The organism is Georgenia sp. Z2081 (genome assembly GCF_055326445.1).
On the sequence record NZ_JBUZNK010000007.1, the window covers coordinates 115,343 to 218,167 of the forward strand.

Annotated in this window: 100 protein-coding genes, 3 tRNA genes, 1 other RNA gene and 1 pseudogene (1 of these 105 running past the window's edge); 52 read left to right on the forward strand and 53 right to left on the reverse strand. The window is 71.8% G+C overall.

The features are described 5' to 3' along the window. Nucleotides 1-1,697, reverse strand: partial view of an MMPL family transporter gene (locus tag ACZLKG_RS10870; RefSeq protein ID WP_463648728.1) — the 5' portion only. Its footprint begins 685 nt before the window's first position; only the first 1,697 of its 2,382 coding nucleotides appear in the window; the start codon lies at nucleotides 1,695-1,697; its stop codon lies off the left edge, out of view. Between the two features lie 110 nt (nucleotides 1,698-1,807). Here ACZLKG_RS10870 and ACZLKG_RS10875 point away from each other — a divergent pair, with 110 nt between their 5' ends. The 4 genes from ACZLKG_RS10875 (at nucleotide 1,808) to ACZLKG_RS10890 (ending at nucleotide 4,633) form a co-directional block, all read left to right on the forward strand. After that, nucleotides 1,808-2,299 (forward strand): MarR family winged helix-turn-helix transcriptional regulator, encoded by a 492-nt coding sequence (locus ACZLKG_RS10875; protein ID WP_425708909.1) that lies wholly within the window; start codon nucleotides 1,808-1,810, stop codon nucleotides 2,297-2,299. 33 nt (nucleotides 2,300-2,332) lie between these two features. Next, nucleotides 2,333-3,061 (forward strand): DUF4191 domain-containing protein, encoded by a 729-nt coding sequence (locus tag ACZLKG_RS10880; RefSeq protein WP_425708910.1) that lies wholly within the window; start codon nucleotides 2,333-2,335, stop codon nucleotides 3,059-3,061. Between the two features lie 151 nt (nucleotides 3,062-3,212). Further along, nucleotides 3,213-3,767, forward strand: a complete 555-nt coding sequence (locus ACZLKG_RS10885; protein ID WP_425708911.1) for an ArsR/SmtB family transcription factor — start codon at nucleotides 3,213-3,215, stop codon at nucleotides 3,765-3,767. Next, on the forward strand, nucleotides 3,764-4,633 hold the full coding sequence (locus ACZLKG_RS10890) for a M23 family metallopeptidase (protein WP_425708912.1): 870 nt from the start codon (nucleotides 3,764-3,766) through the stop codon (nucleotides 4,631-4,633). The genes ACZLKG_RS10885 and ACZLKG_RS10890 overlap by 4 nt, the downstream gene beginning before the upstream one ends. Nucleotides 4,634-4,652: 19 nt before the next feature. Here ACZLKG_RS10890 and ACZLKG_RS10895 read toward each other — a convergent pair whose 3' ends face one another. Then, complete coding sequence (locus ACZLKG_RS10895; RefSeq protein WP_425708913.1) at nucleotides 4,653-5,120, reverse strand: RDD family protein; 468 nt, start codon at nucleotides 5,118-5,120, stop codon at nucleotides 4,653-4,655. A gap of 147 nt (nucleotides 5,121-5,267) precedes the next feature. Between ACZLKG_RS10895 and glnA (ACZLKG_RS10900) the strand changes: the two genes are divergently transcribed. From glnA (ACZLKG_RS10900) to ACZLKG_RS10910, 3 genes are all read left to right on the forward strand, one after another. After that, nucleotides 5,268-6,692 (forward strand): type I glutamate--ammonia ligase, encoded by a 1,425-nt coding sequence (gene glnA, locus ACZLKG_RS10900; RefSeq protein ID WP_425708914.1) that lies wholly within the window; start codon nucleotides 5,268-5,270, stop codon nucleotides 6,690-6,692. A 280-nt stretch (nucleotides 6,693-6,972) separates the two neighbouring features. Next, the gene (locus tag ACZLKG_RS10905; RefSeq protein WP_463648732.1) at nucleotides 6,973-7,806 is read left to right on the forward strand and encodes a restriction endonuclease; all 834 of its coding nucleotides are present in this window, start codon (nucleotides 6,973-6,975) and stop codon (nucleotides 7,804-7,806) included. Between the two features lie 311 nt (nucleotides 7,807-8,117). Continuing rightward, a complete protein-coding gene (locus tag ACZLKG_RS10910; protein ID WP_425708916.1) occupies nucleotides 8,118-9,149 on the forward strand; it encodes an NAD(P)-dependent alcohol dehydrogenase in 1,032 nt (343 codons plus the stop codon). Between the two features lie 73 nt (nucleotides 9,150-9,222). Here the strand turns inward: ACZLKG_RS10910 and ACZLKG_RS10915 are convergent, their stop codons facing one another. From ACZLKG_RS10915 to ACZLKG_RS10925, 3 genes are all read right to left on the reverse strand, one after another. Then, nucleotides 9,223-9,912 carry a DUF981 family protein gene (locus ACZLKG_RS10915; RefSeq protein WP_425708917.1) on the reverse strand — a complete coding sequence of 230 codons (690 nt, stop codon included), beginning with the start codon at nucleotides 9,910-9,912 and terminating at the stop codon, nucleotides 9,223-9,225. A gap of 148 nt (nucleotides 9,913-10,060) precedes the next feature. Then, nucleotides 10,061-10,396: a hypothetical protein gene (locus tag ACZLKG_RS10920; RefSeq protein WP_425708918.1), complete on the reverse strand. Its 336-nt coding sequence runs from the start codon at nucleotides 10,394-10,396 to the stop codon at nucleotides 10,061-10,063. A gap of 53 nt (nucleotides 10,397-10,449) precedes the next feature. After that, nucleotides 10,450-11,145 (reverse strand): histidine phosphatase family protein, encoded by a 696-nt coding sequence (locus tag ACZLKG_RS10925; RefSeq protein WP_425708919.1) that lies wholly within the window; start codon nucleotides 11,143-11,145, stop codon nucleotides 10,450-10,452. 60 nt (nucleotides 11,146-11,205) lie between these two features. Between ACZLKG_RS10925 and ACZLKG_RS10930 the strand changes: the two genes are divergently transcribed. Next, on the forward strand, nucleotides 11,206-11,358 hold the full coding sequence (locus ACZLKG_RS10930; RefSeq protein ID WP_425708920.1) for a hypothetical protein: 153 nt from the start codon (nucleotides 11,206-11,208) through the stop codon (nucleotides 11,356-11,358). A 27-nt stretch (nucleotides 11,359-11,385) separates the two neighbouring features. Here the strand turns inward: ACZLKG_RS10930 and ACZLKG_RS10935 are convergent, their stop codons facing one another. Beyond that, nucleotides 11,386-14,451 (reverse strand): bifunctional [glutamine synthetase] adenylyltransferase/[glutamine synthetase]-adenylyl-L-tyrosine phosphorylase, encoded by a 3,066-nt coding sequence (locus tag ACZLKG_RS10935; RefSeq protein ID WP_425708921.1) that lies wholly within the window; start codon nucleotides 14,449-14,451, stop codon nucleotides 11,386-11,388. Continuing rightward, complete coding sequence (glnA, locus tag ACZLKG_RS10940) at nucleotides 14,451-15,788, reverse strand: type I glutamate--ammonia ligase (RefSeq protein ID WP_425708922.1); 1,338 nt, start codon at nucleotides 15,786-15,788, stop codon at nucleotides 14,451-14,453. The genes ACZLKG_RS10935 and glnA (ACZLKG_RS10940) overlap by 1 nt, the downstream gene beginning before the upstream one ends. A gap of 67 nt (nucleotides 15,789-15,855) precedes the next feature. Between glnA (ACZLKG_RS10940) and ACZLKG_RS10945 the strand changes: the two genes are divergently transcribed. Together ACZLKG_RS10945 and panB are read left to right on the forward strand one after the other, a co-directional pair. Beyond that, on the forward strand, nucleotides 15,856-17,523 hold the full coding sequence (locus tag ACZLKG_RS10945; RefSeq protein WP_425708923.1) for an NAD+ synthase: 1,668 nt from the start codon (nucleotides 15,856-15,858) through the stop codon (nucleotides 17,521-17,523). A 50-nt stretch (nucleotides 17,524-17,573) separates the two neighbouring features. Further along, nucleotides 17,574-18,341 carry a 3-methyl-2-oxobutanoate hydroxymethyltransferase gene (gene panB, locus ACZLKG_RS10950; RefSeq protein ID WP_425708972.1) on the forward strand — a complete coding sequence of 256 codons (768 nt, stop codon included), beginning with the start codon at nucleotides 17,574-17,576 and terminating at the stop codon, nucleotides 18,339-18,341. 97 nt (nucleotides 18,342-18,438) lie between these two features. Here the strand turns inward: panB and ACZLKG_RS10955 are convergent, their stop codons facing one another. Next, nucleotides 18,439-18,642 (reverse strand): hypothetical protein, encoded by a 204-nt coding sequence (locus tag ACZLKG_RS10955; protein WP_425708924.1) that lies wholly within the window; start codon nucleotides 18,640-18,642, stop codon nucleotides 18,439-18,441. Nucleotides 18,643-18,694: 52 nt separating this feature from the next. On the opposite strand from ACZLKG_RS10955, the gene map reads away from it, so the two are divergent. The 3 genes from map to ACZLKG_RS10970 all read left to right on the forward strand — a co-directional run bounded on the left by map (nucleotide 18,695) and on the right by ACZLKG_RS10970 (nucleotide 21,904). After that, nucleotides 18,695-19,567, forward strand: a complete 873-nt coding sequence (gene map / locus ACZLKG_RS10960; RefSeq protein WP_463648734.1) for a type I methionyl aminopeptidase — start codon at nucleotides 18,695-18,697, stop codon at nucleotides 19,565-19,567. Nucleotides 19,568-19,609: 42 nt separating this feature from the next. Further along, nucleotides 19,610-20,371 carry a polyphosphate--glucose phosphotransferase gene (gene ppgK / locus ACZLKG_RS10965; protein ID WP_463648735.1) on the forward strand — a complete coding sequence of 254 codons (762 nt, stop codon included), beginning with the start codon at nucleotides 19,610-19,612 and terminating at the stop codon, nucleotides 20,369-20,371. A gap of 315 nt (nucleotides 20,372-20,686) precedes the next feature. Continuing rightward, entirely contained in the window at nucleotides 20,687-21,904 is a 1,218-nt protein-coding gene (locus tag ACZLKG_RS10970) for a hypothetical protein (protein ID WP_463648736.1), read from the forward strand. Nucleotides 21,905-21,935: 31 nt separating this feature from the next. Here the strand turns inward: ACZLKG_RS10970 and rnpB are convergent. Next, nucleotides 21,936-22,295: RNase P RNA component class A (gene rnpB / locus ACZLKG_RS10975), an RNA gene on the reverse strand. 69 nt (nucleotides 22,296-22,364) lie between these two features. Here rnpB and ACZLKG_RS10980 point away from each other — a divergent pair. After that, entirely contained in the window at nucleotides 22,365-23,207 is an 843-nt protein-coding gene (locus ACZLKG_RS10980; protein WP_463648737.1) for a YaaA family protein, read from the forward strand. 4 nt (nucleotides 23,208-23,211) lie between these two features. On the opposite strand, the gene ACZLKG_RS10985 is transcribed toward ACZLKG_RS10980, so the two are convergent. From ACZLKG_RS10985 to ACZLKG_RS11010, 6 genes are read right to left on the reverse strand one after another with little or no spacing between them, the layout of a single operon-like run. Beyond that, the gene (locus tag ACZLKG_RS10985) at nucleotides 23,212-24,459 is read right to left on the reverse strand and encodes a histidine phosphatase family protein (protein ID WP_463648738.1); all 1,248 of its coding nucleotides are present in this window, start codon (nucleotides 24,457-24,459) and stop codon (nucleotides 23,212-23,214) included. Next, entirely contained in the window at nucleotides 24,456-25,196 is a 741-nt protein-coding gene (locus tag ACZLKG_RS10990; protein WP_463648739.1) for a zinc ribbon domain-containing protein, read from the reverse strand. Before ACZLKG_RS10990 ends, ACZLKG_RS10985 begins: the two co-directional genes overlap by 4 nt. A 1-nt stretch (nucleotide 25,197) precedes the next feature. Further along, nucleotides 25,198-26,370 carry a Nif3-like dinuclear metal center hexameric protein gene (locus tag ACZLKG_RS10995; RefSeq protein ID WP_463648740.1) on the reverse strand — a complete coding sequence of 391 codons (1,173 nt, stop codon included), beginning with the start codon at nucleotides 26,368-26,370 and terminating at the stop codon, nucleotides 25,198-25,200. A gap of 41 nt (nucleotides 26,371-26,411) precedes the next feature. Next, a complete protein-coding gene (locus tag ACZLKG_RS11000) occupies nucleotides 26,412-26,984 on the reverse strand; it encodes a thymidine kinase (RefSeq protein WP_425708933.1) in 573 nt (190 codons plus the stop codon). A gap of 10 nt (nucleotides 26,985-26,994) precedes the next feature. Next, a complete protein-coding gene (locus ACZLKG_RS11005) occupies nucleotides 26,995-27,906 on the reverse strand; it encodes a GNAT family N-acetyltransferase (protein ID WP_463648741.1) in 912 nt (303 codons plus the stop codon). A 46-nt stretch (nucleotides 27,907-27,952) separates the two neighbouring features. After that, complete coding sequence (locus tag ACZLKG_RS11010; RefSeq protein ID WP_425708935.1) at nucleotides 27,953-28,723, reverse strand: IclR family transcriptional regulator; 771 nt, start codon at nucleotides 28,721-28,723, stop codon at nucleotides 27,953-27,955. A gap of 116 nt (nucleotides 28,724-28,839) precedes the next feature. On the opposite strand from ACZLKG_RS11010, the gene ACZLKG_RS11015 reads away from it, so the two are divergent. From ACZLKG_RS11015 to ACZLKG_RS11035, 5 genes are all read left to right on the forward strand, one after another. Further along, nucleotides 28,840-29,544: a class II aldolase/adducin family protein gene (locus ACZLKG_RS11015; protein WP_463648742.1), complete on the forward strand. Its 705-nt coding sequence runs from the start codon at nucleotides 28,840-28,842 to the stop codon at nucleotides 29,542-29,544. A 31-nt stretch (nucleotides 29,545-29,575) separates the two neighbouring features. After that, nucleotides 29,576-30,541: an ABC transporter substrate-binding protein gene (locus tag ACZLKG_RS11020; protein ID WP_425708937.1), complete on the forward strand. Its 966-nt coding sequence runs from the start codon at nucleotides 29,576-29,578 to the stop codon at nucleotides 30,539-30,541. After that, complete coding sequence (locus ACZLKG_RS11025; RefSeq protein ID WP_425708938.1) at nucleotides 30,538-31,524, forward strand: substrate-binding domain-containing protein; 987 nt, start codon at nucleotides 30,538-30,540, stop codon at nucleotides 31,522-31,524. Before ACZLKG_RS11020 ends, ACZLKG_RS11025 begins: the two co-directional genes overlap by 4 nt. 57 nt (nucleotides 31,525-31,581) lie before the next feature. Beyond that, the gene (locus ACZLKG_RS11030; RefSeq protein ID WP_425708939.1) at nucleotides 31,582-31,947 is read left to right on the forward strand and encodes a DoxX family protein; all 366 of its coding nucleotides are present in this window, start codon (nucleotides 31,582-31,584) and stop codon (nucleotides 31,945-31,947) included. Nucleotides 31,948-32,062: 115 nt separating this feature from the next. Next, a complete protein-coding gene (locus ACZLKG_RS11035) occupies nucleotides 32,063-33,349 on the forward strand; it encodes a YibE/F family protein (RefSeq protein WP_463648743.1) in 1,287 nt (428 codons plus the stop codon). Between the two features lie 35 nt (nucleotides 33,350-33,384). On the opposite strand, the gene ACZLKG_RS11040 is transcribed toward ACZLKG_RS11035, so the two are convergent. Then, nucleotides 33,385-34,230 (reverse strand): HAD-IIB family hydrolase, encoded by an 846-nt coding sequence (locus ACZLKG_RS11040; protein WP_463648745.1) that lies wholly within the window; start codon nucleotides 34,228-34,230, stop codon nucleotides 33,385-33,387. Nucleotides 34,231-34,364: 134 nt separating this feature from the next. Between ACZLKG_RS11040 and ACZLKG_RS11045 the strand changes: the two genes are divergently transcribed. The 3 genes and pseudogenes from ACZLKG_RS11045 to ACZLKG_RS11055 form a co-directional block, all read left to right on the forward strand. Further along, nucleotides 34,365-34,949 carry an ArsR/SmtB family transcription factor gene (locus tag ACZLKG_RS11045; RefSeq protein ID WP_463648746.1) on the forward strand — a complete coding sequence of 195 codons (585 nt, stop codon included), beginning with the start codon at nucleotides 34,365-34,367 and terminating at the stop codon, nucleotides 34,947-34,949. Between the two features lie 10 nt (nucleotides 34,950-34,959). After that, nucleotides 34,960-35,676 carry an SRPBCC family protein gene (locus ACZLKG_RS11050; protein WP_425708943.1) on the forward strand — a complete coding sequence of 239 codons (717 nt, stop codon included), beginning with the start codon at nucleotides 34,960-34,962 and terminating at the stop codon, nucleotides 35,674-35,676. Nucleotides 35,677-35,687: 11 nt separating this feature from the next. After that, a pseudogene (locus ACZLKG_RS11055) lies at nucleotides 35,688-35,792 on the forward strand (AAA family ATPase); the annotation flags it as partial. A gap of 162 nt (nucleotides 35,793-35,954) precedes the next feature. Here the strand turns inward: ACZLKG_RS11055 and ACZLKG_RS11060 are convergent. The 4 genes from ACZLKG_RS11060 to ACZLKG_RS11075 all read right to left on the reverse strand — a co-directional run bounded on the left by ACZLKG_RS11060 (nucleotide 35,955) and on the right by ACZLKG_RS11075 (nucleotide 40,795). Then, a complete protein-coding gene (locus ACZLKG_RS11060) occupies nucleotides 35,955-36,389 on the reverse strand; it encodes a VOC family protein (RefSeq protein WP_463648747.1) in 435 nt (144 codons plus the stop codon). 239 nt (nucleotides 36,390-36,628) lie between these two features. Next, nucleotides 36,629-37,639 (reverse strand): ABC transporter substrate-binding protein, encoded by a 1,011-nt coding sequence (locus tag ACZLKG_RS11065; protein ID WP_463648748.1) that lies wholly within the window; start codon nucleotides 37,637-37,639, stop codon nucleotides 36,629-36,631. Between the two features lie 70 nt (nucleotides 37,640-37,709). Next, complete coding sequence (locus tag ACZLKG_RS11070; RefSeq protein WP_463648749.1) at nucleotides 37,710-39,317, reverse strand: phytoene desaturase family protein; 1,608 nt, start codon at nucleotides 39,315-39,317, stop codon at nucleotides 37,710-37,712. A gap of 5 nt (nucleotides 39,318-39,322) precedes the next feature. After that, nucleotides 39,323-40,795: an aldehyde dehydrogenase family protein gene (locus ACZLKG_RS11075; RefSeq protein WP_425708947.1), complete on the reverse strand. Its 1,473-nt coding sequence runs from the start codon at nucleotides 40,793-40,795 to the stop codon at nucleotides 39,323-39,325. Between the two features lie 153 nt (nucleotides 40,796-40,948). Between ACZLKG_RS11075 and ACZLKG_RS11080 the strand changes: the two genes are divergently transcribed. Further along, nucleotides 40,949-41,767, forward strand: coding sequence for an SDR family NAD(P)-dependent oxidoreductase (locus ACZLKG_RS11080; RefSeq protein ID WP_425708948.1), 819 nt, complete (start codon nucleotides 40,949-40,951; stop codon nucleotides 41,765-41,767). Continuing rightward, the gene (locus tag ACZLKG_RS11085; RefSeq protein WP_463648750.1) at nucleotides 41,764-42,765 is read left to right on the forward strand and encodes a substrate-binding domain-containing protein; all 1,002 of its coding nucleotides are present in this window, start codon (nucleotides 41,764-41,766) and stop codon (nucleotides 42,763-42,765) included. The genes ACZLKG_RS11080 and ACZLKG_RS11085 overlap by 4 nt, the downstream gene beginning before the upstream one ends. Nucleotide 42,766: 1 nt before the next feature. On the opposite strand, the gene ACZLKG_RS11090 is transcribed toward ACZLKG_RS11085, so the two are convergent. Then, on the reverse strand, nucleotides 42,767-43,561 hold the full coding sequence (locus tag ACZLKG_RS11090; protein WP_425708950.1) for an IclR family transcriptional regulator: 795 nt from the start codon (nucleotides 43,559-43,561) through the stop codon (nucleotides 42,767-42,769). A gap of 389 nt (nucleotides 43,562-43,950) precedes the next feature. Between ACZLKG_RS11090 and ACZLKG_RS11095 the strand changes: the two genes are divergently transcribed. After that, on the forward strand, nucleotides 43,951-44,325 hold the full coding sequence (locus ACZLKG_RS11095; protein ID WP_463648751.1) for a nuclear transport factor 2 family protein: 375 nt from the start codon (nucleotides 43,951-43,953) through the stop codon (nucleotides 44,323-44,325). 73 nt (nucleotides 44,326-44,398) lie between these two features. Here ACZLKG_RS11095 and ACZLKG_RS11100 read toward each other — a convergent pair whose 3' ends face one another. Beyond that, complete coding sequence (locus ACZLKG_RS11100; protein ID WP_463648752.1) at nucleotides 44,399-45,631, reverse strand: RuBisCO large subunit C-terminal-like domain-containing protein; 1,233 nt, start codon at nucleotides 45,629-45,631, stop codon at nucleotides 44,399-44,401. Further along, nucleotides 45,628-46,464, reverse strand: a complete 837-nt coding sequence (locus ACZLKG_RS11105) for an HAD hydrolase family protein (protein WP_463648753.1) — start codon at nucleotides 46,462-46,464, stop codon at nucleotides 45,628-45,630. The genes ACZLKG_RS11100 and ACZLKG_RS11105 overlap by 4 nt, the downstream gene beginning before the upstream one ends. A gap of 152 nt (nucleotides 46,465-46,616) precedes the next feature. Between ACZLKG_RS11105 and glpK the strand changes: the two genes are divergently transcribed. Together glpK and ACZLKG_RS11115 are read left to right on the forward strand one after the other, a co-directional pair. After that, a complete protein-coding gene (gene glpK / locus ACZLKG_RS11110) occupies nucleotides 46,617-48,113 on the forward strand; it encodes a glycerol kinase GlpK (RefSeq protein WP_463648754.1) in 1,497 nt (498 codons plus the stop codon). Nucleotides 48,114-48,144: 31 nt separating this feature from the next. Further along, entirely contained in the window at nucleotides 48,145-49,173 is a 1,029-nt protein-coding gene (locus ACZLKG_RS11115; RefSeq protein ID WP_463648755.1) for an alcohol dehydrogenase catalytic domain-containing protein, read from the forward strand. Nucleotides 49,174-49,246: 73 nt separating this feature from the next. Here the strand turns inward: ACZLKG_RS11115 and ACZLKG_RS11120 are convergent, their stop codons facing one another. Together ACZLKG_RS11120 and ACZLKG_RS11125 are read right to left on the reverse strand one after the other, a co-directional pair. Continuing rightward, the gene (locus tag ACZLKG_RS11120) at nucleotides 49,247-50,680 is read right to left on the reverse strand and encodes a 2-oxo acid dehydrogenase subunit E2 (RefSeq protein ID WP_463648756.1); all 1,434 of its coding nucleotides are present in this window, start codon (nucleotides 50,678-50,680) and stop codon (nucleotides 49,247-49,249) included. A 30-nt stretch (nucleotides 50,681-50,710) separates the two neighbouring features. Beyond that, nucleotides 50,711-52,882 (reverse strand): alpha-ketoacid dehydrogenase subunit alpha/beta, encoded by a 2,172-nt coding sequence (locus ACZLKG_RS11125; RefSeq protein WP_463648757.1) that lies wholly within the window; start codon nucleotides 52,880-52,882, stop codon nucleotides 50,711-50,713. Nucleotides 52,883-53,128: 246 nt separating this feature from the next. Between ACZLKG_RS11125 and ACZLKG_RS11130 the strand changes: the two genes are divergently transcribed. Continuing rightward, nucleotides 53,129-53,863, forward strand: coding sequence for a GntR family transcriptional regulator (locus ACZLKG_RS11130; protein ID WP_425708958.1), 735 nt, complete (start codon nucleotides 53,129-53,131; stop codon nucleotides 53,861-53,863). A 21-nt stretch (nucleotides 53,864-53,884) separates the two neighbouring features. Here the strand turns inward: ACZLKG_RS11130 and ACZLKG_RS11135 are convergent, their stop codons facing one another. From ACZLKG_RS11135 to ACZLKG_RS11175, 9 genes are all read right to left on the reverse strand, one after another. Further along, a complete protein-coding gene (locus ACZLKG_RS11135) occupies nucleotides 53,885-54,649 on the reverse strand; it encodes an HAD-IA family hydrolase (protein WP_425708959.1) in 765 nt (254 codons plus the stop codon). Beyond that, nucleotides 54,649-55,509, reverse strand: a complete 861-nt coding sequence (locus ACZLKG_RS11140) for a class II fructose-bisphosphate aldolase (RefSeq protein ID WP_463648758.1) — start codon at nucleotides 55,507-55,509, stop codon at nucleotides 54,649-54,651. The genes ACZLKG_RS11135 and ACZLKG_RS11140 overlap by 1 nt, the downstream gene beginning before the upstream one ends. 118 nt (nucleotides 55,510-55,627) lie before the next feature. Then, entirely contained in the window at nucleotides 55,628-56,395 is a 768-nt protein-coding gene (locus tag ACZLKG_RS11145; RefSeq protein ID WP_463648760.1) for a triose-phosphate isomerase family protein, read from the reverse strand. A gap of 49 nt (nucleotides 56,396-56,444) precedes the next feature. Next, nucleotides 56,445-58,160 carry a dihydroxyacetone kinase family protein gene (locus tag ACZLKG_RS11150; RefSeq protein WP_425708962.1) on the reverse strand — a complete coding sequence of 572 codons (1,716 nt, stop codon included), beginning with the start codon at nucleotides 58,158-58,160 and terminating at the stop codon, nucleotides 56,445-56,447. Nucleotides 58,161-58,279: 119 nt separating this feature from the next. Beyond that, the gene (locus ACZLKG_RS11155; protein ID WP_425708963.1) at nucleotides 58,280-59,626 is read right to left on the reverse strand and encodes an iron-containing alcohol dehydrogenase; all 1,347 of its coding nucleotides are present in this window, start codon (nucleotides 59,624-59,626) and stop codon (nucleotides 58,280-58,282) included. After that, a complete protein-coding gene (locus ACZLKG_RS11160) occupies nucleotides 59,623-61,167 on the reverse strand; it encodes an FGGY family carbohydrate kinase (protein WP_425708964.1) in 1,545 nt (514 codons plus the stop codon). The genes ACZLKG_RS11155 and ACZLKG_RS11160 overlap by 4 nt, the downstream gene beginning before the upstream one ends. Before the next feature lie 104 nt (nucleotides 61,168-61,271). After that, complete coding sequence (locus ACZLKG_RS11165) at nucleotides 61,272-61,712, reverse strand: VOC family protein (RefSeq protein WP_425708965.1); 441 nt, start codon at nucleotides 61,710-61,712, stop codon at nucleotides 61,272-61,274. 120 nt (nucleotides 61,713-61,832) lie between these two features. Continuing rightward, nucleotides 61,833-62,522, reverse strand: a complete 690-nt coding sequence (locus ACZLKG_RS11170; RefSeq protein WP_463648761.1) for a MerR family transcriptional regulator — start codon at nucleotides 62,520-62,522, stop codon at nucleotides 61,833-61,835. After that, on the reverse strand, nucleotides 62,522-63,751 hold the full coding sequence (locus tag ACZLKG_RS11175) for an MFS transporter (protein ID WP_463648762.1): 1,230 nt from the start codon (nucleotides 63,749-63,751) through the stop codon (nucleotides 62,522-62,524). The genes ACZLKG_RS11170 and ACZLKG_RS11175 overlap by 1 nt, the downstream gene beginning before the upstream one ends. A gap of 302 nt (nucleotides 63,752-64,053) precedes the next feature. Here ACZLKG_RS11175 and ACZLKG_RS11180 point away from each other — a divergent pair, with 302 nt between their 5' ends. The 5 genes from ACZLKG_RS11180 (at nucleotide 64,054) to ACZLKG_RS11200 (ending at nucleotide 66,514) form a co-directional block, all read left to right on the forward strand. Next, on the forward strand, nucleotides 64,054-64,281 hold the full coding sequence (locus tag ACZLKG_RS11180) for an SDR family oxidoreductase (RefSeq protein ID WP_463648763.1): 228 nt from the start codon (nucleotides 64,054-64,056) through the stop codon (nucleotides 64,279-64,281). After that, the gene (locus ACZLKG_RS11185; RefSeq protein ID WP_463648764.1) at nucleotides 64,278-64,883 is read left to right on the forward strand and encodes a hypothetical protein; all 606 of its coding nucleotides are present in this window, start codon (nucleotides 64,278-64,280) and stop codon (nucleotides 64,881-64,883) included. The genes ACZLKG_RS11180 and ACZLKG_RS11185 overlap by 4 nt, the downstream gene beginning before the upstream one ends. A gap of 133 nt (nucleotides 64,884-65,016) precedes the next feature. Further along, nucleotides 65,017-65,436: a hypothetical protein gene (locus tag ACZLKG_RS11190; RefSeq protein ID WP_463648765.1), complete on the forward strand. Its 420-nt coding sequence runs from the start codon at nucleotides 65,017-65,019 to the stop codon at nucleotides 65,434-65,436. Nucleotides 65,437-65,542: 106 nt separating this feature from the next. After that, nucleotides 65,543-66,109, forward strand: coding sequence for a hypothetical protein (locus tag ACZLKG_RS11195; RefSeq protein ID WP_425710235.1), 567 nt, complete (start codon nucleotides 65,543-65,545; stop codon nucleotides 66,107-66,109). Between the two features lie 240 nt (nucleotides 66,110-66,349). Next, nucleotides 66,350-66,514, forward strand: coding sequence for an SDR family oxidoreductase (locus ACZLKG_RS11200; RefSeq protein ID WP_463648766.1), 165 nt, complete (start codon nucleotides 66,350-66,352; stop codon nucleotides 66,512-66,514). A 39-nt stretch (nucleotides 66,515-66,553) separates the two neighbouring features. On the opposite strand, the gene ACZLKG_RS11205 is transcribed toward ACZLKG_RS11200, so the two are convergent. After that, nucleotides 66,554-66,627 (reverse strand) — tRNA-Val (locus ACZLKG_RS11205). 50 nt (nucleotides 66,628-66,677) lie between these two features. Here ACZLKG_RS11205 and ACZLKG_RS11210 point away from each other — a divergent pair. From ACZLKG_RS11210 to ACZLKG_RS11225, 4 genes are all read left to right on the forward strand, one after another. Continuing rightward, nucleotides 66,678-67,394: an IclR family transcriptional regulator gene (locus tag ACZLKG_RS11210; protein ID WP_425710233.1), complete on the forward strand. Its 717-nt coding sequence runs from the start codon at nucleotides 66,678-66,680 to the stop codon at nucleotides 67,392-67,394. A 228-nt stretch (nucleotides 67,395-67,622) separates the two neighbouring features. Then, nucleotides 67,623-68,573, forward strand: coding sequence for a thiamine pyrophosphate-dependent dehydrogenase E1 component subunit alpha (locus ACZLKG_RS11215; RefSeq protein ID WP_463648784.1), 951 nt, complete (start codon nucleotides 67,623-67,625; stop codon nucleotides 68,571-68,573). Beyond that, on the forward strand, nucleotides 68,570-69,604 hold the full coding sequence (locus ACZLKG_RS11220; RefSeq protein WP_425710231.1) for an alpha-ketoacid dehydrogenase subunit beta: 1,035 nt from the start codon (nucleotides 68,570-68,572) through the stop codon (nucleotides 69,602-69,604). Before ACZLKG_RS11215 ends, ACZLKG_RS11220 begins: the two co-directional genes overlap by 4 nt. Then, a complete protein-coding gene (locus ACZLKG_RS11225) occupies nucleotides 69,601-69,837 on the forward strand; it encodes a biotin/lipoyl-containing protein (RefSeq protein WP_425710230.1) in 237 nt (78 codons plus the stop codon). Before ACZLKG_RS11220 ends, ACZLKG_RS11225 begins: the two co-directional genes overlap by 4 nt. 96 nt (nucleotides 69,838-69,933) lie before the next feature. Here ACZLKG_RS11225 and ACZLKG_RS11230 read toward each other — a convergent pair whose 3' ends face one another. Then, nucleotides 69,934-70,350 carry a DUF3052 domain-containing protein gene (locus tag ACZLKG_RS11230; protein WP_425710229.1) on the reverse strand — a complete coding sequence of 139 codons (417 nt, stop codon included), beginning with the start codon at nucleotides 70,348-70,350 and terminating at the stop codon, nucleotides 69,934-69,936. A gap of 230 nt (nucleotides 70,351-70,580) precedes the next feature. Between ACZLKG_RS11230 and aceE the strand changes: the two genes are divergently transcribed. The 3 genes from aceE (at nucleotide 70,581) to ACZLKG_RS11245 (ending at nucleotide 74,831) form a co-directional block, all read left to right on the forward strand. After that, on the forward strand, nucleotides 70,581-73,322 hold the full coding sequence (gene aceE / locus ACZLKG_RS11235; protein WP_425710228.1) for a pyruvate dehydrogenase (acetyl-transferring), homodimeric type: 2,742 nt from the start codon (nucleotides 70,581-70,583) through the stop codon (nucleotides 73,320-73,322). Between the two features lie 438 nt (nucleotides 73,323-73,760). Continuing rightward, nucleotides 73,761-74,108, forward strand: coding sequence for a TlpA family protein disulfide reductase (locus tag ACZLKG_RS11240; RefSeq protein ID WP_425710227.1), 348 nt, complete (start codon nucleotides 73,761-73,763; stop codon nucleotides 74,106-74,108). Nucleotides 74,109-74,213: 105 nt separating this feature from the next. Further along, nucleotides 74,214-74,831 (forward strand): DUF4203 domain-containing protein, encoded by a 618-nt coding sequence (locus ACZLKG_RS11245; protein ID WP_463648767.1) that lies wholly within the window; start codon nucleotides 74,214-74,216, stop codon nucleotides 74,829-74,831. 208 nt (nucleotides 74,832-75,039) lie between these two features. On the opposite strand, the gene ACZLKG_RS11250 is transcribed toward ACZLKG_RS11245, so the two are convergent. The 3 genes from ACZLKG_RS11250 to ACZLKG_RS11260 all read right to left on the reverse strand — a co-directional run bounded on the left by ACZLKG_RS11250 (nucleotide 75,040) and on the right by ACZLKG_RS11260 (nucleotide 77,500). Then, complete coding sequence (locus ACZLKG_RS11250) at nucleotides 75,040-75,600, reverse strand: hypothetical protein (RefSeq protein WP_463648768.1); 561 nt, start codon at nucleotides 75,598-75,600, stop codon at nucleotides 75,040-75,042. A gap of 314 nt (nucleotides 75,601-75,914) precedes the next feature. Further along, nucleotides 75,915-76,652, reverse strand: coding sequence for a DUF6318 family protein (locus ACZLKG_RS11255; protein WP_463648770.1), 738 nt, complete (start codon nucleotides 76,650-76,652; stop codon nucleotides 75,915-75,917). 188 nt (nucleotides 76,653-76,840) lie between these two features. Further along, a complete protein-coding gene (locus ACZLKG_RS11260; protein WP_463648771.1) occupies nucleotides 76,841-77,500 on the reverse strand; it encodes a hypothetical protein in 660 nt (219 codons plus the stop codon). A gap of 176 nt (nucleotides 77,501-77,676) precedes the next feature. Between ACZLKG_RS11260 and ACZLKG_RS11265 the strand changes: the two genes are divergently transcribed. The 4 genes from ACZLKG_RS11265 (at nucleotide 77,677) to ACZLKG_RS11280 (ending at nucleotide 81,278) form a co-directional block, all read left to right on the forward strand. Continuing rightward, nucleotides 77,677-78,609 (forward strand): ACP S-malonyltransferase, encoded by a 933-nt coding sequence (locus ACZLKG_RS11265; protein WP_463648772.1) that lies wholly within the window; start codon nucleotides 77,677-77,679, stop codon nucleotides 78,607-78,609. Continuing rightward, complete coding sequence (locus ACZLKG_RS11270) at nucleotides 78,606-79,622, forward strand: beta-ketoacyl-ACP synthase III (protein ID WP_425708976.1); 1,017 nt, start codon at nucleotides 78,606-78,608, stop codon at nucleotides 79,620-79,622. The genes ACZLKG_RS11265 and ACZLKG_RS11270 overlap by 4 nt, the downstream gene beginning before the upstream one ends. A 61-nt stretch (nucleotides 79,623-79,683) precedes the next feature. Next, nucleotides 79,684-79,932: an acyl carrier protein gene (locus ACZLKG_RS11275; protein WP_425708977.1), complete on the forward strand. Its 249-nt coding sequence runs from the start codon at nucleotides 79,684-79,686 to the stop codon at nucleotides 79,930-79,932. A 95-nt stretch (nucleotides 79,933-80,027) separates the two neighbouring features. Next, on the forward strand, nucleotides 80,028-81,278 hold the full coding sequence (locus tag ACZLKG_RS11280; protein WP_463648773.1) for a beta-ketoacyl-[acyl-carrier-protein] synthase family protein: 1,251 nt from the start codon (nucleotides 80,028-80,030) through the stop codon (nucleotides 81,276-81,278). Between the two features lie 10 nt (nucleotides 81,279-81,288). Here ACZLKG_RS11280 and ACZLKG_RS11285 read toward each other — a convergent pair whose 3' ends face one another. After that, nucleotides 81,289-81,549, reverse strand: coding sequence for a hypothetical protein (locus tag ACZLKG_RS11285; RefSeq protein ID WP_463648774.1), 261 nt, complete (start codon nucleotides 81,547-81,549; stop codon nucleotides 81,289-81,291). A gap of 45 nt (nucleotides 81,550-81,594) precedes the next feature. On the opposite strand from ACZLKG_RS11285, the gene ACZLKG_RS11290 reads away from it, so the two are divergent. Beyond that, on the forward strand, nucleotides 81,595-81,969 hold the full coding sequence (locus ACZLKG_RS11290; protein ID WP_425708980.1) for a VOC family protein: 375 nt from the start codon (nucleotides 81,595-81,597) through the stop codon (nucleotides 81,967-81,969). A 61-nt stretch (nucleotides 81,970-82,030) separates the two neighbouring features. Here the strand turns inward: ACZLKG_RS11290 and ACZLKG_RS11295 are convergent, their stop codons facing one another. The 7 genes from ACZLKG_RS11295 to def form a co-directional block, all read right to left on the reverse strand. Then, nucleotides 82,031-82,864, reverse strand: coding sequence for a mycofactocin-coupled SDR family oxidoreductase (locus tag ACZLKG_RS11295; RefSeq protein WP_463648775.1), 834 nt, complete (start codon nucleotides 82,862-82,864; stop codon nucleotides 82,031-82,033). A 155-nt stretch (nucleotides 82,865-83,019) separates the two neighbouring features. Continuing rightward, complete coding sequence (locus ACZLKG_RS11300; RefSeq protein ID WP_425708982.1) at nucleotides 83,020-83,520, reverse strand: DUF3145 domain-containing protein; 501 nt, start codon at nucleotides 83,518-83,520, stop codon at nucleotides 83,020-83,022. 173 nt (nucleotides 83,521-83,693) lie between these two features. Continuing rightward, a complete protein-coding gene (locus ACZLKG_RS11305) occupies nucleotides 83,694-85,133 on the reverse strand; it encodes an MFS transporter (protein ID WP_463648776.1) in 1,440 nt (479 codons plus the stop codon). Next, the gene (locus ACZLKG_RS11310) at nucleotides 85,130-85,705 is read right to left on the reverse strand and encodes a helix-turn-helix domain-containing protein (protein WP_463648777.1); all 576 of its coding nucleotides are present in this window, start codon (nucleotides 85,703-85,705) and stop codon (nucleotides 85,130-85,132) included. The genes ACZLKG_RS11305 and ACZLKG_RS11310 overlap by 4 nt, the downstream gene beginning before the upstream one ends. Before the next feature lie 133 nt (nucleotides 85,706-85,838). Next, the gene (locus tag ACZLKG_RS11315) at nucleotides 85,839-86,417 is read right to left on the reverse strand and encodes a TetR/AcrR family transcriptional regulator (protein WP_463648778.1); all 579 of its coding nucleotides are present in this window, start codon (nucleotides 86,415-86,417) and stop codon (nucleotides 85,839-85,841) included. Continuing rightward, a complete protein-coding gene (locus tag ACZLKG_RS11320; RefSeq protein WP_463648779.1) occupies nucleotides 86,417-87,931 on the reverse strand; it encodes an MFS transporter in 1,515 nt (504 codons plus the stop codon). Before ACZLKG_RS11320 ends, ACZLKG_RS11315 begins: the two co-directional genes overlap by 1 nt. Before the next feature lie 95 nt (nucleotides 87,932-88,026). Further along, the gene (gene def / locus ACZLKG_RS11325) at nucleotides 88,027-88,518 is read right to left on the reverse strand and encodes a peptide deformylase (protein WP_425708984.1); all 492 of its coding nucleotides are present in this window, start codon (nucleotides 88,516-88,518) and stop codon (nucleotides 88,027-88,029) included. Between the two features lie 152 nt (nucleotides 88,519-88,670). On the opposite strand from def, the gene ACZLKG_RS11330 reads away from it, so the two are divergent. Together ACZLKG_RS11330 and ACZLKG_RS11335 are read left to right on the forward strand one after the other, a co-directional pair. Continuing rightward, a tRNA-Asn gene (locus ACZLKG_RS11330) sits at nucleotides 88,671-88,742 on the forward strand. Nucleotides 88,743-88,985: 243 nt separating this feature from the next. After that, on the forward strand, nucleotides 88,986-90,641 hold the full coding sequence (locus ACZLKG_RS11335; protein WP_425708985.1) for an MDR family MFS transporter: 1,656 nt from the start codon (nucleotides 88,986-88,988) through the stop codon (nucleotides 90,639-90,641). Nucleotides 90,642-90,741: 100 nt separating this feature from the next. On the opposite strand, the gene add is transcribed toward ACZLKG_RS11335, so the two are convergent. From add to ACZLKG_RS11350, 3 genes are all read right to left on the reverse strand, one after another. Further along, entirely contained in the window at nucleotides 90,742-91,746 is a 1,005-nt protein-coding gene (gene add / locus ACZLKG_RS11340) for an adenosine deaminase (RefSeq protein ID WP_425708986.1), read from the reverse strand. Nucleotides 91,747-91,804: 58 nt separating this feature from the next. Next, on the reverse strand, nucleotides 91,805-92,305 hold the full coding sequence (locus tag ACZLKG_RS11345) for a hypothetical protein (protein WP_463648780.1): 501 nt from the start codon (nucleotides 92,303-92,305) through the stop codon (nucleotides 91,805-91,807). 66 nt (nucleotides 92,306-92,371) lie between these two features. Further along, nucleotides 92,372-92,842: an SRPBCC family protein gene (locus ACZLKG_RS11350; RefSeq protein ID WP_425708988.1), complete on the reverse strand. Its 471-nt coding sequence runs from the start codon at nucleotides 92,840-92,842 to the stop codon at nucleotides 92,372-92,374. 288 nt (nucleotides 92,843-93,130) lie between these two features. On the opposite strand from ACZLKG_RS11350, the gene ACZLKG_RS11355 reads away from it, so the two are divergent. After that, nucleotides 93,131-93,204 (forward strand) — tRNA-Ile (locus ACZLKG_RS11355). A gap of 77 nt (nucleotides 93,205-93,281) precedes the next feature. Here ACZLKG_RS11355 and rbsK read toward each other — a convergent pair. Then, nucleotides 93,282-94,337: a ribokinase gene (gene rbsK, locus ACZLKG_RS11360; RefSeq protein WP_463648781.1), complete on the reverse strand. Its 1,056-nt coding sequence runs from the start codon at nucleotides 94,335-94,337 to the stop codon at nucleotides 93,282-93,284. Nucleotides 94,338-94,422: 85 nt separating this feature from the next. Between rbsK and ACZLKG_RS11365 the strand changes: the two genes are divergently transcribed. The 4 genes from ACZLKG_RS11365 to ACZLKG_RS11380 all read left to right on the forward strand — a co-directional run bounded on the left by ACZLKG_RS11365 (nucleotide 94,423) and on the right by ACZLKG_RS11380 (nucleotide 99,030). Continuing rightward, complete coding sequence (locus ACZLKG_RS11365) at nucleotides 94,423-95,451, forward strand: septum formation family protein (RefSeq protein WP_425708990.1); 1,029 nt, start codon at nucleotides 94,423-94,425, stop codon at nucleotides 95,449-95,451. A gap of 206 nt (nucleotides 95,452-95,657) precedes the next feature. Continuing rightward, a complete protein-coding gene (locus tag ACZLKG_RS11370; protein WP_425708991.1) occupies nucleotides 95,658-96,632 on the forward strand; it encodes a hypothetical protein in 975 nt (324 codons plus the stop codon). A 166-nt stretch (nucleotides 96,633-96,798) separates the two neighbouring features. Next, nucleotides 96,799-97,782, forward strand: coding sequence for a hypothetical protein (locus ACZLKG_RS11375; RefSeq protein ID WP_425708992.1), 984 nt, complete (start codon nucleotides 96,799-96,801; stop codon nucleotides 97,780-97,782). Between the two features lie 120 nt (nucleotides 97,783-97,902). Then, a complete protein-coding gene (locus ACZLKG_RS11380) occupies nucleotides 97,903-99,030 on the forward strand; it encodes a hypothetical protein (RefSeq protein WP_463648782.1) in 1,128 nt (375 codons plus the stop codon). 50 nt (nucleotides 99,031-99,080) lie between these two features. Here ACZLKG_RS11380 and dnaG read toward each other — a convergent pair whose 3' ends face one another. Next, entirely contained in the window at nucleotides 99,081-101,186 is a 2,106-nt protein-coding gene (gene dnaG / locus ACZLKG_RS11385; RefSeq protein ID WP_425708994.1) for a DNA primase, read from the reverse strand. Next, on the reverse strand, nucleotides 101,187-102,491 hold the full coding sequence (locus tag ACZLKG_RS11390; RefSeq protein ID WP_425708995.1) for a deoxyguanosinetriphosphate triphosphohydrolase: 1,305 nt from the start codon (nucleotides 102,489-102,491) through the stop codon (nucleotides 101,187-101,189). Nucleotides 102,492-102,825: the final 334 nt, after the last annotated feature.

A 102,825-nucleotide genomic window follows, 5' to 3' on the forward strand; every position in this document is an offset into this window, starting at 1 on the left:
ACCGCTGTCCTCAGGTCGGCGGCCGCGCGGACGGCCTCCTCGGTGTCCGCCGACGCCTCGGTGGTCGCCTCGACGTGGACACGGCCGTCGACCACGAGCGGCGGTGCGTCCTCGGCGGGCGGTCCCCCCGCACCGTTTCCGTCCTCGCTCCGGCCGCCGTCGCCCGGCCCGCCCTGCTGCGACCCGTCCTCGGCAGGCGGGCCACCCGGCTCCTGGCCCCCCTGCGCAGCCTCCGTGACCACGGTGGCGGACGCGATGCCGTCGGTCGCCTCCGCGGCGGCCACGACGTCCTCGGCCAGGTCGGCATCGGCCACGACGTCCAGCGGCTGGACCGCGCCCGCGGGGAAGTGCTGCGTGAGCACCTCCTCGCCGTCCACGGCGTCGGACTGCGCGAGGAAGACCTCGGAGTCGGAGGTGCCATCGGCGTCGAGGGTGGTGACGAGCCCGGCCGCGGCGAGCAGGGCGACAGACGTGATCACCCAGGTGCGCCGGTCCCGCCGTCCCACGAGCCGCGCGATCCGGCCCCAGATCCCGGACGCGTCCTCGGGCGCCCGCCGCACGTCCTCGGCCCCGCCGGCCTCCACCTCCTCGTCGGGCACGCGGGGGATGCGCGGCCAGAACACCGCCCGGGAGCGGCGGCCGCCGAGGAGCAGGAGCGCGGGCAGCAGGGTGAGCGCGGCGACGAATGCGGCGGCGATCCCGACCGCGGCGACCGGTCCGAGCGCGGCGTTGGACCCCAGGTCCGAGAGCAGGAGGCACAGCAGGCCGAGGGCCACGGTTCCGGCGGAGGCCGAGATGGGCGCGAGCGAGGCCCGCCACGCGATCCGCATCGCGTCGAACGGGTCGCGGTGGCGGCCGAGCTCCTCACGGTGCCGGGCGACCAGCAGCAGGCAGTAGTCGGTCGCTGCACCGATGACGAGGATCGACATGATGCCCTGCGTCTGGCCGCTCAGCTGGACGACGCCGGCGTCCGCGAGGAGGTAGACGACCAGGCCCGCCAGCGCCAGCGCGAGCACGGCGGTGAGCAGGACGGTCAGCGGCAGCAGCGGCGAGCGGTAGACGAGCAGCAGGATGACGAGGACCACGACGAGCGCGGTCGCCAGGAGGACCAGGTCGACGGACCCGAACGCCGAGCTGAGGTCGGCCGCGAACCCGCCGGGACCGGTCACCCAGCCCTGCAGCCCGGCCGCCTGGAGCCCGTCGCCGACGGCGGCCCGTACCTCGGTGACCACGGATCCGACGAGGTTCTCGCCGTCGGGCAGCAGTTCGTCGGTGAGCGAGGTGTCGATCCCCAGCACCACCATGGCGGCCTCGCCGTCCTCCGAGGGCACGACGGCGGTCGGGGCCGTGAGCACCTCCTCGACCGCGCGGCCGTCGCTCAGTGTGGCGGAGCCCGCGGACCGGGCGAGCTCGTCGGCCGCCTCGAGGTCCTCGGGGCTCATCGGTCCGCCGTCGGCGGGTCGCAGCACGAGCAGCACGGGAAGGGTCGAGGTGTCGGTGAACCCGGCGACGGCGTCGGACGCCCGGACGGACTCGGCCGAGGTCGGCAGGAACATCGACGCGTCGTTCTCCTGGACCTCGGAGAGTCGACCCAGGAACGGTCCGCCGATCCCACCGATGGCCACCCAGAGGAGAACGACCACGGCGGTCACGAGGCCGCGTCCCCGGTACGCCGTGCGACTGCCGTGCCCTGCCATGCGATACCCCGTCCTCGAGAAAGTACTCAGCATGCTGAGTAACTCGGTCAGTATGGGGGCTCGTCCTGCGAGCCGCAAGAAGGATCGTGGTGCTCTGCCACCATGAGGGGGTGTCCGAGGCCGAGGAGAACCACAGGGCCCTGAGCGGCGCGTCCGGGCAGGGCCCCGGAGTCGCCGAGGATCCCTCCAGGTGGCCGACGGGTCGGCTCCTCTCCTCGGTCGCCCGCCAGGCGGAGCGCGAGCTCGACGAACGGCTCGCCGTGTTCGACCTCAGCCACGCGACGATGCCGGTTCTCGCCGTCCTCGCACCGGGTCCGCGCAGCCAGCGGCAGACGGCGCAGCTCGTCGGGGTCACCGAGCAGACGCTCGCCCGGCACCTCGTCACGCTCGAGCGTCAGGGCCTGCTCGTCCGACGCGCGGACCCGCACGACGGCCGGCGCCGCGTCGTCGCGCTGACGCCGGAGGGCCTGGGCGCCATCGCGTCCGTCGTCGAGTCCCTGAGCGAGCCGACGCCGATCGAGGCCACTCTCGACGCCGAGGAGGAGGCCGCGCTGCGTCGACTGCTGCTGACGATGATCCGTCGCACGCGCGGCGGGACCTAGGCGGGCCACACCGGCCGGTACCCTGACCCCATCATGGCCCGCACCAAGAAGACCGCCGACGACGGCGCACCCACGACCCCGAAGCCCAAGAAGAAGCGCTGGTACCACAGCTTCGCCGAGGCGTACCGGATCACCGCCGAGCACCGTCCGGCGACGCCGGTCATCCTCCTCGGTGTGTTCGTCGCCGTGCTCGGCGTCATGGTCGGCATCGGCTTCGTCATCGGCCACCCGATCTACCTCGGGATCCTCGGGGTGCTCATCGGCATCATCGCCGTGCTCATCGTGCTCGGCAGGCTCACCCGAGTCGCCGCCTACGCGCGGGTCGAGGGCCAGCTGGGGGCCGCGTCCGCCGCACTCGGCCAGCTGGGACGCGGCTGGTACGTCGAGGAGGAGCCCGTCGCCTTCACGCCGAAGCACCAGGACCTCGTGTTCCGGTCGATCGGCAAGCCGGGCATCGTGCTCGTCTCCGAGGGACCACCGCACCGCGTGACGCGCCTGCTGGAGGAGGAGCGCAAGAAGGTCACCCGCGTGGCTCCCGGCGTCCAGGTCCACCTCGTCCAGGCCGGCCGTGCCGAGGGGCAGGTGCCCCTGCCCGACCTCGTCCCCACGATCAAGAAGCTGGGTGGCGCCAAGCTCACGTCGGCCGAGATCGCCGCCGTCACCAAGCGCCTCAACGCCCTGGGCGGCATCCGGCAGTCCGTACCGAAGGGCATCGACCCCAACAAGGCGCGCCCCGACCGCAAGGGCATGCGCGGCCGCTGACCACGCCACCGCCAGCCACCGCGCTCCGCACCTCGCTCCGAGGGCCCCGTCGTCGACGGGGCCCTCGTGCATGACGCCAGGGCCACGGCCCCGCCCACGGAACGACGACTATTCTGTTGGACGCATTTACGTTCTTCCGTATGATCGACGTATGAACGTCATCGACGAGCTCCGCGCCACGGTGGAGGCGCTCGAGGCCCGGGTGGTCGCCCTCGAGGCATCCGCTTCGACCGAGCCACCTGCCACCCCTGACGCCTCCGCCTCCACGAACCCCCAGGGACCGGACCCCGAGACCTTCTGGGCCCTCACCGGCCTGCGCGAGCGGCGCGCCGCGCATCCCGTGACCGAGTCCGGCGCCGTCATGCTCGTCGGGTCGCTCACGCTGCCGGACGGAGCCCCTGTCGAGTGGCAGCAGGCCGGGGCCACCGACGCCCTGCTGGAGTCGGACTGGTCCGAGGTTGCCGAGACGCTCGGTGCGCTCGGCCACCCGGTCCGCCTCGAGCTGCTCCGACTCATCCTCGGCGGCACCGCCACCACGGCCGAGCTCGCCGAGGCCGACGGGCTCGGCACCACCGGACAGCTCCACCACCACCTGCGCCAGCTCGTCTCGGCCGGGTGGGTGCGTCAGGCGGGCCGGGGCCGCTACACGGTCCCGGCCGCACGCGTGGTGCCGCTGCTCGCCACCGTGGTGGGGGCCGAGCGATGACCGCACTCCTGCGCGCCCTGTACCGCGTGCGCGTCCCGTTGTTCTACGCCGCCGTCCTCACGACCACCGGCACCGTCCTGCTGCGACGCCTGCTCCCCGAGGGGCCGGCCGATCCCGCGCTCGCCTGGATCATCCGTGCCGGCCTGGCGGTGATGGCGGTCTGGCTCCTCGTCGTCGTGCTCGGCGGACGCGTCCGCACCGAGCGCGGCCTGCGCGTCGTGCACTCCCCCGTGACCGGGCGCTGGCTGGCGATCAACAGCCCGGCGTCGAAGGTGCCGAGCCACGGGGTGCGCGGCTACGGGCAGGCGTACGCGATCGATCTCGTGGCCGAGCCGGAGGGGGCGCTCCGCCCGCAGTTCGGCGACGGACCCGGGATGCGCCCCAACGCCGACTACCCCGCCTTCGACGAGCCGGTCCGGGCGATGGTCGACGGCGTCGTCGTGGCCGCCACGGACCGGCGCCGAGACCACCTCTCGCGCTCGAGGGCGTGGGCGCTGTACTACATGCTGCTCGAGGGGATGGTCCGCGAGCTCGGCGGGCCGGGCAACGTCGTCGGCAACCACGTGACGATCAGGGCCGACGACGGGACGTATGCCCTCGTCGCCCACCTGAGGCAAGGCTCGGCCACCGTGCGGCGGGGCGACACCGTCCGCGCGGGCGACGTCGTCGGCCGGTGCGGGAACTCCGGCAACAGCTCCGAGCCGCACGTCCACGCCCAGCTCATGGACCGCCGCTCGCTGTGGACCGCCGCCGGAGTGCCCATGGCCTTCGCGCGCATCTCGATCGGCGACGCCGACTCCCCCGTCGACGCACTGCCGGGCAACGAGGAGCACATGACGGCGACCGAGCCGGTGACCTCCGCCTAGCAGCGGCAGGACGCGCGTCCTAGGCACGCACGAGCCTCGTGCGCGCCAGGTCGTCGTGCAGCGGCACGCCCTCGACCGTGCGCCAGAGCGCCGGCAGGACCAGGCACAGCAGGATCGTGCGCACGACGACTGCCACGAACGGGGCGCGGCCGCGGCTCACGTGGACGAGGCGCAGGCCGGTCAGGCGGTGGCCGATCGACGCGCCGGCCAGGCCTCCCACCAGGGCGCGCTCCGCGGCGAAGATCCCGAGGATCGCCATCGCGTCCCCGCCGGCGAACCCGTAGGCGATGGCCATCGCGATCGCCCAGTCGATGAGGAGCGCGCCGAGGCGCCGCCCGAACGGGGCGAGCTCCGAGGCCCGGACGGGACCGCCCGCCGAGCCCGGTCGCGCGGCACCAGGTCGCGTGGCACCGGGCCGTCCCCCCGATCGGGGTCCGCCCGCCCGCGCGGCCGCGGAGCTCGCGGGGGCGGGATCGACGTCGGGCACCGGTCCAGTCTAGGTGGCGTCGCATCCGGCGTAGCACTCGCCCCGTAACATGACCGACACGCCCGGGAGACGGCAGGGAAACTCCGCGGGTCTAGCGTCACACCCGTCCAGCCGGCACCGCCGGTGCACGCGAACGAGGAGCCACGGATGTTCTCAACCCCCGAAGAGGCGATCGCCTACACCCGCAACGAGGACGTCAAGTTCGTCGACGTCAGGTTCTGCGACCTGCCAGGGGTGATGCAGCACTTCAACATCCCGGTCGAGACGTTCGACGAGGACGCCTTCACCGACGGCCTCATGTTCGACGGCTCCTCTATCCGCGGGTTCACCGCCATCCACGAGTCCGACATGAAGCTCGTGCCGGACATCGGGTCGGCCTTCATCGACCCGTTCCGCGCGCAGAAGACGCTCGTGCTCAACTTCGCGATCGTCGACCCCTTCACCTCACAGGCCTACGACCGCGACCCGCGCACCGTCGCCTCGAAGGCCGAGGCCTATCTCCGCTCGACCGGCATCGCCGACACCGCCTTCTTCGGCGCCGAGGCGGAGTTCTACCTCTTCGACGACGTGCGGTTCCAGACCTCGGCCCAGTCGAGCTTCTACCACATCGACTCCGAGGAGGCCGCGTGGAACACCGGCCGCCGGGAGGAGGGCGGCAACCTGGGGTACAAGACCCGGTTCAAGGGCGGCTACTTCCCCGTCCCGCCGAACGACCACTTCGCCGACCTGCGCGACGAGATGGTGCGGGTGATGACCGACGTCGGCCTCAAGGTCGAGCGCGCCCACCACGAGGTCGGCACCGCCGGCCAGCAGGAGATCAACTACCGCTTCGACTCCCTGCGCGCCGCCGCCGACGACGTCATGAAGTTCAAGTACATCGTCAAGAACGTCGCGTGGGAGCACGGCCGGTCGGCGACCTTCATGCCCAAGCCGCTGTTCGGCGACAATGGCTCGGGCATGCACTGCCACCAGTCCCTGTGGAAGGACGGCGAGCCGCTGTTCTACGACGAGCAGGGCTACGGCGGGCTCTCGGACATCGCCCGGTGGTACATCGGTGGTCTCCTCCACCATGCGCCCTCGCTGCTGGCCTTCACCAACCCCTCGCTCAACTCGTACCACCGCCTCGTGCCCGGCTACGAGGCGCCGGTCAACCTCGTCTACTCGGCGCGCAACCGCTCGGCCTGCATCCGCATCCCCGTCACGGGATCCTCGCCGAAGGCCAAGCGCGTGGAGTTCCGCGTGCCGGACCCGAGCTCGAACCCCTACCTCGCCTTCTCGGCGATGCTCATGGCCGGCATCGACGGCGTGAAGAACCGCATCGAGCCGCCGGAGCCCATCGACAAGGACCTCTACGAGCTCCCGCCCGAGGAGCACGCGCAGATCGCCCAGGTCCCCGAGTCGCTCGGTGCGGCGCTGCGCGCGCTCGAGGAGGACAACGACTACCTCACCGAGGGCGACGTCTTCTCCCCCGAGCTCATCGAGACGTGGGTCGACTACAAGCGCACGCACGAGATCGACCCGATCCGCCTGCGCCCGCACCCGCACGAGTTCGAGCTGTACTACGACATCTGAGCCGATTCGCTCTCAAACGAAAGGCCCCTGACCTGCATGTCTGCAGGATCAGGGGCCTTTCGGCTGCCCGCGTCCCCCGCGAGAAGACACTGTTGGGAGGTCAGCTTCCTAGGGAGGCTCTTTTGGTCGTGGCAGGACGACCCACACATCAGTCCGTTCGAATGACGACCTCCCGGTTGGCGCCCACCCACTGATTCCCCACCTAACCTGGAGAGCGACGATCGGCTCGCGAACGATGGCGATCCTCTCGTGGCACTCGCTGGCTACCCCGTGGAGGCGGATGATGACCGTCCCGACGTGGGACCAGTACATGGCACCGTCCCTCCGTGTTCTCCTCGACGGCGGGACCCACCGGTCTCGGAACATCATCGCGGCCGCTGCTGACCTGCTAGGTCTCACCCAGGAGCAGCGCCAGGTCCTCATCCCTTCCGGTCAGGAGCAGTTCCGCAACCGTGGTGCCTGGGCGCTGTCCTACCTGGCGCGAGTAGGCGCGGTCGAACGCCCGAGCCGCGGCAACTATCGGATCACCGAAGTCGGACGCCGACTCCTGTCCGATCACCCGGAAGGTGTGACGGAGAGGCATCTCCGCGCTCTCTCGGGCAATCCTGACGCACCGCACACCTGGAAGGCGTTCCCGACACCCTCGTCACGAACAGCAACTGCCATCGAAGAGGTGTCAGCACTGGATCCCGAGGAGCAGATCGCAGCAGGCGTCGCGAGAATCAACGAGGATGTCGCCGACCAGCTCCTGACGTTAATTCTTGCCCGCGAACCGGTGTTCTTCGAACAAGCGGTGCTCGACCTGCTCATGGCGATGGGATATGGGGGTGCCGAAGGAAACGCGACTCGCACGCAGCTCTCCAGCGACGGAGGGATCGACGGCATCATCGACCAGGACGCCCTCGGCCTCTCCCGCATCTACGTGCAAGCCAAACGCTACGCGCGCGAGAATACTGTCGGCAGAGAGGCGATCCAAGCATTCGTCGGCGCGCTGGCAGGTAATCAGGCGAACCAGGGTGTCTTCATCACCACTAGCCAGTTTGCGCGTACAGCGACCGCGTACGCCGAGTCCGCGTCGCTACCCGCGTCATCCTCGTCGACGGTGAACGTCTGACCCGGCTGATGATCCAGTACGGAGTCGGTGTGCAGGTGAAAACGCGCGTCGAGGTAGTCGAGATCGACGAAGACTTCTTCGAGTAACTATCGGGCCAGCGACTGACTGACAGGGCACTGAGCCTTCCAAACGCGAAAGAGCACCTCGACGAGGACGATTCCGGCCACCGTGCGCTACCACGACCCCGGACTCGACTATCGGCCGTAGGCTTCACCTGCGCAGGCGCCACGCTCGGGCCCCTTGTGCCCCGCATCACCCGGTCATACGGTTAGCGCACGCTGTCCCGTCAACGTCGACGAAGGGTGATCGCCATGAAGGCAGTGCGCGTGCACGCGTACGAGGAGATGCCGAAGCTCGATGACGTCCCGGAACCCGAGATCACGGGCCCGTGGGACGTCATCGTCAAGATCGGGGCGGCCGGCCTGTGCCGCACCGACCTGCACATCATCGAGGGTCAGTGGGACCCGATCCAGAACCCCACGCTGCCGTACACGATCGGGCACGAGAACTCGGGCTGGGTGCACGCCGTCGGCTCGGCCGTGTCGAACGTGGCGGTGGGCGACACGGTGATCATGCACCCGCTCGTCACCTGCGGGCTGTGTACCGAGTGCCGGCGAGGCAACGACTCGCACTGCTCGAACGCCTCCTTCCCGGGCCTCAACGCCGAGGGCGGGATGGCCGAGTACATGAAGACGAACGCGCGGGCCGTCGTCAAGCTCGACCCCTCTCTCCAGCCCAGGGACATCGCCGCCCTCGCTGACGCGGGCCTCACCGCCTACCACGCGGTCCGCAAGGCGGCCCCGCGGCTGCACCCGGGCACGCACGTCGTCGTCATCGGCTCCGGCGGGCTGGGGCACATTGGCATCCAGTCCCTCGTGGCTCTCACCCCTGCGGAGATCACGGTCCTCGACCGCTCCGAGCAGGCCCTCGAGCTCGCGACGTCGATCGGCGCCCACCACACGGCCCTCGCCACCGACGACACCGACGCCGTCACCAAGCAGATCCACGACATCACCGGCGGAGGCGCGCACGTCGTGCTCGACTTCGTCGGCGAGCAGGGCATGGAGCTCCTCGGGCCCAACCTCATCCGCAACCAGGGCGACTACTACGTCATCGGCTACGGCGGCATGGTCCAGCTCGAGACCATCGGGATCATCTCCCGCGAGATCAACGTCATCGGCAACCTCGTGGGCACCTACGAGGACCTCGACCAGCTGATGATCCTCACCGCCCAGGGCAAGATCTCGCTGCACACGTCGGTCTACGACCTCGCCGACTACGCCACCGCGATCGACGACCTCGACAACGGCCGGCTGGTCGGTCGCGGGATCCTCGTCCCGTAGCGACCTCGCGCAGCGACGCACCACCGACGGCGGCGGGCACCCGGTCCGGGTGCCCGCCGTCGTCAGGTCTGGATCACCAGCGGTAGTTCGTGTCGTACGCGAAGTTCGTGTACATCCCGATGTGGGTGTAGAAGTTGATCGCACCGAACAGCAGGAGCGCCACGCCACCGAGCAGGAACGCCCAGGCCGACCACCTCAGCAGGCCGGGCCGGCCTGCCAGGTAGGAGATCGCGAAGAGCAGCGCGCCGAGGGCGATGACGCCCCAGAGCCCGCCGAGGAACAGTGCTTCGATCCAGGGAAGGTGGCCGAACCGACCGGTGATCGGCTCCTCCGGCGGGGCCGCACCGAGCTGGAAGCGGACGAACGTGATCGCCAGCACGCCCATCGCGAGGCCGACCGCACCGACGAAGATGCTCACCGGGCGGAAGGCGCGCAGCGCGGTCTCGCGGGCGATCTCCTGATCGCCGGCGAACAGGCTGCGGCTGCGCCACAGGTAGACGGCGGCGACCAGGAGCAGCGCGCCGAAGGCGGCGGCCGGCTGGCCGAACGCGATGTTGTAGTACTCGAACCCGGGCTCCTGGTAGGGCCAGGTCACGGTGAGGTGCAGGCCGAGCGCGAGCAGCAGGAGCCCGGTGACGCCGAAGAACGCGGCCCACCCCTCGCTGTCGACCGCCTTGCGGCGGAGGAGGACACCCAGGAACTGGGCAAACCCGATGAGACCGGCCCCCGCCGTGATGGCGATGAGCTCGTTGTAGACGACCATGCCGCCCACCCTTCTTCGTCAGCTGGTCCGGGCGCGGGCGGATACGGCGCGCGCACGCGGAGGGAGTGGCACGCGCTCCCTGCGTCACCAACGTCCTGGGCAGTGAGGTATTCCCGACGATGAACGAACGCAATCCGCCGCGGGTGGCTCATCGCACGCGGCGGAACTCCTCGGCGCTCGGGCTCAGCCCCGGGGCCCATCCCGTGGCCGCGATCCGGTCGAGAGCACTCATCTCGAACTCGTACGCCCCGGGCGTGAAACCGTCCGCCACCCGCGCTGCGGTGTCGGCCGTGACGCCGCCGGTGTAGACGACGGTGCGGCAGTCCTCGGTCTCGACGAGCACGCGCCATCCCGCGCTGTGCACCCGCTCTCCCTGCGCAGCGGACGCGCCGACCACCTCGCACCGCACACCGTGCACCCCCACGCGTCCGAGAACGGGCATCGACAGCAGCACGAGGACCACCACCGAGGTGGCGATGATCACGACGCGCCATGCCCGCGTGGACGTGGTCTCTCCCACTCCAGGGCGGCGCGTCCTCACTCCTGGGCGGCGCGTCCCGCCACGCCGAGCGCCTCCGGGTGGTTCGCGTCCGGGTACCCCGTCGGCCCGTCGTGCTCGACGTCGGACACCGACGGTCCGCCCAGCGCGTGGGACTCCCAGCGCACGAGCTGCCAGCCGTCGTCCGGGTTCCCCTCGATGATGACGACCCCGGTGTTCGAGATCGAGCGGCCGAGGAACTCGCGCGGCACCTCGACGGTCGTGGCGGCCCACGAGACGATGACGGCCCCGTGCGAGACGATGACCGCCGTCTCGTGGCCCGTCGCGGCGATCTCGGCCACGACCGCGTCGTAGCGGTCCTTGACCTCGCGGCCCGTCTCGCCTCCGGGGATGCGCGAGTCCGGGTCCGCTACCCAGCCCATGATGCCCGCGAGGTACGTGCGCACGGCCGCCTCGCTGGTGGCCATCTCGAGGTCGCCGGCGCGGATCTCGCGCAGCCCCTCGCGCTCGATCGGGGTGAGCCCCGTGGCCTGGGCGAGCGGCTCCGCGGTCTGGTGCGTGCGCACGAGGTTGGACACCCAGATGGACTCCACGTCCTCGTACGCGAGCTCGGGCACGAGGGCCTCCGCCTGCCGGCGGCCGAGCTCGGTGAGATCGGCGCCGGGCGCCTCGGTGTCGATCGCGTGGATGACGTTGGAGTCGGTCTGACCGTGCCGGACGAGAATGAGCCGCATATCGTCCAGTGTCCCAGGTGTGCCGTGCGGGCGCTGTGACGCGTCACGTACATTGCACGGATGCCGCCCGACGAGGACGTCCCGACGACGACCGACGAGCAGGACCCCAGCCCCAGGCCGCCGAGCCGCTGGCGGTTCGTCGTCACCCTCCTGGTCGCGGCGGTCGTCTTCGCCGTGGTCGTCTGGCTGGTCGACCTCGCCTTCGACTCCTGAGCATCTGCTCCCTGCGCCCGTGAGGGCCTACTCCCAGAAGAGCCGCTCGACGACCGCCCGGGAGCGCCGCGCCGCCCGCAGGTAGTCCTCCTCGAGCTCCTGGCGGTGTCCGGACGGGTAGCCGAGCATGCGCGCCACCGTCTCCAGCCGTTCGACCCCGTGGGGCAGGACGTCGGTCTTCGGCCCCGTCGTGCGCCCGGAGACCTGCACGACGGCGTCGCGCACCTGCCCGGCCAGCGTCCAGGCGTGCAGGAGGGTCGCCGCATCAGCGTCGCCGACCAGCCCCTCGGCGCGCAGCGCCTCGAGGGCCTCCTCGGTCGAGGTCACCCGCAGCGCGGGCACGTCGCCGGCGTGCCGCAGCTGCCACAGCTGGACGGTCCACTCCACGTCCGTCAGCGCGCCGGGGCCGAGCTTGAGGTGCCGGTTGGGTGGCACGCCGCGTGGCATGCGCTCCTGCTCGACCCGGCCCTTGACCCGGCGGATCTCCCGCTCGGCGGCCGCACCGATGCCGCCGGGCACGTACCGCACCGCGTCGACGAGCGCCATGAACCGCTCCCCGAGCGCACGCGAGCCCGCGGCGGGGCGGGCCCGCAGGAGCGCCTGCCGCTCCCACACCTCCACCCACCGCTCGTAGTACTCGGCGTAGGAGGCGAGGGTGCGTACGAGCGGGCCGGAGCGCCCCTCGGGCCGCAGGTCGGCGTCGACCGGGAGCGCGGGCTCGTCGCTCGTGGCGCCGAGCAGCTCCTGGACCGACGTCGCGACGTCGCGGGCCCAGTCCGCAGCCACCTTCTCGTCGACCCCCTCGGCGGGGTCGTGGACGAAGAGGACATCGGCGTCGGAGGAGTAGCCGACCTCGCGGCCGCCCAGGCGGCCCATGGCGACGACGAGGAACTCCCCCGGCGGCTCGTCGAGGCCGGCACGGGCCGTGGCGTCGCGGGCGGCTACCCTCACCGCCGCCTCGAGGGCGAGGTCCGCGACGTCGGCCAGCTCCCGGCGCCGCGACCGCGGGGCCTGCTCGAGCACGTGGGCGATCGCAGCGCGCGTGGTCTCGCGCCGACGCAGGTAGCGGGCCTGCCCGACGGCGTCGGTCGCGTCCTCGCGGCGACGCAGCATCGCGTCGATCTCGCCCTCGAGGTCCTCGCGGCGGCGCGGGGCCAGGCCCTGATCGCCGTCGAGCCACTTCACCGCCTCGGGCAGCTGGAGCAGCAGGTCGCCGACGTACCGCGACGTGGCGAGCACCGTGGCCAGCGCCTCGGCGGCAGCGGAGGAGTCGCGCAGGAGGGCCAGGTACCAGTGGGTCGTGCCGATCGTCTCCGACAGCCGCCGGAAGGCGAGCAGGCCGACGTCGGGCATGGGCGCGTCGGCGAACCAGCCGAGCATGACGGGCAGGAGCTGGCGCTGGATCGTCGCGCGCCGGGACACGCCTTCGGTGAGGGCCGCGATGTGACGCAGGGAGCCCTTCGGGTCGGCAAAGCCGATGACCTCCATCCGTGCCGCGGCCGCGTCGGGGGCCAGGGAGGCCTCGGCCGGCGACAGGCGCGCGGTCGCGGGCAGCAGCGGTCGGTAGTAGATCTCCTCGTGCAGCCGGCGGACCTCGCGGCTCACCGCGCGCCAGGCCTTCTCCAGGGCGTCACCGTCCGTGATGCCCTCCGCGCCGAAGGCACGGCCGAGGATCTCGAGGTCGCCCGCCGAGCTCGGCACCACCTGGATGCGGTGGAGGCGCCACAGCTGCATGCGGTGCTCGAGGACGCGCAGGAACCGGTAGTGGTGGTCCAGGGTCGCGGCGTCGGTGCGCGCGACGTACCCGCCCTCGGCGAGGGCCTCCAACGCCTCGAGGGTGGTCCGCGACCGTAGGGTCTCGTCGGTGCGGCCGTGGACGAGCTGGAGCAGCTGGACGGTGAACTCGACGTCCCGCAGCCCGCCCTTGCCGAGCTTGAGCTGCCGCTCCGCGTGGCGGGCCGGCACGTGCGCCTCCACGCGGCGGCGCATCTTCTGGGTCTCCTCGACGAAGTTCTCCCTCGAGGCCGCGCTCCAGACGAACGGCGCGACGGCGGCGCAGTACTCCTCACCGAGCGCGAGGTCCCCCGCGACCGGGCGCGCCTTGAGCAGGGCCTGGAACTCCCAGCCCTTGGCCCAGCTCTCGTAGTAGCTGACGTGGCTGGCGAGCGTGCGCACGAGCGGTCCGTCCTGCCCCTCCGGCCGCAGGTTCGCGTCCAGCGGCCACAGGGCCGGCTCGGGGCCGACGCCGCCGACCGCGTCCGCGAGCGTGCCGGCCAACCGGGTCGCCACCTCGATGGTCTCGTCCTCGTCGCGGACGGGGGCGCCGTCGGCGTCGAGCTCGGGATCGGCCACGTAGACGACGTCGACGTCGGAGATGTAGTTGATCTCCCGCCCGCCCGTCTTCCCCATCCCGATCACCGCGAGCCGCACACCCGCACCGTGGTCGGGCAGGCCGGCGCGGGCCACCGCGAGGGCGGCGTCGAGCGCACCGGCGACGATGTCGGCGATCGACGCAGCCACCAGCGGGAAGCTCTCCAGGGAGTCCTTACCCGTGAGGTCCGCGGCAGCGATCTCCAGGAGGCGGCGGCGGTAGGTGCGCCGCAGCGCCGCGATGCCCTCCTCGCCGGTGACCGTGGCGACGGGGTTGGTCTGCGCCGGGTCGGCGCCGACGGCCTCGAGCGCCTTGGCCCGCTCGTCGCGCGGCTCGAGGTGGAGCACCGGGACCTCGCCGTGCCGGTCGTGGAGATGGGCGACGTCCCCCGGCCGCGCGACCAGCGAGTCACCGAGCGGCCGGGAGGCTCCGACCACGGCGACGAGCCGACGCATCGCGACGTCGTCGCCGGTGAGGGCCGTGCGCAGGGCGGCGTCGTCCCCGCTCTCCTGCGCGCTCTCGGCGATCCGCACGAGGGTGAGCAGCGCGTGGTCGGGGTTCCCGGCCGAGGCGAGGTGGCCGAGCAGCCGCTCCGCCACGCCCTCGGCGGCCAGGTACGGGGCCAGGGCCGGGTCGTCGAGCAGCGCCTCGGCGCGGCGCGGCTCGTGGATGCCGACGCGCCGCAGCTGGGTGAGCCGGGAGACGACCCGTCCGCCGGCCATCAGTGCGAGGGGATGAACTGGGCCAGCTCAAAGTCCGTGACCTGGTCGCGGTAGGCCTCCCACTCCTCGTGCTTGTTGCGCACGACGAAGTCGAAGGTCTCCTCCCCCAGCGTCTCCGCAACCAGCTCGGAGCCCTCCATCGCGTCGATCGCGTCGGCCAGGGAGGCCGGCAGCGAGACGATGCCGAGCGCGCGGCGCTCGCCGCGGGACAGCGTCGAGACGTCGGTGTCCGCCGGGTCGGGCAGGTCGTAGCCCTCCTCGATGCCCTTGAGCCCGGCCCGCAGGATGATCGCGAACGCGAGGTAGGGGTTCGCGGCGGCGTCCAGCGCGCGGAACTCCACGCGGCTGGACTGCGGCTTGCCCGGCTTGTAGCCGGGGACCCGCACGAGCGCGGAGCGGTTGTTGTGGCCCCAGCTGACGTAGCTGGGCGCCTCGCCGCCGCCCCACAGGCGCTTGTAGGAGTTAACGTACTGGTTGGTGATGGCGGCGAACTCCCGGGCGTGCGTGAGGACGCCGGCGATGAACCTGCGTCCCGTCGTGGAGAGCTGGTACTCCCCCGCCGGGTCGTAGAACGCGTTGGAGTCGCCCTCGAACAGCGAGAAGTGGGTGTGCATCCCCGAGCCCGGGTGGCCGGGCATCGGCTTGGGCATGAAGGTCGCGGTCAGCCCCTGCCGCATGGCGACCTCCTTGACCACGGTGCGGAACGTCATCACGTTGTCCGCCATCGACAGGGCGTCGGCGAAGCGCAGGTCGATCTCGTTCTGCCCCGGGCCGCCCTCGTGGTGGGAGAACTCCACCGGGATGCCCATCTCCTCGAGGGTGGTGATGGCCTCGCGGCGGAAGTCGTGGCTGGACCCGCGGGCGACGTGGTCGAAGTAGCCCGCGCGGTCGGCCGGGACGAGCGGCTGCCGGGGGTCGTTGATCTCGTCGAACAGGTAGAACTCGATCTCGGGGTGCACGTAGGGCGTGAAGCCGGCCTTGGCCGCGTGCTCGACGGCGCGGGCCAGGACGTTGCGCGGGTCCGATCGGGCGGGCTCGCCTCCGGGGGTGAGGACGTCGCAGAACATGCGCGCCACGCCGTGGTGCTCGCTACGCCACGGCAGGACCTGGAAGGTCGTCGGGTCGGGCCGCACGAGCATGTCGGACTCGAACACGCGGGTGAGGCCCTCGATGGCGGAGCCGTCGAACCCGATGCCCTCCTCGAACGCGCTCTCGAGCTCGGCCGGCGCGATGGCGACCGACTTCAGCGTGCCGAGGACGTCGGTGAACCACAGCCGGATGAACCGGATGTCGCGTTCCTCGACGGTTCGCAGCACGAACTCCTGCTGGCGGTCCATCCCGCCTCCTCCCGGTCGGATCAGTGCTCCCACATTGTCACCCACGACGCCCGACTACCCTGACAGCATGCCGCTGCCGATCGCGATCGCCCAGGTGGACCCGTGCGCCGGGGACCTCGCCGGGAACTCCGCCCTCGTCCGTGACGCGGTGCGGGGAGCGGCCGGGAGCGGCGCGCGTCTCGTGCTCCTGCCGGAGATGACGCTGCCCGGCTACCCGGTGGAGGACCTCGCGCTGCGCGCCTCGTTCCGTAGCGCCACCGAGCGGTCGCTCGAGACGCTCGCCCGGGACCTCGCGGACGACGGCCTGGGCGACGTCGTCGTCGTGCTCGGCACGCTCGGCACCTCGGCCCAGGGCCGTCCGACGAACTGCGCCGCCGTGCTGGCCGGCGGCGAGGTGGGACCGACCTACGTCAAGCAGCACCTGCCGACCTACGGGGTGTTCGACGAGATCCGCATCTTCGAACCCGGCGCGGATCCGGTCGTCCTCGAGGTCGATGGCCGCCGGCTCGGGCTCGCGATCTGCGAGGACATCTGGGTCGACGGCGGGGCGGTCGACGCGTACACGGGCGCCGGCCTCGACGCGCTGCTCGTCCTCAACGGCTCGCCGTACGAGTACGGCAAGGGCGCGGTGCGGCTCGGGATCGTGCAGACGCTCGCGGGCCGGCTCGGCTGCCCCGTGCTCTACGCGAACCTCGTCGGCGCCCAGGACGACCTCGTGTTCGACGGGCACTCGTTCGTCGTCGACGCCGGCGGCGCCGTGGTGGCCCGCGCCCCGGGGTTCGAGCCCGGGACCGTGCAGGTGGAGCTCACGGGCGGGGCCGGCCAATCCGGCGTGGTCGCGTCCGGCGCACCCGCCGAGGAGGCCCCGGACGCCGCGCAGATGTACGCCGCGTGCGTCCTCGGGCTGCGCGACTACGCGCGGAAGAACGGCTTCCGGTCGGTCGTGCTCGGCCTGTCCGGCGGCATCGACTCGGCGCTGGTCGCCGCGATGGCGGCCGATGCCCTGGGCCCGAAGAACGTCGTGGGCGTCTCGATGCCGTCGAGCTATTCCTCGGAGCACTCCAAGGACGACGCCGCTGCCTCCGCCGACGCGATCGGGCTCGACTACCGGGTGCAGCCGATCGCGCCGATGGTCGAGACGTTCCTGACGAACGTCGAGCTCACCGGCGTAGCCGAGGAGAACCTGCAGGCGCGCGTGCGCGGGGTCATCCTCATGGGCCTGTCCAACATGGAGGGGCACCTCGTGCTCGCCACGGGCAACAAGTCCGAGCTCGCCGTGGGCTACTCGACGATCTACGGCGACGCCGTGGGCGGGTTCGCACCGATCAAGGACGTGCCGAAGACGAAGGTGTGGGAGCTGGCGCGGGCCCGCAACCAGGTCGCGCTCGACGCCGGCGAGCCGGTGCCGGTCCCGTGGAGCTCCATCGAGAAGCCCCCGTCGGCCGAGCTGCGGCCGGGTCAGCAGGACTCGGACTCGCTGCCGCCCTACGACGAGCTCGACCCGGTCATCCAGGACTACGTCGAGCGGAACCTCGGCCGGGCCGAGCTCCTGGTGGCGGGTCACGCGCCCGAGGTGGTCGACCGGGTCCTCGGTCTCGTCGACCGCGCCGAGTGGAAGCGTCGGCAGTACCCGTTGGGGCCCAAGGTGACGGCGCTGGCGTTCGGCCGCGACCGCCGCCTGCCGGTCACCTCGCGCTGGCGGGAGCAGGACGAGCGACAAGGAGACGAGCAGTGAACGACAGCCCGAGCCGACCGAAGCGGGTCCGCGTCCACCACCTCGCGCAGATGAAGGAGCGCGGCGAGCCGATCACGATGCTCACCGCGTACGACGCCATGACGGCCCGCGTCCTCGACGCCTCGGGGATCGACGTGCTGCTGGTGGGCGACTCGATCGGCGACAACATGTTGGGTCACCCGACGACTCTGCCGGTGACCGTGGACGAGATGGTCGTGGCGACCCGGGCGGTCGCGCGCTCCGTCACGCGCGCGCTCGTGGTGGCCGACCTGCCGTTCGGGAGCTACGAGTCCTCGCCCGAGCAGGCGCTGGCCACGGGCGTGCGGCTGATGAAGGAGGGCGGAGCGCACGCGGTGAAGCTCGAGGGTGGAGCCCACCGCGCCCCCCACGTCCACCTGCTCACGCAGGCGGGCATCCCCGTGGTGGGACACGTCGGCTTCACCCCCCAGGCGGAGCACCTGCTGGGCGGCAAGCGCATCCAGGGGCGCGGCGAGGGCGCGGCGGAGCGACTCGTCGCGGACGTCCGTGCGCTCGAGGAGGCGGGCGCCGTGGCCGTCGTCCTGGAGATGGTGCCCGGACCTGTCGCCGAGCAGGTCACCCGCTCGGTCGCGGTACCGACGATCGGCATCGGGGCCGGCTCCGGGACCGACGGGCAGGTGCTCGTGTGGATCGACATGGCCGGCATGTCCGACTGGTCGCCGAGCTTCGCCCGCCGCTTCGCCGAGCTCGGCGAGGCCCTCGGTCGCGCCACGGGCGAGTACGTGGCCGCCGTCAAGGACCGCACCTTCCCCGGCACGGAGCACACGTTCGACTCGTAGGCCGCCGCGCGCCCACGACTCCCTGGTGCGCTCGACGCCGACTCCCAGGAGGCTCGGCCGTGCGACGCCCCCGCCGGACTCCCCGACGCACCGTCCGTCAGCCGGCGTCGTCGCCCTCGCCCCAGGTGCGCCACTCCTCCTCCGCCTCGTCGACCTCCTCGTTGCGCTCCGCGGCGCTCTGCAGGGCGGCCGCGGCGGCCGCGGGCGTGTCGTAGGGGCCCATCCGGTCCGCGACGGGCGAGACCTGTCCCCTCTCGACCTGCTTGGTGCGCAGGTTGAACCAGTAGTCGCCGGTGCTCATGTCTGCTCCTCGGGGCTCGGACTCTCGTCCACGATCCGTAGACTGGGGCACCATGCTCGCCGATCGCGCCCCGCGGGGCACCCTGACCAAGGGCACCGTCTCCCCCGTCCGCGAGGTCCCCGCCTCGATCGAGCGCCCCGAGTACGTGGGGCGCACCGGACCCGAGCGCGTGACGGCGGGCGAGGTCAAGAGCCCGGAGACGATTCTGCGGATCCGCCGGGCCGCCAGGATCGCGGCGCAGGCGCTCGAGCTCACCGCCGAGGCCGTCCGACCGGGCGTCACCACCGAGGAGATCGACCGGATCGGCCACGAGTTCCTGATCTCGCAGGGTGCTTACCCGTCCTCGCTGCACTACCAGGGCTTCCCGAAGTCGCTGTGCACGTCGATCAACGAGACCATCTGCCACGGCATCCCGGACTCGACTGTCCTGACCGAGGGCGACATCGTCAACATCGACATCACCGCCTACATCGGCGGCGTGCACGGCGACGCGTCGGTGATGGCCCTGGTCGGCGAGGTCGACGAGGAGTCGCGCCTCCTGGTCGAGCGCACGAAGGAGGCCATGCTCCGGGGCATCAAGGCGGCGCGGCCGGGCCGCCAGGTCAACGTCATCGGCCGTGTCATCGAGTCCTACGCCAGGCGCTACGAGTACGGGGTCGTACGCGACTACACGGGGCACGGCGTCGGCGAGGCGTTCCACTCCGGGCTGATCATCCCGCACTACGACTCGGCGCCCCACTTCGACGACGAGATCGTGCCCGGCATGGTCTTCACCGTCGAGCCCATGCTCACCCTCGGCGAGCCCGACGGCGAGCAGTGGGACGACGGCTGGACCGTGGTGACGAAGGATCGCTCGCGCTCGGCCCAGTGGGAGCACACCATCCTCATCACGAGCGACGGCCCGGAGATCCTCACGGTCGTCTAGAGTCCTGCACGTCCCCCTTCTTTTCGACGACGAAGGAAGTCCATGCCCTCCACGAACACCCTCGCCTTCGGCATCGACATCGGCGGCTCCGGCATCAAGGGAGCCCCGGTCGACCTGACCACCGGTGAGCTGACGACAGACCGCGTGAAGATCCCGACCCCGCGGCCCTCCACGCCGGCCGCCGTCATCGAGGTGCTCGGGCGCCTGCTCGCGGAGTTCGACGAGGACGACGACGCCCCCGTAGGGCTCACGTTCCCCGCACCCGTGCTGCACGGCGGCTTCCCCTTCGTGGCGAACCTCGACCAGAGCTGGGTCGGCATGAACATCGAGGACGAGGTGCGCAGGGAGCTGGGTCGCGAGGTGGTCGCGATGAACGACGCCGACGCCGCCGGCGTCGCGGAGGCCCACTACGGCGCCGCGAAGGACGTGCCCGGAGTCGTCCTGCTCACCACGCTCGGGACCGGGATCGGCTCGGCTCTGCTCGTGGACGGGACGCTCGTGCCCAACACCGAGCTCGGCCACCTCGAGATCGACGGTCGCGACGCCGAGTCGCATGCCTCCTCCGCGGTCCGCGAGCGCGAGGACCTGTCCTACCCGAAGTGGGCCAAGCGGCTGCAGCGCTACTACGAGGTCGTCGAGAAGCTGTTCTCCCCGGACCTCATCGTGGTGGGCGGCGGCGTGAGCCGGAAGCACGAGAAGTTCCTGCCGCTCCTGACGACCCGGGCGCCCATGGTCCCCGCGAAGCTCCGGAACAACGCGGGGATCGTCGGGGCCGCCTACCGGGCCGCCGAGCTCACTCGCTGACGTCCCGTCGCCGGTGTCGGCATCAGGACAGGGCATCCGGGCCCGGCCGAAGCGTCACGCCGTGGTCAGGGGACCTGTCCCCGCCGGTTCCTGGCCCCTGCGCGCCCGTCACTTGTAACCTCGTGATCGGCCGGGCGCCCGCCCGGCCGTTCCAGGTTCCGCGCTCCGCACCGAGGCAGAGGAGGCGCCGTGCCGCGGTTCAACCCGCCCCCTGGCTGGCTCGTGCCTCCGGGCTTCGCGCCGCCGGTCGGCTGGCGCCCTGACCCACGCTGGCCCCCGGCTCCTCGGGACTGGCAGATGTGGATCGTGGACCCGGTGGAGCCCCTTGGCGCCGACGACGACCCCGAGGACACGACCCGACGCTCCGCCCGGCTCTATCAGGACGACCTCCGCGAGACCCACGCCTGGTCGCCGGACCAGGGACGCTCGTTCGTCGGCACGTCCTCCTCGGCCGCCTTCGGGATGCAGGCCGCGGCCGGCCACGCCACGGCCTCCCCGCCGCCCGCGCCGTCCGCGCCCTCCGGGCCACCGATGGCCTCCCCGCCGCACGCACCGTCCGCGCCCTTCTCGCCCTCCGCACCACACGCGGCGGCGCCGTACGGACCGTCTCCCCCTGCTCCGCCGGCTCACCCCGCCGCCCCCTACGAGCCATCGCCCTACGCGCCGTCGGGCCACTCCGCCACGCCGCCGACAGCCACGTCCTCACCTCCGCCCGCTCCCGAGCGCCGCGGACCCTGGTACACGCGGGCCGCACCCGCGGCGGTCGCGGCCTCCACCTGCGTGGCGCTCGTGGCGGTGGCGATCTGGGCGTTCGTCCTGCGCGAGCCCGCCGCGCGCGAGGAGGACGGTCCGGGGAAGTTCGACGTCGAGCCCCCGCCGGAGCCCGGAGGCGACCAGGCCGGGGGCGGCCACGCCGACGGGCAGCCGACGGACCCGTCCGACCTACCCGACGAGACAGGCACGGACGACGCCGGTGCACTGGCCGGGCTCCGGCCCGAGGACACATTCCCGCGCGGGCAGGACCAGAGCGCGCACACCGGTCCCGACGGCGTCCCCACCAACACCGAGCCACTCGCCATGCTCGGGGAGCTCGAGCTCGAGAACGCGACGCCGTTCGGCCGCTCCTCGGTCATGCCGTGGACGTTCGACGACACCGGTGAGCGGATCGACGCACAGCTCGTGGGCCCCACCGACTGGGACGCGACCGACGAGGTCATGGCCCACGAAGCCGGTAACCCCCCGCCCCCGGACGGGCACGTCTACGTCACCCAGCGCGTCCGCGTGACGGCGGAGACCGCGGACCCGTTCGTGCCGTTCGCCTCCCTGCTCGTCTACTGGACGACGAGATCCGGCGATGTGTACGGCGCCACCTCCGCGGTCGCCCCCGACGATCTATTCCACGCCGAGGCGATCAGCGGCGGCGAGTCGGTCGAGGGCAACCTCGTGCTGTGCCTGCCGGAACGGGTCGTGGAGGACGGCAACTGGATCATCGCGTTGAACCACTCGTCCAACGGGTACGTACTCACGCCCTGACCGCCCGGGCCGCAAGTCAGAGCTGGCGGGGCGGAAGAGTCGGCCTGTACGCCGGGTTCTGTCCCGACGGGTTGCCCCGCCGGTGGCGACCATCCATCTACGACGCACGTTGCCGTACGCCTCCAGCGACCTACCCGCAGGCATCGGACGGGCCGTCCTCGAACGCCTGCTGTCTGGTCTTGCTCCAGGTGGGGTTTGCCGAGCCGCCACGGTCACCCGTGGCGCTGGTGGGCTCTTACCCCACCGTTTCACCCTTGCCCCTTGCGGGGCGGTCTGTTCTCTGTGGCACTGTCCCGCGGGTCACCCCGGGTGGGCGTTACCCACCACCTTGCCCTTCGGAGCCCGGACGTTCCTCGGGGCGCGAGGGCCACGCGGCCGCCCGACCGACTCTTCCGCGACAGGTGAGTCTACCCGTCGGACCTCCGCGGGGACGACCATCGTGCCCGGTTAGGCTCCCGTGGTGCTTGTGCTGCTTCCCCCCTCCGAGGGCAAGACCGCCCCCGACGACGGACCCCCGCTCGACCTCGCCGCCCTCGCGTTGCCCGGGCTGACCCGTGCGCGCTCCACCGTGCTCGACGCCCTCGTCGCCGTCAGCAACCGGCCCGACGCGCTCGAGGTCCTTCGGGCACCGGCGTCGGCCGGCGAGGAGGTGGCGGCGCAACGGCGGATCCACGAGCTGCCGACGGCGCGTGCCGACCGTGTCTTCACGGGCGTGCTGTTCGACCGTGCCGGGATCGCCGACCTCGACGGGGCCGCACGCGAGCGGGCGGACCGCGACGTCCTCGTCATGTCGGCCGCGTTCGGCGCGCTCTCCCCGGCCGACCGGATCCCCGCCCACCGCCTCGGGGCAACCGCCACGCTCCCTGGTATCGGCGGGCTGGGCGCCTTCTGGCGCGGGCCGCTCGCGGCCGAGCTCGACGATCGGGCGGCCGGCGCGCTCGTCGTGGACTGCCGCTCGGGCGGCTACCGGGCGATGTGGAAGGTCCCGCCGACGGCGCAGCACGTCGAGGTGGGAGCGGTCACGGTGCGCGCGGGCCGCCGCTCGGTGGTCTCGCACGACGCGAAGTGGTTCCGCGGCCTGCTCGTCGGTCATCTCCTGCGCAGGGACGGCGCCGCCCCGGCCACATCGGACGAGCTCGCGGCCGCGGCGGGAGAGCTGGTCGGGACCGTGCGCGAGGCCGCCGCACCGCCCCGCAAGGGGGCGGAACGCACGACCTGGACGCTCACAGACGTCGAGCTGACGCCCCCGGAACGCTCGGGCCGACCGGCGGATCTGACGATGGTGCTCACCCAGCGGCCGTGAGCCGTCAAGCGACGCCCTCGCTCGGGGCGCCGACGTAGTTGACCTGTCCCTCGAACCGGCCGTCGGGGTCGGTGCCGCTCACGCCCAGCATCGTCACCGATCCCGGTCGCACGCGCACCCGCCCCCAGGCGTGGGGCTCGATGCCGGCGACGAGCGCGACGGCCGCGCGGACGACGACGGCGTGCGCGACGAGCACGACCGTGCGCCGCTCGGTGCCCGCCACCTCTTTGAGCACCCTCGCCACGCGGGCGCCGACCTGGCGGTGGGACTCCCCGTCCGGGGCCGTGACGTCGATGTCGGCCCGCCACCGCGCCCACTCGCCCGGCCAGCCGTCCTCGATCTCCGCGGTGGTCAGTCCGTGCCACCGGCCGAACTCGACCTCGCGGAGCCGGTCGTCGACGACGGCCTCGCCGAGGCCGGCCGCGGCCGCCACCTCCTGCGCCGTCTGCCGCGTGCGCACCATCGGGGAGACGCGGACCTCGGCCGAGGACAGGTCGGCGTCGTCGTCCGTCGCGAGTGCACGCAGGAGCACGCCCGCACGGCGGGCCTGCTGCCGGCCCAGGTCGAGCAGGTCCGGCCCGGGGGTGTCCGAGCCGGACTGCCGGCCGCCGACGGTCCACTCGGTGACGCCGTGCCGGACGAGGTACACGCGCGTGGCCCCGCCCGACCGGTCGACGCCGGCGGGGCGGGTCGCGGAAGCCGGCGCCGCGGCGGGCGCGGCACGTGTGCTGTCGGTAGGCGCCGGCTCGCTGATCTCGAAGAGTGCGGTCGCCGGTTCGTCAGACTCCGAGCCGAGCTCGGCCGTCGGGGTGAGGCTCGTGAGCCACTCGTCGGTGTCCGCGTCCTCGCGCGCGTCCATCGCCTTGTTCGCCAGGGCGTCGGCGGCGGAGTTCTGCGCGCGCGGGATCCACGTGTAGCGGACCCGGGGGGCCGGGAAGGCGTCGCGCGCCTCGAGGGCGAGCCTGCGCATGTCCTCGTGCTTGATCTTCCACCGGCCGGACATCTGCTCGACCACGAGCTTGGAGTCCGCCCGCACCTCGACCTCGGCGTCGGGGTCGATGCGTGCCGCGGCGCGCAGGCCCTCGACGACCGCGGTGTACTCGGCGACGTTGTTCGTCGTCTCCCCGAGCCAGCCGCTGCGGCTCGCGAGCCGCTCGCCCGTCCCGGCGTCGGTGAGCACGGCCCCGTAGCCGGCGGGCCCGGGGTTGCCGCGGGCGCCGCCGTCGGTGTGCAGGACGATCCGGCGGGTCACCGGCGGTCCCCCACCCGCACGAGGATGAAGCCGTGGTCCTCGCTGACGAGGATCTCGTCCTCGGCGGCCCGGTCGATCATCGACTGCTCGGCGAGGGTGAAGTCGACCGCGACCCCCTCCGCCCGGTGCCCGCGGACGGCCACGGCGCCGAGCCCCCCGGTCTGGCGGCGCGCCGCCTCGTACTCGTCGAGCAGCGGCCCGGGCAGCGTGCCGGCGAGCTCGTCGCGCTCGGCCCGCCGGGCGGTCACGTCGGCGTCGATCCGGGTGAACGCCGCGTCGCGCTCGGCGCCGAGCGACTCGAGGTCGGTCGCCACGGACGCGGACTGCTCCTTGAGCGCGGTGACCCGGGCGTCGGTCTCCTCCGCGGCCTCCATGGCCTCGAGCTCGGCCTCCTCGAGGGTGGCCTGTCGGCCGGCGAGGTGCTCGAGCTCCTCCTGGAGGGCGACGAGCTCGCGGGAGAGCCCCTGGCCGGAGTCGAGCCGCTCCTGGTTGCGCTTGGCCCGCGACCGGACCTGCTCGACGTCGGCCTCGGCCTTGGTCAGCGCACGGCGTGCGTCGCCGGCGGCGGAGGTGGCGAGCACGAGCTCGTCGTGCAGGTCGTCCGCGCGGCCGGTGAGCTCGGCGATCTGGGTGAGGACCGGGAGCGAGCGCCGCTCGTGGCCGAGCCGGGCGATCGTCGTGTCGAGGTCCTGCAGGTCGAGCAGCCTCAGCTGGTCGACGAGCGGTGCGGTGGGCATGTCAGCTCCCTTCGGTTCGGTCGGCCCCGTGGCGCGCCGCCCAGGGGTCAGTGACGAGGTCGGAGACCGTGACCTCGAGGCCGGTGTCCTCGCCCCCTGAGTCCACGAACGCTGCGTCCTCGCGCAGCAGGCGGGCGGCGACGTCGAGCCACGGACGTTCGGTCGCCCAGTGGGTCGCGGAGACGAGGTACGGCCGGCCGCCCGCCAGGTGCTCGGAGGCCGGGTGGTGGCGCAGGTCGGCGGTGAGGTAGACGTCGGCCCCGGACCGCCGGGCGTCAGCGAGGAACGCATCGCCCGAGCCGCCCGAGACGGCGACCGTGCTCACCTCGGCGGCCAGGTCACCACCGACGGTGAGGCCGGCAGGCGTACCGGGCAGCCGCTCGGCGGCGAGGTCGGCGAACTCGTCCAGCGTGAGAGGTGCGGGCAGTCGTCCGACGCGTCCGTGGCCGGTCGTCGGGGCGGGTGACGCCCCGTCGTGGCGGAACAGCGCGTAGGAAGGCTCCTCGTAGGGGTGCGCCTCGCGCAGCGCCCGCAGCACGTCGCCCTCGCGACCGGCGGGCACGAGGATCTCGAGGCGGTCCTCCTCGACCTCCTCCACGTCTCCGACGGCGCCGATCGTCGGGTGCGCACCCGGCAGCGGCCGGAAGGTCCCGGTGCCCCGGGAGGTGAACGCCGCCCGCTCGTAGTCGCCCTGCCGCCCCGCGCCGGCGCGGGCGAGCGCGTCGAGCAGGAGGCGCGTGTGCGTGGCCGGCACGTGGACGACGAGGGTCGCGGCCGGTCCGTCGGTCGGCACGAGGGGCCGCTGGTCGACGAGCCCGAGGAGGTCGGCGAGCGCGTGCGAGACGCCGGCGACGGCGATGTCCGCGTTCGTGTGCGAGGTGAGGAGCGCGCAGCCGCCGGTGATGAGCCGGTGCACGAGGCGACCCTTGTCGCTCGTGGTGGCCATCGTCGTCGTGCCCTTGAGGAACAGGGGGTGGTGGACCCACAGCAGGTCCGCGCCGAGGGCGAGTGCCTCGTCGACGACCTCCTCGGTCGGGTCGACGGCGAGGTGGACGCGACGCACCGGCGCGGCGGTGTCGCCGACGACGAGCCCGACGGCGTCCCACGCCTCCGCGGTCCCCGGCGGGTAGCGCCGATGGACGGCGTCGACGACGTCGGCGAGCGTGGAGGGCATGGGCCGAGACTACTCGGGACGGCCGGGTGGGCCGGGTCGGGTCAGGGCTCGTGGTGGCGCCGGCAGCGCGCCACGTAGGTCTCGGTCCCGCCGACGTGGGCCGGCGTGCCCTCGAGCGGATCCGCGCCCGTGCCGCCGCGGAGCCGTTGGTGGAAGACCGCGTCCGCGCCGCAGACCGCGCACACCGCCGTCAGACGGGTGACGTCCTCGGCGATGGCCATGAGCGTGGGCAGGGGCTCGAACGGGCGGCCGTCGAACGTCACGCTCAGGCCCGCGACGACCACGGTGGTCCCCCGGCGCACCAGGGTCTCGACGGCCGGGACGAGATCGGGGCCGAAGAACTGGGCCTCGTCGACGGCGAGCAGGTCGAGCTCACGGTCCCCGACGGCCGCGAGCAGGGCCGCTACGTCGGTAGCCGACGTCGACCCGAGCGAGAGTCCCGCGTGGGAGGTGACCTCGCCCGTGCCGTATCGCTCGTCCCAGGCGTGGTTGACCAGGGCGACCTCGAGACCGGCGAGCCGTGCACGCCGGACCCGGCGGAGCAGCTCCTCGGACTTGCCGGAGAACATGGGGCCGGCGACGACCTGGAGGCGGCCGTACCCGTCGGTGCGCATGCCCGTGAGCCTAGGTCCGGTCAGCCGTCCGCCCAGCCGGGTCGAGGTACCGGACGAAGTCCGCGCGACGTGATCGCACCGTGAAGCCCTGTCGCCCCAGCGTGGCGCGCACGGGCGCGTTACCGACCGCGACGCTGGCCGTCGCCAGCGGCACCTCTGCCTGCGCCGTCGCGGACAGCATCGCGGAGGTCAGCGCCGCCCCGACTCCCCTGCGGCGGCCGGCCGGGACGACGCCGAGGTAGCCGAGGCACCAGTCAGTGTCGAAGCCCTCGAGCGCGGCCACGCCGTCGAGGCCGGATCCGGTGCTGTGGCCGAACCAGGGCACGGGGCGACGTCCGGAGGAGGCGAGCATGTCGCGGTACGCGAGGGCTGCCGCGACGGGGCCGAGCTCGGCGACCTGGACCCGGTCGTAGTCGTCGAGGCTGTCCGCCATGGCAGCGCCGAGCACCTCGAGCACAGCAGGGTCGGACGGGTCGACCTCCACGACCCCGGCCGGCAGGTCGCGCAGCACCGGGACTGCGGAGAGCTCGAGCCGGTCGCCGTCCGGCAGCCAGCCGGCCGCGGCAAGCGCGGTGCGTCGGGCGTCCGGCGCAGAGTCGTCGTCGGTGACGACCGCGTGCACGCGCACGGCCCCGGTGGCGGTTGCCCGCGCCGCGACGGCGTCGAGCAGGAGCCGGACGAGCTCGACGACGTCCGGGTGAGCGGCGTCCAGACGGACGGCCTGCATGACGCGCGTGCCGTCCTCGAGCGTCATGAGGAACGCCCGGCCGACGTCTGCCGCATCGTCCGTGACGACGAACAGATCGTCCGGCGTGACCCGGCCGGAGTCGATGACCCGCCGCACGCGGGCGAGATCCGCCTCCGGGTCAGGGCCAAGGCGGCTGAACCGGTGGGGTGACGCCGTCGTCACTCGAAGTGTCATGCGGCGAACCGTAGGGGCGCCACCCCGGCGCCACCACGACATTTCCTCACCCGGCGAGAGTGCCCTCGAGGGCGGCGCACTCCTCAACCAGCACGTGCGCGAGGTCGGCGACCCGCTCAGCCGGCATCCGGGTGCTCGGCCCCGAGATCGACAGGCCGAGCCGGCCGGCCGACCCATGGACGGCCACGGCGACCGAGGAGACCCCCTCCTCGACGTCGCCATGGTTCTCCGCCCAGCCGCGCGCACGTATGGCTGCAAGCATGGCGTCGAGCTCGCTGCGGGAGTAGTGGACACCGCTCGGGAGTGCCGGTGGCCCGGTGCCGGGGTACATCGCATCAAGATCGTCCGGGTCGAGCTCGGCGAGCATCGATCGCCCCATCGAGGTGCCGTGCGCCGGCTGCCTGATGCCGACGCGCGTGGTCACGCGGAGCACCGCAGGCGAGTCGATCGCGTCCGTGTAGAGGATGTCGGTGCCGATGAGAGACCCGACGTGCACGGTCTCCCCGCACCTCGCCGCGACTGCCGCCATCGCCGTCCGTACCGGTTCCGGGGTGTCTCGCCTCAGCACCGTTCCGCGCGCGAGCGCCGACAGCGCGGGGCCCTGCGCGTATCGGCGGTCGTCGAGATGGAGGGCATAGCCGTGGAAGACGAGCATCGCGAGCAGACGGTGCGCCGTCGACGCCCCGATCCCCAGGGCCTCCCTGAGCTCGGCGACCGAGACGCTCTCGGCGGCGGCGAGGACCTCGAGTGCGCCGAGCGTGCGCGACACGCCGGCTACGGGGTAGCCGGGGACGTGATGGCCCGGTTCATGAGTCACGGTCGGGGCTCACCTCCTTGAGATTCCTCTGAGGAGAATACGTCGGTTGGCCGTTGCCTGTCCCAGCCCTAGCGTCCTCATCACACATCGACGTGTGACCGATACGAGGGAGCGCCGTGACCAGGACCGACCCGAGCGAGAACGAGCTGCGTAGGCAGATCGTCCAGGCGAACCACATCCTCGTACGGCACTCCGTGCTGGATGCCTTCGGGCACGTCTCGGCCCGCCTGAGCGGGGACTCGTTCCTCCTGTCCCGCAACCTTGCGCCGGGGCAGGTCTCCACCGACGACCTTCAGGTCCATCACCTCGACGGCACCGTCGACGACGACCGTGCCCCGTACCTCGAGAGCCACATCCACACGGAGATCTACCGTGCCCGTCCCGACGTCGCCGCGGTCGTGCACTCGCACTCGGCCGCGATCCTGCCGTTCGGGCTCACGGACGTCCCGTTCGTGCCGGTCATGCACATGGCCGGTTTCCTCGGCTCTCGCGCTCCGGTCTACGACCAGCGCAACGAGGTGGCCGACGGAACCGATCTGCTCGTCACCGATGAGGACCGGGGGGCTGCCCTCGCGCACGTGCTCGGCGATCGGCCGCTCGTGCTCATGCGGGGGCACGGGTCGACGGCGGTCGGCGGCTCGGTCCCGGAGGTCACCTATCGGGCGATCTACGCCGAGGTCAACGCCTCCGTGCTGCTCGCCGCTCTGCCGCTCGGCTCGCCCGTCCACCTCACCCGCTCCGAGGCGGCCACCGCCACGACCTCGATCGGCGGCCAGATCCGCCGTGCCTGGGACGTCTGGTGCGCCCAGATCCAGAGCTGAATCCACTCTCCACACCGATCAAGGACATGACATGACCACTCCACGACGCGTCCGGGCCACCGGCATCGCCCTGGCCTGCCTGCTCGTCCTCTCCGCCTGCGGGAGCAACGATGAGTCCGATTCGCCCGACGGCCAGGACGGGCCGACACCGGTGACCATCTCGACGCAGCCGATCGTCGACTCCGCACCGCTCCACCTGGGCCTCGAGCAGGGCTTCTTCGAGGAGGAAGGCATCGACCTGACGATCGAGTCCGCCGCGGGCGGCGCCGCGGTCATCCCCTCGGTCGTCTCCGGCGAGCACGAGTTCGGCCGCGGCAATCTCCTGTCGTCGATGATCGCTCGCGAACAGGGCCTGGACATCCAGTGCATCGCCAACGCCAACACCGCGCAGGGCGACCCGGACTTCTCGGCGGTGCTCGTCATGCCGGACTCGGGCATCGAGTCGCCGGCCGACCTCGAGGGGCGGACCGTCTCCGTCAACACGCTGAACAACATCGGCGACACCATCATCCGCACCGCGATCCAGCGCGACGGCGGCGACGAGTCGACGGTGGAGTTCATCGAGGTCCCGTTCCCCGAGGCGCCCGCCGCGCTGGAGACCGGTCAGGTCGACGCGGTCTGGGCGGTCGAGCCGTTCGTCACCGAGGCGCTGGACATGGGCGCGACGGTGATCTCGTGGCCGTTCGCGGAGATGCACCCGGATCTCGACGTCAGCTGCGTGTTCACCTCCGGCGCCCTCATCGAGGACGACCCCGAGCTGGTCGACGCCTTCGCTCGAGCCGTCGACCGGTCGCTCGAGTTCTCCGAGGAGAACCCGGACGAGGTGCGGCGCATCACCGGCACCTACACCGAGATCGACGAGGATGTCCTCGAGCGGATGGTGCTGCCACGATTCGTTCCCGAGATGAGCCGCGAGGCCGCCGAGTTCCTCGCCGAGAAGGCGATCGAGTTCGGCACGATGTCCGAGCAGCCCGACCTCGACCTGCTGCTGCCGTGAGCCGGCTGCACCTGTCCTTCGCCGCCACGCGCTGCGACCGGTTCGCCGCGCTGCGCGACGAACGAGTCCGACCCGAGGGCATCGAGCTCACGATGCTGTCCATGCCGGTCGAGGAGGTCTTCTTCCGCCAGCTCGGGCACGCCGAGTTCGATGTGAGCGAGATGTCGCTGTCCTCCTACACCCTCGGGCGGGACGGGGGCGACGACCGGTTCGTCGCGCTGCCGGTCTACCCGTCGAGGTACTTCCGGCACCAGAACATCTACGTGCGCACGGGATCAGGGATCACTCGGCCGGAGCAGCTCGACGGCCGGCGGGTCGGGGTCCCCGAATATCAGATGACCGCACCCGTGTGGCAACGCGGGATCCTCGGCGAGCACCATGGGGTCGACCTCGACTCGATCACCTGGGTCACCGGTGGGGCCGAGAGCCCCGGCCGCACGGAGAAGATCGCGCTCGACCTCCCGGACCGGGTGCAGCTGGAGACGGCTCCGCCCGACCGTTCGCTGACCGACCTGCTCGCCACCGGGGAGCTCGACGGGCTGATCACGGCGCACTCCCCCGGGGCGCTCGCGGACGGCCTCGTCGAGCCGCTGTTCCCTGGCCACCGGGACGTCGAGGTCGCCTACTTCCGCGCCACCGGGATCTTCCCGATCATGCACGTGCTCGTCGTGCGCCGGGAGATCCTGGAGCGGAACCCGTGGGTGGCCACCTCGCTCGTCGACGCGTGCCTCGCTTCCCGCGACGCCGCGATGGACGACCTGCGCTACCGATCCGCCCTGCTCGTCGCGCTCCCCTGGCTCGCCGCCGAGCTCGACCGGACGGTCGCACTGCTCGGCGAGAACTACTGGAGCTACGGCGTCGAGGCGAACCGGCACGTGCTGGAGACCTTCCTGCGATACTCCAGCGAACAGGGACTGGTCAGCGGGAGACTCACGGTGGAGGACCTGTTCGACATGTCCACCGAGGCCCGTTACTCGATCTGAGCACGCACGCAGCCGCGGCACGGTTCGTCCGTGCCGCGGCGCGGGTAGCGTGTCCGGATGAGTCGCCGGACCGCCCGCTTCCTCACGGTGCTCCTCGCCGGAGCGGGGACGATGCACTTCGCGGTTCCCGGCACGTTCGACCAGATCGTTCCGCCCCGGCTGCCGGGCAGCCCCCGGGCCTACACCTATGCCTCCGGCGTGGCCGAGCTGGCCGTCGCCGGGCTGATCACGCTCCCCCGGACACGCCGGCTCGGCGGCGCCGCGGCCGCCGCCCTGTTCGTCGCGGTCTTTCCGGCGAACGTCCAGATGGCCGCGGACTGGCGGCGCCGGTCCCCGCCGTGGCGCGCCGTCGCCGACGGGCGCCTTCCGCTGCAGGCGGTCCTCGTCGCACAGGCCGTGCGCGTGGCTCGCGGCCCCAGATAGCGCACGGTCGCTCGGCTCCCCCTCGACCCGGATCCCCCTCGACCCGGAGCGGTGACCCGCGCGACCACGCCTGACGCGGCGCGCCCGTCGAGGCGTGCGCCTGGCCTGTACGACCATGTCCCACGTGTCGCACTCCCACTCCACTGTCACGTCGGAGCTGCCCGAGGGCCGCCGCAGGCGCGTACGCAGGCTGCTCGCCGCACTCGTCCTGCCCCTGCTGGTGGCAACGATCGTGGGGCTGGTCGCGCTGTGGCCGCGCGGCGAGAGCCCGATGGGTTCGCTCCCGTTGCTCCAGGACGGGACGCAGATCGTCTCGGCCGAGGTGATCGAGGCGCCCGACCCGGACGACCCCGCGAGCGAGATGCTCGCCCGGGTCACGGAGGGCGGACACGACGGGCACGAGACCGCCGTGGCCCCGCCGCACCCGTCGGTGGCCGCGCACATCGACGTCGGCGACCGGGTCCAGCTGCTCTACGTCCCGAGCAACATCGGGACGGGAACGCTGTACTCGTTCTGGGAGTTCGAGCGCACGGTCCCCGTGGCCTGGCTGACGGTGCTCTACCTCGCCGCGGTCCTCGCCGTGGCGCGCTGGAAGGGGCTCGCCGCCGTCGTCGGCCTGCTCGGCTCCCTCGCCGTCGTGGCGCTGTTCATCCTGCCCGCGCTCATGCTCGGGTCCTCGCCGGTCCTCACCGCGCTGGTGGGCTCCTCGGCGATGATGTTCCTCGCCGTCTACCTCGCGCACGGGGTATCGATCCGCACGACGACGGCGCTGCTCGGCACGTTCGTCGGGCTCGCCGTCACGGTGCTGCTCGCGATGTGGGGCACCGGGGCGGCGAACCTCACGGGGGCCGACGAGACGGGTCTCATGCTGTTCCAGCAGTTCCCCGGGATCTCCCTGGGCGACCTGCTCATGTGCGGCATCGTCATCGCGGGGCTCGGCGCGCTCAACGACGTGACGATCACGCAGGCGTCGGCCGCGTGGGAGATCGCGGCGGCCGACCCGGGGGTCTCCCGGCGTCGCCTGTTCGTCCGGACGATGCGCATCGGGCGGGACCACATCGCCTCGACGGTCTACACGCTCGCGTTCGCCTACGTGGGGACGGCGCTGCCGCTCATCATGCTCGCGTCGCTCGTCGAACGGCCCGTGGCCGACACCCTGTTGTCCGGCGAGATCGCCGAGGAGGTCGTCCGCACTCTCGTGTCCTCGATCGGGCTCGTCCTGGCCATCCCCGTGACTACGGCGATCGCCGCGCTGCTCGCGACGGCGGGAGCGACGGGCGACCGGGAGCCGGCAGCCCCACCTGAGGCAGCAGCTGATGACGAGGAGGCGACCGACCCGCTCGAGGTGCCGGCCACCGACCGTGGAACGGCAGCCCCGCCGGAGGGGACGCGCACGGAGTGACCGTCGGGCCCGGACGACCGGCGCCGGAGGCGAGGTCAGTCGTTCGTCGTCGCGGTGGCCGGTGCGTTCGTGCGGGTGAGCTCGTCGGCCAGCGCCTCGAGGACGAGCGCGACGCCGTGCTCGACGTTCGTCGCCGTCTCGTCGACGGCCACCTCCTTGACCTCGGGACGCGCGTTGCCCATGGCGATCGGGACGCCGATGCGGCCGAGCCACTCGACGTCGTTGCCGCCGTCGCCCATCCCGAGGCAGTGCTCCGGGTCGACGCCGTGGCGGGCGAGCATCTCCGTCAGCGCGTTCCACTTGGTGGCCGCGTCGTCGACGAACTCGAAGAAGGTGTCCATCGACCGGGTCGCGTCGGGGAAGCGGGAACGAATCGTATCCGCCGCGTCGTCAAGCTGCTCGCGTGTGCCGAACAGCATGACCTTCGTGACCTTCTCCGGGAGGTCCTGCGTGTCGCCGACCTCGACGAGGTCGCCGTTGAGCCGGCGCAGGAGGTCGGCGGCGGCGCCCTCGTGCTCGACGTAGATCGCCTCCGTCGTCCACCACGTGATGTCGAGGTCGAGCTCGGCGGCGAGCTCGACGAGGCTGCGGACGTGCTCGCGGGCCATCGGTCGCACGGCGACGTCCTCGCCGCGCACGGGGTCGAGCAGGACTGCGCCGTTGTCACTGGTGACGATGTTGGGGATCCTCAGGTCCCGCGCCAGGCCGAGGGTGTTGGCGCGCGCCCGCCCGGTGAGGAGGAAGACCGGCAGGCCGAGCTCGACGATGCGGGTGACGGCGGCCGCGGTGCGGGGCGCGACGGCGTGGTCGTCGCCGGAGATCGTGCCGTCGACGTCGAGACTGACGGCGCGGACGGTACGAAGGATCGCGGGCGCGACCATGGGGCCTCCTCGAAGATGGCGGGCGGCGTCAGTCTAGGCAGCGCCCCCGGTACCGGGACGCCCGGTTCCACGGATGGACAACCTCGTCGACGTCGCTCTTGACAGATCTTTTTGTCAAGCGCACGATCGCTCCCGTGCTCGACATCGACCTCATCGACGACGCGGCCACCGCCGCGGCCGCCCTGGACCCGGTGCGCTCCCGGGTCCTTGCCGCCCTGGTGGAGCCCGGATCGGCGACGACGCTCGCCGCCCACCTCGGCCTGCCGCGCCAGAAGGTCAACTACCACCTGCGCGTGCTCGAGGAGCGCGGCCTCGTCGAGCTCGTCGAGGAGCGCCGACGCGGCAACTTCACCGAGCGCGTCGTGCGCTCGCGGGCCGGGTCGTTCGTCATCTCGCCCGAGACGCTGGCCGAGGTGCAGCCCAACCCCGACCGGCACCCGGACCGGGTCTCGGCCGCGTGGCTGCTCGCGCTGGCCGCCCGGCTGGTCCGCGACGTCGGCGCGCTGGTCACCGGTGCGCGCCGGACGGGCACCCGGGTGGCGACCTGGGCCGTCGACGGCGAGGTCCGGTTCGCCTCGGCCACCGACCGGGCCGCGTTCTCCCGCGAGCTCGAGCACGCCGTCACCGACCTCGTGCGGCGCTACCACTGTCCCGACTCCGACGGGGCGCGCACCCACCGCCTCGTCGTCGCCGTCCACCCCCACGTCCCCACCACCTGAGGAGAACGTCATGTCCGACCGGTTCGAGATCCGCAAGGAGGTCGTCCTCCCGGCGACCCCGGCCCAGGTGTGGCACGCCGTCGCCACGCGCGAAGGGCAACGCTCCTGGTCCCCCGACCCCGACGCCATGGAGGCCGAGGGGATGCAGGTCGAGCGGCAGGAGAACGAGCGTCTCTTCGTCCGTACGCCCGACGGCCCCGACGGGGCGTTCCATGCCTACGAGTACCTCATCGAGGCGCGCGACGACGCGACGACGGTCCTCACGTTCGTGCACAGCGGCTTCCTCGGCGACGACTGGGGCGGCGAGTACGACTTCGAGACGATGACCGGGTACGGGTGGGACCTGTACATGGTCAACCTCGCCCAGTACCTCACCCACTTCGCCGGCCGGGACGGCACGTTCGTCACCGGGCAGGGCCCGCAGTCGCAGACCTCCCCCGCGGCCTGGGCGCCGGTCGCGGCCGCGCTCGGTGTCACCGGCACCCTCGCCGTCGGTGACGAGGTGACACTCACGCCCGCGGGTCTCGAGCCGATCGTGGGCGTCGTCGACTGGGTCGTCCCCACCGACGACTTCGTCGGCGTCCGCGCCGCGGACGGCCTCTACCGCTTCCACAACAACACGGTGATGGGCATGCCGGTCGCGTTCGGGCACTACCTCTTCACGGACGCCGACGCGGAGGCAGAGACGAAGAAGTGGGAGGACTGGCTCGCCGCCGTGTACGCCTGAACGGACGACTGATGGTGCGGATCCTGCTCACCGGGATGTCCGGCGCCGGGAAGTCGACTCACTTGGCCGAGATGTCGCGGCGAGGGCACCGCATGGTGGACACGACCCACGGTGGTTGTGAGGTGACCGCCAACACCTACCGCCAGTCGCCGAAGCACCGGGTCGAGATCTAGCGTTACGTCGACGAGGCGGATCCCCTGCTGACGCGCGGTGCAAGCGTCGAGCTCGACGGGTGCCTTCCGGCCACGGAAGTCGCCGACGCCGTAGGGAGCCCGTTGTCAGACGGGGATGTCAATGGTCCCGTCGTCGGCTATTGGAAAGAACGGGTTGTGCGCGACCTCCCAGAGGTGGCCGTCCGGGTCGGCGAAGTAGCCGGAGTATCCGCCCCACTCCGTGGGCTCGGGCACCTTGACGGGTCGTGCGCCGACGCCGACTGCATGGGCGAACGCCGCGGCCGCCTCGTCGACCGAGTCGACGTTGATCGCCAGCGTGATGCCGCGGTAGGTGGTCGGCGGATCCGCGGGGAGGCCGACGTCATCGGCCAGTGCGTCGTGGTCGAGCAGGCCGATCCACGTGCCCGACGTGCGGAACCAGGTGATGCCCGCGGACTTGTCGCCGCGCTGCTCCCAGCCGAGCGCCCTGTAGAAGTCGACACTCAGGTCGAGGTCGGCGACTCCGAGCGTGACGATTGCGAACTGGGCTGGAGTGGTCATGACGCCAGGGTCCAAGACCGGGCTCCGCGGGACAAGGCGCGCGTCGCCGGATAATGACGACACGCCGTGCCGAGACTGTTCTCACCCACTTCTTGGTGCCACCGGGGATCGACTGGCTGCGCACCGTGATCGTCGCCGCATCGCGCGATCTCGTGCCGCCCGCTGCGGGACGAGCGTGACCGAGGTTGCGGGTGCCCACACCCGCGCTCATCGCGGACGTGGGCACCCGGACCCGGTTCTCACTCGTTGAACAGCATTTCCGCCACGTCGACCGCACCGTTGGTGATGCCGAAGTCGTTGGCCAGGTCGGCCTGCCACTGCAGCTCCTCGATGACGAACTCGCCGCCGAACCGGGGTAGGTGCATCCGGTTGAGCACGTCCTCATCGATCTCCGTGTAGGTGCCAGTTATGCGTCGAACCTCGTCGGGGTTCTCGTCGGCGTAGGTCCGGGACTCGTCGAGCGCGGCGACGAACGCCTCGACGGTCTCGGGGTTGTCTGCCTGGTACTGCTCCGTGGTGAAGTAGCCCGCGACGAGGAAGTTCGGGTCGGTCTCGACCCAGTGCCATAGGACGACCTCGGCACCCTCGTCCTCGGCGAAGGTGACGAATGGCTCAACGACGACGCCTGCATCGACCTGCCCGTTCGCCACGGCTGCCGGCATCTCGGGCCACGGGATCTCGACCCACTCGATAAGGTCCGGATCGCCCCCGTCCTCCTCGACCGCGTGGCTGATCGTCATGACGAAGTTGTTCGCCAAAGTGTTGGTGGCGATCGTCAGGCCCTCCAGGTCGGCGGCACGTTCAATGTTGGCTTCGGGCAGGGCGACGACCCCGGCTGCGTCGTCGCCCTGCTCGCCCGTGGTGAAGACGCCCGGACTGACGGAGAGCAGCGGGAGATCCTGGCTGACGGCGTTCACCTGCGAGGTGAAGTTGGAGAATCCGAACTCGTTCTCGCCCGAGATCACTGCCGGGATGAGTGCCGCGCCTCCCTGCCCGGTGACGAGCTCGACGTCGAGCCCTTGCTCCTCGAAGAACCCCTGCTCGACCCCGAGGTAGATCGGGGCGACGTCGACGATCGGCAGGACGCCCACGGTGATCTCGGTGAGCTCCTCCGGGGCACTGTCGCCACCTTCGCTGCCACCTTCGCCCTCGCCGCCTTCCTCAGCGGCGTCAGTCGTGGCGTCGTCATCTCCTCCCCCGCAGGCCGCGAGCAGCAGGGCGGCGGCGGTCGCGACGGGGAGGATTCGCATATGCATTCGTGTATTCATGGAGTGACTTCCTTGTCAGCGGGAGACTGGCGGGAGAAAGAGTGCGTTGCGTTCAGTCGGTGGCCGCCTCGAGGACGGATCGGACGTCCATCGGGGTCCACCAGGGTGTGAGGCCGAGGTCCTCGGCGATGACGCGCGAGGCGATGTAGCCACCGCCTCCGGAGATGCCGCCACCGGGGTGGGTCGGTGACCCGGCCATGTAGAGGTTCTCAATGGGCGTGCGGTAGCCGAAGTGGTTCCACATGGACTGCTCGCCGGCGAAGGAGCCGACGAAGATGTCGCCGTTCACCATGTTCGTGAACTCGCGGTGGTAGTCGTTCGCGGTGTAGGTGTAAACGTGCAGGATGTTGTCAGGCGTCAGGTTTGGCGCGTACTTCCGCCATTCGTCGAGCACCTTCTGCGCGATGTCTGCCTTGACGGCCTCGATGTTGTTCGGGTCCCCGCCGGGAGCGAACGGCATCGGGTACCAGGCGTAGGCAGTGTGATTGCCGGGGGGTGCCTGGCTCGGGTCGAACTGGGTGATGTGCCCGGTTCCGAACGAGACCAGGTCTGGGATCTGGCCGGCGGCCACCTGACTGTGCAGGCCGAACAGGTCCTCCATCGTCTCGGCGCCCACGTTGTACTTCAGCGACTTGTTGATGTTGGGGTTGAAGTCTGCTCCGACGTACTGCGGAGCCTCCTTGAGCGCGAGGTGAACGCCGAACAAGGTCCAGGCGGTCTGCTTGAAATTGTCGACCTTGGTGCGGTACGCCTGCGGAAGCTGGTCCTGCCCGACGAGCTTCGTGAACGTCTGGGGGACGTCGATCGTGCTGGCCACGAACTGGCGGGCCTTGAAGGAGCGCCCGTCCGAGAGCTCGACGCCGGTCGCGCGTCCGCCATCGACCACGATGCGCGAGACCTCGGCGTGGTTGATGAACGTGCCGCCGGCCTGGAGGAATCGCTCGTGCAGGCCGCGCGCGAGGTTCCAGCTCCCGCCGACGCACACCTGGTAGCCGGCGCTGAGGTCGAACCCTCGGACAGCCGAGCCCATCGGGCTCTTCTCCGAGACGGCGTCGTAGAGCACGGTGCCGAACAGAGAGAGCTTGAACAGCATGAGGAGCTGGATCCGCTCGTTGTCGAACAGCTCCTTGACGAGGTCGAGCGGCTGGTGGTCGATGATCTCGAGGAAGTCCCGGCCGATCGCGGTGCGGGAGAGGAGCTCGTTGCGCTCCGCCTCGGCCAGCGGCTCGGAGTAGCGTTCAGCGAGGAACACCATGTTACTGATGGCGTCGGCGCGTCGGTTCCAGTCGCGGAAGGTCTCGGCGTCCTTCTTGGACATCTGGGCTAGGGACGCGATGGTCTCCTCGGCGTCGCGGGAGATGACGAGCGATGTGCCGTCGAGGTGGGGTTGGGCGAACTCGTAGCGCGGCGTCACGTAGCGGACCGTGTCCGCAAGTCCGAGGTCCGTGAACCAGGGGCTGTCCGTGATGTTGAAGTGGTTGATCGAGTGCGGATTCTGGTAGAAGCCCGGCGGCCCCGGCTCGACCGTGCTCAGGCCGCCGCCGAACATGTTGCGCCGCTCGAGCACAGCGACCTTGAGCCCGAGCCTGGCCATGTAGGTCCCTAAGATGAGGCCGTGCTGACCCGAGCCGATGATGAGTCCGTCGTACATGTCCGTCATGTCGGTCAGTTCTCCGTCCGGATGAAGATGTTCTTGGTCTGGGCGTAGGAGTAGAGCTCGCCGAGGTCCTCCTCGCGCCCCACGCCGCTGTTCTTGGCGCCCCCGAACGGCGCACCGGGGATGTGCTGCGAGCTCGCGTTCACCCACACGTAGCCGGCCTCGAGGTCGCGCACTGCCGCGGTCGCGATGTCCAGCGAGGACGTCCATACGCTGGCGGTCAGTCCGAGCGGGAGCGCGTTGGCGTGGGCGATCACGTCTTCGTAGGTGTCGAAGGGGACGACGGCGAGGACGGGGCCGAAGATCTCCGTGTCGAGGATGCGGGAGTCGTGGGCCGCATCCGGGAACGAGAGCACCGTGGGTCGGACGAACAGACCGGACTCCGGCAGTTCCCCGTCTCCGGCGATGACCCTGGCGGCGGGGTCCTCCCGCCCCTCCGAGATGAACCGGCTCACGCGCTCGTGGTGCGACCGACTGACAAGGGCACCCATCTGCGAGTTCGGGTCGAACGGGTCGCCGACTACGAAACTGTTGAGCGCCTCGCTGAGCCCCGCCTCGACCTGCTCCACCAGAGAGCGGTGGACGAACAGGCGGGAGGTCGAGCCGCAGGACTGGCCCTGCCAGGTGAAGTTCATGCCATTGATCGCGCCGCGGACGGCCTCGTGGACGTCGGCATCGGGGAAGACGATGAGCGGGTTCTTGCCGCCGAGTTCAAGGGTGACGACCTTGACGACCTCCGACGCCGCCTGCCGCTGGATCTGCAGGCCCGTCTCGACGCTGCCGGTGAAGGCCACACGCGGTACGCGCGGATGCGCGGTGAGGCGGGCACCGACGTCGGCGCCAAGACCGGTGACGACGTTGACCACGCCCGCGGGCAGGATCTCCGCGGCCAGCTCGCCGATCCGGAGCGCGGAAAGCGAGGTGTGCTCCGACGGCTTGAGCACGACGGTGTTGCCGGCTACGAGCGGGGCACCGACGCCGCTCGCCGCGAACATCAGCGGGTGGTTGAAGGGGACGAGTCGGGCGACGACGCCGTACGGCTCCATCCGGGTGAAGTCGATCCCGCCGTCGGCGGGGATGGACTCGCCACGCAGCTGGAGGGCGAGTCCCGCGTAGTAGCGCAGGCGCTGGACGGCGAGACCGACGTCCTTGCGTAGGAGGTGGAGCGGGGTGCCGTTCTCCAGGGCGTCGATCGCCGCGAGCTCCTCCCCCGCGGCCTCGACGGCGTCGGCCAGCCTGGAGACCAGCCGGCCGCGTTCGATCGCGGGCACCCTGCGCCACGCGGCGAAGGACGCGTGCGCAGACTCGACGGCGCGGTCGACGTCGATGCTCGTCCCGTGGGGGAACGTGGCGACGATCTCGCCGGTCGCCGGCGCGACGACGTCGAGCTCTCGCCCGGACTCCGACGGCGTCACACGCCCGTCGATCACCATCCCCCAACGGCGCCGCACCAGTGCCCGCGCTTCCTCCAGGGTCGTCATCGACCCACCTCCGGTTCATCGAACGCGATCTGTTCGGCTAGACCGAACCTTGTACCGCTTGAACGAACATGCGTTACCGTACGCATCGAGAACAGCGACGTCAACCACATCTGAGCGACGCCGCCACAGCACCGCTCAACGACGGGAGACATCATGACCGCGACGACGCACGACGCCGCTTCGGGCGGCGACGCTCGCACGGGCGCGCCACCGCCCTTGCCCCTCGAGGGGCAGGCAGCGATCGTCACCGGTGGCGGGCAGGGCATCGGCCGCGCGTTCGCCCATGCGCTCGCGAACGCCGGCTCAGCCGTGGCCGTGGCGGACGTCGACGAGCGGGCGGCGCGTTCCGTGGCCGCGGAGCTCGCCGGCCTCGGGAACGGCTCCCTCGCCATACAGGTCGACGTCACCGACGAGGAGGCCGTCGCGATCGCCCTTCGCCGGGTGCTCGATGAGTTCGGCCGGATCGACACCCTCATCAACAACGCCGCGGTGTTCTCGAGCCTGACGATGAAGCCGTTCGAGGAGATTGCCGCCGACGAGTGGCGTCGGGTGCTCGACGTCAACCTCACCGGAATGTTCCTCACGACCCGCGCGGTCGCACCGGTCATGCGCGCGCAGCGGCGCGGATCGATCATCAACGTGTCGTCCGGGACCGTGCTGAACGGACGGCCGCTCTACCTGCACTACGTGACGTCGAAGGCCGGCGTCATCGGCATGACCCGGTCGCTCGCCCGCGAGCTCGGGACCCACGGCGTGACGGTCAACTCGATCTTGCCGGGCTCGGTCGACACCGGGATCGAACGCGCCTCCGCCCCGCCGGGCCCGAACGAGGGGATCCTCGCCGCACAGTCGCTCAAGTGGCGGCTTGGACCGGACGACATCACCGGCACTGCGGTCTTCCTCGCGAGCGACGCGGCTCGCGCCATGACCGGCCAGAGCCTCGTCCTCGACGCAGGATCGAGCTTCGTGTGAGCGCCGTCGCCGGGCCGGTCGAGCTCACCCTGGCCATCAACGACTCCGACCAGATCCGCGACCTGGCGACCGGACGGGTGCGCGTCGAGGGCGTCTCGCTGCGCACGGTCCACCACCCCGTCGAGGAGATCTTCTTCCGGCACACCCGGCATCGGGAATGGGACGTCTCCGAGCTCTCGATGGGTAAGTTCGTCGCCCTACGCAGTCGCGGGGACGACTCGCTCGTCGGGCTGCCCGTGTTTCCGTCGCGCGCGTTCCGCCACTCGGGCATCTTCGTGGCAGCCGACGGCCCGGTGGACGCGCCCGAACGGCTTGCCGGCGCGAGGATCGGGTTCCCCGAGTGGACCGTCACCGCCACGATCTATCAGCGCGCGCTGCTCCAGCACGAGTTCGGCCTGGACCTCACGGTGATCGACTGGGTGCAGGGCGGGATCAACGCACCTGGACGGATCGAGACCCTTCCGGTCCAGGTGCCCGAGGGAATCCGCATCCGCCCGGAGCGGGAACGCACGCTCAACGACCTACTGATCGACGGCGAGCTCGACGCGATCATCGTGCCGCACCCGCCGGAGGGCGCCACCGACGGAAGTGGGAAGCTCGTGCAGCTGTTCAGCGACAGCGCGACCGTGGAGGCCGAGTACTTCACTCGCACAGGGATCTTCCCGATCATGCACGTGGCGGTCCTCGACGCCACCGTCCACGAGCGCTACCCATGGGTGGCGGGCAACCTCGTGTCGGCCTTCACGAGGGCGAAGAACAACAGCCTCGCTCGGCTGCTCGACCCGACCGCACCGCAGTTCCCGCTGCCGTGGGGCGCCGACAGGGCGAGACAGGCTGCCTCCGTCGTCGGGGATGACTTCTGGCCCTACGGCGTGGCAGCCAACCGCACCACTCTCGAGGCCTTCCTCTCATACACCCACGAGCAGCGGCTGACGGAACGGCGGCTCGCGGTGGAGGACCTGTTCCCGGCGTCGCTACTGGAAACGTTCCGGGTGTAGGTCAGCGTCCGGCGGGCAGCAACTCGCCGATGCGCCGGGCGGCTGTAGCGAGGACTGCGGCTCGAGTGGGCGCCATGTCCTCGCGGAGACGCGCGGGCGGCGCCGACAGGGCAAGGGCAGCGAGCGGAGCGCCAGCAGCGTCCAGCACCGGGACCGCCACGGACGCGACGTCCTCCTCCGTCTCTCCGAAGCTCGTCGCGTAACCACGGTCGCGAGCCTCGTCGAGCAGGTGCTCGATACGTGTGGCGTCGGTGATGGTCCGGCTCGTCACAGCCGTCCAACCGGATCGGGGCGGACGACGTCGATCGTCGTCGTCGGGAAGGAACGCAAGCGCGACGCGTCCGGCGGCCGTCGCGTAGGCCGGCAGGGTGCCGCCCGTGCGTATGCCGACTCGGAGGGTGCGCGAGCTCTCCACGGAGTGGACGAAGAGGATCTGCGTGCCCTGCAGCACCGAGAGGTGCACGGTCTCGCCCAGCTCTTGAGCGAGGTCGACCATGATCGGGGCTGCTACGGACCGCAGGTCGAGACCGTCCACGAGCGTGACGGCAAGACCGACAAGGGCGGGCCCCGGGCGGTATGCGCGTCCCTCGTCCTGGACGGCGAAGTCGTGTGCGCTGAGCACCTGAAGGAGCCGATGGGCGGTCGACCGCGCGACGCCGAGCTCGGCCGCGGCATCAGTCACCCGTACGACCTGCTGGCCCCGGAACATCTCGAGAAGGCGCAGCGCGCTACCGACCGAACCCGTCGAGGCACGCGAACCGCTGCGCACACCGTCCACCCCGTCGTTCGGCGTCATCTGTCTCCCTTGCGTATTCGGCACAGCGGGCCGCCGTGCTCTCGCCGAGCGTAATGGCGCTGATCGCGCAGCATCCGGTCGACGATGCTTCAGAAGCCAGACCCGTCGGAGGTCGAGCACTGTGCGAACCTTGCCTACGATCTCGACGCGCGAGCTCTCGGGGTTCTCTCGAACCTTCACCGGACCGACATCGCGGGCCTGACCTCCTGGAACGTGCTGCACGACTACGTCGCGCCCCCCTTCCGGAGGGCGTCGGCTCGACGACGTGCCGGCCGAGGTATCTCTGGCCACGCCGGCGCCGGGTGGAGGACACGCGCACTCCTGCTTTCCCGTCGTCTTGAACGGCACCTCAGGGGTGGATGTGGTCTCGTACAGGCCTAACCTTGACCATGAGCACTCTCACGACAGACCACCTGCTCGCCCTCGAGCATCGGGGCTGGGACGCCCTGTGCAGCTCGACCGGCGGGAGCTTCTACGGCGGGCTGATGACTGCCGAGGCCGTGATGATCCTCGTCAACGGCATGGTCCTCGACCGGGCGACCGTCGCCCGGACCCTCGACGAGTCACCTCCGTGGTCCTCCTACTCCCTCACGGGGGCGCGCGTCGTGCCGACGGGCGAGCGGGCGGCCGCCCTGGTCTACACGGCGACGGCGTCCCGTCAGGGCGACGAGACGCCCTTCGTCGCCCTCATGGCGAGCCACTACTGCGTGGTCGACGGTGAGACGCGGCTGGCGCTCTACCAGCAGACGACCGTCACGCACTGACCAGCGGCAGGTCCTCGGCGGCTCTCCCGCCGCAGCCCGTACTCGCAGTTTGGGCAGCGGAAGCGGCAAGGGGTTACGGCTCGAGCGTGCCCCAGCGCTCGATCGCGACCCTGAGGTCGTCGTTCTCCGCCGCCGCCTCGCGGACGTCCCGCCCCGCCACGGCGGCCTCGATCGCGGCGTGCATCGCCCGGACGCCGGCTTCGGCCCCGCCCGGGTGGCCCTGGATGGCACCGCCGACGCCGAGCACCACATCGGCGCCGACCTCGTCGACGTAGCGGCGGACCGTGCCGGGGTGCACGCCGCCGCCGATGATCGGCGTGGTGCGGCGCAGTCCCGGACGCTCGGACGTCAGCGCGGCGGCGGTGCGCCGGTAGGCCAGGGGTGAGATCGGGTAGCCGCCGTAGGGGGTGTTGACGAGCGAGAGGTCGGCCCCGGCCAGTCGCGGCAGCAGGCCGTTGGCGAGGTCCGAGGACATGCCCGTCGTCGGGTTCTCGTAGTACGGCGCCGACCCGGCGAAGTGGCCGAGGACCGGGACCTCGACGGCCTCGGCGAGTGCCTGCATCGAGCCGTACCCGGCGTTGGCGTAGGCCACCATGACGCCCTCGGCGCCGGCGTCGACGGCCCGCCGGGCGGTCTCGAGCATCCGGTCGGGTCGGTCGGTGACGTTGACGAAGTACAGCGCCCGGCGGCCGGTCTCGTCGGCGGCCCGGTCGATGGCCTCGGTGTAGGCACGGACCCGGTCGACCACCGGCGAGAACTCGGTGTTGCCGAGCAGCTCGTCGTCCTTGATGAGGTCGACGCCGCCGAGCGCGGTGCGGTGGACGATCTCCGCCCCGGCCTGCGGGGTCAGCCCGGTGCAGGGCTTGACCATGTTGAGCAGCAGCGGGCGGTCGTGGACGCTCACGCGGTCGCGCAGTCCGTCGATCCCGTGGCGCGGGCCGGCGAACCGCGCCACCTGCTCCGGCGGCAGGTCGAGGCCCACGAGCTTGGCCTGGACGGAGGTCGAGGCGTCGTTGCCGATGACCGTGGTGAGCAGCTGCGGGATCGAGTCACCGACGTTGACCGCCGGCACGGCGATCGTGGCGATGTACCAGCTCCCCGTCGCCTCCGTTCCGACGAGGTCGGCGGCAGGGACCGGCTGAAGGTCGAGCACTCGCGCCTCGTGGGCCGCGCGGAGCTCGTCGGTCAGGCCCGGCACCGGCAGCCAGGTCCCGGTGGACTGCCCGACGGCGAACCGGCGCACCACCTCGTACGGGTCGGTGCCGGCGTCGATCCACAGGACGTAGGACGCACGGAGGAAACTCATCGCGGGCTCCTCGCCGTGAGCTCGCCGCTCAGCTGGTCCGCGAGCGCCTCGAGCACGACGGCGACCCCGTCCTCGCTGTTGGCGGGGGCGACCGCGGACGCTACTGCCTTGACCTCGTCACGGGCGTTGCCCACGGCGACGGGGGTGCCGATGCGGGTGAGCCAGGGGACGTCGTTGCCGCCGTCGCCCATGCCGAGGACCGCCCCGGCCGCGATGCCGTACCGCCCGAGCAGGTCCTCGAGGGCGTGCCACTTGTTCGCGTCCTCGGCGACGAACTCGAAGAACTCGTCCATCGATCGTGTGCCGCGGGGGTTGCGGGCGAGGATCGCGGGGGTCGCGGCGTCGAGCTGTGCGGCGGTGCCGAAGAGCATCGTCTTGGTGACCACCGGCGGGACCGAGCTCGTGTCACCGACGACGACGCCGTCCTCCCCGAGCATCCGGAGCATGTCCGCGCAGTCGCCCTCGCGGCTGACGTAGATGTCCGTCGTCGTCCACCACGTGACCTCGAGGCCGAGCTCGGTGCCGAGGTCGAGCAGGTCGCGCACCTCGCCGCGGTCCATGAGGCGCAGCGCGACGTCGGCGTTGGTGACCGGGTCGAACGTGATGGAGCCGTTGTTGCTCGCTACGAGGTTGGTCAGGCCCAGCCGCGTGGCGAGCTCGAGGGTGTTGCGCCGCGCGCGACCGGTCAGCAGGAACACGGGCACGCCCAGCTCGGCGACCCGGGAGATCGCCGCCGCGGTCCGGGCCGAGACGGTGTGGTCGTCCCGCGAGATCGTGCCGTCGACGTCGAGCCCGACGGCGCGGACGCCGGCCAGGGTCTCTGGGGCGAGCATGTGAACCTCCTTGGTCACTCCCACGACGACAGGCTATGCCGCCGCCCATGCGCCTAGACAACCATAGACAGGCGTTGACATGCCAGGGTGGGCGCCCTACCTTGCGAGCGGACGCAACGAGGCGACCGCCATCGACAATGAGGTGAGAGAGCATGGCCAGGTACATTCTCGGGATCGACGAGGGCACCACCAGCGCACGGGCGTTCGTCATCGACGAAGAGACCAACGTCGTGGGGTTCGCGCAGGCGGAGATCACGCAGCAGTACCCACGACCGGGCTGGATCGAGCACAACCCCAAGGAGATCCTCAGTACGCAGTTCGAGTCGATCCGTGCGGCGCTCCGGGACGCGAACCTGCAGCCCTCCGACCTCAGCGCGGTCGGGCTGACCAACCAGCGCGAGACCGGCATCGTCTGGGACAAGGAGACCGGGGAGCCGATCTACAACGCCATCGTGTGGGCCTCCCGCCACTCGGTGGAGGTCGTGGAGAAGTGGGTCGCCGACGGCATCGGCGACCTCATCCAGCAGCGCACCGGCCTCATCCCGGACGCCTACTACACGGCGTCGAAGATCCGCTGGATCCTCGACCAGGTGCCCGGCGCCCAGGCGCGCGCCGAGGCGGGCGAGCTGCTCGCCGGAACGGTCGACACCTGGTTGATCTGGAACCTCACCGGCCGCAAGGAGTTCGTCACCGAGACGTCGAACGCGTCGCGGACCATGATGATGAACCTCGAGACGCTCGACTGGGACGACGAGCTCCTCGGCCACTACGGGATCCCCCGCCACATGCTCGCCCGCATCGCCTCCAGCGGCGAGGTCTTCGGCGACATCAGCGCCACCTTCGGCGCGCCGGTGCCGATCGGCTCCAACCTCGGCGACCAGCAGGCCGGACTGTTCGGTCAGGCCGCCTACCGCGAGGGCCTGTCGAAGATGACCTACGGGACGGCCGGCGTGCTCAACATCAACTCCGGTTCGAAGCCGCGCCCGATCGAGGGGCTCACCCCGTCCGTGGGCTGGACGATCGGCGGGGAGACGACCTACGAGATCGAGGGCGTCCTGTTCGCCATGGGCAAGACGATGCAGTGGCTGCGCGACGACCTGCAGCTCATCCACTCGGCGCCGGACTCGGAGTGGTACGCCGGCCAGGTGCAGAGCACCGAGGGCGTCTACCTGGTCCCGGCGTTCACGGGGCTCGCCGCCCCCAACTGGGACCCGCACGCCCGCGCCGCGATCATCGGCATGAGCAACGCAACCACGCGGCTGCACGTCATCCGCGCCGCCGTGGAGTCGATGGTCTTCCAGACCCGCGACGTGGTCGAGGCGGCCGCCAAGGGCGAGCTCGGGGTGAGCATCTCCGAGCTGCGCGTCGACGGCGGCGCGGTACGCAACAACCTGCTGTGCCAGATGCAGGCGAACATCCTCGGCATCCCGGTGGTGCGCCCGAAGAACGCCGAGGCGACGATCTTCGGCGCCATGCTCCTCGCCGGTCTCTCGACTGGCATCTACGCCGACCTCGAGGAGCTGGAGTCGAAGTGGGAGGTCGACCAGGTCTTCGAGCCGACCATGTCCCGCGACCAGGCCGACTCGCTCTACGAAGGCTGGCAGCGGGCGGTCGAGCTCACCAAGGGCTGGAACCGCCCCCGGTCCTGACCAGGAAGGCACTCAGCAGGAAGGCACTCAGATGCGCGCACTGGTCAAGTACGCGTCCGGCCCCGGGAACGTCGAGCTGCGCGACGTGCCGGCACCGACCCTCGCCACGGGCACGGTCCTGCTCGACGTCGACGCCGTCGCGGTCTGCGGCACCGACCGGGCGGCGATCGAGGGCGGTCACGACTTCCGTGTGCCGCGCATCCTCGGCCACGAGGTCGCCGGCACCGTCGCGGAGATCGGTGCCGGCGCGGACCGTCCGGACCTCGCGGTGGGCGACCGGGTGACGGTCGAGACCGACGCATACCTGTGCATGCGCTGCGCGTACTGCCGGGCCGAGCAGTACAACCGGTGCCCGCACCGGCTCGGTATCGGCACCACCACCGACGGCGGGCTCGCCGAGCAGCTCGTCATGCCGGCCCGGGCGCTGCATGCGCTGCCCGAGAACGTCTCGCAGGTCGTGGGGGCGCTCACCGAGCCGACGGCGGTCGCCGTGCACGGGGTCGTCGAGCAGAGCCCCTCCCTGGCCGGCGAGGTGGTGGTCGTCGTCGGCCCGGGGGCGGTCGGCATGCTCACCGCCCAGGTGGCCCGGGCGGTCGGCGCCACGGTCGTCCTCGTGGGCCGAGCGCGGCACACGGACAAGCTCGCCGCGGCGAGTCGGACGGGTATCCAGCACGCCGTCGACGCCGACACCACCGACCTCCCGGAGCTCGTCTCCCGGCTCACCGGCGGCTACGGCGCGCACAGCGTCTTCGAGTGCAGCGGCGGCGAGGGCGTGATCGAGTCGTTGCCGCCGCTGCTGCGCCGCGGGGGCCGGATCGTCCTGCTCGCCTTCTACCGGACCCCGCCGACGCTCGACATCGACCGGGCGACCAACCACGAGCTGGAGGTCGTGGGGTCCCGCGGCAAGCGCGCCTCGAGCTTCCGCACGGCGCTCCGCCTCATGGCCTCAGGCGCGGTCGACCCGGGTGCGGTCGTCGAGGAGGTGCTCCCGCTCGAGGAGTGGGAGCGCGGGATGGAGCTCGTCGGACGAGGAGCCAAGGTGGTGCTCCAGGTCCGCTGAGCGGACCGCCCGGCACACGGCAGCATGGCGAGGGGCCCGACCGGTCGGTCGGGCCCCTCGCCATGTCCACCCGTCACACCAGCATGGTCAGCGGATTCTCGAGGAGCTCGCGGAGCCGGGCGAACCAGGTGGCGGCCAACGCCCCGTCCACGGGCCGGTGGTCGACCGACAGGGTGAGTCCGACGACGGTCGCCGGCTCGAGCCCACCCTCGTCGGTGACGGCCGCGATCTTCCGCGCGGCGCCGACCGCGAGGATCCCCGCCTGGGGCGGGTTGATGATCGCGGAGAACTCGTCGACGCCGAACATCCCGAGGTTCGTCACGGTGAACGACCCGCCCTCGAGCTCGTCCTGCTTGAGTCGACCCTCGTTCGCCCGCTGCGCGAAGTCCTTGACCCGGGTGGAGACGGTCGTGAGCGGGAGCTGGTCGGCCCCGCGGATCACCGGGGTGACGAGGCCCTTGTCGCTCGCGATCGCGACGCCGACGTCGGAGCGCTCGTAGGACCGGACGTAGTCGTCCGCCCACGTGACGTTGACGTCCGGGACGTCCTGCAGCGCGCGGGCGACGGCCTTGACGAAGAAGTCGTTGACCGAGACCCGCACCGGTGCGCCCTCGTTGATCTCCGCGCGGAGCGCGAGCAGCCGGTCCACGCGCACGTCGCCGCGCAGGTAGAAGTGCGGGGCGACCTGCTTGCTCTCCTGCAGGCGGGCGGCCACGAACCGGCGCAGCCGGCTGTGCGGGACATCCGTGTACCCCTGCGCACCCGCCGCGGCGGGTCCCGCCGGTGCCGCTGCTGCCGACGGAGCTGCGGCGGCGGGTGCCTCCGCCTGCTGCCTCGCCTGCGACAGCGCGGCCTCGACGTCCTTGCGGACGATACGGCCGCCCGGACCGGTCCCGGTGAGCGCACGGATGTCCAGGTCGTTCTCCCGGGCGATCTTCCGGGCGATCGGGCTGGAGAAGATCCGCCCGTGCTCGTTGCCGCCGGTCCCCCGCCCAGTGGCCGGGGCCGTGGGAGCCGCCTCGGCCGGCGCCGGTTGCCCCGACGCGGCCTGCGCGTCCGCCGCCGCGGGCAGCGCGGCGGGCTCGGCCCCGTCGGCGTCGGTCTCGGGGGCGATCGCCTCGGCGGGCACCTCGACGTCCGTCGGGGCGGAACCGCTCGGGGCGGCCTCGTTCGCGGCCCCCGGGCTCGCGTCGTCGCCCTGCGCTGCGCCACCGGCCGGCGCGCCGCCGAGCTGCGCGAGCAGGTCCTCGGCCGCGGAGGCGTCCTCGCCGACGTCGAGGAGGACCGCGATGGGGTCGCTGACCCCGACCGTGGCACCGCCGTCGACCAGGAGCGTGTGGACGACCGCGGCGTCGTCGGCCTCGATGTCGACCACGGCCTTCTCGGTTTCGACCTCGGCCACGACGTCGCCGGCGGCGACGGTGGCCCCGGCCTCGATCGACCACTGACTGAGTATCGCGGTGTCGGCGTCGGCGGAGACGCCGGGCATCCGGAGGAACTTCGCCATGAGTTCTCGCCCTCTCTCGTCGGTGGCGGGTCAGACGGACCTGAGTGCGGACACGATGGCGTCCGTGGACGCCAGCGCGGCCCGCTCGAGGATCTTGGAGATGCTCGGCGAGGACTCGCTGCCGTGCACGCGGGTGACCGGGGCGTCGAGCCAGTCGAAGAAGCGGCGCTGGATCTCGTCGCTCAGCCAGCCCCCGTAGGAGGTGCCGATTGGCCCCTGCTCGACGATGACGACGCGGTTGGTCTTGCGGATCGACTCGCCGATCGTGCTCCAGTCGATGCTCGCCATGTCGAGCCAGCGCAGGTCGATGACCTCGCCGTCGACCCCGGCGGTCTCGACGGCCTCGAGCGCCCGGCGGACCATCGACAGGTAGCTGATGACCGTGACGTCGGACCCGGTGCGCCGCACGGCGGCCTGGCCCACCGGGAGGCAGAAGTCGAGGTCGTCGACGGGCGCGGGCCCATCGGTCTTGTACAGGTCGGCGTCGTGCTCGAGCACCGCGACCGGATCCTTGAGGCGCATCGCGCTGTTGAGCAGCCCGACGTACTCCAGCGGGGTCGACGGCGCGATGATCCGCCAGCCGACCGACGTGGCGAGGATGCCGGCGGGGTCCATCGAGTGCTGCGACCCGTAGCCGGTGCCCGTGCCGATCTTGATGCGCATGAGCAGCGGCATGTCGTGGTCGCCGCCGAACATGTGGCGGGCCTTGCCGATCTGGTTGAAGATCTGGTCGGCCGCGACCCAGATGAAGTCGGCGTACATGAGCTCGACGACCGGGTAGTAGCGACCGTCCAGCGCAACGCCGCCGCCGAGGCCCGTGAAGGCGGCCTCGCTGATCGGGGTCCCGAGCACGCGGTCGGGGAAGTCGGTGGCCAGGCCCTTCGTGGCGCCGCGGGACCCTCCGTTGAGCTTGTGGACGTCCTCGCCGAGCACCATGATCGACTCGTCCTCGGACATCCGCCGGTGCATGACCTCGGCGACGACCTCGACGAACTTGCGGTCCTCGACCTCGTCGGGGCCGAAGTCGGCGGTCTCGCGCACCTTGGCCGACCCGAGGTCCTCCGGGCCGCGGATGCCGACGTCGATGAAGTCCGTGTCCGGCCACAGCTCGGGCCGGATGCGCTGCGTGCCCGGCTTGCCGTCCGGGTCGGGCTCGACGAGCTCGGCGGATATCTCGGCCATCGTGCTCTTGGCGCTCGACCGGAGGGCCGCGGTCTCGTCCTCGGTGAGGATGCCGCGGCGCAGCAGCTGGGCGTCCATCTGCCGGATCGGGTCGCGGTCCTTCCAGTGGGTCTCCTCCTCCTTCGAGCGATACCCGAAGGCGCTGCCCGGGAACGGGCCGTTCTGGTGGAAGTGCCGGTAGGTGTCGACCTCGATGACCGTGGGGCCGCCGCCGGAGCGCATGACCTCGAGGGCCTCCTGCATGGCCAGGTAGACGGCGACGGTGTCCATGCCGTCGACCTTCCAGCTGGGGATGCCGAAGCCGGGGCCGCGCCCGGAGAGCCGGGGCTCGCCGGTGGCCTCCTCGGCCGTGGTCGAGACGGCGTACTGGTTGTTCTCGATGAAGAAGCACACCGGGAGCTTCCACGCGGCGGCCAGGTTGAGCGTCTCGAGCACGGAGCCGATGTTGACTGCGCCGTCGCCGAAGTAGGTGACGGACACGTTGTCGGAGCCCGCGTGCTTGTTCGCCCAGGCGAACCCGGAGGCGAAGGGGACGGCGCCGCCGACGATGGCGTTGGTGCCCATCGCGCCGGCCTCCTTCCACTGCAGGTGCATCGACCCGCCGCGCCCGCGGCAGTAGCCCTGCGCGAGGCCGGCGATCTCGGCGAGGCTGCGGCGCAGCACGGTGCGGATGTCGTCCGGGACGCCGTCGCGCAGGTCGAACCCGTCGGGACGCACGAAACCGAACGCCTTGGCGAGGAACTGGTGGTGGCCCCGGTGCGAGCCGTTGATGTGGTCGGCGCCCACGAGCGGGAAGATCGAGCCGACGGCCCCGCCCTCCTGGCCGATGCTGGAGTGCGCCGGACCGTTGATGAGCTTCTGCCCCGCGAGGTCCAGCACCTCCTCCTCGAAGGCCCGCACGAGGTGGAGCTGGGTCGCCATCGCGACCAGGACGTCCGGGTCGATCGCGTCCCAGTCGTCGTCCGTGCTGGTCAGCTCGACCCAGTCGACCGAAGGCTCGAGAGCTGTCTTCTTTGGCATGGTGCACTCTTCTCGATCTGCTCGTGGTGCCGTCGTTGGCCGGTCGCACGCCGCCGCCTGGCCGTAGCATGGCGTTCCGAGGAGGCCCGTGGAACCGGGTCGCCCCGGCACCGCGGCCGCCTCGGTCGCGAGCGCGACATTACCTTCACTATACATCTCTAGACAAGTTGTAAGGAGTGCGTGACGCTTGACCTGTAAGGACACGTCCTGCCCGGCCGTCGTGGGCCGTAGAACTGGAACCGAGAGATGACCGAGACCCTCAGCCGTACCGGCCCCATCCCGATGTACGTGCAGCTGACGAACATCCTGCGCGAGAAGATCGAGGCCGGCGAGTGGCAGTCCAACGAGAAGATCCCGTCGGAGAACGAGCTCAACAGGCTGTACGGGATCTCCCGGATGACGGCCCGCCAGGTGCTCGCCCAGCTCGTCAACGAGGGCCTGCTCTTCCGCGTCCAGGGCAAGGGGACGTTCGTGGCGCCGAGCAAGATCGCCACGCGCTCGCCGTCCTACAAGGGCATCCGCGAACAGCTCGAGCAGATGGGGTACACGACCAGCACCCGCCTGCTCAGCGAGGAGCTCGTCGTCGCCGACCGCCACCTCGCCGAGCGGCTCGCCCTGCCCGACGGCGCCCCGGTGCACAAGATCCGCCGGCTGCGCACGGTCGACGACGAGCCCATCAGCCTCCACGAGTCCTACATCCCCCAGCGCCTGGCCGAGGACCTCCTCGAGCACGACGCCGCCCAGCAGCAGCTGTGCGTCATCCTCGAGCAGCACTACGACCTGGTCATGGGGCGCATCGTCGAGACGCTGGAGTCCGGGACGCCGAGCCCGGCCGACGCGAAGCTGCTCGGCGTGGGGCGCAACGCTCCCCTGCTCGTGCTGCGCCAGGAGATCTCCACGCCGTCGGGCCAGCGGTTCGAGTACTCCAAGGTCACGTTCCGCGGCGACAAGGTGCGGCTCACCTTCGAGTACGAGATCTGACCCCCATCTCGCCCGACCGCCTCAGGGGGCGAGGAGCAGCGCCTCGAGGGAGGCGACGTCGACGACCCCGAGGTTGAGCACGTCCGCGCCCGCACGCACGGCGGTCGCGTCGTCCGGCTCGCCCAGGTGGTCGACGACGACAGAGGCCGCGGGGAAGTCGTCGTCGCGCGTGAAGTGGCTGAGCGTGACGACGTGGGTGAGTCCCGCGGCTGCGGCGGCCTTGGCGCCCGCCTCGGAGTCCTCGACGACGACGGCCTCGCCGCGCTCGACCCCGAGCTCGCGCACGGCGAGCTCGTAGATGTCCGGCGCGGGCTTCTTCGCGGGCACGACGTCCCCGGCCCACACGCCGTCGACGCGCGCGTAGAGGTCCTCCCCGACGACGGACCGCAGGACGGCGCGCACGCTCTTCTCGGCCGAGGTCGAGGCGACGGCGACCTTCCAACCGGCGTCGAGCGCCTCCCCGATGAGGCGGCGCACGCCCGGCCGGCCGGGCAGCGCCCCGGCCTCGACGAGCTCGACGTAGATCTCGCTCTTGCGCCGGTGCGCGGCGGCGACCGTCTCGTCGACGTCCGGCGCGGACGCGACGTCCAGCTCGGGGTGCTCGGCGAGGTAGGCGCGCATGCGCTCCTTGCCGCCGCCGACCTTGAGCAGCCGCGCGTACTCCTCGGCGCTCCAGCGGAAGGGCAGGCCCAGCTCCTCGAAGGTCTGGTTGAAGGCGACGAGGTGACCGTCGAGCTCGGTGTCGGCGAGGACGCCGTCGCAGTCCAGGATCAGCGCGCGGGCCATCACGCGGCCCTCCCCGCGGAGCGGAAGATCTCGGCGTGCTCGGTGAGGACCTTCGCCACGTCCTCGGCGATCGCGGCGAAGAGCTTGACCGGCTCCCACTTGCCCGTGCGCTCGCACTCGGCGAGGTGCGCCTGCGCGCCCTTCATGTAGGCGAGCTTGAGCGCCGTGGAGATGTTGATCTTGGCCACGCCGGCGTCGATGAACGCGTGGAAGTCCGCCTCGGTCAGGCCCGTGCCGCCGTGCAGGACGATCGGCACCTCGGTCTTCGAGACGAGCTCGGCGGCCCGGTCGACGCGCAGCTCCGGGGACGCCGTGTACAGGCCGTGGGCGGTGCCGAGCTGCGGGGCCAGGGTGTCGGCCCCGGTGTCCCCGGCGACCTCGATCAGCTGGTCGACCGTGTAGGCGTGCACGGCCTCGTCGGAGCCGACGCCGTCCTCGACCCCGATGATGTTCTCGATCTCCGACTCGACGGCGACGCCGGCCGCGTGCGCCTCGGCGACGACCTCCGTCGTCTCCGCCCAGGCGGTCTCCAGGGGGCGGTCCGAGGCGTCGAACAGGACGGAGTCCCAGCCGTGCCGGATGCACTCGGTGATGACCGCGCGGTCCGGGCAGTGATCGAGGTGCAGGGAGACCGGGACCGACACGTTGCGCGCCGCGGCGTGCGCGGCGAAGGCGAGCTGCTCGGCGCCGATGAGCTTCACGGTCTTCACCGACGTCTGGAGGATGACGGGCGAGCCGACGGACTCGGCCGCGTCGACCACGGCGCGGATCGAGTGGTCGTCGACGATGTTGACCGCGGGGACCGCGTACCCGCCCTCGCGGGCGGCCCGCACGAGATCGAGCGTCTTGGCGATGGTCATTGGAGTTCCTTCCCGATGGCGCCGGTGCCGGCGCGGCGTCGAGCCGACCCGAACGTTGCCCGACCTCTTGGACTATACATGTCCATACAACTCTGTGGCACCGTTTCGCACCGCCGGGTCAGGGGCTCGGGGCGCTCGCCCGCACCTCGTCCACGCTCGCGAGGAACTGGGCGGGGTCGAGCCCCCCGCGCCCCAGGAAGATCCCGTCCGGCTCCTGCGCGCGGTTCCGGGCCGCGGCGACGATGTCGGCGTACGTCCCGGGCACGGCCGAACCCCCGTAGACGATCCGGAACGAGGACACGGTCGCCTCCAGGACCCCGCGCAGCGCCTCGACCGTGGCGGCGACGTGCTGCGCGGGGGCCGGCTCGGGCTGGCCGATCGCCCACGTGGGCTCGTAGGCGGCGATCACCTCGGCGCCGTCGGGCAGGCCGCCGAAGTAGGTGGCGACCTGCTCGGTGAGTGCGGGGACCGGGTCGTCGTCGCGGGTGGTCTCCCCGCACACGAGGATCGGGACGATGCCGGCGTCGACGGCCGCCTCGATCTTCGCCCGCACGAGCTGCTCGGACTCCCCCAGGTGACGGCGCCGTTCGGGGTGGCCGACCATCGTGTAGCGCGAACCGAGCGCCGCGAGGAGCTCCGCAGTGACCTCGCCCGTGTACGGCCCGGCGGGGAAGGCCGAGACGTCCTGGGTGCCGATCTCGGTGCCCAGCGGTCCGAGCGCGTCCCGGAAACGCTCGACGAGCGGGAACGGCACGCAGATGTAGGTCCCCTCCCCCGCACCCCGACGTATCCCCAGGCCCCGTGCCACGGTCTCGATCCATGCCTCGGCCTGCTCGAGCGTGAGGTAGCTCTTCGAGCTGAAACCGGTCAGTCTCTCGGGAAGCACGGGTCGGGTCCTTTCGGGCGGGACGACGGGTGGGAGGAAGGGGCCTCGGTCAGCTGACGAGCGCCTCGGCGATGACGTCGACGACGATGCCCGCGGAGACGGCGCCGGGGTCCGGCGTGCCCACGGAGCGGTCGGCGAGCGGGCGTGCGCGGCCGATCCTCGGCCGCATCGGCGCGGTCTGCTCGGCGAGCTGCCGGGCCTGGACGGCGGCCCGGGACCAGGCGGATCCCGGGTTGGCGCCGTCGGCGACGGCCTTCTCGAAGGCATCGACGACGGGCACGACGACGTCGACCATCGTCTTGTCGCCGAGCTCGGCCCCGCCGACCCGCAGGAGCGCGTCGGAGGCGGCGCGCAGGGCGGCGACGGCGTCGTCCGAGGCGGGCGCGCCGGTGTCGCTCAGGCTGCCGCCGGCGGCGAGGATCATCGCACCCCACAGGGCGCCGGAGGTGCCGCCCGCGTCGTCGGACCACGCCTGCCCGGCGCGGGTGATCACCGTGCTCAGGCCGGCGCCGGCCTCGGACGCGGCCCGGGCGGCGGCGAGGGCCGAGGTCGCGCCGCGCGACATGCCGATGCCGTGGTCGCCGTCCCCGGCGACGGCGTCGAGACGGCCGAGCTCGTCGGACTCCCGTCGCAGGCGATCGGCGATGGCCGAGATGGCGTCGACGGCGACCGCCCCGGCGGCGCGGGAGGCGTCGTCGGACTCGGGGATCGCGGCCACCTCGTCCTCGGCGACGGCGCGCTCCTCCTCGCTGAGCACCTCGTGCTGCGCCATCGACCCGAGCTTGAGCGCGGGGGTGTCGACGGGGGCGAGCCAGAACTTCTCGAGCTCGTCGTCGAGCCAGACGAGGGTGAGCGAGACGCCGCCCATGTCCAGCGAGGTGACGAGCTCGCCGACCACCTGGTCGACGATCGTCACGCCGGCCTCCTCCAGGGCGTCGCGCACCCCGTTGTAGGTGACGAACAGCTCCTCGTACTTCGCCGTCCCGAGCCCGTTGAGCAGGGCGACGACCCGGCCGTCCGCCCCCTCGGGGCGTTCCTTGAGCAGCTCGGTGACGAGCAGGCGGGCGACCTCGTCGGCGGTGCCCATGTCCATCTCGTCGATGCCGGGCTCGCCGTGGACGCCGAGGCCGAGGGACAGGCGCCCCTCGGGGACGCTGAACAGGGGTTCCTTCGAGCCGGGCAGGGTGCAGCCCGAGTAGGCGACGCCGAGCGTGCGCGTCGCCTCGTTGGCCTTGTCGAACACGCGGCACACGCCGTCGAAGTCCAGGCCCGCCTCGGCCGCGGCTCCGGTGATCTTGAAGACGGGGACGAAGCCGGAGATGCCCCGGCGCCTGGACTTCTCGTCGGGCCCGGCCGAGGCGACGTCGTCGGTGAGCACGAGCACGCTGGCCTGGTGCCCCTCGGCCTTGAGCTGCTCGACGGCCGCCCCGAAGTGCAGGACGTCGCCGGCGTAGTTGCCGAAGCAGATCACCGTCCCGCCGCCGTGGTCGGCGGCCTTGGCGACGCTCACGGCCTGGGAGGCGGACGGGGAGGAGAAGATGTTGCCGGTCACGGCACCGTCGGCCATGCCCGGGCCGACCCAGCCCATGAAGGCCGGGTAGTGGCCGGTGCCGCCGCCGACGAGCACGGAGACCTTGCCGGGGGTCGACCGCGTGGCGCGGGCGACGCCGCCGGGGACCGCGCGCACGTGGCGGCTGTTCGCGGAGACGAACCCGGAGACCAGCTCGCGGGGGAAGTCGTCGGGGTTGTTCACAAGCTTCGTCATCGTCAGTCCTTCGGTGAGGGGTGGCCGGGCGTCGATGCCCGAGGGCCGGGTCGTGGAAGCTGGGTCCTGGAGGCTGCGCGGCGGGGGCGCGGTGCAGCGGGTGGGAACGGACGGTCGGGCTACGCACCACCCCCGGCCCGTGCGGCGCGGTCGAGGACGGCGTCGAGAAGGTCGTCGTCCCACGCGTCGTTCATGACGAGCAGGTCCGCGAGCGTGACGCGGTTGCGCATGAACGGCAGGGCGGAGAGGACCCAGCGGGCGCGCTCGGGCGCGACGGCCGGCTCGAGCTCGCCGAACCGGGTGGGCGCGCCCCACGCGCGCAGTGTGGCCGCCACCTCCTCCGGCGGTCGCAGCAGCGCGCGGAGCCGATCGAGGAACGCGTCGTCGAGCGGGCGTCGCGTCGCCCGGCCCTGCTCCCAGGCCGCGACCTTCTCCCCCACCGAGGCCCGGCAGGTCGCACCCAGGCGGCCCGTCGGGTCGACCACGCGCCACGTGCGCTCGACCCGGTGCTCGACGTCGTCGGGGAAGGCCGTCGCGTCGTCGATCCGCACGAGGTCGCGCTCGAGGGCCTCCTGCCACAGGGCCGTGGACAGGACCGTGGCGACACCGACCTGCCGGCCGTGCAGGTCGTGCGGGGCGTCGGCGGCCATCGCCGCCATGTCGAGGATGTGGCTCGTCAGGTGCTCGCAGCCCGAGAGCGGTGCGGTGCTGCCGACGACCCCGATCGACAGGCCCCCGTAGGTCAGGGCGTCGACGAGCGCGGTCATCGACCCGTCGGCCGACCGGCCCGTGCGGAGGTCCGCGACGGCGCCGAGCAGGTCCGCGAGCACCGCCGGGTCGGCGGGCCCGCCGGCGCCGAGCCGGGCGGCGAGCACCCAGTCGGCGACCGAGGAGGCCACGGCCACGGCGTCGCCGACGCCGGCCCCGACGAGCAGGTCGGGCGAGTGTTCGAGCGCGCCGGCATCGACGAGCAGCGCGTTCGGCCACCGGGTCGGCACCGTCGACTTCGCCCCGCCGCGCACGAGCACGCTCAGCGGGTCGGCGTATCCGTTGACGGACGGCGCCGACTGCACGGCGACGAGCGGGACCCCGGTCGGCGTCGCGGCCTTCGCGAGATCGGTGACGGTGCCGGAGCCGACCGACACCACGGCGCCGGCACCGGCGAGCGCGGCAGCCGCCTCGTCGACGGTGGACTCGTCGAGGACGACGCCGTGCGGCCCCGTGCACGGCGTCGCCCGCGCGACGTCGTACCCGGCGCGGCGGACGGCTGCCACCGCGATCTCCAGGAGGTCGCCGTCGCCGGTGGGTTTGGGCACCGTGTCGGCCAGCACCGCCACCGTGCCCCGGGCCCCGAGCGCGGCGAGCACCTCGCCGGCCCGGGCACCCGCGTCGACCCCGTACTCGAGGTGCTCGAGCTCGCCGCCCGAGGCGGCGGCCGCGACCTCTCGCCTGTGCTGTGCCGTCACGAGACCTCGAGGGCGGTGACGTCCTGCAGGTCGTCCCACAGTGGCTGGAGCGCCTCGCGGGTGCGCCGGTAGAGGGCGAAGTACCGGTCGTACACCGCGGTCTTCGCGCGGTCGGGCTCGTAGGTCCGGACGATCGTCACCGTGGCGTCGACTCCCGCCGCATAGCTCTCGAAGACACCGGACCCGACGCCGGCGACGATCGCCGCCCCCTTGGCGCCGAACTCCGTGCCCGCGGGGACCACGATCCGGCGACCGAGGACGTCGGCGAAGATCTGGCACCAGGACTCGGAGTTCGCCCCGCCTCCGGCCATCCGCACCGTCTCGACGGTGGTGGGGATCGAGTCAAGACAGTCGCGGATGCCGTAGGCGACGCCCTCGTAGACGGCACGGAGCATGTCGTGCCGGGTGTGCGAGCCGCGCAGCCCGAAGAAGGAGCCGCGTGCGCTGGGCTTGACGAACGGCGCCCGCTCACCGCCCGGCGCGAGGTACCCGTGGAAGATGAGGCCGCGCGCCCCGACGGGGGTGTCGGCGAGGACGTCGTCGAGGTACTCGAACAGCTCCATGCCGCGGGTGCGCGCCTCGAGCCGGAGGACGTTGCCGGGCTCGTCGAGGAACCAGTCGAGGTTCGGGGTGCAGAAGTTCATGCCCATCGACCGGATCCACGTGTCCGGGCTGTGCGGGATCACCCAGCCGGAGTCGGCCGGTGCGAACCCGTTCTCGAGGGAGTCGGTGGCGACGGTGACGATGCCGGCGGTCCCGATGACGGCCATGCAGTCACCGGGCCGGGCCACGCCGACCCCGAGCGACGAGGCGGTGATGTCCATCTGGCCCTTGTAGACGGGGGTGCCCGCGACGAGCCCGGTCTGGCCGGCGGCCTGCGTCGTCACCTCACCCGCGAGGTCGGTCGCGGCCTTGATCGGGGGCAGGACGTCCTTGATGCCGTCGATGCCCCACGTCCGCAGCACGTGGTCGGACCACGTCCGCGTGCGGACGTCGATGCCGGCGAGGCTCGCGTCGGAGGCGTCGGTCGACACGTCTCCCGTGAGGTTGTACTCGACCCAGTCCTTGCACCACAGCTGCGTGGCTCCCTCGAGGATCTCCGGCTCGTTCTCCAGTCGCCAGCGCAGGATCGCCGATGCGGTACCGGCGTACGGGCCGAGCCCGCTCGTGTCGAACTGCCTGCTGACCGTGCCGTCCTCGTACCAGGTGTCGATGACCTTGCCCGTGCGCCCGTCCGTCCAGAGGATGGCGTTGCCGGCCGGCCTGCCGTCCTTGCCGATCAGCCAGCTGCCGTCCCCCTGACCGGTGACCGACACGGCCACGATCTCCTGCGGACGGACGGACGAGCCGGTGATGGCGTCCCGGATGGCCTTGGCGGCGGCCGCCCAGACCGTGTCCATGTCCTCCTCGGCCCTGTCCGGGTCCGGCGAGATGATCGGGACGTTGCCCGCACCTCGGCTCATCTCCGTCCCGGTCTCGTTGAACACGGCAGCCTTGATGACAGACGTCCCGGCATCGATGCCGAGCAGGTATCTGGACATGTGCCCTCCACGGTGAGTGCTGATTCGTCAGCGAATCGTGGGTGGACCGTATCGCCTCATGTCCGTACTTGTCTACGCATGTCTGGCAGACCGGACCCGACGCCTCACCGTCGGGCCGGAACCTCGATCGTGCCGTCGTCCGTCACCGGGAAGAACGGGTTGAACGCGACCTCCCACAGGTGCCCGTCCGGGTCCGCGAAGTAGCCCGAGTAGCCGCCCCACTCCACCAGCTCGGGCTCCTTGACGAGGCGGGCGCCGACGCCGGTCGCGTGCGCGAGCGCGGCGTCCACCTCCTCGGCAGAGTTGACGTTGATCGCGAGGGTGACACCGCGGTAGGGCGGGGGCGGACCGGCGGGGATGCCGACGTCGGCGGCGAGGTCCTCGTAGCCGAACAGGCCCACCCACGTGCCCGATGTACGGAACCAGGTGATGACCGCATCGTTGTCCCCGCGCTGCTCCCACCCGAGTGCGCGGTAGAACGCGATGCTCCGCGCGAGGTCGGCGACACCGAGGGTGACGATGACGAAGTTGGCCGGGATGCTCATGCGGTCAGCCTCCACCCGTCGCGCCCGCGGCACAACGGTGTCGGCGCTGATCCGTAGCCTCCGCGGGAGGGGCCGACGCCGGATCTCCCGGAGGGGTCGTGGGCGACCCGACCTCCGCCGCTATGACGGCGGCCTGATCTCACTGCGCAGGAAGTCCTTCTGCCGGTCGTTCAGGTCGCGTTCGGCCAGGTCGAGGATGACCTGCAGCTGCTCCTCGGTCAGCGACGGCAGTCCGGCGGCGACCTCGCCGACCAGTGACTGTGCCTGCGACATGAGCTCGCGGAGCTCGCCGTCGGAGGTGGCCTCGTCGATGGCGTCGAAGCGCTCCTGCAGGGCCACCAGCTCCGACCGCACCTGCGGGTCGAGCAGTGCATCGGTGAGAACCTCGGTCTGCGGATGCTCCCGGAGGAGATGGGCGACCACGACGGTCACCGGGATGTCGGCGGGCGTCAGGCTCAGAGCTGCTGCTGTCCTCGAGAGCCCGACGTGGTGTCCGGCGCGTGCCCGGGCCAGCCGATCGCGTTGTTCGGTCAGGGCCGCGATCTTTGCCTCCAGGGCCCGCGCCGCCTCGTCCAGCTCCTCCTCGGTGGAGGAGGAACCGGGCTCAGCCGCCAGGACTCCGGCCTGCGCCAGCGACAGACCGGAGCTCGTCAGCTGTCTGATCCTCAGCAGGGCCACCAGATGATCCGCGGTGTAGTCCCGATATCCGTTGGACCCACGCGGCGGCTCCTCCAGCGCGCCCATCTGGTGGTAGTAGCGGACGGCCCGGACCGTCACCCCCGCGAGCTCGGCCAGTTCTGAGATGCGCATCAGGGTGAAGCGTGCCCTAGTCGGCGGATGCTCGGACTCAGCAGGGTCGCGGCGGCCGCGCCGATCCACACAAGGACGAGCGTCGTCGTGGCCACGTGCAGGGTGCCGATCTCGATGAGCACAGCAGCCATGCCGATCCCCACCGACGGAACGAGGGTCATGATGGCGTTCTGGCCGCCCAGCACCTTCCCGCGCTGGGCATCTACGACGTTCTCCACGAACGTCAGCCCGACGACGGCGTTCATGCAGCCACCGCCCAGGCCGACGATCGCAGCTCCGGCGAAGACCGACCACACGGGCCCCAGTATGCCGACGACGACGAAGCCCACGGCGACGACGGTGACGCCGGCGGTGAACCACCCCCGGCGCGGGATCCTGGCGCCGAACCAGGCAAAGAGTCCGCCGCCGACGAGCAGGCCCCCGGCCAGCGCGCTGAGCACGAACCCGACGAACCCGGCCTCACCCTGGAACGCGAAGTGCACCGGTATCACCATGCCTTGCAGGGCAGCGAGCACGACCGCCAGCGCCAGACCCAGCAGGACGACGACGCGCAGGAGCGGTGTGCGGAAGATGACCACCAGGCCGGAGAAGACGGACCTGGGGGCCTCGGGCTCGGAATCGTCCTGCGGTGCACGATCCTCCTGCTCTGCACGCGGAAGTCGAGTTGACCGGGAGGGGATGACGAGGGTCAGCAGGGCTGCCGATGCTGCGATGCCCGAGGTGACCCACATGACCGCCACCGGCTCGAGGGAGGCCACGAGTATGCCGGCGATGGCGGGGCCGACCAGCAGCGAGACCCCTGCCAGGGACTCCCGCAGGCCGATCAGCCGTGACGGGCCCATCCCTGCGGCCTGGGCGACGGCAGGGAGCATGGCCTCCCGCGCGGTGATGCCGGGAACGTCACCGAAGGAGTTCAGCACCGCCACGGCGATGAACCAGCCCAGGTTCAGTCCGACGGTGAGTTCGATGACGGGCAGGATGACCAGCGCTACGGCCGAGATCACGTCGGAGAGGATCGCGACGGTGCGGCGGTTGATCCGGTCCATGAGCGAGCCCATCAACAGCCCGGCGACGGCGGACGGCACCGCCGCGGCGATGGCCACGGCTCCGGCCCCCATCGGACTGCCCGTGGTGAACAGGACCAGGAGCGGGAGTGCGATCGCGGTGATCGAGTTGCCGAGCAACGACGTGCCGAAGGCAGCCAGGTAGAAGAAGACGATCCGAATCATGCGCCGAGTCCAAACGATGACGTCGCGTCAGGGTCAAGCCGCGTATGCGTTCCAGCGCGTAGCGGCGATCCGGTCGCGAACGGCCCGTGTGCGCTCGTCAGGCTCGCACCGGCTGCGGAGCCTTCGCGTCGGTAGAAACCCCTGAGGTCGTGCCCGACCCGGACATAGGTGGCTTCCACCGACGCGAACGGAGCGCCGCCGGCAGAAGTCTGTGGGCACGGCGATGACCGGCAGCGACCGGTCGGCCGACCCTCGTCCGTCCGCTACCGCCCGCGGTCGTACAGCCAGTGGAAGGTCTCGCCATGACATCCCCACAACAGCGCGTCGCCATCATCACCGGCTCGGACCATGAGCGGGCGATGGGCGCGGCCACACCTGTCGGCAGGTCCGGCACCGCGGACGAGGTGGCGTACGCGATCGCGTTCCTCGCCGGCGAGGGCGCGTCGTACATCACGGGTCAGCTCATCACGGTCGACGGAGCGAACTCCACCAGCGAGGAGCACGGTAGAGAAGGAAGGTACCGACAGTGATAGACGGATCCGACGAGTTCCTGCTCGCCCTCGCGAGCATCGCAGCGACCCTCGTCGGAACGTTCATCGTGGCGGTGTTCTTCTACCTCGACTCGGCGCTCCACCGGGCCCGCGGTGCCGCAGGCAGCTCGCCGGACCGGTACATCCGGGCAGGCACCCGGTGGGTGCTCATCGCGTACAGCCTGCCCCTGATCGTCCCTCTCGCCCTGGTCGGTGCGGAGCCGGTCTGGGCGACCGTCACGTTCGTGGTGTGCGCAGCGGCGCTGGTGATCGCCACCGTCGACACGTCCCGTCGAATCGTGAAGAAGGGCGCGACGAGGAGGTCTCTCGCGCTCGCCGCGAACGAGATCGTCACCTCGCTGGCCGTGGTTGCCCTGGTGGTCCTGCCGTGGATCCTCGGCGGCTGGATCCCGTCGCCGAGCGACCTCGTCCCTTCTCTCCTTCTCGCCCTCGCCATCGGCTTCACCAGCACCGCGGCGGTCATCATGTCGGTCGTCGACGCCGGGGAGACGTCGACGCCCGCTCCGCAGCCGACAGCGCTGTCGCGACGCTCCGCGACACGTCGCCGGCCACGGTCGGCGACGGCTCACCTCGTGCGCTGATCGGCCAGCACGGCGTTCCCACCCGTGAGCTGCTCGACGTGCGGCCGGGTACGGCCCGACCTCCGCCACCGGTGGGCAGGCGGTTAGTGTGAAGCGACCGCACCCCCGTCTGACTCTGGAGATCGGACCTCTCATGGCCTTCAACGCAATCGCCAACATCGCCCTCCGAGGGATCCCGGGCGCCTTCATCCTCAACTCGGGCATCAGCAAGATCGGCATGGACGACGAGACCGCCGGCTACGTGCAGGCCGAGGCCGAGAAGGGCATCCCGCAGCTGGGTTCGCTGGAGCCGACGCAGTTCGCCAAGCTGCTCAGCTACGGCGAGATCGGCGTCGGAGCGGCGCTGCTGGCGCCGTTCGTCCCCAACCGCCTGGCCGGACTCGCGCTCGGCGGCTTCTCCGCCGGCCTGCTGAGCATCTACTTCCGCGACCCGGCCAAGACCACCGACGACGGCGTGCGCCCGTCCGGCGAGGGAACGTCGCTGGCCAAGGACTCCTGGATGATGGCCATCGCCATCGCGCTCATCGCCGGGGGCTCGCGAAAGAAGGGCTGATCCCGACGAGGGGGGCGGCATGTGGTCGGAGCGGCGGCGCAGGCGCCGGCCGGTCAGGACCGAGCCGGGAGACGGCAGTGCGCTGAGGCCGCACCGTCCCTGGCAGATGCTGACCCGTTCGGTCTTTCAGGTCGAGCTCACCGACGAGGACGGAGTCGCACGCGACTACGCCGTCGACGTCAGGTACTTCAGCTGGGACGGCACGGTCCACTTCTACGTGGACGGTCGACAGGAGCTGGTGTCCGAGCAGCCCACCGCCTTCCCCGTGCCCGGCGGCATCCTCGAGGTCGCGGTCGGGGCCTCCGGGCTCCGGCGGATACACCTGGTGCCCGACGACGGCGGCCAGGAGCGCACGCTGAGGCCGGTCCGGCACAGCGCGGAGTACTGGCGCGCGGTGGCCGAGCATCGGCACCCCGCCCTCAGCAGGTGGATCGGGCGCGCAGCCGTCGTGATCCTGCTGATCGGGCTGGTGCTCTTCGGGCCGCAGCTGCTCGAGGCGGTGACCCAGTGGGACGTCGTCGGCGACCGTGTCGGCACCTACACCTCGCCGATCTCGTTGCCCGCCTGGCTCAACACCACCCTGCTGATCGCCGGCACCGCGGCGTCGCTCGAGCGTGCACTCACGCTGCGCAGTCACTGGTTGATCGACCTCAAACCCTGGTGGCTCGGGTGATGGAGTCGCGCCGGACCGGGTGGACCTCGGTCGGCCGCACACGTTGTCGTCCGGTACGCGCCGCCCGACGGCGCCGATAGGACGGTCGACTGCGTACGTTCACGGCCCGAGTCTCGACAGCAGGTCCTCCAGCTGGTCGAGCTCGTCGAGCGTCAGGCCCGCGGTCGCGGCGTCATCCGCAGCGAGGACACTGTCGACGACGCCCGGCGAGACGACGGCACCGACCTGTTCGGAGGGCAGATGAGCGACGAGCGTCGCACCGCCCTGGTCGAACGGACCCACGACAAGCGCGCCGGCCACCCCGAGGAGGTCGCGTCCCTCGTCACCTTCCTGGCGTCCGACGGGGCGCGCCACCTCACCGGACAGCACATGCACGTCAACGGCGGCGCCCACACCACGCGGTGAGAGGGGGATCCCGGGCGACGCAGGTCGACCCTCGACGAGTGGGCCCGGCCGGGTTCGAACCGGCGACCTACGCGGTGTAAACGCGGCGCTCTGACCAGCTGAGCTACGGGCCCGCGCCGAAGCCTAACCGGCGCCGCGGCGCTACCCTGGCAGTGGAGGCGAGATGGCGACGAAGCCGACACTCATCAACTCGGTCGTCCGCGCGACGCACCTGCTCGACGCGCTCGGGGACGCCCGGTCGCCCCAGCCCGCCAAGAAGCTGGCCCGCGCCGTCGGGATCCCGCTGCCGACGGCCTACCACCTGCTGCGCACGCTCGTGCACGAGGGCTACGTCGAGCACACGAACGAGGGCTACGCGCTCGGCGACCAGGCGGCGGCGCTCGGCCGCGGGGCGGAGCCCCACCGTGTACGGCGCGTGCTGCGCGGGCTGCACGACGCCTTGCACGCGGCCGCCTATCTCTCGACGTACGCGGATGGCGAGGCCCTGCTCACCGAGGTCGTCGACTCGCCCGAGGCGCCACGCATCGACATGTGGGTGGCGTTCGACGAGGCCGCGCACGCCACCGCCCTCGGCAAGGCCCTGCTCACGTCGTTGCCCGACGACGACCGGCGCGAGTTCGTCGCGCGGCACACCTTCGCCGATCTCACTCCGCACACCCTCACCTCCCCGAGGGCGTTCATGGCGCAGATCGGGCGGCAGGTGCCGTTCGCCGTCGACCGGGAGGAGTACCTGCTCGGTGTCGTGTGTGTGGCCGTGCAGGTGCCCGGTCGCGCGCAGGCGGTCGCGGTGTCAGTCCCCGCGGGGCGCGCCGAGCAGGTGCTCGCGCGCATCGACGAGCTGCACCGCACGGCGGGCCTCGTCGCCCTCGCACCCTCCTGATCCTGCTCGGTCCGGACCTCCACCGCGCCGCGGCCCGCGGATTATCACCAACTGAAAACTCGGCGTTGCGACGCGCCCGGGCCAGGCCGATGGTGGGCACCAACGGCACACGAGCCAACGGAGGCACACATGTCGACGACGACGAACCCACCCCCGCAGCCGACGACGGACGAACCACCGGCCGCGGCCCCACCGCCCGACGAGGTCCGCCTCGAGCTGTTCGAGACGATGGTCCGCTCCCGCACCTACGAGGAGGCGATCCTGCGGGAGTACCACGTGGACAAGGGCCCCGGCTTCGACATCGGCAAGGGGCAGATCCCCGGCGAGATGCACCTCTCGGCCGGACAGGAGCCGGTCGCCGCCGGCATCTGTGCGCACCTCACGTCCGACGACGCCGTGACGGCACCCCACCGGCCCCACCATTTCGCGGTCGCCCACGGCGTGGACCTGAGGAGGATGACGGCGGAGATCTTCGGCCGGGAGACCGGCCTGGGACGCGGCCGTGGCGGCCACATGCATCTGTTCGACCCGGCGGTGCACTTCTCCTGCTCCGGGATCATCGCCGAGGGGTACCCGCCGGCGCTCGGAGCCGCCTTCGCGTTCCGGCGGAAGGGCACCGGCGGCATCGCGGTGGCCGTCACCGGGGAGGGCGCCGCCAACCAGGGTGCCTTCCACGAGTCGCTCAACCTCGCCGCGCTCTGGCAGCTCCCGGTCGTCTTCGTCGTCGAGGACAACGAGTGGGGCATCTCCGTGCCCCGCACGGCATCGACGTCCGTCGCGTCGAACGCCGAGCGCGCCGCCGGGTACGGCATTCCCGGGGTACGAGTGGAGGACAACGACGTCGACGCGGTGCACGCAGCGGCCGAGACCGCTGTCGCCCGCGCCCGCGCCGGAGACGGGCCGAGCCTCATCGAGGTCGCCACCGTGCGCATGTGGGGCCACTTCGAGGGCGACGCCCAGGGCTACCGCCCCGAGCTCGCCTCGGTCGCCGACCTCGACCCGATCCCCCGCTATGCCGAGCGGCTGCGGGGCGCCGGCGTCCTGGACGACGCCACGGAGGAGAGCATCCGCGCCCGGGCGAGCGAGCAGGTCGAGGATGCCGTCACGTTCGCCAAGGACAGTCCGATCCCGGACCCGGCCGAGGTCCACCGGTACGTCTTCGCCGAGGAGCAGTCATGACCGCCACCGACACCACCCAGCCCGCCACCACCCGCCGGCTCAACACGTCCAAGGCGATGGTCGAGGCCGTCGCGCAGGAGATGGACCGCGACGACACGGTGGTCTACCTCGGGGAGGACGTCGGCTCCTACGGCGGCATCTTCTCCTCCACCACCGGGCTCCTCGACCGGTTCGGCCCCGACCGCATCATCGACACCCCCATCTCCGAGACCGCGTTCATCGGTCTCGGCATCGGGGCGGCGACCGAGGGGATGCGGCCGATCGTCGAGCTGATGTTCGCCGACTTCATGGGCGTCTGCCTCGACCAGATCTACAACCACATGGCCAAGATCCGGTACTTCTCGGGCGGCCACGTCTCCGTGCCGATGGTGCTGGCGACGGCCGTCGGCGGCGGCTACTCCGACGGAGGCCAGCACTCCCAGTGCCTGTGGGGCACGTTCGCCCACCTGCCGGGCATGAAGGTCGTCGTCCCCTCGACCCCCGCCGACGCCAAGGGTCTGATGACGTCGGCCATCCGCGACGACGACCCCGTGGTCTTCATGTACCACAAGGGAATCATGGGCCTGCCCTGGATGAAGAAGAACTCCCGGTCGATCGGCGACGTCCCCGCCGGCGAGCACCTCGTGCCGATCGGACGGGCGAACGTCGTCAAGGAGGGCAGCGACGTCACCGTCGTCACCCTGTCACTGTCGGTCCACCACGCCCTCGACGTCGCGGAGAAGCTCGAGGGCGAGGGGATCAGCGCCGAGGTGCTCGACCTGCGCTCGCTCGTACCGCTGGACCGCGAGGCGATCCTCGCCTCGGTCGGGAGGACGGGGCGGCTCGTCGTCGTCGACGAGGACTACCTCTCGTTCGGGCTCTCGGGCGAGGTCTCGGCGACGATCACCGACGAGGACCCGCGGCTCCTGACGGCGCCGGTGCAGCGCGTGACGATGCCGGACATCCCCATCCCCTACGCCCACGACCTCGAGTACGCGGTGCTCCCCCTGCACGCGCGCATCGAGGACGCGATCCGCAGGGTCGTGGCATGAGGGAGGTGCTCTTCCCCCGGGTCGACGAGGACGACCCCAGCGCCGAGGGTGTGGTCGCCACGTGGTACTCCTCCGACGGCGAGCAGGTCGCCGAGGGGCAGTTGATCGCCGAGGTACAGGTGGCCAAGGTCTCGGTCGAGGTCACCGCGCCGGCCGCAGGGGTTCTGCGCGTCGTCGCCGAGGAGGACGCCGCCGTCCACCAGGGCGACGTCATCGGTCGGATCGAGGGATAACCAGCTCGACGAACACCCGCCTCGAGGAGCTGCCACGCCGGGGCCGTCCCAGCCCCGGGGGCGTCGCCGTTCCGGGGGCCGTCCCCGCCCCGGGCGCTACTTCCCGCGGGACCGGGAGACCACCCGGGTGCCCGACCACTCGCTCCCCGCCGCGACGGCGGACGTCGCGTTCATGCCGGCGATCTGGGCGGCCTCGGAGATCTCGGCCGGGCCCACGTGCTCCGGCGAGGTCGGCTTGGGCGTGAGCACCCAGATGGTGCCGCCGTCGTCGAGGTTGGCCTGGGCGTCGACGAGCAGGTCGGTCAGGTCCCCCTCCTCGGTGTCCGACCTGCGCCACCAGATGATGGCGCCGTCGCACACGTCGGAGTGGTTCTCGTCGACGAGCTCGGTGCCCGTGTGCTTCTCGACGGCCTCCCGCAGGCCGTCGTCGGCGTCCTCGTCCCACCAGAACTCCTGGACGACCTGGCCGGGCGCGAACGCTCCGGCGACTGCCTCGTACGCACTGGCGTGCACAGCCCGACTACTCCTCCCCGGGCTGACGCCCGAACGATGCGCCCCCGGGGTCCCGGAGGTCGCTGCGGACGCCCCGCGAGCGCGCGACGTCACCCCGCACGGTATCGGGCATCTCACCTCATCGGGTACAGGCGGGAAGTTGGGCCCGCCCACACGGGGCGGCCTACGATGGTGTGGCCCATATGCAGGCGCCGGAGGCCTCGGCGCACACACCCGGGAAGTGAGATGACGTGACTGCCACTGATCACGGACGGCCGCTGATCGACGGCCTGCTGAGCCAGGTACCGGACATCGACAAGGACGAGACCGCCGAATGGCTCGAGTCCCTGGACGGCCTCATCGACGACCGCGGGGGACCCCGCGCCCGCTACATCCTGCTCAACCTGCTGCGCCACGCCCGGCGTCGCGACATCGCCGTCCCCGGCAACCTCACCACGCCGCACGTCAACACCATCGGCGTCGAGGACGAGCCGTACTTCCCCGGCGACGAGCACGTCGAGCGCACCTACCGCGGCTGGATCCGCTGGAACGCCGCCGTCATGGTGGCGCGGGCGCAGAAGCCGGACGTCGCCGTCGGCGGCCACCTGTCCTCCTACGCGTCCGTGGCGACCCTCTACGAGGTGGGCCTCAACCACTTCTTCCGGGGCAAGGACCACCCGGGCGGCGGCGACCAGATCTTCTGGCAGGGCCACGCCTCGCCGGGCAACTACGCCCGCGCCTACGTCGAGGGTCGCCTGACCGAGGCCGACATGGACGGCTTCCGCCAGGAGTACAGCCACCGTGAGGACGGCCGGGGTCTGCCCAGCTACCCGCACCCGCACCAGATGCCGGACTTCTGGGAGTTCCCCACGGTCTCGATGGGCCTGGGCCCCTCCGGTGCGATCTACCAGGCGTGGTTCAACCGCTACCTGGCCGAGCGCGGCATCAAGGACACCTCCGACCAGCGGGTGTGGGCGTTCCTCGGCGACGGCGAGATGGACGAGCCCGAGTCGCGCGGCATGCTCCAGCTCGCCGCCCACCAGGGCCTGGACAACCTCACGTTCGTCGTCAACTGCAACCTGCAGCGCCTCGACGGACCGGTGCGCGGCAACAGCCAGATCATCCGCGAGCTCGAGTCGTTCTTCCGCGGCGCCGGCTGGAACGTCATCAAGGTCGTGTGGGGCCGCGAGTGGGACGCTCTGCTGCAGGCCGACAAGGACCGCGCGCTGGTCAACCTCATGGACTCGACCAACGACGGCGACTACCAGACCTTCAAGGCGAACGACGGCGCGTACGTCCGCGAGCACTTCTTCGGCCGTGACCCGCGCACCAAGGCGCTGGTGAAGGACATGACGGACGACGAGATCTGGGCGCTCAAGCGCGGCGGGCACGACTACCGCAAGATCTTCGCCGCCTACACGGCCGCCACGAAGCACACCGGCCAGCCGACGGTGATCCTCGCGCACACGGTCAAGGGCTACGGCCTCGGCCCGCACTTCGCCGGTCGCAACGCCACGCACCAGATGAAGAAGATGCAGGTCGCGGACCTGAAGATGCTGCGCGACTCGGTGAAGATCCCGATCAGCGACGAGCAGCTCGAGGACCCGTACGACGCGCCGTACTACCGCCCCGACGAGGACGACCCGACGCTGCAGTACATGCTCGAGCGCAGGCGCGAGCTCGGCGGGTTCGTCCCGGAGCGCCGGGAGCCGGAGCCCTCCCTGGAGATGCCCGGGGACAAGCCGTTCGAGGTTCTCGCCAAGGGCTCGGGCAAGCAGGAGGTCGCCACGACGATGGCGTTCGTCCGGCTGCTCAAGGAGCTCATCAAGGACAAGGGCTTGGGCCGCCACATCGTCCCGATCATCCCGGACGAGGCCCGCACGTTCGGCCTGGACTCGATCTTCCCGACGGCGAAGATCTTCAACACCTCCGGTCAGAACTACACGCCGGTCGACGCCGAGCTCATGCTCTCCTACAAGGAGTCCGAGCAGGGCCAGATCATGCACACGGGCATCAACGAGGCCGGCTCGGCGTCGCTGCTGCAGGCCGTGGGCACCTCGCACGCGACGCACGGCGTGCCGATGATCCCGGTCTACATCTTCTACTCGATGTTCGGCTTCCAGCGCACCGGTGACCAGTTCTGGGCCGCGGGCGACCAGCTGGCCCGGGGCTTCGTCATCGGCGCCACCGCGGGCCGGACGACGCTCGCCGGCGAGGGCACCCAGCACATGGACGGGCACTCCCCCGTGCTGGCGTCGACCAACCCCGCGTTCGTGCACTACGACCCCGCGTACGGCTACGAGATCCGGCACATCGTCCGCGACGGCCTGACCCGCATGTACGGCGAGGACGAGCGCGACCCGAACGTCCTGTACTACCTCACGGTGTACAACGAGCCGCTCGTCCAGCCGGCCGAGCCCGACGACGTCGACGTGGAGGGCATCCTCAAGGGCATCCACCGGGTCTCGCCGGCCGAGGGTGACGGGCCCTGGGTCCAGCTGCTCGCCTCCGGCGTTGGCGTGCCGTGGGCGCTGCACGCCAAGGAGATCCTCGCCGAGGACTGGGGCGTGCGCGCCGGCGTCTGGTCCGTGACGAGCTGGTACGAGCTGCGCCGCGAGGCCCTCGAGGTCGAGAAGCACAACTTCCTCAACCCCGAGGACCAGAAGGTCGCGTACCTGACCACCAAGCTCGAGGACGCCGGGGGCCCGTTCGTGGCCACCTCGGACTACGAGCACCAGGTGCAGGACTCGATCCGCCAGTGGGTGCCCGGCGACTACCACACGCTCGGGGCGGACGGCTTCGGCTACTCCGACACCCGGCCGGCCGCGCGCCGGCAGTTCCTCATCGACTCCCACTCGATGGTGGTCAAGGCGCTGCAGGCCCTCGTCAAGCAGGGGTCGATGGACGGCTCCGTGGTGCGCGAGGCGATCGAGAAGTACGACCTGCTCAACCCGCGGGCCGGCCAGTCCGGCACCGCCGGCGGCGACTCCTGACGCACGCTCAGCACACCAACGGGAGGGGCGCCCGGCCGACCTGGCCGGGAGCCCCTCCCGTCGTTGCGCACCCCCTTCGTCGAGCGTGCGGTTTCCGGTCGTCGAGCGTGCGGTTGGCGCTGGTCGAGAGTGCGGTCGGTCGAACCGCGCTCGCTGTGGGAGCGGTGGTGCGACCTGGTGATGCCTGCTGGCACCTCTCGAGCAGTAATTCCGGCCCCGTGCGCGACTGCCGTGGCCGGAGCGGTCGGCCGGCCGATCCGGCGATCGGATCCCGGGGCGTGGTGACGTTCCGGCCAGGTGGTCTGAGCAGCTGCCCAGCGGTCGGGTGGGGCCGGTCGTGACGCGGAATTCTGCGCGTCCGCGACGGTTGAATCTGACGTTGAACCAGGCGGAGCGCGATCCACACCCCGCGCCCCTCGACAAGGAGCACGTCATCGCATGAGCACGTCACCGGGCAGGGCACCTGTTCTCACTGCCGAGGAGCTCGGCATCCGCGGACCGCTGGGCGGGCGTGCCACCCTGGTGCAGTTCTCGTCGAACTTCTGTGCGCCCTGCCGGTCGACGCGCGGACTGCTCGCCTGGGTCGCCGGCAAGGAGCCCGGCGTGCGGCACGTCGAGCTGGAGATCACCCGGCACCTCGAGCTCGGCGAGGCTCTCGGCGTCACCCGGACCCCGACGTTCTTCCTCCTCGACCCCGACGGCGCGGTGCTCGCCCGCCAGGAGGATGCGCCGAGGCTCGCGGGTGTGCGCGAGCTGCTCGACCGGCTCGTTCCCGCACGCGGGTAGCTACCACGTCGGTCCTGCCACACGGGCGGGCTTGCGCGCGAGACACTGGGGTGGCAGCCCGTACGCCGGGCGGCCGACCCGACCGCGAGAGGGACGGAGAGCCGTGTGAGTGACGTCGTCGTAGGTGTGCTCGCCCTTGTCATCGGGCTGCTGCTGTGCTTCCGCGGGCGCGGGGCTATGCGCGTCCTGCTCGCCCTGTGGGGCGCGCTGGTCGGGTTCGGGCTCGGCATGGTGGTGGTTGCCGAGGTGACCGGCGAGGGGTACCTCGCGAGCACGGCCGGCTGGGTGGCAGCGGTCGTCCTCGCTCTGGTCTTCTCCTGGTTGGCCTTCGTCTTCTTCTCGATCGCCGTCGTGCTGGGGTTCGCCTCGATGGGATTCGTGCTCGGCCGGACCGTCGCCGGGGCTCTGGGCGTCTCCGAGCCGTGGGTGATCATGGCAGTGGGCGTGGTCAGCGGCGTCGTACTAGGCCTGCTCGCGGCCGTCACCGACATGCCCGACCTGGTGCTCGTCGTCATCAGTGCGCTGGCCGGTGCGAGCGCCGCCGTCAGCGGTCTCCTGCTGCTGCTCGGCAACGTCGACCTCGACCACTACGTCGACACCCGGGTCGCTGTCGTCGACGAACCGCTGTGGTACGTCGGTCAGTTCGTGCTGGCCGTTGTCGGCATCGTCGTGCAGGTCCGCCATACCCGTCGCGCACGTTCGCTGCGCCAGTCGTGGGGGTAGTGCCGGCGATGCGGTGAGCGGTACGGCGTCCGTCGGACGTCCGGCCCGATCGTCGACGACGACGCACCCCGTCCCTGACGTAGCGCCTGCCGAGCTCGCGAAGATCGGGAGCTCGTAAGCTCGAGGAGGCGCACGACCGCGACTCCGGCCCCCTGCTCGATCGCTGCAGGCGATGAACTACCCGATGGGGCCCGTGACCGGGACGGGGTCAGCAGCGGTCGTGGACGGCGCACTCGGGCACGAGACGCACCTGGCGCTCACGTACCTCGAAGTCCTCCGTGCTGGTGGTGATCGGGATCGTTCCATCGATGGGCTCCCACACGCCCGTGCCGCCCACCTGGAACTCGGCCTCCCAGACGGTGGTGAGCTCGACATGAATCGCCTCATGGCCGTCGGAGTACGGATAGGACACCGTGTGCGCGGGATACGGGGCGCCCGGGTCGTCCCCGCTGGAGAACGGTGCGCTGCCGTCCATCGGGTCCCACACGTGCTCGACCGGCGTGAACCGCACATCCACCTGCTGTCCGAGAAGCTCGGTGGACACGATGTGCTCGTCCGCCGTCGTCCAGAGCAGGACTGGCATGTTCGCCAGCTGCCACCGACCGTCCATCATCGCCTCCCCCGTGTTGACCAGCAGACTCGCCGCCTCGGACCGGGACACCGTCACGACGACGGGGTCCTGCCCGGGTGCCGCAGGCACGTCGGCCTGCGGACGGGAGACCGACCAGGGCGCCTCGAGTGCGCACGTCGAGCCTGTCCCCTGCTCCATCACGCTCGTGCACTGCCCGATCTGCGAGCCGTAGAACCCCGGGTTCCCCTTGCCGAGACCGAGCGCAACGAACGCGCGCTGGGCTTCGGCGGGGGCGCCGTGTCCGCCCGGAGCATCACCAGATCCGCCCGCGGCCCTGCTCGGGTCCCTAGAACTCGTGGACCTCGATCGCTCCGCAACGGCGACGTCCACGCCATCGTCGACTACTCCACCAGTTACCCCATAAGAGTCGCCATCAGCCGCAAGCGCCGTCGCTTGAATCGAAGTCAACGCAAGTAATGTTACGCAACCTGCCGATACCGCCGTCCACCACCTCATGACGGAGTCTCGTCTCCATCTTGCGAGTATCCGCCGGCTACGAACAGCCACTCGCCGTCGACGAGACGAAGGAAGATGTGGAGCGAAATTGCTTCTTCATCCAATGTTTCCAGCTGATCGCCATGAACATCAACTACTGAACGCGCCTCTTCCACAGCTTCGAATTCAACGAACCAGTCAGGGTGGTCCTCGGTAGGCGGATCGACGAACGCCTCGTCGATCCGAACCACGTACTCGTCGATATATCTGCCATCGATCGAAAGTTCTTCGGTCGAATCAACCAATGACGAGCAGTATCCGCACTCGTCACCCGACACTTCCACGAACGGTTCGGTTACGCCGGTTTCAGTCAGGTGCTCGATCAGGTCGACGAAGTAATGCGCCGCCGCCAGCGCGCCGGCCTCGCCGTCGTCGTCCATCTCCGGGGGCGCTTCGGGCGCGGGCCGCGCACGGCGCTCGAGCTCCCACTCGGTCCACTCGATGTCCTCGGTGCTGACCTCGGCCCCGGCTGAACCGGACTCACGACCGCTCGACGACTCCGACGGTGTCTCCGTCATCCCGTCGGACGGTGTCTCCCCGGACTCGGCCTCGTCGTCGGGTCCGACACGCACCGGTGGTCGCTGCGTCTCGTCCGCGTCGTCGTCGCCCTCGCCACCGCAGCCGGCCAGTCCCATCGCACCGACGAGCAGCAGTGCGGTCAACCGACGCCGACGGCGCCCCCCTGGTCGCGTCATGCAGCCGAGGCTAGCGGCCCGGCCCACGCGGTGGGCGGTTACCGCTCACCCTGTGCACAACCTGGGCCGTCCACACCCGCAGGCGCCCGCGCCGTCCCCGCCGAGATGGAGCCCCGACGAACCGCAGGTTCGACAAGCCCAACCGCACGCTCGAGGGTCGAGAACCGCACACTCGATGATGTCGAGGGCTACTGGTTGCGGGCGTCCTCGAGCACCGAGCGCAGCTCGGTCACGACGGCGGCGCTCTCCTCGTCCTCGTGCGCATCCAGGAGCTCGAGGTACTTCTCGGCGTCCTCGTAGCGCTCGGACTCGATCGCGGCCAGCACGATCTGCCGGCCGGCCGCGGGCACGTGCTGCTCGGCGTCCCAGTGAGCGGTCGCGAGCGCATGAGCATGGGTGGGGTGCCCGGACTCCCGGAGCACCCACACGGACTCGGCGAGCGCGAGACCTGTCCCCTCGCGCGCGCAGGCCGCACCAAGGCGCCGGTTGGCGCCGTCCAGGTCGTCCTCCACGGAGAGTCGGGCGAGCTCGATGAGCGGGTACCAGGCGTTCGGCCGACCGGCGAGCTCCTCGGCCAGCGCCCACACGGCGAGGTCGGCCGAGCGCGGGTCCGACTGCGGGACGTCCGCGGTCAACGGGTCCGCCGCGCGGGACTGGGAGCCGTGGCGGCGCACGATCTCCGCGAGCTCGTTGAACGCGACCGTGTCGTTCGGGTCCTCCTCGAGCCGCGCCCGCAGCTGCTCCTCGCGCGGGTCGGGCGCCTGCTCGTGGGCGGGCCGGTGGTGGCCGTGGTCGGTCGTGGCGAGCAGCAGTGCGAGCAGGAGAGCAGGACGGCGCGCGAGGGACATGCTCCTCAGGATAGCGGCCACGACCGAACTCGCTCGGTGAGCGAGTGCTCCCGGTCTCACCCACGGTGTCGCCCGTTCGGAGGCCCGTACCGGTCCCCGCGGCGCAACCCCCTGCGAGGCGTCCGACACGTAGGCGGAGCCCTGACCTGCCGTCGCTCCGGCGGTAGGTTGGCCCGATGATCGCTGTGCTCGCCCCAGGCCAGGGGGCCCAGACGCCGGGCATGCTCGCCCCGTGGCTCGAGGACCCCAGCTCCGCCGCTCTGCTCGACGAGCTGTCCTCCGCCGCGGACCTCGACCTCGCCGACCTCGGCACGCACGCCGACGCGGAGACCATCAAGGACACGGCGCTCGCCCAGCCGCTCATCGTCGCCTCCTCGATCCTCGCGTTCCGGGCGCTCGAGGCCCGCTCGCCAGGGTTCGTGCCGTCACTGACCGCCGGCCACTCCGTCGGCGAGCTCGCCGCACTCGCGATCGCGGGCGTCCTGTCCGACGTCGACGCCGTGCGTCTCGTCGCGGTCCGCGGCCGGGCCATGGCCGACGCCTCCGCCGTCACGCCCACGGGCATGTCCGCCTGCGTGGGAGGCGACGCAGAGGAGGTCACCGCCGCCATCGAGGCGGCCGGGCTGACCGCCGCCAACGTCAACGGGGGCGGCCAGATCGTCGCGGCCGGCACCCTCGAGCAGCTCGCCGCGTTCGCCGAGCAGCCGCCCGCCAAGGCCCGGGTCGTGCCGCTCGCCGTCGCCGGCGCATTCCACACCGAGCACATGCGTCCCGCCGTCGACGTCGTGGGCTCCGCCGCGGGCGGCCTCGCCGCGGCCGACCCGCGCGTGTCGCTCCTGTCCAACCGGGACGGGGTCGAGGTCACCTCGGGCGTCGAGGCGCTCGAGCGCGTCGTCGCCCAGATCGCCCACCCGGTCCGGTGGGACCTGTGCTGCGAGACCATGCTCTCCCGGGGGGTGCGCGCCGCCGTCGAGCTCGCCCCTGCCGGCGTGCTCACCCGACTGGCCAGGCGCACCCTTCCGGGCGTCACCGCCCGCGCCCTGTCCACCCCGGACGACCTGGCCGCCGCCGTCGAGCTCGTCGACACGGACACCGAAGGAGCCTCATGAGCCGCCCCGCACTCAGGACCGCACCGCCGAACCCTCACGCGAGGATCCTCGGCGTCGGGGGCTTCCGCGGCGAGAACGTCGTCCCCAACGACGACATCGTCGAGCCGATCAACTCCTCCGACGAGTGGATCCAGCAGCGCACGGGCATCGTCACGCGCACCTACGCGAACCCCGGCACCACGGTTGCCGACATGGCGTCGTCGGCGGCCGAGGCGGCCCTCGCCTCGGCCGGCGTCCCGGCGACGAGCGTCGACGCCGTCATCGTCGGCACCGTCACCTGGTTCACGCAGACGCCATCGCTCGCGGGCATCGTCGCCGACCGGATCGGCGCGAACCCGGCGGCCTCCTACGACATCTCCGCCGCGTGCGCCGGGTACGCGTACGGCATCGCCCAGGCCGACGCCCTCGTCCGCTCCGGCACCGCCGAGCACGTGCTCGTCATCGGCGTGGAGAAGATGAGCGAGTACATCGACCCCACCGACCGATCGATCAGCTTCATCCTCGGCGACGGTGCCGGCGCCGCCCTCGTCGGCCCCTCGGACACCCCGGGGATCGGTCCGACGGTGTGGGGCTCGGACGGGTCCAAGGCCGACGTCATCGCCCAGACCCACCCCTGGTCCACGTTCCGCTCGGACGACCCGGACGCGGACCGCTCCTGGCCGACGCTGCGCCAGGAGGGGCCCACCGTCTTCAAGTGGGCGAGCTTCGAGATGACGAAGATGGCGGGCCGGGCGATCGAGGCCGCGGGTCTGCGCCCCGAGGACATCGACGTGTTCGTCCCTCATCAGGCGAACATGCGGATCATCGACCACATGGTGAAGTACCTGGGGCTGCGCGACGACGTGGTCGTCGGACGGGACATCGCCGACACCGGTAACACCTCGGCCGCCTCGATCCCGCTCGCGCTCGAGCGCCTGATCCGCGAGGGACAGGCGAGCAGCGGCGACATCGCGCTGCAGATCGGCTTCGGCGCGGGCCTCGCCTACGCCGCACAGGTGGTGGTGGTGCCGTGATCCGGTGCCCGCGCCTGCCACACTGACCCCCGTCCACGTTCAACCCAACCAGGAGAAGCACATGGCACACACGGAGGAGGAGGTCCTCACGGGCCTCGCCGAGATCGTCAACGAGGAGACCGGGCTGCCGGTCGAGGACGTCAAGCCGGAGGCGTCGTTCACCGACGACCTGGACGTCGACTCCCTGTCGATGATGACGATCGCGACCCTCGCCGAGGAGCGCTTCAGCGTCACGATCCCGGACGACGAGGTCGCGAACCTCAAGACGGTCCAGGACGCCGTGAAGTACATCGTCGGGGCCCAGTCCTGACCACCGGTCGGGGGCCCCGCCAGGCGCCCCCGACCGCTCCCCCGCGAAGGGGGCCGAACCATCGCGCCGCTCCGGCGCGCACCCGAGGAGGAACCGTGCCCGAGCAGTCCACCGCACGCCGCCAGGTCGTCGTCACCGGCATGGGGACGACGAACCCCATCGGCGGCGACGTCGCGTCGACCTGGTCCGCCGCGCTCGCCGGCACCTCCGGCGTCGCGCCCCTCGACAACGACTGGACCGAGACCTACGGGACGACCGTCACCTTCGCCGGCACCGTCAAGGTCGACCCCCTCGAGGTACTGCCGCGCCCCGAGGCGCGCCGGCTCGACCCGTCGGGCCAGCTCGCCGTCGTCGCGGCCGACGAGGCGTGGGCCGACGCCGGCGAGCCCGACGTCGAGGGCGAACGACTCGGCGTGGTCGTGGCCACCGGCATCGGCGGCATCCACACGCTGCTGAACGCGTGGGACACCGTCCGGGAGAAGGGCGCCCGCCGCGTCCTCCCGCTCACCGTCCCGATGCTCATGGCCAACTCCCCCGCCGCCAGCATCTCCGTCAAGCGCGGCGCACGCGCCGGTGCGCACGCGCCCGTGTCCGCCTGCGCGTCCGGCGCCGAGGCCGTCGCGTACGGGGTCGACATGATCCGCAAGGGCATCGCCGACGTGGTCATCGCCGGCGGCACCGAGTCCGCGATCCACCCGGTCACCATGGCCTCGTTCGGGAAGATGCAGGCGCTCTCGACGCGCAACGACGACCCGCAGGCCGCCTCACGCCCCTACGACGTCGACCGCGACGGCTTCGTCATGGGAGAGGGCGCCGGCATCGTCGTGCTGGAGTCGGCCGAGCACGCGGCCGCCCGCGGCGCCACGATTCACGCCGAGGTGCTCGGCGTGGGGATGACGGCCGACGCGTTCGACGTCGCTCCCCCCGACCCGTCGGGCCAGGGGCAGGAGCGGGCGATGCGCATCGCGCTGGAGGACTCCGGGCTCGCGGCGTCCGACGTCGTGCACGTCAACGCGCACGCCACCTCCACCCCGGTGGGAGACACCATCGAGGCAGAGGCCGTCCGCCGGCTCTTCGGAGAGCACGTCACGGTCTCGGGCACGAAGTCGATGACCGGGCACCTGCTCGGCGGCGCCGGCGCGCTGGAGACGATCTTCGCCGTGCTCGCGGTCAAGGAGCGCACCGCTCCCCCGACGATCAACATCGAGAACCTCGACCCCGCCGTCAACGTCGACGTCGTCCGTGACACGCCGCGCGACCTGCCCGGCACCGGCCCACTGGCGGCCCTCAACAACGCGTTCGGGTTCGGGGGCCACAACGCCGCGCTCCTCGTCGGCAGCGTCTGACGGCCGGCGCTCACCGCACCTCGCTGTCCGTCCCGACGTCGAACGCCAGTCGGGGCGGCTGGCCGTTCATCACCCCGACGAACCGGACGTCGCCGGACGGTGACCGGCCGAGCCGGCAAGCGCCCTCGACGGCCTCGTCCTCCAGGGCGCGGTCGCGAGCACCGGCCTGATAGAGCGCGAGCACCTTCGGAGCGGCGACGCGCGTACTCGGAAGCTCGATCCGGATGACGGGGATGACCGACCGCCCTTCCTCCTCGAGTTCCGGTCGCACGTCTTCAGGTCGCGGGACGACGTACCGCATCGTACGCTTCCCGGCATGGCCGTCAGAAGCGGTTTTCCCATCCTCACGAGCGACGCCATCGAGCCGCTCGTCGCCTTCTACGAGGCAGCGTTCGAGGCGACGAAGACGTACCGCTACCCGGGCGAGGACGGCCGGGACGTCTACGTCGCGCTCGACGTGGGTGGCATGCAGCTCGGCATCGGCGTCAGCACCGAGCTACCTCCGCCGGACCGGCGCACGGAGCTGTGGTTCTACGTCGACGACGTCGACGAGAGCTATCGCCGGGCAATCGACGCCGGTGCCGGCGACGAGGGCGCACCGAGCGACATGCCCTGGGGCGAGCGCGTCGCCCACGTGCGTGACCCTGACGGCCTGGTCATCCACCTCGGCGCACAGACCGCACCGGCGTGAGGTGCGGAGCGGACCTTCGGACCCGTGGACTCACGACGGCGCCGGCTCCGTACCAACGAGCTCAGCCCAGGCGCGCCCCGGCGTCGAGGGCGTGCTCGATGCCCGTGACGTACCGCCCGCTGTCGGAGACCAGGTAGAGCACCGCCTCGGACGAGTCGTCCGGCTCGAGCGCGGCCGTCGGCATGATGTTCATCTGCCGCGCCGCCTCCTCGAAGTCCTCGCGCGTGGGGCTCTCGAGATCGGGGCGGAAGAGCTTGTACGTCGGGTCGTTGAGAATCATCGGGCTCGCGAGCGTCGTCGGGTGGATCGTGTTGACCCGGATGCTCTGCGGGGCGAGCTCCTTTGCGAGGACCTTCATGAGCCCGACGACGCCGGCCTTCGCCGCCGTGTAGTGGGCGATGTTGGCGTTCGCCTTCATCGACGCGAGCGAGCTCGTGATGACGATCGCCCCACCGTTGCCGCCGGCGACGATGTGCGGCGCCGCGGCGCGAACCGTCTTCCAGACGCCCGTGAGGTTGATGTCGATCATCGTCTGCCACATGTGCTCGTCCATCTCGAGCGTGGGCGACATCGTGTTGATGCCGGCGTTGGCAAGGATGATGTCGAGGCGGCCGAGCTCGGCCACTCCCTCGTCGACGACGGCGGTCAGCGCCGCGAGGTCGCGGACGTCGACCTCGCGAGCGACGATGCGCCGGTCGAGCGCCTCGACCTGACGCACGGTCTCGGCGAGGTCCTCGGCGGTCGCGGTCGGGTACGGGACCGTGTCGATCTGCTCGGAGACGTCGACGGCGATGATGTCGGCGCCCTCCTGCGCGAGACGGACGGCGTGGTTGCGGCCCTGTCCCCTCGCTGCTCCGGTGATGAAGGCGACCTTGCCCTCGAGACGGCCTGCCATGGCGTGCTCCTTCCGTCGGCCCGGCGGGCGTCGGTGCCTGCCGAGGCATGTCCCAGCAGGCTATGGCACGCGGTGCCATTACGGAAGGGCGTCGGCCGCTGGTGCCGGTGCGCTCCGGGCGGCACGCGGCGTCCGGCGGGTCGCCTCACCCGGGGTCACCCCACCCGGTGCAGCCAGCGCACGGGCGCACCGGCGCCCGCGTACCGGAACGGCTCGAGCTCGTCGTCCCAGGCCTGGCCCAGAGCGAGGTCGAGCTCGTGGCGCAGCCGGGAGGGGTCGGTCCCGTGCTCGAGCGCTGCGCGCACGCGGTTCTCGGGCACCACGACGTTCCCGTGTGAGTCCGTCTGGGCGTAGAAGATGCCGAGCTCGGGGGTGTGCGACCACCGTCCGCCGTCGGAGCCCGGTGCGGCCTCCTCGGTGATCTCGTAGCGCAGGTGCTGCCAGCCGCGCAGGGCGGAGGCGAGGCGCGCGCCGGTCCCGACGGGGCCGACCCAGGACCGCTCGGCGCGCAGGAGTCCGGGCGCGGCGGGCTGCTCGGTCCACTCCAGCGCCACGCGCGCGTCGAGGACCTGGCCGGCCGCCCACTCCACATGGGGGCACAGCGCACGGGTCGCGGAGTGCACGAAGACAACGCCGCGGGTGTAGGCACCACTCATGTCGAGCCTCCTGGTTCGTGTGCGAGGGACGTCTTCCCCAACGGCCTCACGAGGAACCGGGCTGAACATGATCCACGGCGGAACAGCACCAGGATGCACGAGTCGGCGGCATTGCGCCAGAGTCGCGACGGACGGGTGTGATGGACGAGGTTGGTGATGCAGGTGTGACGAGATCAGTGCCCGGTCGGGCCCGCAGGATCACCGTGGCCTGCCGGGTCACCCGGGTCACCAGGTGGGACCTGCTCCGCGACGCCACCTGCCGTCCCGGGCACCGCGCCGGCGGCCGCGAGCCGGTCGGCGGTCACCGTCCGCGCCACGTACAGCATCATCACCAGGTAGCCCGCGCCGGCCAGGAGGAACGGCGTGCGCAGCGCCCATTCCCGGCCGAGCCCGGGCTCGAGCCACGTGACGAGCAGCCCGCCCAGGAGGGTACCGATCGAGATCGTGCCCCAGCCGAAGAAGCGGTAGACGGAGTTGACCCGACCGCGCAGGTGGTCCGGGATAATGCGCTGGCGCAGGGTCACGCTGATGACGTTCCACAGCACCACCGCGACGCCGGAGAGCAGCTGCGCCACCCACACGAGCCACGCCGTCGAGAGCAGGCCGACGGCCCCCAGCGTGAGGCACATGACTCCGACGCTCACCAGGAGCGCACGGGCGTCACCGAGCGCCGCGCCGATCCGGTCGGCCGCGAGTGACCCGATGACCGCCCCGACGGCAGCTCCGCTCAGCAGCAGGCCGAACGCCCACCCGTCGAAGAGCCCGAGGACCTCCTGGGCGAACAGGACGAGGACGATCCCGGCGAGTGAGCTCGCCAGGTTCATCGCACCGAGCGCCAGGGCGAGCGACCGCATGACCGGGCGTCGCCAGAGCCACCCGAAGCCGTCGGCGATCTCCCCCCGCCACCGCACGCGTCCCGTCGTCCGCTCGCCCGTGGGCGTGAACGACCCGCGCAGTGAGAGCACGAGGAGGCCCGAGAGGAGAAGCAGTGCGGCGTTTCCCACGAACGGCAGGACCATCGCCACCCCGAGGAGGACCCCGGCGAGCGGCGGGCCCACGAACTGGTTCATCGTCACCTCGGCGCCCCACAGGCGCCCGTTGGCCCTGGCGAGCAGGCGATCGTCGACGATCGCGGGCATGAGGGTCTGCGCCGTGTTGTCCCGCAGGACCTCGGCGAACCCGAGCACGAGGGCGAGCAGGCACAGCCCCGCGACGAGCAGCGGACCGTTCGTGGGCTCGGCCGCCCCGGCGGCGAGCTCCTCGGGTGTGGGCACGCCCTCCTGTGCCACAGCGAGCACGACGGCGAAGAGCACCACCACAGCGCACCTCAGCAGGTCCATCCACCCGACGATCGCTCGGCGGTCGAACCGGTCCGTGAGCACGCCGGCCGGCAACGAGAAGACGAGCCACGGGATCCGGGAGGCGAGGCCGACCAGGGCGATGACGGCGGCGTCGCGGGTGAGCGCGGAGGCGAGCCAGACCACGGCGATCGCCATGAGCCCGTCGCCGAGGTTGGCGGCGGTCGAGGCGGCGAACAACCGGGCGTAGTTGCGCCCGAGGCGTGGCCGCCCGGGCCCGGAGGGATCGCCCGCCGCGGACCCGTCGACGCTCACCGCGCCGTTCCGTCGTCGTCGCCCGTCGAGCGCCGCTCGGTCGGGTAGAGGGCGAACGCGACCCCGTACGTCGTGTCACCCGCGCGCGGTTCGGCGGTGAGCTCGACGAGGAGGTCGGACAGCCGCCGGTACCACTCCGCGGCACGCTCGGCCGGGATCCGCGCGTACCGGACGGCGGCCTGGACCTCCTCCTCCCGGCCGGACGGGACGGCGTCGACCTCGGCGGCCACCCTCGCCACCGTGCGTCCGGCCTGACCGACGGCCTCCCCCACCGAGTGGTAGTAGAAGGTCCGGGCGGTACGCCCGTAGTACTTCGCCTTGATCGCACGGACCATGCGCGTGCGCACCACGCGCACGAGGCCGGCCCGGGCGAGCACGTCGAGGTGGTACCCCACCGTCCCCTTCGGTCGACCGAGCACGTCGGCGAGCTCCGAGGTGGTGGCCGCGCGCTGCAGCAGGTGGTTGACGATCTCGGCGCGCGTCTCCTCGAACAGCGCCCGGTACTGGGCGGGCGTGCCCAGCTCGAGCGAGTCCGGCAGGTCGTAGTCGGGCGAGCTCGAACGGTCGGTCATACCCGTATGGTCGAGTAAACCCGACCATTGGTCAATGCGGACCCGAACCTGGTCGCCACGGTGATCGCCCACGCGGCTGCACACCGCTTCGGCCGCCCGTGCGTCGGCGGTCCGTGCGTCGTCGGTCCGTGCGTCAGGTGTCCGAGTGCCCGCGGTCGGGCGGGCCGTCGTCCCGAGCCCCCGCCAGGTCGATCATGCGCGCGACGAGCCGCTCCCACACCGGCGGGGTCAGCTCCTCGGCGGTCAGCGACTCGTAGAGCCAGAGGCCGTCGGCGGCCAGGCGGGCGACGAACCGGTCGACGGCCGCGTCGTCGTCGGGGTCGGGTACCCGGGGCGCCCAGTCCTCCAGCACGCGCCGCCACGGCAGCAGCAGGCCGCCCTCGTCCGCGGACTCCAGGAGCAGGCGCAGCTCGGCGCGCGTCGCGGACGCGGCCGTGCTGCGGACGTAGGCGCCGAGCCTGGCCGCCTCGGTCGGCGTGGCACCCGCGACGTCCTCCGCGTGCCGGCTCATCTCGGTGTGCCACTGCTCGCCGACCCTCTCGTGCATCGCCTCGAGGAGGGCCTCTCGTGAGGGGAAGTGGTAGAGCAGGCCGCCCTTGGTCAGGCCGGTCTCGACCGTGAGCGCCTCGTAGGTGAGCGCACGGACGCCGTCGCGGCCGACGATCGCGAAGGCGGCGTCGAGGACGGCGGCACGCTTGCTGGACCGGGACATCACTCGTTCCCCTCGTAGGTGCTGGCGCGGGAGCCGCGGCCGTGGTGACGCAACATCCGCGCCGTCGCGACCGCGGTCGTGGCGAGGGCCAGGGTGACGACGGCGAGCACCACGGCGTAGGCGTCGTCGAAGGCGGCGGAGGCGGCCTCCATGAGGCCGGGGGTCGTACCGGCGACCTCTCGCGCCTCTCCGATGCTCGATCCGGCCGCCTCGGGCGCACCGGCGGGCAGGGAGACGCGCGCCGTGTAGAGCAGGGAGGACAGGCTGCCGAGCACGGCGACGGCCACCAGTCCGCCGAACTCGTAGCTCACCTCCTCCACGGAGGCGGCCATGCCGGCCCGCCGCGGCGGGGCGTTGCCGAGGATCGCCGTCGAGGCGACGGACATCGAGGCGCCGAGCCCGAGGCCGGTGATCACGAGGCCGACGACGAGCAGGGCGAGGCTCGAGCGGGCCCCGGCGATCGTCACGACCAGGCCCAGGGTGGCGATCGTGAAGCCGCCGGAGATCAGCAGCCGGAGCCCGGCGCGGTGGAGGATCATGCCGCCGAGAAGCCCGGTCGGCAGCGAGCCGGCCGCGACGGCGGTGACGAGCAGCCCGGCCTCCAGCGGCGAGTAGCCCGCGACGAGCTGGAAGCGCTGCGTGGTGAGCAGCTGGACGCCGCCGATGACGAACATGGCGGTGACGGCCGCGAGCACCCCGGCGGAGAAGGCCGGGTTGCGGAACACCGTGAAGTCGAGGAGCGGGTCGGCGAGGCGCCGCTGCCGGCGGACGAACAGCACACCGCCGACGACGGCGACGGCGGCCGCCGCGGCGACAGTCCCCCAGGCCTGGGGCTGGTGGAACGCCTCCTTGATCGCGAGCACGGCGCCGCTGAGCATGACCAGCGCCAGGATCGAGGAGGGGACGTCGAACGACTTCGACGGGTCCCGCGGCGCGCGCGGGGCCACGAGCGGGGTGACGATCAGCGCGACGACGACCACGGGCACGTTGATGAGGAAGACCGATCCCCACCAGAAGTGCTCGAGCAGCAGGCCACCGATGATCGGGCCGATGCCGAAGCCGATGATCGAGATGCTGCCCCAGACGGCGATCGCGAAGTTGCGCTCTCGGACGTCGTCGAAGCCGAGGCGCACGAGCGCGAGAGTTGCCGGCATCATCCCCGCGGCGCCCACCGCGAGGAAGGCCCGCGCCGCGATGAGGACGCCCGCCGTCGGGGCGAAGGCGGCCGCGAGGGAGGCGACGCCGAAGACGACGAGGCCGCCGAGGAACATCGTCCGGTGGCCGATCCGGTCCCCCAGCGCGCCGGAGCCGAGGAGGAGGCCCGCGATGACGAGCGGGTAGGCGTTGATGATCCACAGCGCCTGCGATGCAGACGCGTCGAGCTCGGCGGTCAGGGTCGGCAGCGCCGTGTAGAGCACCGAGTTGTCGAGCGTGATGAGCAGCAGGCCGACGCTCACGGTGGCCAGCAGGAGCCAGCGCCGCGAGGCTGCGGTGGTGGAGGTGCGTCCGGTCATCGTCACGACCTAAAACTGTACCGTCCGTACGGTTCAGATCACCGTGTGGACCCAGTCACGGAAGCCGGGGGCGGGCCCGGGCGACACCGGGCTTGTCAGACCATCATCTCGCGCACGGCCTTCATGGCCTTCTTCTTCACCGAGCGCTCGAGGCGGTCGAGGTACAGCATGCCGTCGAGGTGGTCGAGCTCGTGGAGGATGCAGCGCGCCATGAGCTCCTCCCCCTCGACGACGACCTTCTTGCCGTCGACGTCGATGCCCTCGGCACGCGCGTACCAGGCACGCTCGGTGGGGTACCAGAGGCCGGGGACCGACAGGCAGCCCTCCTCGCCGTCCTGGTAGTGCTCCTCGTCGACGGCGACGAGCGTGGGGTTGAGGATGTAGCCGATCTCGTCCTCGATGTTCCAGGAGAACGCCCGCAGGGAGACCCCGATCTGGTTCGCGGCCAGGCCGGCGCGCCCCTCGTCGTCGACGGTCTCGCACAGGTCCTCGACGAGCTGCTTGACGGTGTGGTCGATGTCCGTCACGGGGTCGCACACGGTGCGCAGCACGGGGTCGCCGACGGTCCTGATCTCACGCATGGCCATGGGGCTCATTGTTTCACCGGCGCGGGGGCGCGCCCGGCGCTCGTCCCCCACCCCCTGGGTCCGGCTCGGTGAGTCTGCCCACAGGTCGCCCGCGGGGCGGGATTCTGCCCCTGGGGCCGCCCCCGGGTTTGTTAGAGTCGGTCGTCGCACGATCCCGCGTAGCTCAATGGCAGAGCATTCGACTGTTAATCGAACGGTTGCTGGTTCGAGTCCAGCCGCGGGAGCCGAGAAGGCCCGGGACCACCACGGTCCCGGGCCTTTGTCGGTGCCCGGCCCGGAATGTTCTCGCCCCGCCATCGGTTCGGTCGTAGGGTCGTCCGCGGCCCGCCGGTCCGTGCCCGGCTCACGCCCCGCACCTATCGGGCCACCACCGTCCGTCGACGTCCCGCGCCGACCTCCGACGCCTTGCCGCTCCCGGCCACGAGCGGCGAGCGCCGCTCCGCACCGCCCGTCCTCCTGGAGGTCCCATGTCACCCGCCGCCACCACCTCCTCACGCCCGGACGAGGCCATCGACCCGCAGGGCATGAAGGTCATCTGGCTGCTGCTCGTCGCCGCCTTCGTCGCCATCCTCAACGAGACGACGATGGGCATCGCCGTGCCCGACCTCAACAGGGACCTCGGCCTGGACCCCGAGCTCGGGCAGTGGCTGACCAGCGCGTTCATGCTGACGATGGCGGTCGTCATTCCCACCACGGGGTTCGTGCTCGAGCGGTTCACCACCCGCCAGGTGTTTCTCGCGGCGTCGAGCCTGTTCGCGCTCGGCACCCTGATCTGCCTCGTGGCACCCGGATTTCCGCTGCTGCTCACCGGCCGCGTCGTACAGGCCACCGGCACCGGCATCATGCTCCCCTTGCTGATGACGACGATCATGAACGTCGTCCCGCCGGGCTCCCGCGGGCGGATGATGGGCCTGGTCGGCATGGTCATCTCGCTCGCCCCGGCGATCGGCCCCACCCTGTCCGGCGCCGTGCTGGAGGCGCTGAGCTGGCGCTGGCTCTTCGCGATCGTCCTGCCCATCGCCCTCGTCTCGCTGTTCCTCGGCGCCCGCTGGATGACCAACCTCGGCGAGACGTCGAGGCCGTCGTTCGACCCACTGTCCGTCGTTCTCACGGCCCTCGGTTTCGGCGGCACCGTGTTCGCGCTCAGCCAGTTCGCGGCCGAGGGCGAGGCGGGGCTCGCCGCTCGGGTCGGGATGTCGACGACCGGGTTCGCGCTGACGATCCTCGCCGTCGGGCTCGTCGTGCTCGCCCTCTTCGTGTGGCGCCAGCTCGCGCTCCAGCGGTCGGACCGGGCGCTGCTCGACCTGCGGGTGTTCACCTCGCGGAACTTCACCGTGGCCGTGGCCATCATGGCGATCGTCGCGCTGGCCATGTTCGGCACGCTCAACCTGCTGCCGCTGTTCCTGCGGGACGTCGCCCAGCTCGACGCCCTGCAGTCCGGCCTCGTCCTGCTGCCGGGCTCGCTCGTCATGGGGCTGCTCGCGCCGGTCATCGGCCGGGCGTACGACGCGCGCGGCCCCCGCGCGCTGCTCGTCCCGGGCACGACCCTGCTGACGGCCGGGCTGCTCTTCTACGGGACCATCGGCCAGGCCACGCCGGTGTGGCTGATCGTCGTGGTCCAGACCGGCATCTCGCTGGGCCTGGCCATGTCCTTCACGCCGCTGTTCTCGGCGTCGCTCGGGTCGCTCCCCCGCGCGCTGTACCCGCACGGTTCGGCGGTGCTCAACACTCTGCAGCAGGTGGCCGGTGCCGCGGGCGTCGCGGTGCTCGTCGGCCTGTACTCCGCCGTCCTCGGCGCGGGCACGGACGACGGGCTCCCGAAGGCCGCCGCAGGCGAGCCGGGCGCCCAGACGGGCTTCCTCGTGGCCTCGGGCTTCGCGCTCGTCGCCGCGGTGCTGGCCTGGTTCATCCGGACCCCCACGGACCAGGAGGAGCACGACGACGCCGGACGAGGCGAGGGATCGCCGATCGCGGAGGGCGGCCCGGCCCCGACGACGGGCCCCGCCGGGAACGCGGACGTCCCGCACGGCCCGACCGATCGAGCGCGTGCTGACCGTCCGCGCGACCCGACCGACCGGGGGCCGGCCGACGAGCGTCACGTGCCGGCCGACGTCGTCGGCTGACCTCCCGAACGCAGCGCGACGGACGGCCCTCGGTGCTCCGGTTTCTACCGGGGCACCGAGGGCCGTCCGCTTGCCGGCCGCCCAGCTGACCGGTCGCGTGCTACGCCAGGGCGTCGAGCCGCGCGCGGATGTCGTCCTTGACGGCGGGCGGCGCCCAGGAGATGTCCACGGCGTTGCGCTCCAGCTGGAGGAGCTCGGCTGGCGTGAACCCGGCCTCCTCCGCCAGCACGGCGAGGTTCTCCTGGACGTAGCCGCCGAAGTAGGCCGGGTCGTCGGAGTTGATCGTGATCCTGATGCCGAGCTCGAGGCAGCGCCGGATCTCGGCGGCCTTGGTGCCGTCGCCGCAGAAGGTGTTGGAGATCGGGCACGAGGTCAGCCCGATGCCGCGCACGATCACCTCCTGCGTCAGCTCCTCGTCCTCGAGCACGTTCGTCCCGTGGTCGATGCGCTCCACGCCGATCTCGTGGAGCACCTGACGAATGTGCTCGATCGAGTTCTCCTGGTCGACGTCGCAGTGCATCGTCAGCCGGTACCCCTCGCGGCGTGCGCGAGCGAACACCTTTGCGAACTTCTCCGGAGGGTTCCCCTTCTCGTCTGAGTCCAGGCCGACCCCGACGATCCACTCGCGGTACGGCAGCGACTCGAGCAGCGTCGCCATCGCGTAGCCCGCCTCGAAGTCCCGCAGGAAGCACATGATGAGCGCGCTACGGACGCCGAGACGGTTCTCGGCATCCATCTGCGCACGCCGCAGACCCCGGATCACGACGTCGAACGGCACGCCCCGCGACGTGTGCGCCTGCGGGTCGAAGAACATCTCGACGTAGGCCACGTTCTGCGCGGCGGCGCGTTCGAGGTACTCCCGTGCCAGGTCGTAGAAGTCCTCCTCGGTGAGCAGCACGTTCATGCCCTCGTAGTAGACGGCGAGGAAGGACGGAAGGTCGTCGAAGTCGTAGGTCTCGCGCAGCGCCGCGGGGCTCTCGAACGGGTTGGCCAGGTTGTTGCGCTCGGCGAGCCGGAAGCGGAGCTCGGGCTCGAGGGTGCCCTCGATGTGCAGGTGAAGCTCCACCTTGGGCAGGGCGGTGAGGAAGTCGTCGTCGACAGTCATGCCTCGTACTTTCGCGCTCCCGCGAGCCGGTGTCGAGCCGACACGACAGGTGGCAGCCTCACTCACCCAGGCCGACGGCGCCGCGCGCCTCCGCCTCCGCCGCGAGGATCGCCTCGGCCTCCGCGGTGTCACCGGCAAGCGGGCCGGTGGTCGTCGTCTGGGAGATCAGCTCGCCGGCCTCCCCGCGCCGGACGTGGACCTGGACCTCGGAGCGGTTGGGCAGCTCGCGGCGGACCGTGTGCACCAGCGAGGAGGTCACTCGTTCGCGGACGGCGTCGGCGAGGGCCTGGACGTCGTCGTCCTTGGTGCGCAGCTCGGCGGCCGGGGTCGTGGTGTCGACGTAGGTCACCGTGAAGACGCGTGTCTCTCCGTCCCAGCGGGCGTGGAGGATCTCGTGCCACGGCGTGCGCGAGCGGACGGCCTCGGCGTCGACGAGCGTGAGGGCCGACGGCGTGGCGACGGCCCAGGTGCCGTCCTCGAGCTCGGCGGCCGAAAGGACGGGGGCCTTGGTCAGGTGGGCACGGATCTCGGCGGGCGGGAGCGGGCGACGACGGCGCATGGTCCCAACCTACGTGGCGCCGGCGTTGCCGGCGGTGCCGGTGCGGCGCCGCACAGCGCCGGGACCTCACGACGAGGGGCGGGCCTCCGCCGCGGCAGCGATGTCCACGAGGTCCTGCCTCATCATCTTCTTCGCCATCATCAGGCCGAGCCGGTTCGGCACCGTCATGAGGACGCGCTTGATCAGGCCCCCGTCCGTCTCCTCCCCGCCGAACTCCATGGTGAGCCGCGTGCCCGTAGGGATCGGCTCGAGGTGGAAGGTCGTCCCGTAGGTGGCGCCGCGCGCTTCGGCGGCGAGGACGGTCGAGCGCGGCTCGTCGACCGCCGTCACCCACATCTCCTCAGTCTCCGAGCCGCCCATGAAGGAGCGGGTCTCCTTCCAGCGGGTTCCCACGCGATAGGGACCGTCGGTGAGCATCTCGATGGAGCTGACGCCGCTGAGGACCTGCTCGCTGCCGGCGGGGTCCGTGAGGATCTGCCAGACGGCGTCGGGCGGCGCGGCGATGTCGCGCGTGAGCGTCAGGGTGCGGGTAGCCATGTCGGTCTCCGTCCAGGTCTCGGGCGCTCTCGCGTGGACGCCCGGCGCTCAGAGTAGGCCCCGACGACGGACCGGAGCGGGCCCGCGTGGCCGGACGTGGCGCGGGGCCAGACGTGGCGCGGCGTCGGACGTGGCGTGCAGGGCCGGGGTCACCGCGCGGGGCCGGACGCGGTGCGCAGGTCGTCGCACAGGAGTCCGTCGAGGTGGGCGCCCGGACCTCCGTCGCCGAACTAGGATGGGCCGCCGTGGCCGACGAGGTCCGCTCGCGCGGATCGGTGGCGGCCATGCGCCCCTGTAGCTCAGCCGGTCAGAGCAGCGAACTCATAATTCGTCGGTCGCGGGTTCAAGCCCCGCCGGGGGCACCGGTTTCTACGACCCGCTGTAGCCACCGGTATAACCACGGCGCGTCCGCGGCCCTCGTGTCGGCCACGGTCGACCGCTACGACCGCTCGAGCAGGCGGTCGAGCCCCTCGCCGCGGGCGTAAGAGGCCTGAGTCCCACGGCGAGTGACGGAGTCCGACGCCAGCGTCGTGCCCAGCCTGATCGCGTCCGCCGGCGAGGCGCCCCCGGCGAGCGCGTACGCGAACCCGCCGCAGAAGGCGTCCCCGGCACCGGTGGTGTCCACCGCGCGGACCGCGGGCGCCTCGAACCTCTCGGCCACGCCGTCGCGGACGAGCAGCGCGCCCCGCTCCCCCAGCGTGACCACCAGCGACGCGTCGATCCGGTCGGCGAACGTGAGGGCGTCGGCCTCGAGGTCGCCCACGGTCCGCCCCGTCTCGGCCTCGAGGAGGATGGCGAGCTCGGTCTCGTTGGGCACCACCCAGTCGGTCACCCGCAGCAGCTCGGGATCGACCGGGGCGGCGGGGGCGGGGTTGAGGACCGTGGTCGCACCGCTTCGACGGGCGCGCTCGAAGCCGCGGCAGATCGTCTCCTGCGGGACCTCGAGCTGGCTGAGCACGAGATCGGGGGCCGGCGAGCCGTCGAACGCGGCATCGACGTGGTCCGGGGTGAGCAGCTCGTTGGCACCGGGCGCGAGCACGATCCGGTTGTCGCCGTCGGGGTCCACGAGGATCATCGCCAGCCCGCTGTGGGTGTCGTCCACCTCGACGATGAAGTCCGTGCCGATCCCGGACGACCGGAAGTTCTCGATCGTGTCCCGGCCGAAGGAGTCCGTCCCGACGGCACAGACCATCGTCACCTGCGCGCCGAGGAGCGCGGCCATCACCGCCTGGTTGGCACCCTTTCCGCCGAAGCCCTGCGCGAAGTCCTTGCCGAACACCGTCTCCCCCCGGTCCGGCATGCGATCGAGGTAGGAGACGAGGTCGGTCATCGTGCTGCCGACGATCATGATCCTTGGTCCGGGCACGGCGTTCTCCTTGTCGTCGTCGACGATCGATGCACCTCGCACGGTAGCCGCGGCGGGGGCGGGCCCGCAGCGCGACGAGACCCACGGGACCCCGGACGGGAACATCCCTGCGGCGCTGGTCAGCGGCACATATCGTTGGCAGGCATCCGTTGCCGACGGGGGCCGACCGGAGGGCCGGGCTCGGGTGCAGCACACGACGACGTAGGAGGGCACGATGTCGAACGACGGGTCGTGGGGCCAGCCCGGCGGGAACCCGCAACAGGGCGGCTTCGACCAGGGGGCCGGGTACCCGGCCAACGGTGGATGGGACCAGGGCGCGGGCGCTGCCGGGCAGGGCGGCTATGGGCAACAGCCCGGGTCCGGCCAGCAGCCCGCGTACGGCCAGCAGCCCGGGTACGGCCAGCAGCCCGCGTACGGCCAGCAGCCCGCCTACGGCCAGGCCGGAGGCTATCCGGCCCAGGGCGGCTACGGGCAACCCGGCTACGGGCCCGGACCTGGTGGGCCCGGTGGCCCCGGCAGCCCTGGTGACGACGGGCCGGATTCTGGGGGCTCAGGCGGCAAGGGCTGGCTGTGGGCGATCATCGGCCTGCTCGTCGCGGCCGCGCTCGCCGTCGGCGCGTACTTCCTGTTCTTCTCCGGCGACGACGACGAGAGCGCGACCGGCGGGCCGACCGACGAGGCCACCTCGTCGGCGCCACCGGAGGAGGGCACGGACGAGCCGACCGACGAGACCGAGGAGCCCACCACGGAGGACACCGAGGAGCCCACCACGGACGAGACCGAGGAGCCCACCACGGACGAGACCGAGGAACCGACCACGGAGGACACCGAGGAACCCACCACGGAGGAGACCGACGCACCGCAGGGCGGCACGTCGACCGTCCAGCAGTTCGAGGTCGGTCAGTGCCTCGACATGGACGCAGCAACCAGCGGCGGGGAGGGCACCGTCTCCGAGCTCCCCGTCGTGGACTGCACCGAGGAGCACACCGGTGAGGTCTACGTCGTCCACACCTTCGAGGGCGACGAGTTCCCGGGTGCGGAGCAGGTCGCCAGCGAGCTCGAGGCCGAGTGCGAGGCGGCGTTCGAGGAGTACGTCGGCATCGACTACGCCACCAGCGTCTTCGCGGCTCAGCTGCTCACCCCCACCCAGGAGACCTGGGACCAGGCGAACGACCGTGAGGGCATCTGCATCCTCACCACCCCCGCGGGAACGACCGGTTCGGCCGAGGGCAGCGCACGCTGACCCGTACCCGACCATGACATCGGCGCCGCACGCCCAGCGTGCGGCGCCGACGTACGTCCGGGCCCGCCGCGGGTGAGGACTCCCCATCGGGCTCCGGCCCCCGCCACCCGGCGCAGACATACCGTGGCGCTGTCCGCCGGGAACGGTGGGCGGCGTGCGACGGGCCGAGGCCCGGCCACGGCACGACGAGGTGTGGAGGACCAGACGTGTCGAACGACGGCCAGTGGGGCCAGCAGGGCGACTACCTGCAGCAGGGCGGGTATCCCGACCAGAGCGGCTATCCGCAGCACGGCGGCTACCCGCCGCAGGGCGGCTATCCGCCGCAGGCCGGGCCGGGCGGCCAGCAGCCTCACGGGTACGGTCCCCCGCCCCAGGGCTACGGGCAGCCCAGCGGCTACGGGCAACCCGGCGGCTACGGGCAACCCGGCGGCTACGGCGGACCCCAGCAACCCGGAGGTCCCGGGTCCGGCGGATCGAAGAGCTGGCTGTGGGTGCTCGTCGGGGTCGTCGTCGTCGCGGCCCTCGGCGTCGGGTCGTACTTCCTCTTCTTCGCGGGTGACGACGAGAGCGCGCAGGAGCCGCAGCAGGAGGGCGGTCTCCCCGCGCTGCCGGAGGATGGGGTGCCGGAGGGCGAGATGCCGGAGGGCGGGATGCCGTCGATGCCCGACGACCTGCCGACCGACATCCCCGAGCTGCCGGGCGGTGACGGAGGGGACGGCAGCGACGCCCCGTTCCCGGAGATCCCCGGCGGCAGCGGCGAGTCCGAGGCCACCGTCGTCGACGTCGAGGTCGGCGCACCCTTCGAGACCGCCGAGGGCCACACCATCACCCTGAACTCGTTCGAGCGGGACTTCCAGTGCGACGGCCAGCCGCTGACGACCGACTCCTTCGTGGCGCTGGAATTCACCGTCACGGCCGCGGGCTCGACCCAGGCGACCTCCCCGTCGGCGGGACTCACGCTGCAGTCGCCCGAGGGCGACATCAACTCCTTCGACGCGATCGGATGCCTGAGCGACACGAGCCAGGAGCTCGAGCCGTTCGTCGACCCGGGCGCCACCGAGACCGGTCTCGTCCTCCTCGTCCCGCCGGCCGACGGGCCGTTCACCCTCGAGTACGACCCGATGATGGGGATCGCCATGCCGGGCACCGACCTGTCCGTCGCCCGCTGGACGATCGACTGACCCTGCGCCGTCCAGAGCCGTCCAGGAGCGTCGAGATCCGGTCGGACCAGGCCGGTCCCCGGCCCCACGTGAGCCACACCGGGCTAGCGTGGCGGCGCCACCCGCCGCCCGGCGGGCCGCACTGCGAGAGGATCGCGGTGCCGGAAGCGTCGGCGCGGAGGTCGGCATGGTGGACGAGGAGCACCGGCTGGCCCGGGCCGGCTATCTCGAGGAGTTCTTCCACGACCAGGACGGGCCCGGACGGTACGCCGACGGCCGGTTGCCGCCCCACCTCGACTTCCACGAGGGCCACCTGACACAGACCGGTCCCGACCGAGCACGCCCGGACCCCGCCACCGCCACCGCCCCTGTGGGAGCGGGGGGTGGTCGGCACGTCGCTCGTTCGCACGACTGGCCCTGGCTCGTCGTCGGGGCGGCGACGGTCGTCCTCGCGGCCGTGGTCGGCTACTGGGTCGTCGATACCGCCGAGCGCGACGGGCTCCCCCTGGACGCCGTACGACCGCCACCCGCCATGACCGCGAGTCCCGCGCCGACAGTCCCACCCACCGCACCACCGACCACGCCCGCGCCCGTCCCCTCACCGACGCCGTCGCCCACGCCCCCGCCGGACGGCCCGGACTCGCCGTTCCCCTTCCCCTTCCCGCTCCCACCGGGGACGCCCGGAGCCGGGGGCGACCTGCCCGCCGGCATCGCCCACGCGTTCCCTCTCACGCAGGGCTCGGCCGCCGCCGGGGACGACGCCGTCGTCGACGTCGTCGCCATCGGCGAGACGTGGACCGGGCCGGACGGGACCACCCTCACGATCGACGACGTCGAGCGCGACCTGCAGTGCTCCGCCGCCTGGGCGCCGTCCGGAGAGGTCGTCGCGCTCGAGGTGACGATGACCGTGCCTGCCGACACCCGGGCACCCGCCCTCACCCTCGTCCCCGGCGTCACCCTGAGCTCGCCCGGCGGCACGCTCACGGCCGTGACGCCCGCATGCCTGGCCGGCGGCTCGACGGCCCTCCCGAGCACGGTCTCCCCCGGCGAGACGGTGTCGGGCACGGTCCTCGTCCTCGCCCCCGGGCCGGGGCGGTTCGACGTCGAGCTCGAGCCCGGCATTCTCGACGACGCCGGCCCGCAGACCTTCGTCCGCTGGACGATCGACTGAGATCGGTCCTCCGACAAGAACCCGGGCACCCCTCCCCGTTTCCGGTCGCGCTGCCGGGGCGCACCGCGCCCGTAGGCTGACGCGCATCGCCCGGCCGGGCGGCAGACCTGGGAGGACACGATGAGCAACGAGGGACGCTGGCGCCACGAGGGGAACGCGTTCGAGCAGCCTGGGGCCGACGCCACCCGGCCCGTCCACGCGGGCGACGCGCCGCGCGCCGACGGCCCCGGCGCCTACGGTCCGGTCTCCGGCAGCCAGGGCTCCGCGGGGCACGGCACCTCGGCGTACGGCTCCGACCACGGGCGCGGAGCCCAGGGCGCGTCGGCTTACGGCTCCGACCGCACGGGCGGAGCCCAGGGGGCCTCGGCCTACCGCGGTAGTGAGTACACGGCCAGCGGGGCCGGAGCTGCCCCCACCTACCAGCCCTCCTACGGCGGCGGATCCGGCGGCGACCTCCCCCCGGGCGACGGCGGGAGGACCCCGCGCGGCGGAGGATTCCCCTGGCTGGCCGTCATCCTCGGCGTCCTCGCCGTGGCGGCGGCCGCCGTCGCGGTGTGGTTCTTCCTCCTGCGCGACTCCGGCAACGAGGAGGCCGCGACCGACGATGCCGACGTCGAGGTTCCCAGCGGGGAGTCCGGCTCCGACTCCGCCCCGCCGACCGACGAGGACCCCTCCGGCGACGAGACGCCGAGCGACGACCCGACCGAGGAGGGGACCGGGCCCGGGGACGAGTCCGACACCGACTCGCAGGACGAGTCCGAGACCGACGACGGGTCGGAGGACGACACCGGCGGCGCGGAGTCCCCGAGCGACGACGACGCCGACGGGCCTGGCACCCCCGACGACGCGACGCTCCTCGAGATCGGCGAGACCCACACGCTTGAGAACGGCATGGAGGTCACCCTCGACGAGGTCGAGCGCGACGCCGAGTGCGCCACCTCCCCGGGCGACCCGTTCACCGCCCTGACCTTCACCGTGGTCGCGCACGACGACGAGCTCGTCCCCGCCGTCCCGCCGCTGCCGGGCATCACGGTGTCCACCTCAGAGGGCGACATCAACGCGGTCGACGTCCTCGGGTGCATCGACGACTCCGAGTCCCTGCCCCCGGTGGTCGGCCCCGGCGAGGAGGCCACCGGCACCGTGCTCGTGCCCGATCCCGTCGAGGGTTCCTACGACGTCATCTACCAGCCCGTGACGAACATCGTCTCGGGCGGCGAGACCGAGGCCCTGGCCTGGACGATCGACTGACGCTCCCGACCGCGACGCTCGCCGGGTGCGCTACTGCGGGCCGCGGCGGGCTACGGCGGGCCGAGCGAGCGTCGCCTCGACTCCAGCTCCATGAGGGCGGCGAACCGCTCCGCGTAGGCAGCGTCGTCGGGGTCGGTGCGCTGCAGCGCACCCTTGGCGTCACCGATGAGCCGGGTGAGCCCCATGCGTACCAGCGCGACGACGACGCCGCGCGCGTAGTCCTTCAACGCCTCGGGGCGGTCCTCCGGGAGCGGGGCCACCGCCATGCCGGTCACCGAGTCGGCCACCGGTCCGACCGCGTTCTCCCGCACGGCCTCCACCCAGTGCGCGGCAGCCTCGCGCTGGGCCGCCTGCTCGCCCGCCCCGGCGCCGCGCCGCTCGGCGAGGTGCGTCGCGAAGGTCGCGACCCCGCCGGCAGCCCGGATCGCGTCGTGCGCGGCACGGTAGGAGGGGACGGTGAAGGTGTCGGCCGAGAGTGAGTCGAAGCCGGCTGCGGCCGCGTCGGCGGGCAGCTGGAGCGCGACCTCGAGGACCTGTCGCTCGAGCCGCGCGACCGGGTCCTCCGGGCCACGGTGCCCGACGGCGCCGCCCGCCGTCGCCCCCCACGAACCACCCTGACCGGCGAGCTGCCCGTCGGGACGGCCTCCGCCCGGTTGCCCGGGCCCGCCGTCGTACGCGGGCGAGGCTCCGCCGTCGGGGCCCGGTCTTCCTTGTCCTCCCTGTCCCCCCGGTCCTCCTTGTCCTCCCGGGCCTGACCGTGCCGGCGGGGCCGCGCTGCGCCGCGCGCTGCTCTCCGCGGACCGGACGGCCTGGCGGACGCTCACGTCGTCCATCCCCAACCAGCCGGCGAGCTGCCGGGCGTACTCGCCGCGCAGGGCGCGGTCGCGGATCGCGGCGACCACCGGCGCGGCCGAGCGCAGGCCCGCCACGCGTCCCTCGGCGGTGCCCAGGTCGAGGGAGGCCAGCGAGGAACGGATGACGAACTCGAACAGCGGCTCGCGGCCGGCGACCAGGTCACGGACCGCGGCGTCGCCACGCTCGAGCCGCAGGTCGCACGGGTCCAGGCCACCGGGCGTGACGGCGACGAAGGTCTGGGCGGCGAAACGCTGGTCCTCGTCGAACGCGCGGATGGCAGCCTTCTGCCCGGCGGCGTCGCCGTCGAACGTGAACACCACCTCACCGCCGCGCGCGGACCCGGCGGTCATCACGCCGGACGCGGCGTCGCCGACGTCCCCGAGCAGGCGGCGCACGATGCGCACGTGGTCCTCGCCGAACGCGGTGCCGCAGGTGGCCACGGCCGTGGTCACGCCGGCCAGGTGCGCGGCCATGACGTCGGTGTACCCCTCGACGACGACGACCTGCCGACCGCGCCCGATGTCCTTGCGCGCGAGGTCGATGCCGTACAGGACGTGCGACTTCCGGTACAGCTGCGTCTCGGGGGTGTTGAGGTACTTCGGCCCCTGGTCGGACTCCAGCAGCCGGCGCGCGCCGAAGCCGAGTACCTCCCCCGAGGTGGAGCGGATGGGCCAGACCAGGCGGCCCCGGAACCGGTCGTACACACCCCGCTGCCCCTGAGAGACGAGGCCGGCCGCGAGGATCTCCTGGTCGGTCAGCCCGCGGCTGCGCAGGTGCTTGAGCAGGTGGTCCCAGCCCTCGGGGGCGAACCCGACGCCGAAGTGCGCCGCGGCGGCCTGGTCGAAGCCCCGCTCGGCGAGGAACGCGCGGGCGGGCGCGGCGCCGGGCGAGGAGAGCTGGTCGACGAAGTACTCGGCCGCGATCCGGTTGGCCTCCACGAGACGGCGACGACGGCCGGGCTCGGTGCCGGACGACTGACGGGAGCGACCCTCGCCGTCCTCCCGGCGCAGCTCGAGGCCGACCCGGTCGGCGAGCATCTCGATCGCCTCGGCGAACGACAGGCCCTCGATCCGCTGGACGAAGCTGACGACGTCGCCACCCTCGCCGCAGCCGAAGCAGTGCCAGACGCCCACCTGCGGGCGGACGTGGAACGAGGGGGTGCGCTCGTCGTGGAACGGGCACAGGCCCTTCATCGACCCGACGCCGGCGGACCGGAGCGTGACGTGCGCGCCGACGACCTCCTCGATGCGGACCCGCTCCTTGACCGCCTCGATGTCCTCGCGGCGGATCATGCCCGCCACTCAGTACACCTCGGAGAGCATCCCGCACAGCCGGGCGTGCCACTGCTGCGCGGACGTGTCGGTGAGCGACGCGATCTGGTCGACGACCACGCGCAGGCGCTCGGCGTCCGAGCCGACGGTTCGCCAGCGCTGCGCCAGGTGCGGCTCGAGATGCTCGGCCCCGCCCGCGCTCAGCGCGTCCGCGAGGTCGAAGAGGATCGTGCGCTGCGCCAGGTAGAGCGGCTCGGTCTCCCGCGGCGCCATGACGTAGTGCGCCGCGACCCCCTTGAGCGCGAGGATCTCGGCCTCGGTGCCCGGCGGGACGACGAGGTCGGCGGCGTACCGGGTGAGCGGGTCCTCGCCGTGGCGCTCCCGGGTCGCGTCCTCGGCCGCGGCACAGAACCGGCCGATGAGCTGGCTCGCCATGTCCTTGAGCGCCGCGAGGCCCGCCCACGAGTGGTCGAAGCTCCGCGGGACGACCGGAAGTGCGAGGACGCGGTCGAGGGCGGCGCCGATCTCGTCGTCGCTCAGCGCCGGGTCGTACCAGGAGCGCACCTGGGCGACGACGCCGTCCTGCACGCGGTCGGCTCGGACGCCCGCGATGTCGACGCGGCCCCCGGCCACGGCATCCTCGACGTCGTGCACCGAGTACGCGACGTCGTCGGCCAGGTCCATGACCTGGGCCTCCAGGCAGCGGCGCCGATCGGGGGCCCCGTCGCGCAGCCAGGCGAACGTCTCGGCGTCGTCGGCGTAGACACCGAACTTCGCCGTCGTCGTGCCGTCGGCGCGGCGCGGGCCGGCACCCGTGGCCCACGGGTACTTCACGGTGGCGTCGAGCGTGGCGCGGGTGAGGTTGAGGCCCACGCCGGTGCCGTCGTCGGTCATGATCTTCGGCTCGAGCGAGGTGAGCAGCCGCAGCGTCTGGGCGTTGCCCTCGAAGCCGCCGATGCCGGCGGCCACCTCGTGCAGCGCGCGCTCGCCGTTGTGGCCGAACGGCGGGTGACCGAGGTCGTGGGAGAGGCAGGCAGCGTCGACGACGTCCGGGTCGCACCCCAGCGCCTGACCGAGCTCGCGGCCGACCTGCGCGACCTCGAGGGAGTGCGTGAGACGCGTGCGGACGAAGTCGTCCGAGCTCGGACCGAGGACCTGGGTCTTTGCGCCGAGACGGCGCAGCGCCGAGGAGTGCAGCACGCGGGCGCGGTCCCGCTGGAACGGGGAGCGACGCGGATTCTTGCCCTCCTCGGGCCACCATCGGTCGGCGTCGGTGGCGGTGTACGGGGCCGGGACGGACCTCGTCCGTGCGACCTGCTCCGCCGATGCGCTCACGGATCAAGTCTAGGTGGCCCGGTCCCGCGCTGCTCCCGCCCTCCCCAACCCGGCGAGTGAGCGCGGTACTGCCGGCGCTTATGACGAGTGAGCGGACCTCTGCCCGTTCCGTGTGGCGAGTGAGCGGACTTCTGCCCGCTGGGGAGCGGATTCCGGTGTCGCGCCGAGGCGCCGTTGCCCAGTCAATCGGGTAACCGTCGAGGCAGGCCCCCGGGGGCACTGCCTCGATGGTTACCCCATTGACTCACCGACCACACCGAGCCGAGCACCGAGCATCGCGACGACGACGGGCGGGCCCCGCACCCCATCAGGGTGCGGGGCCCGCCCGACAGGT

Excerpts from the sequence above, each read along its gene's own strand:
- ACZLKG_RS10880 (WP_425708910.1), top strand. The coding sequence starts at position 2,333 with ATGGCCCGCACCAAGAAGACCGCCGACGACGGCGCACCCACGACCCCG.
- ACZLKG_RS10885 (WP_425708911.1), top strand. The coding sequence starts at position 3,213 with ATGAACGTCATCGACGAGCTCCGCGCCACGGTGGAGGCGCTCGAGGCC.
- ACZLKG_RS10890 (WP_425708912.1), top strand. The coding sequence starts at position 3,764 with ATGACCGCACTCCTGCGCGCCCTGTACCGCGTGCGCGTCCCGTTGTTC.
- glnA (WP_425708914.1), top strand. The coding sequence starts at position 5,268 with ATGTTCTCAACCCCCGAAGAGGCGATCGCCTACACCCGCAACGAGGAC.
- ACZLKG_RS10905 (WP_463648732.1), top strand. The coding sequence starts at position 6,973 with ATGATGACCGTCCCGACGTGGGACCAGTACATGGCACCGTCCCTCCGT.
- ACZLKG_RS10910 (WP_425708916.1), top strand. The coding sequence starts at position 8,118 with ATGAAGGCAGTGCGCGTGCACGCGTACGAGGAGATGCCGAAGCTCGAT.
- ACZLKG_RS10915 (WP_425708917.1), bottom strand. The coding sequence starts at position 9,912 with ATGGTCGTCTACAACGAGCTCATCGCCATCACGGCGGGGGCCGGTCTC.
- ACZLKG_RS10925 (WP_425708919.1), bottom strand. The coding sequence starts at position 11,145 with ATGCGGCTCATTCTCGTCCGGCACGGTCAGACCGACTCCAACGTCATC.
- ACZLKG_RS10930 (WP_425708920.1), top strand. The coding sequence starts at position 11,206 with ATGCCGCCCGACGAGGACGTCCCGACGACGACCGACGAGCAGGACCCC.
- ACZLKG_RS10935 (WP_425708921.1), bottom strand. The coding sequence starts at position 14,451 with ATGGCCGGCGGACGGGTCGTCTCCCGGCTCACCCAGCTGCGGCGCGTC.
- glnA (WP_425708922.1), bottom strand. The coding sequence starts at position 15,788 with ATGGACCGCCAGCAGGAGTTCGTGCTGCGAACCGTCGAGGAACGCGAC.
- ACZLKG_RS10945 (WP_425708923.1), top strand. The coding sequence starts at position 15,856 with ATGCCGCTGCCGATCGCGATCGCCCAGGTGGACCCGTGCGCCGGGGAC.
- panB (WP_425708972.1), top strand. The coding sequence starts at position 17,574 with ATGAAGGAGCGCGGCGAGCCGATCACGATGCTCACCGCGTACGACGCC.
- ACZLKG_RS10955 (WP_425708924.1), bottom strand. The coding sequence starts at position 18,642 with ATGAGCACCGGCGACTACTGGTTCAACCTGCGCACCAAGCAGGTCGAG.
- map (WP_463648734.1), top strand. The coding sequence starts at position 18,695 with ATGCTCGCCGATCGCGCCCCGCGGGGCACCCTGACCAAGGGCACCGTC.
- ppgK (WP_463648735.1), top strand. The coding sequence starts at position 19,610 with ATGCCCTCCACGAACACCCTCGCCTTCGGCATCGACATCGGCGGCTCC.
- ACZLKG_RS10990 (WP_463648739.1), bottom strand. The coding sequence starts at position 25,196 with ATGCCCACCGCACCGCTCGTCGACCAGCTGAGGCTGCTCGACCTGCAG.
- ACZLKG_RS10995 (WP_463648740.1), bottom strand. The coding sequence starts at position 26,370 with ATGCCCTCCACGCTCGCCGACGTCGTCGACGCCGTCCATCGGCGCTAC.
- ACZLKG_RS11000 (WP_425708933.1), bottom strand. The coding sequence starts at position 26,984 with ATGCGCACCGACGGGTACGGCCGCCTCCAGGTCGTCGCCGGCCCCATG.
- ACZLKG_RS11005 (WP_463648741.1), bottom strand. The coding sequence starts at position 27,906 with ATGACACTTCGAGTGACGACGGCGTCACCCCACCGGTTCAGCCGCCTT.
- ACZLKG_RS11020 (WP_425708937.1), top strand. The coding sequence starts at position 29,576 with ATGACCACTCCACGACGCGTCCGGGCCACCGGCATCGCCCTGGCCTGC.
- ACZLKG_RS11030 (WP_425708939.1), top strand. The coding sequence starts at position 31,582 with ATGAGTCGCCGGACCGCCCGCTTCCTCACGGTGCTCCTCGCCGGAGCG.
- ACZLKG_RS11035 (WP_463648743.1), top strand. The coding sequence starts at position 32,063 with ATGTCCCACGTGTCGCACTCCCACTCCACTGTCACGTCGGAGCTGCCC.
- ACZLKG_RS11040 (WP_463648745.1), bottom strand. The coding sequence starts at position 34,230 with ATGGTCGCGCCCGCGATCCTTCGTACCGTCCGCGCCGTCAGTCTCGAC.
- ACZLKG_RS11050 (WP_425708943.1), top strand. The coding sequence starts at position 34,960 with ATGTCCGACCGGTTCGAGATCCGCAAGGAGGTCGTCCTCCCGGCGACC.
- ACZLKG_RS11060 (WP_463648747.1), bottom strand. The coding sequence starts at position 36,389 with ATGACCACTCCAGCCCAGTTCGCAATCGTCACGCTCGGAGTCGCCGAC.
- ACZLKG_RS11065 (WP_463648748.1), bottom strand. The coding sequence starts at position 37,639 with ATGCGAATCCTCCCCGTCGCGACCGCCGCCGCCCTGCTGCTCGCGGCC.
- ACZLKG_RS11070 (WP_463648749.1), bottom strand. The coding sequence starts at position 39,317 with ATGACGGACATGTACGACGGACTCATCATCGGCTCGGGTCAGCACGGC.
- ACZLKG_RS11075 (WP_425708947.1), bottom strand. The coding sequence starts at position 40,795 with ATGACGACCCTGGAGGAAGCGCGGGCACTGGTGCGGCGCCGTTGGGGG.
- ACZLKG_RS11080 (WP_425708948.1), top strand. The coding sequence starts at position 40,949 with ATGACCGCGACGACGCACGACGCCGCTTCGGGCGGCGACGCTCGCACG.
- ACZLKG_RS11090 (WP_425708950.1), bottom strand. The coding sequence starts at position 43,561 with ATGACGCCGAACGACGGGGTGGACGGTGTGCGCAGCGGTTCGCGTGCC.
- ACZLKG_RS11095 (WP_463648751.1), top strand. The coding sequence starts at position 43,951 with ATGAGCACTCTCACGACAGACCACCTGCTCGCCCTCGAGCATCGGGGC.
- ACZLKG_RS11100 (WP_463648752.1), bottom strand. The coding sequence starts at position 45,631 with ATGAGTTTCCTCCGTGCGTCCTACGTCCTGTGGATCGACGCCGGCACC.
- ACZLKG_RS11105 (WP_463648753.1), bottom strand. The coding sequence starts at position 46,464 with ATGCTCGCCCCAGAGACCCTGGCCGGCGTCCGCGCCGTCGGGCTCGAC.
- glpK (WP_463648754.1), top strand. The coding sequence starts at position 46,617 with ATGGCCAGGTACATTCTCGGGATCGACGAGGGCACCACCAGCGCACGG.
- ACZLKG_RS11115 (WP_463648755.1), top strand. The coding sequence starts at position 48,145 with ATGCGCGCACTGGTCAAGTACGCGTCCGGCCCCGGGAACGTCGAGCTG.
- ACZLKG_RS11120 (WP_463648756.1), bottom strand. The coding sequence starts at position 50,680 with ATGGCGAAGTTCCTCCGGATGCCCGGCGTCTCCGCCGACGCCGACACC.
- ACZLKG_RS11125 (WP_463648757.1), bottom strand. The coding sequence starts at position 52,882 with ATGCCAAAGAAGACAGCTCTCGAGCCTTCGGTCGACTGGGTCGAGCTG.
- ACZLKG_RS11130 (WP_425708958.1), top strand. The coding sequence starts at position 53,129 with ATGACCGAGACCCTCAGCCGTACCGGCCCCATCCCGATGTACGTGCAG.
- ACZLKG_RS11135 (WP_425708959.1), bottom strand. The coding sequence starts at position 54,649 with ATGGCCCGCGCGCTGATCCTGGACTGCGACGGCGTCCTCGCCGACACC.
- ACZLKG_RS11140 (WP_463648758.1), bottom strand. The coding sequence starts at position 55,509 with ATGACCATCGCCAAGACGCTCGATCTCGTGCGGGCCGCCCGCGAGGGC.
- ACZLKG_RS11150 (WP_425708962.1), bottom strand. The coding sequence starts at position 58,160 with ATGACGAAGCTTGTGAACAACCCCGACGACTTCCCCCGCGAGCTGGTC.
- ACZLKG_RS11160 (WP_425708964.1), bottom strand. The coding sequence starts at position 61,167 with ATGTCCAGATACCTGCTCGGCATCGATGCCGGGACGTCTGTCATCAAG.
- ACZLKG_RS11165 (WP_425708965.1), bottom strand. The coding sequence starts at position 61,712 with ATGAGCATCCCGGCCAACTTCGTCATCGTCACCCTCGGTGTCGCCGAC.
- ACZLKG_RS11170 (WP_463648761.1), bottom strand. The coding sequence starts at position 62,522 with ATGCGCATCTCAGAACTGGCCGAGCTCGCGGGGGTGACGGTCCGGGCC.
- ACZLKG_RS11175 (WP_463648762.1), bottom strand. The coding sequence starts at position 63,751 with ATGATTCGGATCGTCTTCTTCTACCTGGCTGCCTTCGGCACGTCGTTG.
- ACZLKG_RS11180 (WP_463648763.1), top strand. The coding sequence starts at position 64,054 with ATGACATCCCCACAACAGCGCGTCGCCATCATCACCGGCTCGGACCAT.
- ACZLKG_RS11190 (WP_463648765.1), top strand. The coding sequence starts at position 65,017 with ATGGCCTTCAACGCAATCGCCAACATCGCCCTCCGAGGGATCCCGGGC.
- ACZLKG_RS11195 (WP_425710235.1), top strand. The coding sequence starts at position 65,543 with ATGCTGACCCGTTCGGTCTTTCAGGTCGAGCTCACCGACGAGGACGGA.
- ACZLKG_RS11200 (WP_463648766.1), top strand. The coding sequence starts at position 66,350 with ATGAGCGACGAGCGTCGCACCGCCCTGGTCGAACGGACCCACGACAAG.
- ACZLKG_RS11210 (WP_425710233.1), top strand. The coding sequence starts at position 66,678 with ATGGCGACGAAGCCGACACTCATCAACTCGGTCGTCCGCGCGACGCAC.
- ACZLKG_RS11215 (WP_463648784.1), top strand. The coding sequence starts at position 67,623 with ATGGTCCGCTCCCGCACCTACGAGGAGGCGATCCTGCGGGAGTACCAC.
- ACZLKG_RS11220 (WP_425710231.1), top strand. The coding sequence starts at position 68,570 with ATGACCGCCACCGACACCACCCAGCCCGCCACCACCCGCCGGCTCAAC.
- ACZLKG_RS11225 (WP_425710230.1), top strand. The coding sequence starts at position 69,601 with ATGAGGGAGGTGCTCTTCCCCCGGGTCGACGAGGACGACCCCAGCGCC.
- ACZLKG_RS11240 (WP_425710227.1), top strand. The coding sequence starts at position 73,761 with ATGAGCACGTCACCGGGCAGGGCACCTGTTCTCACTGCCGAGGAGCTC.
- ACZLKG_RS11250 (WP_463648768.1), bottom strand. The coding sequence starts at position 75,600 with ATGGAGCAGGGGACAGGCTCGACGTGCGCACTCGAGGCGCCCTGGTCG.
- ACZLKG_RS11255 (WP_463648770.1), bottom strand. The coding sequence starts at position 76,652 with ATGACGCGACCAGGGGGGCGCCGTCGGCGTCGGTTGACCGCACTGCTG.
- ACZLKG_RS11260 (WP_463648771.1), bottom strand. The coding sequence starts at position 77,500 with ATGTCCCTCGCGCGCCGTCCTGCTCTCCTGCTCGCACTGCTGCTCGCC.
- ACZLKG_RS11265 (WP_463648772.1), top strand. The coding sequence starts at position 77,677 with ATGATCGCTGTGCTCGCCCCAGGCCAGGGGGCCCAGACGCCGGGCATG.
- ACZLKG_RS11270 (WP_425708976.1), top strand. The coding sequence starts at position 78,606 with ATGAGCCGCCCCGCACTCAGGACCGCACCGCCGAACCCTCACGCGAGG.
- ACZLKG_RS11275 (WP_425708977.1), top strand. The coding sequence starts at position 79,684 with ATGGCACACACGGAGGAGGAGGTCCTCACGGGCCTCGCCGAGATCGTC.
- ACZLKG_RS11290 (WP_425708980.1), top strand. The coding sequence starts at position 81,595 with ATGGCCGTCAGAAGCGGTTTTCCCATCCTCACGAGCGACGCCATCGAG.
- ACZLKG_RS11295 (WP_463648775.1), bottom strand. The coding sequence starts at position 82,864 with ATGGCAGGCCGTCTCGAGGGCAAGGTCGCCTTCATCACCGGAGCAGCG.
- ACZLKG_RS11300 (WP_425708982.1), bottom strand. The coding sequence starts at position 83,520 with ATGAGTGGTGCCTACACCCGCGGCGTTGTCTTCGTGCACTCCGCGACC.
- ACZLKG_RS11310 (WP_463648777.1), bottom strand. The coding sequence starts at position 85,705 with ATGACCGACCGTTCGAGCTCGCCCGACTACGACCTGCCGGACTCGCTC.
- ACZLKG_RS11315 (WP_463648778.1), bottom strand. The coding sequence starts at position 86,417 with ATGTCCCGGTCCAGCAAGCGTGCCGCCGTCCTCGACGCCGCCTTCGCG.
- ACZLKG_RS11320 (WP_463648779.1), bottom strand. The coding sequence starts at position 87,931 with ATGACCGGACGCACCTCCACCACCGCAGCCTCGCGGCGCTGGCTCCTG.
- def (WP_425708984.1), bottom strand. The coding sequence starts at position 88,518 with ATGGCCATGCGTGAGATCAGGACCGTCGGCGACCCCGTGCTGCGCACC.
- ACZLKG_RS11335 (WP_425708985.1), top strand. The coding sequence starts at position 88,986 with ATGTCACCCGCCGCCACCACCTCCTCACGCCCGGACGAGGCCATCGAC.
- add (WP_425708986.1), bottom strand. The coding sequence starts at position 91,746 with ATGACTGTCGACGACGACTTCCTCACCGCCCTGCCCAAGGTGGAGCTT.
- ACZLKG_RS11345 (WP_463648780.1), bottom strand. The coding sequence starts at position 92,305 with ATGCGCCGTCGTCGCCCGCTCCCGCCCGCCGAGATCCGTGCCCACCTG.
- ACZLKG_RS11350 (WP_425708988.1), bottom strand. The coding sequence starts at position 92,842 with ATGGCTACCCGCACCCTGACGCTCACGCGCGACATCGCCGCGCCGCCC.
- ACZLKG_RS11365 (WP_425708990.1), top strand. The coding sequence starts at position 94,423 with ATGTCGAACGACGGGTCGTGGGGCCAGCCCGGCGGGAACCCGCAACAG.
- ACZLKG_RS11375 (WP_425708992.1), top strand. The coding sequence starts at position 96,799 with ATGGTGGACGAGGAGCACCGGCTGGCCCGGGCCGGCTATCTCGAGGAG.
- ACZLKG_RS11380 (WP_463648782.1), top strand. The coding sequence starts at position 97,903 with ATGAGCAACGAGGGACGCTGGCGCCACGAGGGGAACGCGTTCGAGCAG.